General features: G+C 38.4%; 103 protein-coding genes, 1 pseudogene and 1 riboswitch (2 of these 105 cut by a window edge). Of the genes and pseudogenes, 46 read left to right on the top strand and 58 right to left on the bottom strand.

Features of this window, described 5'->3' with window-relative positions; genetic code table 11:
- A protein-coding gene (locus tag PLEUR7319_RS0110305; protein ID WP_019505145.1) for a DUF3038 domain-containing protein crosses the window boundary here: on the bottom strand, positions 1–142 show its 5' portion. It extends 455 nt beyond the left edge of the window; the window shows 142 of its 597 coding nt (coding positions 1–142); the start codon lies at positions 140–142; its stop codon lies off the left edge, out of view.
- Between the two features lie 153 nt (positions 143–295).
- Here PLEUR7319_RS0110305 and PLEUR7319_RS34830 point away from each other — a divergent pair, with 153 nt between their 5' ends.
- Positions 296–604, top strand: coding sequence for a hypothetical protein (locus tag PLEUR7319_RS34830; RefSeq protein ID WP_019505144.1), 309 nt, complete (start codon positions 296–298; stop codon positions 602–604).
- Positions 605–778: 174 nt separating this feature from the next.
- Here the strand turns inward: PLEUR7319_RS34830 and PLEUR7319_RS0110295 are convergent, their stop codons facing one another.
- The 4 genes from PLEUR7319_RS0110295 to PLEUR7319_RS0110280 form a co-directional block, all read right to left on the bottom strand.
- Complete coding sequence (locus PLEUR7319_RS0110295; RefSeq protein WP_019505143.1) at positions 779–1639, bottom strand: hypothetical protein; 861 nt, start codon at positions 1637–1639, stop codon at positions 779–781.
- Between the two features lie 30 nt (positions 1640–1669).
- Positions 1670–2776 carry a hypothetical protein gene (locus tag PLEUR7319_RS0110290; protein ID WP_019505142.1) on the bottom strand — a complete coding sequence of 369 codons (1107 nt, stop codon included), beginning with the start codon at positions 2774–2776 and terminating at the stop codon, positions 1670–1672.
- Positions 2777–3013: 237 nt separating this feature from the next.
- Entirely contained in the window at positions 3014–4108 is a 1095-nt protein-coding gene (locus PLEUR7319_RS0110285) for a tocopherol cyclase family protein (RefSeq protein WP_019505141.1), read from the bottom strand.
- 39 nt (positions 4109–4147) lie between these two features.
- Positions 4148–5485: an efflux RND transporter periplasmic adaptor subunit gene (locus tag PLEUR7319_RS0110280; RefSeq protein ID WP_019505140.1), complete on the bottom strand. Its 1338-nt coding sequence runs from the start codon at positions 5483–5485 to the stop codon at positions 4148–4150.
- Between the two features lie 198 nt (positions 5486–5683).
- Here PLEUR7319_RS0110280 and PLEUR7319_RS0110275 point away from each other — a divergent pair, with 198 nt between their 5' ends.
- From PLEUR7319_RS0110275 to PLEUR7319_RS0110230, 10 genes are all read left to right on the top strand, one after another.
- A complete protein-coding gene (locus PLEUR7319_RS0110275; RefSeq protein WP_019505139.1) occupies positions 5684–6238 on the top strand; it encodes a PadR family transcriptional regulator in 555 nt (184 codons plus the stop codon).
- A 261-nt stretch (positions 6239–6499) separates the two neighbouring features.
- Positions 6500–7018: a phycocyanin subunit beta gene (locus PLEUR7319_RS0110270; protein ID WP_019505138.1), complete on the top strand. Its 519-nt coding sequence runs from the start codon at positions 6500–6502 to the stop codon at positions 7016–7018.
- 86 nt (positions 7019–7104) lie between these two features.
- Entirely contained in the window at positions 7105–7593 is a 489-nt protein-coding gene (gene cpcA, locus PLEUR7319_RS0110265; protein WP_019505137.1) for a phycocyanin subunit alpha, read from the top strand.
- Positions 7594–7716: 123 nt separating this feature from the next.
- Positions 7717–8532 carry a phycobilisome rod-core linker polypeptide gene (locus PLEUR7319_RS0110260; protein ID WP_019505136.1) on the top strand — a complete coding sequence of 272 codons (816 nt, stop codon included), beginning with the start codon at positions 7717–7719 and terminating at the stop codon, positions 8530–8532.
- Between the two features lie 141 nt (positions 8533–8673).
- Positions 8674–9534, top strand: a complete 861-nt coding sequence (locus tag PLEUR7319_RS0110255) for a phycobilisome linker polypeptide (protein WP_019505135.1) — start codon at positions 8674–8676, stop codon at positions 9532–9534.
- Between the two features lie 120 nt (positions 9535–9654).
- Positions 9655–9948: a phycobilisome linker polypeptide gene (locus PLEUR7319_RS34825; protein WP_019505134.1), complete on the top strand. Its 294-nt coding sequence runs from the start codon at positions 9655–9657 to the stop codon at positions 9946–9948.
- A gap of 205 nt (positions 9949–10153) precedes the next feature.
- Positions 10154–10891: a phycocyanobilin:ferredoxin oxidoreductase gene (locus tag PLEUR7319_RS0110245; RefSeq protein ID WP_019505133.1), complete on the top strand. Its 738-nt coding sequence runs from the start codon at positions 10154–10156 to the stop codon at positions 10889–10891.
- Positions 10892–10986: 95 nt separating this feature from the next.
- Positions 10987–13065, top strand: coding sequence for an ATP-binding protein (locus PLEUR7319_RS0110240; protein ID WP_019505132.1), 2079 nt, complete (start codon positions 10987–10989; stop codon positions 13063–13065).
- Positions 13058–13438: a response regulator gene (locus tag PLEUR7319_RS0110235; protein WP_019505131.1), complete on the top strand. Its 381-nt coding sequence runs from the start codon at positions 13058–13060 to the stop codon at positions 13436–13438. The genes PLEUR7319_RS0110240 and PLEUR7319_RS0110235 overlap by 8 nt, the downstream gene beginning before the upstream one ends.
- 83 nt (positions 13439–13521) lie before the next feature.
- Positions 13522–15414: a response regulator gene (locus PLEUR7319_RS0110230; RefSeq protein WP_019505130.1), complete on the top strand. Its 1893-nt coding sequence runs from the start codon at positions 13522–13524 to the stop codon at positions 15412–15414.
- A 125-nt stretch (positions 15415–15539) separates the two neighbouring features.
- On the opposite strand, the gene PLEUR7319_RS0110225 is transcribed toward PLEUR7319_RS0110230, so the two are convergent.
- The 5 genes from PLEUR7319_RS0110225 to PLEUR7319_RS0110210 are packed head-to-tail and all read right to left on the bottom strand — an operon-like array spanning position 15540 to position 18196.
- Positions 15540–15950: an S-adenosylmethionine:tRNA ribosyltransferase-isomerase gene (locus PLEUR7319_RS0110225; protein WP_019505129.1), complete on the bottom strand. Its 411-nt coding sequence runs from the start codon at positions 15948–15950 to the stop codon at positions 15540–15542.
- A 30-nt stretch (positions 15951–15980) separates the two neighbouring features.
- A complete protein-coding gene (locus tag PLEUR7319_RS0110220; protein ID WP_019505128.1) occupies positions 15981–16484 on the bottom strand; it encodes a GNAT family N-acetyltransferase in 504 nt (167 codons plus the stop codon).
- Entirely contained in the window at positions 16481–16993 is a 513-nt protein-coding gene (locus PLEUR7319_RS0110215) for a GNAT family N-acetyltransferase (RefSeq protein WP_019505127.1), read from the bottom strand. The genes PLEUR7319_RS0110220 and PLEUR7319_RS0110215 overlap by 4 nt, the downstream gene beginning before the upstream one ends.
- 17 nt (positions 16994–17010) lie before the next feature.
- The gene (locus tag PLEUR7319_RS41990; protein WP_071592913.1) at positions 17011–17265 is read right to left on the bottom strand and encodes a GNAT family N-acetyltransferase; all 255 of its coding nucleotides are present in this window, start codon (positions 17263–17265) and stop codon (positions 17011–17013) included.
- 58 nt (positions 17266–17323) lie between these two features.
- Positions 17324–18196, bottom strand: coding sequence for an SDR family NAD(P)-dependent oxidoreductase (locus PLEUR7319_RS0110210; protein ID WP_019505126.1), 873 nt, complete (start codon positions 18194–18196; stop codon positions 17324–17326).
- Between the two features lie 418 nt (positions 18197–18614).
- On the opposite strand from PLEUR7319_RS0110210, the gene PLEUR7319_RS0110205 reads away from it, so the two are divergent.
- Complete coding sequence (locus PLEUR7319_RS0110205; RefSeq protein ID WP_019505125.1) at positions 18615–19724, top strand: mechanosensitive ion channel domain-containing protein; 1110 nt, start codon at positions 18615–18617, stop codon at positions 19722–19724.
- A gap of 166 nt (positions 19725–19890) precedes the next feature.
- Positions 19891–20325 carry a DUF29 domain-containing protein gene (locus PLEUR7319_RS0110200; protein WP_019505124.1) on the top strand — a complete coding sequence of 145 codons (435 nt, stop codon included), beginning with the start codon at positions 19891–19893 and terminating at the stop codon, positions 20323–20325.
- A 351-nt stretch (positions 20326–20676) separates the two neighbouring features.
- Here the strand turns inward: PLEUR7319_RS0110200 and glmM are convergent, their stop codons facing one another.
- The 3 genes from glmM to PLEUR7319_RS0110185 all read right to left on the bottom strand — a co-directional run bounded on the left by glmM (position 20677) and on the right by PLEUR7319_RS0110185 (position 23598).
- A complete protein-coding gene (gene glmM, locus PLEUR7319_RS0110195) occupies positions 20677–22077 on the bottom strand; it encodes a phosphoglucosamine mutase (RefSeq protein WP_019505123.1) in 1401 nt (466 codons plus the stop codon).
- Between the two features lie 196 nt (positions 22078–22273).
- Complete coding sequence (locus tag PLEUR7319_RS0110190; RefSeq protein ID WP_019505122.1) at positions 22274–22576, bottom strand: hypothetical protein; 303 nt, start codon at positions 22574–22576, stop codon at positions 22274–22276.
- 179 nt (positions 22577–22755) lie between these two features.
- On the bottom strand, positions 22756–23598 hold the full coding sequence (locus PLEUR7319_RS0110185) for a ChaN family lipoprotein (protein WP_019505121.1): 843 nt from the start codon (positions 23596–23598) through the stop codon (positions 22756–22758).
- 58 nt (positions 23599–23656) lie between these two features.
- Between PLEUR7319_RS0110185 and stpA the strand changes: the two genes are divergently transcribed.
- From stpA to PLEUR7319_RS0110165, 4 genes are all read left to right on the top strand, one after another.
- On the top strand, positions 23657–24943 hold the full coding sequence (gene stpA / locus PLEUR7319_RS0110180; protein ID WP_019505120.1) for a glucosylglycerol 3-phosphatase: 1287 nt from the start codon (positions 23657–23659) through the stop codon (positions 24941–24943).
- A gap of 108 nt (positions 24944–25051) precedes the next feature.
- Entirely contained in the window at positions 25052–26140 is a 1089-nt protein-coding gene (gene mltG / locus PLEUR7319_RS0110175; protein WP_019505119.1) for an endolytic transglycosylase MltG, read from the top strand.
- A 66-nt stretch (positions 26141–26206) separates the two neighbouring features.
- A complete protein-coding gene (locus PLEUR7319_RS0110170; protein WP_019505118.1) occupies positions 26207–27178 on the top strand; it encodes an energy-coupling factor transporter transmembrane protein EcfT in 972 nt (323 codons plus the stop codon).
- Between the two features lie 2 nt (positions 27179–27180).
- The gene (locus PLEUR7319_RS0110165) at positions 27181–28557 is read left to right on the top strand and encodes an anthranilate synthase component I (RefSeq protein ID WP_019505117.1); all 1377 of its coding nucleotides are present in this window, start codon (positions 27181–27183) and stop codon (positions 28555–28557) included.
- A 566-nt stretch (positions 28558–29123) separates the two neighbouring features.
- Here PLEUR7319_RS0110165 and PLEUR7319_RS0110160 read toward each other — a convergent pair.
- The 3 genes from PLEUR7319_RS0110160 to PLEUR7319_RS0110155 form a co-directional block, all read right to left on the bottom strand.
- The gene (locus PLEUR7319_RS0110160; protein WP_019505116.1) at positions 29124–29966 is read right to left on the bottom strand and encodes a prohibitin family protein; all 843 of its coding nucleotides are present in this window, start codon (positions 29964–29966) and stop codon (positions 29124–29126) included.
- Positions 29967–30095: 129 nt separating this feature from the next.
- Positions 30096–30182 (bottom strand): hypothetical protein, encoded by an 87-nt coding sequence (locus PLEUR7319_RS43470; protein ID WP_071592912.1) that lies wholly within the window; start codon positions 30180–30182, stop codon positions 30096–30098.
- A 128-nt stretch (positions 30183–30310) separates the two neighbouring features.
- On the bottom strand, positions 30311–30544 hold the full coding sequence (locus PLEUR7319_RS0110155) for a Nif11-like leader peptide family RiPP precursor (RefSeq protein WP_019505115.1): 234 nt from the start codon (positions 30542–30544) through the stop codon (positions 30311–30313).
- 169 nt (positions 30545–30713) lie between these two features.
- On the opposite strand from PLEUR7319_RS0110155, the gene PLEUR7319_RS0110150 reads away from it, so the two are divergent.
- Entirely contained in the window at positions 30714–31373 is a 660-nt protein-coding gene (locus PLEUR7319_RS0110150; RefSeq protein ID WP_026102431.1) for a hypothetical protein, read from the top strand.
- A 122-nt stretch (positions 31374–31495) separates the two neighbouring features.
- Here the strand turns inward: PLEUR7319_RS0110150 and PLEUR7319_RS0110145 are convergent, their stop codons facing one another.
- The 7 genes from PLEUR7319_RS0110145 to ftsY all read right to left on the bottom strand — a co-directional run bounded on the left by PLEUR7319_RS0110145 (position 31496) and on the right by ftsY (position 37794).
- The gene (locus tag PLEUR7319_RS0110145) at positions 31496–31885 is read right to left on the bottom strand and encodes a type II toxin-antitoxin system death-on-curing family toxin (RefSeq protein ID WP_019505113.1); all 390 of its coding nucleotides are present in this window, start codon (positions 31883–31885) and stop codon (positions 31496–31498) included.
- The gene (locus PLEUR7319_RS0110140) at positions 31882–32079 is read right to left on the bottom strand and encodes a ribbon-helix-helix protein, CopG family (protein WP_019505112.1); all 198 of its coding nucleotides are present in this window, start codon (positions 32077–32079) and stop codon (positions 31882–31884) included. Before PLEUR7319_RS0110140 ends, PLEUR7319_RS0110145 begins: the two co-directional genes overlap by 4 nt.
- A gap of 49 nt (positions 32080–32128) precedes the next feature.
- Positions 32129–32584 (bottom strand): NUDIX hydrolase, encoded by a 456-nt coding sequence (locus PLEUR7319_RS0110135; protein WP_019505111.1) that lies wholly within the window; start codon positions 32582–32584, stop codon positions 32129–32131.
- A gap of 105 nt (positions 32585–32689) precedes the next feature.
- Positions 32690–34081: an argininosuccinate lyase gene (gene argH / locus PLEUR7319_RS0110130; RefSeq protein ID WP_019505110.1), complete on the bottom strand. Its 1392-nt coding sequence runs from the start codon at positions 34079–34081 to the stop codon at positions 32690–32692.
- A 95-nt stretch (positions 34082–34176) separates the two neighbouring features.
- A complete protein-coding gene (locus PLEUR7319_RS0110125) occupies positions 34177–34395 on the bottom strand; it encodes a hypothetical protein (RefSeq protein WP_019505109.1) in 219 nt (72 codons plus the stop codon).
- Positions 34396–34491: 96 nt separating this feature from the next.
- Positions 34492–35940 carry a GAF domain-containing SpoIIE family protein phosphatase gene (locus PLEUR7319_RS0110120; protein WP_019505108.1) on the bottom strand — a complete coding sequence of 483 codons (1449 nt, stop codon included), beginning with the start codon at positions 35938–35940 and terminating at the stop codon, positions 34492–34494.
- A 273-nt stretch (positions 35941–36213) separates the two neighbouring features.
- Complete coding sequence (ftsY, locus tag PLEUR7319_RS0110115) at positions 36214–37794, bottom strand: signal recognition particle-docking protein FtsY (protein WP_019505107.1); 1581 nt, start codon at positions 37792–37794, stop codon at positions 36214–36216.
- A gap of 150 nt (positions 37795–37944) precedes the next feature.
- Here ftsY and PLEUR7319_RS0110110 point away from each other — a divergent pair, with 150 nt between their 5' ends.
- Entirely contained in the window at positions 37945–39753 is a 1809-nt protein-coding gene (locus tag PLEUR7319_RS0110110) for a TRAP transporter fused permease subunit (protein WP_019505106.1), read from the top strand.
- A 193-nt stretch (positions 39754–39946) separates the two neighbouring features.
- On the opposite strand, the gene PLEUR7319_RS34820 is transcribed toward PLEUR7319_RS0110110, so the two are convergent.
- Entirely contained in the window at positions 39947–41146 is a 1200-nt protein-coding gene (locus PLEUR7319_RS34820) for a PstS family phosphate ABC transporter substrate-binding protein (protein ID WP_083892465.1), read from the bottom strand.
- 354 nt (positions 41147–41500) lie between these two features.
- Positions 41501–42286, bottom strand: a complete 786-nt coding sequence (locus PLEUR7319_RS0110100; protein WP_019505104.1) for a TIGR01548 family HAD-type hydrolase — start codon at positions 42284–42286, stop codon at positions 41501–41503.
- A gap of 73 nt (positions 42287–42359) precedes the next feature.
- Here PLEUR7319_RS0110100 and PLEUR7319_RS0110095 point away from each other — a divergent pair, with 73 nt between their 5' ends.
- Complete coding sequence (locus tag PLEUR7319_RS0110095; RefSeq protein ID WP_019505103.1) at positions 42360–42668, top strand: 30S ribosomal protein PSRP-3; 309 nt, start codon at positions 42360–42362, stop codon at positions 42666–42668.
- Between the two features lie 156 nt (positions 42669–42824).
- Here PLEUR7319_RS0110095 and atpC read toward each other — a convergent pair whose 3' ends face one another.
- Positions 42825–43235, bottom strand: coding sequence for an ATP synthase F1 subunit epsilon (gene atpC / locus PLEUR7319_RS0110090; RefSeq protein WP_019505102.1), 411 nt, complete (start codon positions 43233–43235; stop codon positions 42825–42827).
- 114 nt (positions 43236–43349) lie between these two features.
- Positions 43350–44804 carry a F0F1 ATP synthase subunit beta gene (gene atpD / locus PLEUR7319_RS0110085; RefSeq protein WP_019505101.1) on the bottom strand — a complete coding sequence of 485 codons (1455 nt, stop codon included), beginning with the start codon at positions 44802–44804 and terminating at the stop codon, positions 43350–43352.
- Between the two features lie 601 nt (positions 44805–45405).
- Here atpD and PLEUR7319_RS0110080 point away from each other — a divergent pair.
- Genes PLEUR7319_RS0110080 through PLEUR7319_RS34815 form a run of 3 tightly spaced genes read left to right on the top strand, consistent with a single transcriptional unit; the run spans position 45406 to position 46860 of the window.
- On the top strand, positions 45406–46020 hold the full coding sequence (locus tag PLEUR7319_RS0110080) for a hypothetical protein (protein WP_026102430.1): 615 nt from the start codon (positions 45406–45408) through the stop codon (positions 46018–46020).
- A 54-nt stretch (positions 46021–46074) separates the two neighbouring features.
- Entirely contained in the window at positions 46075–46548 is a 474-nt protein-coding gene (locus PLEUR7319_RS0110075) for a hypothetical protein (protein ID WP_026102429.1), read from the top strand.
- A gap of 54 nt (positions 46549–46602) precedes the next feature.
- Positions 46603–46860 (top strand): hypothetical protein, encoded by a 258-nt coding sequence (locus tag PLEUR7319_RS34815; RefSeq protein ID WP_019505098.1) that lies wholly within the window; start codon positions 46603–46605, stop codon positions 46858–46860.
- Positions 46861–46954: 94 nt separating this feature from the next.
- Here PLEUR7319_RS34815 and PLEUR7319_RS0110065 read toward each other — a convergent pair whose 3' ends face one another.
- A complete protein-coding gene (locus PLEUR7319_RS0110065; RefSeq protein ID WP_019505097.1) occupies positions 46955–47731 on the bottom strand; it encodes a PD-(D/E)XK nuclease family protein in 777 nt (258 codons plus the stop codon).
- 125 nt (positions 47732–47856) lie between these two features.
- On the opposite strand from PLEUR7319_RS0110065, the gene PLEUR7319_RS0110060 reads away from it, so the two are divergent.
- The 5 genes from PLEUR7319_RS0110060 to PLEUR7319_RS0110040 all read left to right on the top strand — a co-directional run bounded on the left by PLEUR7319_RS0110060 (position 47857) and on the right by PLEUR7319_RS0110040 (position 53443).
- On the top strand, positions 47857–48633 hold the full coding sequence (locus PLEUR7319_RS0110060) for a DUF1350 family protein (RefSeq protein WP_019505096.1): 777 nt from the start codon (positions 47857–47859) through the stop codon (positions 48631–48633).
- A 260-nt stretch (positions 48634–48893) separates the two neighbouring features.
- On the top strand, positions 48894–49748 hold the full coding sequence (rfbF, locus tag PLEUR7319_RS0110055; protein WP_019505095.1) for a glucose-1-phosphate cytidylyltransferase: 855 nt from the start codon (positions 48894–48896) through the stop codon (positions 49746–49748).
- The gene (locus tag PLEUR7319_RS0110050; RefSeq protein WP_071592911.1) at positions 49672–50718 is read left to right on the top strand and encodes an NAD(P)-dependent oxidoreductase; all 1047 of its coding nucleotides are present in this window, start codon (positions 49672–49674) and stop codon (positions 50716–50718) included. Before rfbF ends, PLEUR7319_RS0110050 begins: the two co-directional genes overlap by 77 nt.
- Before the next feature lie 112 nt (positions 50719–50830).
- On the top strand, positions 50831–52060 hold the full coding sequence (locus PLEUR7319_RS0110045; RefSeq protein WP_019505093.1) for a class I SAM-dependent methyltransferase: 1230 nt from the start codon (positions 50831–50833) through the stop codon (positions 52058–52060).
- Positions 52061–52201: 141 nt separating this feature from the next.
- Positions 52202–53443, top strand: coding sequence for a class I SAM-dependent methyltransferase (locus PLEUR7319_RS0110040; protein WP_019505092.1), 1242 nt, complete (start codon positions 52202–52204; stop codon positions 53441–53443).
- A 201-nt stretch (positions 53444–53644) separates the two neighbouring features.
- On the opposite strand, the gene PLEUR7319_RS0110035 is transcribed toward PLEUR7319_RS0110040, so the two are convergent.
- Together PLEUR7319_RS0110035 and PLEUR7319_RS0110030 are read right to left on the bottom strand one after the other, a co-directional pair.
- On the bottom strand, positions 53645–53905 hold the full coding sequence (locus PLEUR7319_RS0110035) for a helix-turn-helix transcriptional regulator (RefSeq protein ID WP_019505091.1): 261 nt from the start codon (positions 53903–53905) through the stop codon (positions 53645–53647).
- 604 nt (positions 53906–54509) lie between these two features.
- Positions 54510–55730, bottom strand: a complete 1221-nt coding sequence (locus tag PLEUR7319_RS0110030; RefSeq protein ID WP_019505090.1) for a DUF790 family protein — start codon at positions 55728–55730, stop codon at positions 54510–54512.
- 41 nt (positions 55731–55771) lie between these two features.
- Between PLEUR7319_RS0110030 and PLEUR7319_RS0110025 the strand changes: the two genes are divergently transcribed.
- Both PLEUR7319_RS0110025 and PLEUR7319_RS34810 read left to right on the top strand, forming a co-directional pair.
- Positions 55772–56629, top strand: a complete 858-nt coding sequence (locus PLEUR7319_RS0110025) for a tetratricopeptide repeat protein (protein ID WP_019505089.1) — start codon at positions 55772–55774, stop codon at positions 56627–56629.
- A gap of 71 nt (positions 56630–56700) precedes the next feature.
- Positions 56701–57669 (top strand): N-acetylmuramoyl-L-alanine amidase-like domain-containing protein, encoded by a 969-nt coding sequence (locus PLEUR7319_RS34810; RefSeq protein WP_019505088.1) that lies wholly within the window; start codon positions 56701–56703, stop codon positions 57667–57669.
- A 107-nt stretch (positions 57670–57776) separates the two neighbouring features.
- Here PLEUR7319_RS34810 and PLEUR7319_RS0110015 read toward each other — a convergent pair whose 3' ends face one another.
- The 5 genes and pseudogenes from PLEUR7319_RS0110015 to PLEUR7319_RS42570 all read right to left on the bottom strand — a co-directional run.
- Entirely contained in the window at positions 57777–58424 is a 648-nt protein-coding gene (locus tag PLEUR7319_RS0110015; protein WP_019505087.1) for a Uma2 family endonuclease, read from the bottom strand.
- A 250-nt stretch (positions 58425–58674) separates the two neighbouring features.
- The gene (locus PLEUR7319_RS0110010) at positions 58675–59055 is read right to left on the bottom strand and encodes a nuclear transport factor 2 family protein (RefSeq protein ID WP_019505086.1); all 381 of its coding nucleotides are present in this window, start codon (positions 59053–59055) and stop codon (positions 58675–58677) included.
- A gap of 158 nt (positions 59056–59213) precedes the next feature.
- Complete coding sequence (locus PLEUR7319_RS0110005) at positions 59214–59408, bottom strand: hypothetical protein (protein WP_019505085.1); 195 nt, start codon at positions 59406–59408, stop codon at positions 59214–59216.
- A gap of 111 nt (positions 59409–59519) precedes the next feature.
- Positions 59520–60116, bottom strand: a complete 597-nt coding sequence (locus PLEUR7319_RS0110000) for a glutathione S-transferase family protein (RefSeq protein ID WP_019505084.1) — start codon at positions 60114–60116, stop codon at positions 59520–59522.
- Positions 60117–60343: 227 nt separating this feature from the next.
- Positions 60344–60484 (bottom strand): annotated as a pseudogene (locus PLEUR7319_RS42570) (ATP-dependent Clp protease proteolytic subunit); the annotation flags it as partial.
- A 110-nt stretch (positions 60485–60594) separates the two neighbouring features.
- Positions 60595–60671, top strand: a riboswitch (Glutamine riboswitch).
- Between the two features lie 31 nt (positions 60672–60702).
- Here PLEUR7319_RS42570 and PLEUR7319_RS0109990 point away from each other — a divergent pair.
- On the top strand, positions 60703–61071 hold the full coding sequence (locus PLEUR7319_RS0109990; protein ID WP_019505082.1) for a DUF4278 domain-containing protein: 369 nt from the start codon (positions 60703–60705) through the stop codon (positions 61069–61071).
- A 60-nt stretch (positions 61072–61131) separates the two neighbouring features.
- Here the strand turns inward: PLEUR7319_RS0109990 and PLEUR7319_RS0109985 are convergent, their stop codons facing one another.
- Positions 61132–62634, bottom strand: a complete 1503-nt coding sequence (locus tag PLEUR7319_RS0109985; protein ID WP_019505081.1) for a sodium:solute symporter family protein — start codon at positions 62632–62634, stop codon at positions 61132–61134.
- Between the two features lie 205 nt (positions 62635–62839).
- A complete protein-coding gene (locus PLEUR7319_RS41220; protein WP_158441823.1) occupies positions 62840–62995 on the bottom strand; it encodes a hypothetical protein in 156 nt (51 codons plus the stop codon).
- A 109-nt stretch (positions 62996–63104) separates the two neighbouring features.
- Between PLEUR7319_RS41220 and PLEUR7319_RS41215 the strand changes: the two genes are divergently transcribed.
- A complete protein-coding gene (locus PLEUR7319_RS41215) occupies positions 63105–63257 on the top strand; it encodes a hypothetical protein (protein WP_158441822.1) in 153 nt (50 codons plus the stop codon).
- 53 nt (positions 63258–63310) lie between these two features.
- Positions 63311–64339 carry an isocitrate/isopropylmalate dehydrogenase family protein gene (locus tag PLEUR7319_RS0109975; RefSeq protein ID WP_019505080.1) on the top strand — a complete coding sequence of 343 codons (1029 nt, stop codon included), beginning with the start codon at positions 63311–63313 and terminating at the stop codon, positions 64337–64339.
- A gap of 99 nt (positions 64340–64438) precedes the next feature.
- Here PLEUR7319_RS0109975 and PLEUR7319_RS0109970 read toward each other — a convergent pair whose 3' ends face one another.
- The gene (locus tag PLEUR7319_RS0109970; protein ID WP_019505079.1) at positions 64439–66463 is read right to left on the bottom strand and encodes an NAD(P)H-quinone oxidoreductase subunit 5; all 2025 of its coding nucleotides are present in this window, start codon (positions 66461–66463) and stop codon (positions 64439–64441) included.
- A gap of 141 nt (positions 66464–66604) precedes the next feature.
- Here PLEUR7319_RS0109970 and PLEUR7319_RS0109965 point away from each other — a divergent pair, with 141 nt between their 5' ends.
- The 3 genes from PLEUR7319_RS0109965 to PLEUR7319_RS0109955 all read left to right on the top strand — a co-directional run bounded on the left by PLEUR7319_RS0109965 (position 66605) and on the right by PLEUR7319_RS0109955 (position 69293).
- Positions 66605–67801: a hypothetical protein gene (locus PLEUR7319_RS0109965; protein WP_019505078.1), complete on the top strand. Its 1197-nt coding sequence runs from the start codon at positions 66605–66607 to the stop codon at positions 67799–67801.
- Between the two features lie 306 nt (positions 67802–68107).
- Positions 68108–68611, top strand: a complete 504-nt coding sequence (locus PLEUR7319_RS0109960) for an NUDIX domain-containing protein (RefSeq protein ID WP_019505077.1) — start codon at positions 68108–68110, stop codon at positions 68609–68611.
- A gap of 352 nt (positions 68612–68963) precedes the next feature.
- A complete protein-coding gene (locus PLEUR7319_RS0109955) occupies positions 68964–69293 on the top strand; it encodes an STAS domain-containing protein (RefSeq protein WP_019505076.1) in 330 nt (109 codons plus the stop codon).
- 3 nt (positions 69294–69296) lie between these two features.
- On the opposite strand, the gene PLEUR7319_RS0109950 is transcribed toward PLEUR7319_RS0109955, so the two are convergent.
- A complete protein-coding gene (locus tag PLEUR7319_RS0109950) occupies positions 69297–70469 on the bottom strand; it encodes a SpoIIE family protein phosphatase (RefSeq protein ID WP_019505075.1) in 1173 nt (390 codons plus the stop codon).
- Between the two features lie 294 nt (positions 70470–70763).
- Here PLEUR7319_RS0109950 and PLEUR7319_RS0109945 point away from each other — a divergent pair, with 294 nt between their 5' ends.
- The 3 genes from PLEUR7319_RS0109945 to PLEUR7319_RS0109935 all read left to right on the top strand — a co-directional run bounded on the left by PLEUR7319_RS0109945 (position 70764) and on the right by PLEUR7319_RS0109935 (position 77295).
- Complete coding sequence (locus PLEUR7319_RS0109945; RefSeq protein WP_019505074.1) at positions 70764–75038, top strand: response regulator; 4275 nt, start codon at positions 70764–70766, stop codon at positions 75036–75038.
- Positions 75039–75412: 374 nt separating this feature from the next.
- Positions 75413–76672 (top strand): outer membrane protein, encoded by a 1260-nt coding sequence (locus PLEUR7319_RS34805; protein WP_144054280.1) that lies wholly within the window; start codon positions 75413–75415, stop codon positions 76670–76672.
- Positions 76673–76857: 185 nt separating this feature from the next.
- A complete protein-coding gene (locus PLEUR7319_RS0109935) occupies positions 76858–77295 on the top strand; it encodes a secondary thiamine-phosphate synthase enzyme YjbQ (protein WP_019505072.1) in 438 nt (145 codons plus the stop codon).
- 135 nt (positions 77296–77430) lie between these two features.
- Here PLEUR7319_RS0109935 and PLEUR7319_RS0109930 read toward each other — a convergent pair whose 3' ends face one another.
- The 14 genes from PLEUR7319_RS0109930 to PLEUR7319_RS0109865 all read right to left on the bottom strand — a co-directional run bounded on the left by PLEUR7319_RS0109930 (position 77431) and on the right by PLEUR7319_RS0109865 (position 101141).
- Positions 77431–80562, bottom strand: coding sequence for a calcium-binding protein (locus tag PLEUR7319_RS0109930; RefSeq protein WP_019505071.1), 3132 nt, complete (start codon positions 80560–80562; stop codon positions 77431–77433).
- A gap of 173 nt (positions 80563–80735) precedes the next feature.
- Positions 80736–81689: a pentapeptide repeat-containing protein gene (locus PLEUR7319_RS34800; protein WP_019505070.1), complete on the bottom strand. Its 954-nt coding sequence runs from the start codon at positions 81687–81689 to the stop codon at positions 80736–80738.
- A gap of 124 nt (positions 81690–81813) precedes the next feature.
- Complete coding sequence (locus PLEUR7319_RS34795) at positions 81814–82116, bottom strand: tweety family protein (protein WP_237743547.1); 303 nt, start codon at positions 82114–82116, stop codon at positions 81814–81816.
- Positions 82117–82466: 350 nt separating this feature from the next.
- Positions 82467–84833, bottom strand: a complete 2367-nt coding sequence (locus tag PLEUR7319_RS0109915) for a glycosyltransferase (protein WP_019505068.1) — start codon at positions 84831–84833, stop codon at positions 82467–82469.
- A 65-nt stretch (positions 84834–84898) separates the two neighbouring features.
- The gene (locus PLEUR7319_RS34790) at positions 84899–89071 is read right to left on the bottom strand and encodes a DUF3131 domain-containing protein (RefSeq protein ID WP_019505067.1); all 4173 of its coding nucleotides are present in this window, start codon (positions 89069–89071) and stop codon (positions 84899–84901) included.
- Between the two features lie 17 nt (positions 89072–89088).
- Positions 89089–90543, bottom strand: coding sequence for a DUF3131 domain-containing protein (locus PLEUR7319_RS0109905; RefSeq protein WP_019505066.1), 1455 nt, complete (start codon positions 90541–90543; stop codon positions 89089–89091).
- Between the two features lie 146 nt (positions 90544–90689).
- Positions 90690–92807, bottom strand: coding sequence for a right-handed parallel beta-helix repeat-containing protein (locus tag PLEUR7319_RS0109900; protein WP_019505065.1), 2118 nt, complete (start codon positions 92805–92807; stop codon positions 90690–90692).
- Positions 92808–92905: 98 nt separating this feature from the next.
- Complete coding sequence (locus PLEUR7319_RS0109895) at positions 92906–94252, bottom strand: EpsG family protein (RefSeq protein WP_019505064.1); 1347 nt, start codon at positions 94250–94252, stop codon at positions 92906–92908.
- 246 nt (positions 94253–94498) lie between these two features.
- Positions 94499–95443, bottom strand: coding sequence for a glycosyltransferase family 2 protein (locus tag PLEUR7319_RS0109890; RefSeq protein WP_019505063.1), 945 nt, complete (start codon positions 95441–95443; stop codon positions 94499–94501).
- Between the two features lie 85 nt (positions 95444–95528).
- Positions 95529–96782 carry a glycosyltransferase gene (locus PLEUR7319_RS0109885; RefSeq protein WP_019505062.1) on the bottom strand — a complete coding sequence of 418 codons (1254 nt, stop codon included), beginning with the start codon at positions 96780–96782 and terminating at the stop codon, positions 95529–95531.
- 36 nt (positions 96783–96818) lie between these two features.
- Positions 96819–97595, bottom strand: a complete 777-nt coding sequence (locus PLEUR7319_RS0109880; protein WP_019505061.1) for a bifunctional 2-polyprenyl-6-hydroxyphenol methylase/3-demethylubiquinol 3-O-methyltransferase UbiG — start codon at positions 97593–97595, stop codon at positions 96819–96821.
- Positions 97596–97624: 29 nt separating this feature from the next.
- Positions 97625–98434, bottom strand: coding sequence for a class I SAM-dependent methyltransferase (locus PLEUR7319_RS0109875; protein WP_019505060.1), 810 nt, complete (start codon positions 98432–98434; stop codon positions 97625–97627).
- Positions 98435–98617: 183 nt separating this feature from the next.
- Positions 98618–100138, bottom strand: a complete 1521-nt coding sequence (locus PLEUR7319_RS0109870; RefSeq protein ID WP_019505059.1) for a lipopolysaccharide biosynthesis protein — start codon at positions 100136–100138, stop codon at positions 98618–98620.
- Between the two features lie 37 nt (positions 100139–100175).
- A complete protein-coding gene (locus PLEUR7319_RS0109865) occupies positions 100176–101141 on the bottom strand; it encodes a class I SAM-dependent methyltransferase (protein WP_237743546.1) in 966 nt (321 codons plus the stop codon).
- A 371-nt stretch (positions 101142–101512) separates the two neighbouring features.
- Between PLEUR7319_RS0109865 and PLEUR7319_RS0109860 the strand changes: the two genes are divergently transcribed.
- From PLEUR7319_RS0109860 to PLEUR7319_RS0109850, 3 genes are all read left to right on the top strand, one after another.
- On the top strand, positions 101513–102094 hold the full coding sequence (locus tag PLEUR7319_RS0109860; RefSeq protein WP_019505057.1) for a class I SAM-dependent methyltransferase: 582 nt from the start codon (positions 101513–101515) through the stop codon (positions 102092–102094).
- 226 nt (positions 102095–102320) lie between these two features.
- A complete protein-coding gene (locus PLEUR7319_RS0109855) occupies positions 102321–103190 on the top strand; it encodes a sulfotransferase domain-containing protein (RefSeq protein ID WP_019505056.1) in 870 nt (289 codons plus the stop codon).
- A 241-nt stretch (positions 103191–103431) separates the two neighbouring features.
- The gene (locus tag PLEUR7319_RS0109850; protein ID WP_019505055.1) at positions 103432–104196 is read left to right on the top strand and encodes a class I SAM-dependent methyltransferase; all 765 of its coding nucleotides are present in this window, start codon (positions 103432–103434) and stop codon (positions 104194–104196) included.
- 262 nt (positions 104197–104458) lie between these two features.
- Here the strand turns inward: PLEUR7319_RS0109850 and mnmG are convergent, their stop codons facing one another.
- From mnmG to PLEUR7319_RS0109835, 3 genes are all read right to left on the bottom strand, one after another.
- Positions 104459–106384 carry a tRNA uridine-5-carboxymethylaminomethyl(34) synthesis enzyme MnmG gene (gene mnmG / locus PLEUR7319_RS0109845; RefSeq protein ID WP_019505054.1) on the bottom strand — a complete coding sequence of 642 codons (1926 nt, stop codon included), beginning with the start codon at positions 106382–106384 and terminating at the stop codon, positions 104459–104461.
- Between the two features lie 209 nt (positions 106385–106593).
- Positions 106594–107940: a hypothetical protein gene (locus PLEUR7319_RS0109840; protein WP_019505053.1), complete on the bottom strand. Its 1347-nt coding sequence runs from the start codon at positions 107938–107940 to the stop codon at positions 106594–106596.
- A gap of 41 nt (positions 107941–107981) precedes the next feature.
- The gene (locus PLEUR7319_RS0109835) at positions 107982–109295 is read right to left on the bottom strand and encodes a hypothetical protein (RefSeq protein ID WP_019505052.1); all 1314 of its coding nucleotides are present in this window, start codon (positions 109293–109295) and stop codon (positions 107982–107984) included.
- Positions 109296–109528: 233 nt separating this feature from the next.
- On the opposite strand from PLEUR7319_RS0109835, the gene murF reads away from it, so the two are divergent.
- The gene (gene murF, locus PLEUR7319_RS0109830; protein ID WP_019505051.1) at positions 109529–110896 is read left to right on the top strand and encodes a UDP-N-acetylmuramoyl-tripeptide--D-alanyl-D-alanine ligase; all 1368 of its coding nucleotides are present in this window, start codon (positions 109529–109531) and stop codon (positions 110894–110896) included.
- Between the two features lie 136 nt (positions 110897–111032).
- Here the strand turns inward: murF and PLEUR7319_RS0109825 are convergent, their stop codons facing one another.
- Positions 111033–112880 carry an ABC transporter ATP-binding protein gene (locus PLEUR7319_RS0109825; RefSeq protein ID WP_019505050.1) on the bottom strand — a complete coding sequence of 616 codons (1848 nt, stop codon included), beginning with the start codon at positions 112878–112880 and terminating at the stop codon, positions 111033–111035.
- A gap of 139 nt (positions 112881–113019) precedes the next feature.
- On the opposite strand from PLEUR7319_RS0109825, the gene PLEUR7319_RS0109820 reads away from it, so the two are divergent.
- The 3 genes from PLEUR7319_RS0109820 to PLEUR7319_RS0109810 all read left to right on the top strand — a co-directional run bounded on the left by PLEUR7319_RS0109820 (position 113020) and on the right by PLEUR7319_RS0109810 (position 114347).
- On the top strand, positions 113020–113259 hold the full coding sequence (locus tag PLEUR7319_RS0109820) for a hypothetical protein (protein WP_019505049.1): 240 nt from the start codon (positions 113020–113022) through the stop codon (positions 113257–113259).
- Positions 113259–113657, top strand: a complete 399-nt coding sequence (locus tag PLEUR7319_RS0109815) for a PIN domain-containing protein (RefSeq protein WP_019505048.1) — start codon at positions 113259–113261, stop codon at positions 113655–113657. The genes PLEUR7319_RS0109820 and PLEUR7319_RS0109815 overlap by 1 nt, the downstream gene beginning before the upstream one ends.
- A 129-nt stretch (positions 113658–113786) precedes the next feature.
- The gene (locus PLEUR7319_RS0109810; protein ID WP_019505047.1) at positions 113787–114347 is read left to right on the top strand and encodes a dual specificity protein phosphatase family protein; all 561 of its coding nucleotides are present in this window, start codon (positions 113787–113789) and stop codon (positions 114345–114347) included.
- A 102-nt stretch (positions 114348–114449) separates the two neighbouring features.
- On the opposite strand, the gene PLEUR7319_RS0109805 is transcribed toward PLEUR7319_RS0109810, so the two are convergent.
- On the bottom strand, positions 114450–115343 hold the 3' end of the coding sequence (locus PLEUR7319_RS0109805; RefSeq protein ID WP_019505046.1) for a hypothetical protein. 1971 nt of this gene lie beyond the right edge of the window; only the last 894 of its 2865 coding nucleotides appear in the window; its start codon lies off the right edge, out of view — the gene reads right to left on this strand; the stop codon is at positions 114450–114452.

The following is a 115343-nucleotide window of genomic DNA, read 5'->3' as shown; positions in this document are numbered from 1 at the left end:
TATTGGCGATCGCTTCTAAAGCTAATAACACGAGATCCAGATGAGATTTAATGTTCTCTAATTGACCATCATTATTGAGCTTTGGCGATCTTAAATCTTGCCATCTAGAAGAATCGGACGTAGTGTTGGCGGTGGGTGGCATCATAACCAGGACCAGAATTGGTACTATAGTAATTTATTGTAGTTTACGAAAACTTGATTAATTTCCTGGAAATTTACTGATAAATACTGTTTACTTCTATAGATTTTAAGCATCATAATTAATCATAAATAAAGCTTGATATTTAAATCTAAAATGACTTTTTATTTATCTGGTGCCGGCGCATATTGTGTGTTTTTACTATGTAGAATGTTCAGCGATCAAGAATGCTCTAAAACAGATCGCGCTTCTTGGATGGTAATTGCGATCGCATCAGTATTTTGGGTAATTGTTATTCCTCTATCTATTATAGAATTACAGTCAAAGACAAAAGTAAAAGCTCAACTCGATTCTCTTGCCAAACCGATGAATTTTGGTCCAGAAGCCAGGCAGATCAAAACTGTTCAACAGATAGAAGAAGTCACAGAAAATATTACCCCGCAGTTAAACCCCAGCAATTTTTAAAACTCAAATATAGCGGTTCTCAAATAAGTGAGGTACAAATATAAACTTAGTCAAAAACCTGAAAACCCCTATTCCCTATTTCCTATTCTCTGACTCCACCAAGGTGTATCTCATTAATACGAGAACCGCTATAGCAAGGAGAGGACAGGTAGTTGGCAAACTTGACAAGTGATTTTACCTAACAGTTTCCGCTTTTCCAAGTGGCGAGAAACGAATTTCAATTCTTCTACGACTAGCATTTGGTTGACGATTGACCGTCGCAAATTCTCCCGAGGGAAGTTCTAATTGTGCTGCTGAATAGGCACGAAATCTTACTCCTTGTAGTCTTTCGGTTTGTTCTTGCACTGTCTGTAGCTGTTTAACTACTTCTAAAGCTCGCATTAAGCCAAGATCGGCATTTGAGCCAGGTTTAAGAGTATCCACAGGCTGTTTGCCCTGCGCCACATCTTCTAGCTGTCGATCTAAATTACCATTGCCAAAGTTAACTTGACCATCGGTATGTCCGATGATTTCAACTACGTAAAGGTTTCTCTGTTGGCTAATTCGTTCAATGCGATCAACTAAATCTTCGGTAATATAACTTTTTAACTCTCGGGGTAAGCTCGCACTACCAGAGTCAAACTGATATTCTCCTGAGTCTTGAATTACCACTACTGGAGGAGCTGACTTTAAACGTTTTATTTCTGACTGTAGAATATCTATACGACTGCGACTTCTTTCATTACTACTTAGTAAAATCCTTTGTAAATCGGCGGAAGTCTTTTTCAGCCTCCGTACATTAGAGGTACTTTCTCCTAGTTCATTTTCTAAGGTAGCTAATTCTCTTTGGAGTAACCTTACCTGTCTTTCGGTATCGCTGAGATTTTGCTCGGTTTCTTCAGCAGCATATTTAAGGAACAATGATTTGAATAAGGCTAGCAATAAGAATAAGCTAATAATCATAAAAGCATTAGCCATTAAATCTGTAAAGGATGGCCATACATTTAAGTTTTCTATAGCCTCATAGCTGCCTAAGTTCCGCTTTTTTTTACCCATGAGTTTTACCTGGTTCAAAAATAGATGGATTTAGAATTGAATTTTTTGAATTTTATCGACCAGTCTAGTTAGCTCCTCGTGAATTTCTCTAATTCCTGATTGTTCAATGATATTTTTCTCTTGATTTAGGTTGACTAAATGAGCGTAATGTTGATTTAAATTATTTACTTGTTGATTTAATTCCAAAAACTTTTTAGTTAGTTTTTGCATGGAATCCAAGTTATGTTCAAAAGCCTGAGTTGATTTCTGTAATACTAGGGAGGATTGGGAAAATTGATTTTGGGCGATCGCTAAATTATTAGTAGCCGCAGCAAGTTTTTCGGGGAAACGACTATGCTCAAAAACACGAGCAGAATGTTCAAAAGTATCAGCACTTTTTTCAATTCTGGCAAAGGCTTTCGACATAGATTGTTCAATTGTGTTTCCTAGCTGAAGCAACATTTGGTCGAAGTTATGACCAAACTGAACAATTGCCCCTTCTAGGGAGCTAACGGGCTGGATTTTGGGTAAATAAATATTATCAATATAGTCTTCAATCGAGCTAAGTAAACTGGCTTTAACAATCTTGGTATTCCAAAGTAAGTTGAGAACTGTTAGCAAAGAACTACAGGCGATCGCAATCAAGCTAGTAGTAAAAGCGATTCCCATTCCCTGAAGAGGTCGATCCAACTCTTCTACTAAATTTCTCACATCACTAATATCAACCTGGGTAATAGTTTGGCTTAGATTCGCCAAGTTAAAGGTTATACCCAAAAAAGTCCCTAAAAGACCAAAAGAAAGTAATAAGTTAGGTAAGATGCGACTCAAGTTATCAACAAACTCACATCCCAAAGACATCCCTAAAAAATTTATTTTTTCCCGATTATATTCTCCCTCAATTATGGCGACGGTATTTAATTGATCTAAATGGTTAGTGCGCTCTACAAATCGCTGTTCTAAATTGGTAATAATTTTAGGATTAGATTCTAAACTTCCTCCTATCAGTAATCTTCTAGCTTGCCCTGCCAAATATTTTAGATGTCGATATAGAGAATAACGTAAGAAAATGGCAGCTACAGTGGGCAAAATAACCAGAAAAATTGTCAAAATAATGAGGTAGCCAGGGAGTAAACGCAAAATACTCAGTATTTGTTCCATAGTCTTTAACTATATTAAGTGTTGATATTTGTATTCTAGGAAGAAAGGGATTTGTTGCGATCACAACCATTTCTCTCATCAAGGCTACTAAAGAGTCGGGAAACTCGCATAAAATACTCAAAAATCAAGTTCATTCAATTAAAGCATTAGCGGTTCAATTATCAATGGACTATTAATAATTGATAATTAATTAGGTTTAAGACCTTTTCTTTTAAAGAAAGGCAATTGAGCAGGTAATTATTCACTGTTCAACCAAGCTTCATCCCAAGGTGCCCCTCCAACTTCTAAGCCAGCCAGGTTACTAGTGGCTTTGACAATTAATTCACCACTACGATAACGTAATTCTAAATTGAGCTTTCCTTTGGTTGTATCGCGACAGTTGAAAACTAGTCCTTGAGCCGTAGGAGTTCGCACATAAGTACCAGGTAAATCTGTTTTTCCTGTGAGAGTTACCCAAAACTGAGAAGATACTGCTTGCATCTGCCATTGCCCCCAAGACTCTATATTCCAGCTAACTTCGGAGTTCCAGGGTGCGAATTCATAAAATTTCCCTTGATGATGAATTCCGACTAATCCTACTTCTTCTTGCCACCATAATACTTGCCTGATTCCTCCACCAGCAGTTAAAGCTAAATCTGATTGTTCAATAAAGCTATTACAATTCATCCAAAACCACTTTTGCGGGAAAGAGCTACCCCAATTTTTCTCACTATAGGCAGGGGCATCAGTAAATCGATAAAGTGTTCCCTTCCATTCGATCCACCCTGTTGCTAAACCATGTGCCAAAGTAATTTGCCATCCTGGTTCAAATATCGGCAAATATGAAAGCCAACCTGCTGTTGATTGCTGGAGTTGTTGTGAGTTTCCCCAACCGTAAACTGGTTTAATCTGATATTCCCATCGACAATACTCATTTCTTACAGGATCGTAAATGCTTCCCTGATTTAAATTATTTGTGGTCTGATATCCTTCTGTAATGCAATTACTAAATTCAGCGGGAGCTAAAAGTTGTGGTTTAATCTTTAAATTATTTTTCCCCCAATGTCCCAAACTTAAATTATCTTTAGCAGCAAAAAATTTTTGTACATCAGGAAAGATGCGACAGAGATATGTTTCATCAATACCTAAAATCTGAACTGCACCGCCACTCTGAGGCTGATTCCCAAGAGGATCGGTAATCGAATACATAAAAGCGAAGGTTTGATTAATCTTTGGTAAAGTTAGACGAAAATACCAACCTTCAAAATAACGGGGATTGATTTGATTCCAATGATAACCACTGTGAGGGGTTTGAAGATTTTGCTGTAAATTAAAATAATCAGAGAAAATCATGTAGCAACTAATAAGCTAGTACATTTTATTAAACCTCGATTAATTATTAATTAAACGTACTAATTGACCAGGAACAAAACGATGAGTCCCATTTACCACAATAGAATCCCCTGGCTGTAAAGTCCCCCTAACTAGAACTCGATCTTCCTGGGTTTCTAAAAGCTCTACGTATCTACGTTCAATTTTAGTCTGATTGTTATCAGTTTTAACTACTGCCAAACAAGACCATAAACCCTTATCTGCTTTAACTAAAGCATTAATCGGCAACCAGTAACCATCGGTAGAAGAGGTTTGACTGACTGCTAAACGAGTAATTTGTCCAGGTGCGACTTGATTGCTAGCTGAGGGTGCTAATTTTAAAATTACACTGCGGGTTCTCGTAGCGGGATCGACTTCAGGCAAAATTGCATTCACGATCGCACTGAAGTTTGTGCCAGCAATTTTTACCTGCTGTTCACTACCAAGCTCCATCTTACTAACCATCGCTAGGGGTAATCCAACTTTAACTTCAGGCTGGATATCTTCTACCAAGCGCAAAATAGACTGTCCAGTTTCTACTACTGTTCCTTCATCTAAATTACGAGCAGCTACTATACCTTCAAACGGAGCCTTAAGACTACTTTTGGTGATCGAAATATCCAAGTTTTCGATCTGGGCAGTTAAACCATCAACAGCAGCCTGTTGAGCTTTAATCTGTTCTACTCTAGTACCATTTCTTAACTCACTTAAATTACTTTTCGCATTAGCTAAACGTTCATTTAAAGCTTTGCTATTAAAACTTATCTCCTCTAATTGTTCGCGGGCGATCGCACCTTCACGAAATAAATATTCTCGACGAGAGCTTTTGAGTTTTTCTAACTCTAATTGCTGTTCCAAATCTCGCACCGATGCCTGGGCAGCCGCAATTTGCTCACTTCGCGTACCGTTTTCTAGTTCAGCTAACACTGCCTGTGCTTGTGCTTTTTGAGCTAATAGAGATTTTTTTTCTGCTTCCAGGTTAGCTGTATCTAGTTTAGCTAAAGGCATTCCCTCTGTAATGCGATCGCCCTCATCTACCAATACCTCAATTAACTTTCCCCCTCGTTCAAAACCAACTTCACTGCTACGAGAAGCTTGAACTTCTCCAGTAAAAGTTTGAGAAGTTTGATAAGACTGGACTGCTTCAATCTTTATCGTTTCCACCGGCAGAATATTTCCTTGAGTTTTTTTAACTACGGGTTGCGCTAAGGTGGGTTGTGGCGATTGATTTCTTTGTCCGAGCAAATAACCTAATCCCAAAACAATACTTATAATTAACAATAATTGCCATTGAAATAACTGTATCTGCTTAGCTGACTTAGAAAACGTTTTTGGCTGATGCAATTCCCCTTTTTTCATATCAATTAACCATTCGCTAAATATTTAGTCAACATAAATTAGCTATAGGATATACAATTTGTTTATATACAAATTATTGAGTATGATATTAATATATATACAATTTGTTGAATATGTCAAACTGCTTGAGGGTAAGGCAACAATAATAGGCAGTAATTACAGTAATTAACAGTAAAAAACGCTCATAAATGATTTAATATGGCTCTATCACACACTATTTTGGCGACTTTGGGGGATAAAGCACTGAGCGGTTATGATTTGTGGAAAGAATTTGCTGAGTGTACCACTCACTATTGGAAAGCTAGTCAGCAGCAAGTATATCGAGAATTAAGCAAATTAGAGACCCAGGCCGCGATCGCCGTCGAAGTCGTGCCTCAAGATGGTCGACCTGACAAAAAGCTCTATAGTATTACTCCTGAGGGAAAGGAGATGCTGATCCAGTGGATTGCTGAAGCTTCTGAACCGACGGCAATAAGAGAAGAAGTATTAGTTAAAGTCCTGGCGGCGAATTTAGTGGAGCCGGAAGTAATTATTGCCGAATTAAAACGTCGTCAGCAGATACACAGTCAAAATCTTGCTGCTTGTAAAGAAATGGAACAAGAATTTTTAGCTCGTGAGTCAGAATTATCCCTTAAGGAAAAATGTAAGTATCTAACTCTGCGACGAGGCATTCGTTACGAAGCAGAGTGGGTCGGGTGGTGCGAAGAGGCGATCGCTTTTTTCCAAGAGCAAAATTCCCAATCAAGCAATTAGCTTAAATTAGAATAGTTAATAGCTGCTTTTAACATTTAGCAATATAAAGCAACAAATATTAGTTTTATCTAGATGCAATTGCACAAAGATTGCACAAAAGCTTTGGTTGAATAAGCTTAGTCCAAAGGTCACTGAATCTCCTAACTTAGGAATTTTTCTCAAAGCTATTAAGCGACTACCAGCCAATAGCTTCTACGGAAGTTAGGAATCAGTTTTCTTAACAATTTATTTTGTGCAAATTAATATCTAGGAGAAATATTGATGTTTGATGCATTTACACGGGTAATTTCCCAGGCTGATGCGAGAGGAGACTATCTTAACAGCAGTCAATTTGATGCTCTCAAAAACATGGTTGCCGAAAGCAACAAGCGAATGGATGTTGTGAATCGCATCACTGGTAATTCTTCAGCGATTGTTGCTAATGCTGCTCGTGTTCTGTTTGCCGAACAACCCCAATTAATTGCACCAGGCGGTAATGCTTACACTAATCGCCGCATGGCTGCTTGTTTGAGAGATATGGAAATCATCTTACGCTATGTTACTTACGCCACATTTGCTGGTGATGGAAGTGTTCTAGAAGATCGCTGTTTAAACGGTTTGCGGGAAACCTATGTTGCTCTAGGAGTTCCGGGTCCTTCAGTATCTGAAGCTGTCAGCAAGATGAAAGCCGCTGCTATTGAAATCGCTAATGACCGTAATGGTGTAACTCAAGGAGATTGTAGTTCCTTAATGTCGGAATTATCTAGCTACTTTGATCGCGCTGCTGCTGCTGTAGGTTAGTTGACGCTGAACTAACTCTAACCCAGATAACCTAATCAACTTTTAGTTAAACATAGTAAAAATTTACTGCAAGAGGTATTTTATCCATGAAAACTCCTATCACTGAAGCAATCTCTGCTGCTGACTCTCAAGGTCGCTTTCTAAGCAGCAGCGAAATTCAAACTGCATTTGGTCGTTTTCGGCAGGCAACTGCTAGTTTAGAAGCTGCTCAAGCACTAACCAGTAAAGCAGATAGTTTAGTTGATGGTGCAGCTCAAGCTGTTTATACTAAGTTCCCTTATACTACTCAAATGCAGGGACCAAATTACGCTTCCACTCCTGAAGGTAAAGCTAAGTGTGCTCGCGACATTGGCTATTACTTACGAATGATCACCTATTGTTTAGTCGCTGGTGGCACCGGTCCCATGGATGACTACTTGATTGCTGGAGTTGCTGAGATTAACGCTACTTTTGAGTTGTCTCCTAGCTGGTATATAGAAGCCCTCAAGCATATCAAAGCCAATCACGGTTTAAGTGGCGATCCTGCTGTAGAAGCCAATTCCTATATTGAGTACGCGATTAACGCTCTCAGCTAGAGTTTTTCTCGTAGCTCGGAATCGCAGATGACTATTGAGCTTGTCTTTAGGTTTAATGGTTAGCTGTAATTTCGAGCAGTTTTTTTAGCAAAAACAATTAGCAAATATTTAGGAGTATAACCTGTGGCAATTACAGCAGCATCTCGCTTGGGAATTTCTGCCTTTGACAATACTAATATAGTGGAACTGCGTCCTAACTGGAGTAAAGAAGATGCCCAAATAGCGATCGCAGCAGTATATCGACAAGTTTTGGGCAACGACCATTTAATGAAATCGGAACGCCTGACCAGTGCGGAATCATTATTGGGGGATGGTTCTATTCCAGTTCGTGAATTCGTCAGAGCAGTTGCTAAGTCAGAATTATATAAAGCAAAATTCTTTTATAACAACTATCATCCCCGTACCATCGAGCTAAACTTCAAGCATCTATTAGGTCGCGCTCCCTACGACGAAGCAGAGATCATCGAACATCTCGATCTCTATCAAAATCAGGGTTTTGAAGCAGATATTGATTCTTATCTCGATTCTGACGAATATGTACAGAATTTTGGCGAAAATATAGTTCCTTACTATCGAGGGTTTTCTACTCAACGGGGTCAGAAAACTGTCGGTTTTACGAGAATGTTCCAGCTTTATCAAGGTTACGCTAATAGCGATCGCGCTCAGGGAAATACAGGTAGTCCTCGCTTAACTTATGATTTGGCTCGAAATATAGCAACCCCTGTTAACAGCCCCGGTGGTAGAGGTTCTCTATCTGGAACCACCACTACTGAGAGGGGTAATCTATATCGACTGCGGGTAACTAAAGGTGCAATTGGACGCGCTCCCCAAATACGTCGTAGCTTACAAGAGTACGTTGTACCCTACGAAAGACTTTCTGCAACCTTACAAAAAATAAATAAACAAGGTGGTCGAGTTATTAGTTTGACCAATGCTTAACAACGTGAGTTCGGAGTTCGGAGTTCGGAGTTTGGAGTTTGGAGTTTGGAGTACTCGCTAACGTTTAACAAATAGTTCACGTTTAGCAAAAAGCTATTGGTTTTTAAATAACTATCAAACATATATTCAGGAGAATAGTAAGTGGCAATTACAACAGCAGCATCTCGTTTGGGAGTTTCTGCTTTTAGCGATCGCAAACCGCTAGAATTACGTCCCAATTGGACTCAAGACGATGCTAAAGCCGTAATTAACGCCGTTTATCGGCAAGTTTTGGGCAACGATTATATTATGCAGTCTGAGCGTCTGACGGCGACAGAATCTTTACTATGTAATGGTTCAATTAGCGTTCGCGACTTTGTGAGAACGGTAGCGAAGTCAGAACTATATAAAAATAAATTTCTCTATGACAATTTTCAAACTAGAGTCATCGAATTAAATCTCAAGCATTTGCTGGGTCGCGCTCCCTATGATGAATCGGAAGTAATTTATCATCTTGACCTCTATCAAAACCAGGGTTTTGAGGCAGATATTGACGATTACATCGATTCGGCAGAATACGAAGCCAACTTTGGTGACAACATCGTTCCCTACTTTAGGGGCTTTGAAACGCAAACCCAGCAAAAAACTGTTGGCTTTACCCGTATGTTCCAATTATATCGGGGTTATGCCAATAGCGATCGCTCTCAAATAGCTGGCAAACCCTCCCGTCTGGCGAAAGAGCTGGCAGCTAATAATGCTTCAGCAGTAGTTGCTCCCTCTGGTGGCACAGAAGGTTGGGCTTATCGGGATTCTAGTAGAGGGGTTACTCCCGAACGCACCTTTAGAAACTCTAATAAAGAGGGTCGTATCTATCGCGTGGAAATAGCGGGGATGAGTTTGGCTGGCTATCCCAAAGTACGTCGAGCTAGTCGTGCTTTACTAGTTCCCTACGAACAGTTGACACCAACCCTCCAAAGAATCAACAAAATGGGTGGAAAAGTGGCAAGTGTAACTTTGGCGTGAACAGTAGTATAGGGGACTGGGAGAGAATGACAAATTTAACTTCTAATATTTAACTTTTGACTTATTTCCCATTTCCCAATCTCTAATCCCTAATTATTGAAAAAGATAGGTAAAAAAATCATGTTAGGTAATTTTTTGATTGGCGACAGGAATGGTTCTCCAACTAAAAATAGAGTCTTTGTTTACGAAGTAACAGGATTAAAACAAAGCGAAACGAATGATAGCAATAGTTATCCCTTCCGCAATAGTAGCAGTGTATTTCTCTCTGTGCCTTATAACCGTATGAACGAAGAGATGCAACGTATTGGCAAAATGGGTGGGACAATTGTTAATATTCAATCTCTAAATGATTTCCAAAACCCCTCGGAAACAGAAAACACTAACAATAATAACAGTAATGATTCAGAGGGTTGATTGTTAATTTGCTCATTTATTAACCTTAGAAGTTTAAGGATGGGGAAAAAAATCAAACTTGTTAATTAATTACGCTTGGTGTGAATTAGCTTTGTTCATATTAACTCTTCTGGCTATTAGCTATTAGCTATTAGCTATCAGCCTTTTCTTAGACGTTAATTATTAATTACTATTCCTCATCCCACAAAATTCATTCCTTAAAAATATGGTTGCAACTATTAGATCTTCTCTTAGAGAGCGTCAACATTTGCTGATTCGTCAATTAGCCAATTGTATTCAAAGAAACTGGGAAAAGTATTTGAATTTATCCCCCTACAATATTCCTGAAGGCTTGGGTTATGTAGAGGGAAATCTTGAAGGAGAGAAATTAATTATTGAAAATCACTGTTATCAAACGACTCAGTTTCGCAAGTTACATTTGGAGCTAGCACAAGTAGGCGATCGCTTGGATATTCTTCACTGTGTGATGTTTCCCCGTTCTAACTATGATTTACCAATCTTCGGGGTGGATCTGGTGGGGAGTAAAGCGGGAATTGGAGCCGCAATAGTTGATTTATCTCCTGTGCAGAGTAATCATAATCTTCCCCCTGCTTATGAGCGAGTTTTGGCTAATTTACCTCAAATAGAATTTGCTCAACCTCGTGAATTACCTGAATGGGGTCATATTTTCTCGGAGTTTTGTTTATTTGTGCGTCCCATCAATCGTGCTGAAGAAATATTATTTCTTGATCGGGTAGAGAAATTTTTAACTTTGCATTGTCAAATTGCTATTGCTAAATCTTTGGTATCTTCAAAATTCAAGCAAGCTCAAATTCGCGCTGGGCAACGTTACTACTGTTCCCAGCAACTACGAAATGATAAGACTCGACGGGTATTAGAGAAGTCTTTGGGTAGAACTTGGACTGACCGCTATATGAGCCAAATGCTCTTTGATTGTCACTAAATCTACTGGCATAGAATTAATTTTAGTAACGCATTAAATTAACAAACATTAAATTCGAGTTAAGCTTGGTTAATAAAAGTATCTCTAAATTAATTATGGAGGGAGTTAACGAATTTCCCAGTAAGCAATTATTCCTCCAAGCTGTGTTTGAACATTCCTCTGAAGCGATCGCAATTATCGATGAAGGAGATCGCCTAGTTGAAGCCAATCCCGCTGCTTGTAAGTTATTTGGTGCAGCTAGAAAAAAATTGCTGGGTAATCTAATTGCTGACTGGTTTGATTTTCCCCTCAATGAATCAATAGCAGAAGTTCAATGGCAACAAACTGACGGCAGCATTAAGACAATTGAATATAGCCGAGTACGCGATTTATTGCCCAATTATCATTTACTGGTTTTAAGGGATATTAGCCAATTACAAAGGGCGACAGCAGCAGAATTAGACCGAGAACATCAACGGATTGAGTTATTTGCTGAAGTAACCCTCAAAATAAGACAGTCATTACAATTAGAAGAAATTTTACGAACTGCCGTAACAGAAGTTCAAAGTATTTTACAAGCCGACCGGGTATTGATCTATCAAGTGTTTGCCAACGGTACGGGAATGCCGATTAAAGAAGCCGTACTGCCAGACTACGCTCCAATTCTGGGTGTTGAGTTCCCCGAAGAAGTTTTTCCTGAAGATTATCGCGACTTATACACCAAGGGTAGAGTTAGAGCGATCGCCAATGTACATGACCAAAATGCTGGCTTAGCTGAATGTTTGATCGAGTTTATGGATGAATGGATGGTCAAAGCTAAGCTAGTAGTACCAATCCTGCAAAATTTTAAATCTTCAATTGACATCCAGGAAGATCGACTGTGGGGATTATTGATTGCTCATCAATGCCAAGCACCTCGAAAGTGGACAGAATTTGAGTTGGAACTAATGCAGCAATTAGCTGACCAAATTGGCATTGCTTTATCCCAAGCCGAATTACTAGAAAATTTAGAGGGTTTAGTTGCCGAGCGCACAGCCAAACTAAGACAAGAAATTAGCGATCGCCAAGAAGCAGAAGCCGCCTTACGGCGAAGTGAAGAACAACTGAGGTTAATTGCTGATGGACTGCCAGTTTTGATTGCTTATGTAGATAAAAAGCAGCGTTATCGTTTTAATAACGAAGCTTATCAAACTTGGTTGGGATTATCTCCAGCAGAGATTTATAAATGCCATCTCCAACAGGTGCATGGCGAAGCAGAATATCGAGAAATCCAGCAATATTTGGAAATGGCACTATCAGGAAAAACAGTTAGTTACGAAAGAGAGCTAACTCTTCTCGATGGATGCGTTCATTCTCTAAGTATTACTTACATCCCCCACCTAGATGAAACAAATTCTGAGAGAGTTTTAGGATTTTTTGCCTTGACCAGCGATATTAGCGATCGCAAGGCAATTGAAAGAATGAAAGATGAGTTTATTGCGGTAGTCAGTCACGAATTACGCACTCCTCTAACTTCAATTCATAGTTCCCTCAAAATTTTAGCAACTGGCAAACTAGGTAATCTCTCGACCAAAGGACAAAGAATGTTGCAGATTGCTGACGAACAAACCGAACGGCTAGTCAGACTGGTTAATAATGTCCTCGATCTACAACATATCCAATCGGGCAAAGTCAAAATGAATAACAAAGCCCATAAAGTGACAGAGTTAATGATTGAAGCAGTTCAAACTATGCAGGCTATGGCACAAGAACAGCAAGTTAAACTTTTCGTCGAACCCGTTCCTCTGTTTGTCTGGGCTGACCATGACTATATCCTACAAACCCTGACTAATTTAATCAGTAATGCGATTAAATTTTCGCCGCCACAAAGTATGGTTTGGCTCTCCGCTACTAGAGAAAATCAAAAACGCAATCGCAGACGACATAAACGTCCCCCCAAGGTTACTTTTGCCGTTAAAGATTGTGGTCAGGGAATTCCTGCCGATCGCTTAGAAACAATTTTTGAACGGTTTCACCAAGTTGATTCTTCTGATTCACGGAAAAAAGGAGGTACCGGTTTAGGATTAGCTATTTGCCGTCAAATTGTTGAAGGACACGGAGGACATATCTGGGCTGAGAGTTGCTTGGGCAAAGGAAGCACTTTTTATTTTACTCTCCCCGAACTTATACAGTCAGAGGAAAATCGGGATGAATAATAAACGAATTTTACTAATTGACGATGAGGAAACAATTCAAGAAGTGGTGCAAGCAGGAATTGAAATTGAAGCTGGTTGGCAGGTAGAGATCGCTTCATCTGGTTTGGAGGGGATTAACTTGGCTCAAACTCAAAAACCCGATGCTATTCTCCTGGATGTGATGATGCCTGATATGGATGGTATTTCTACTTTGTCTAATTTAAAAGCTGACGCTCAAACCTGTTCTATTCCCGTAATTTTTTTAACTGCTAAAACCCAAGTTGCCGAAAAAGACCAATTACAAAGTTTAGGGGTAGTGGATGTAATAACTAAGCCTTTTAATTCGATGACCCTCGCCAGTCAAATAGCCAAAATACTGCAATGGGAAATGTAAGCTTGCTAATAGCTAATTGTTAATAGCTAATAGCTAATAGCTAATGGCTAATGGCTAATTGTCCAATTTGATCGCGATTAGGAATGAGAATCTTATTAGTTGATGATGACGAAACTTTAGTGGATCTACTCACCAAAACTCTGGCAGAACGGAGTTATGCGATCGATGTGGCTACAGACGGGGAACAGGGTTGGATTTATGGTTCTACCTATACTTATGACCTAATTATTCTTGATTGGTCATTACCCAAACTCGACGGTATCAAGTTGTGTCAGCGGCTTCGTTCTCATGGTTGCAATACCCCAATTATTTTGCTCACTTCTCGTCACGGCAGCCAAAATAAAATTAGGGGATTAGATGCTGGTGCAGATGATTATATCTGCAAGCCTTTTGATGTGGAAGAATTAGCTGCTCGGATTCGAGCATTACTACGCCGTTTGAACTGTGACTTTCTTCCCATATTAAGTTGGGGAGATTTACAACTCGATCCTTGTAGTTGCCAGGTTACTTGTCGGGGCAAATCACTTTCTCTAGCAGCTAAAGAATACAGGCTATTAGAATTATTTTTGCGTCATAGTCAAGAAGTTGTGAGTATCGAAGATATTATTGAAAGTCTCTGGTCATCAATGGAATATCCTTCGGGCGCAACGGTTCGCTCCCATATTAGGCGTTTGCGTCAAAAACTAAAATTAGCTGGTTTACCTGAAGATATGATTGTCACAGTAAGAGGACAGGGATATTGTCTCAAGTCTTCACCTCAAAATAACGATCATAAAAGAGATTCAGTTAGCTCTGATAGAGTTTTCCCTAAGAGCATTTCTGCTAATAGAGCATCAATTATTGATCGGCAAAAAGCTAATAAACACTCGCAACATCTGGCAGCTTTAACTAATATCTGGGAAAAACATCAACCAAAGCGACAACAGCAATTAGCAATTATAGACAAAGCTATTCTATCCTTACAAGGTGGAAATTTAGAACTAAGCGATCGCTTGTCAGCAATTGTTGCCAGTCACGGTTTAGCGGGGAATCTGGGACAATTTGGTCTCTATCAAGGCTCTCAAGTAGCTCGTGAGCTAGAACACCTTTTACAAAATAACCCTAGTCAAGAACAATGGTCAGAATTATCAACTAAATTAACTGTTTTAAGACAAGAAATAGCTACAGATCGAGATATTTCTGAGTACATAAGCCAAAAAATCTCCGCCAATTCTCCTTTACTGTTAATTGTGGGTAATGAGCCTCAATTAAGCCACGAAGCAGCAACTCAAGGCATTCGTACCAAGATTTTACCCACCCCAGACTTAGTCAAAATTTGGCTAGAAAAACAACAAGGTAGTTCGGCAAAACTCCCCCAGGCAGTTTTGTTGACTATATCGTTTGCTGAGTCTGAGCATTCTTCATTACATAAATATCTCACATTAATAGCTGAATTTAAGTTGTTTGTCCCATCAATACCAGTGATCGTTATTGCCGATCGCGATCGCTTTGAAGATCGTTTGCAAGTAGCAAGACATGGTGGCAGTTTTTTCTTAACGCAATCAATTAATCCCAAACAAATAATTACCATTTGCCAACAAGCGATACAGCGTTCTTCACTGGGCAAAAAAATTATGATTGTTGACGACGATGTTGAACTCTTACAATTATTACCTTCTTTACTTCAGCCTTGGGCATTTAAACTAACCACTCTAGACGATCCACGACAATTTTGGGATGTATTACAGACTGTAACTCCAGATCTATTGGTATTAGACATTGAAATGCCCCATCTAAGTGGGATCGAATTGTGTAAAGTGCTGCGGACTCATCCTTACTGGTGTAAGTTACCAGTTTTATTCCTAAGTGTTCATCGAGATGCGGCTATTTCCACTGAAGCTTTTGCTAGTGGTGCCAATGACTTTATCAGTAAACCATTTGTCCCTCAACAACTTGCGCATCGTATTCTCAATCGTTTAGAGCGAAGAAGTAATTAAAAATTTAAACCCAGTACGATGTACATAGCGATTGCGCTCTGCCCTAAAGGACTAGCTCCGCGTCGCGCACCAGCAAAGCTGATTGGGCTCCGCCCACCGCTAAAAGCGATCGCCTGGAAGCAAAATTATATAATTAAATTCAAATCACCAAATTCATGCCAGAGATATTGTTTGGCTAGTGCTTCGGAGTAAGCATCTTGAATTTGTTTCGCAGGGAGAAAAGCCGTTAATAAATCCAGATGACTTGCTTCTGGTTCATGCATTCCCGTTAATAAACCATCTACGGCTTTTAAACAAGTACCGTTAGCCTCGCAACCTTTAAGAGAAGCGGGTAAAGTACGGCTTGAGTTAAAGACTAATAAATCTCCTGATTGTAAAAATTCGTTTAGGCGATCAAATCTAGTATGGGTAACTTTATTACTTTGAGTACGATCTATGACCATCAATCGCACTTCATCACGACTAATACCACGCCTTTCGGTTGGTTCTTTAGCTGCTAATTCTTGGGGTAATGTAAATATAAAAGGTGCAGACATAAGTATTATTTCCTTTTGAATTTTAATTATTTAATTTCTAGCGATCGCATAGACACGAAGATTTTCCCCCTCCATCTGTATGTCTTTTTCATAAGTTAAACCTGTTTTTAAGGCGACTTTTTGCGAGGCAATGTTGTCATGGTTAATTAGAGAAATTAGACGGTTACAACCGATTTCTTCAAAACCATAATTTTTAATTGCGATCGCTGCTTCCGTGGCTAAACCTCTTCCCCAATATTCTTTGGCTAACAAATAAGCGATTTCTAGTTCCGAACATTGATTAACTATCTGTGGTATCAAGCCACAACGACCAATAAATTGGTTGTCTGGTTTATAAATTGTTGCCCAAAGACCAAAACCATCTTGTTCGTAGCTTTCAATTATTTTTTCAATCTTTTGCTTAGTTACTTCGGGCGATCGCACACTACGAAAAAACTTCATGACTATAGGATCGGCATAAATAGATGCTAGAGCCTCGGTGTCTTCTAAAGTTAGATGTCGCAGGATTAAGCGAGGGGTTTCAATTACAATCATTTAATTTGTTGATAAATAGCATAGAGACGAACATTTTCACCCCACATCTGTACGTCTTTTGCGTAGGTTAAACCGGTTTTTAATGCGACTTTCTGCGAGGCAATATTACCGTGGTCAATTAGAGAAATAAGTCGGTTACAACCTACTTTCTCAAAGCCATAATCTCGAATCGCGATCGCAGCTTCGGTAGCTAAACCCCTTCCCCAATATTCTTTAGATAACAAATAAGCCATTTCTAATTCCGAACATTTATTATCTAGTGGTTTGACACCACAGCGACCAATAAATTGGTTATCTAGTTTATAAATTGTTGCCCACAGTCCAAAACCATAACCATGTTGCTCGTATCTGTTAATAATTTTCTCGATAAATTCCTTAGTTTCTTCAAGGGATAACGTACCAGCAACAAACTTCATTACAGCGGGATCGGCATAAATAGATGCTAGAGCTTCGGTGTCTTCTAAGGTGAGATGTCGCAGGATTAAGCGAGGGGTTTCAATTACAATCATTTAATTTCTCTCTTTCGTTATTTATTTTTTCCCTCGTGCCATTCAGTAGCTAAAATTCCGTATATTGCACGATCCTCATATATTCCCCAATGTTTGGTATGCTGTCTCAAGCAGCCTTCGTAAGTCATGCCTACTTTTTGCATGACCCTTCCCGAAGCAGGATTGCGAGTAAGATGAGATGCGTAAATCCTGTGTAACTTTAAGCTTTCAAATCCATAGGCGATCCGAAGGCTACGCGGAGCGTAATCGCTTTTGAAGCAGCTTCTGTACAATAACCTTGTCCCCAATAAGGAACGCCCAGCCAGTAACCAAGTTCGGCATTAGTGTTTTTTATCCAACAGAACTAATTGCTAGATCGTTACTATTTACCTCAACTTCTGATTGTGCTTCAAATCTTTGCCCGTGTGTGTGTTTAGATTCATCCGATGCTAAATAAATAAAAATATCGGTTACATCGGCAGGATTTGCCCATTGGTTAGGATCTTCGTTAGGTTCAGCAGCACGATGCATGGCTGTATTCATATCGCCAGGATCGACCCAGTTGAGTCTAACACCGCTACCCGCTAATTCTGCTGCCCAGGTTTGAGACATTCCTTCAATTCCGAACTTGGAAATACCGTAAGCTCCCCAGCCTGGATAGCCATTTATACCTGCATCGCTAGTAACGTTAATGATTGAACCGCCGTGATTACTCATTGCTGGTAAAACTTTTTTGATTAACAGAAAGGGTGCAATTAAGTTAGTATCAATGACTTGACAAAAGTCTTCTAAAGGATAATCAAGTAAGTACGGCATTGGTGTCGCACCGATTGTAGAAGCATTATTAACTAAAACATCCAGACGTCCGTTGAATTCATTTAAGGTTGTCGCTACTACTCGTTCAATGTCTTTGGGCTTACTAAGATCGGCAGTAATTGTTAGGATTTTGGTTTGAGACTGCTTCGCCGTCAACTGCGATCGCACCTGTTCCATCACCCTTTCAACTTCACCAGGACGACTTAAATCGGCTGCCACCGCCAACACTACATTATTTTGAGCGGTATTACTAGTAATGCGATCGCTTACTTTTTTTAAGGCAGCTTCACCTCTAGCAACAATAGCAATTCCTGCTGCACCTTCTCGGGCATAATCTAACGCTAGTTGTCTACCTAATCCTTGTGATGCTCCAGTAATTAAAACATATTTCCCTTCTAATCTATTCATCTACCTTTCCCTCAATCGGTTATTGCTGTCAATTTTGAGCTTGTGAGACCTCTGAAAATACTTAATCTTGAATCGGAAATAATTTTCTAGCTTTTTCTAAATCATACTCGTTATGAGTACGCTTTGACAACTATTAAATTTGACGAATGGTTTTTATTGCTTTTGCTCGTTCGCTAAAGAAAGCACAAGCTTTTAACAGGTCAAAGATACTCTTTTAGGATTATAGGCATGAGGACGTATTTAAGGTAATAATAGAGCGGATAATTATGCATTAAATAAGAATAAAAAATTTTGCTAACTAATCAACTGTATGAATTGAAATTAGATATTGCTAATCCTAACCTCTACCTCTAACTTCTACACTCCAGTACAATAGACAATTTAAATACCTGAAAGCTTAACTAATTATTGATCGCTTATGAATTTTGATTTTTTATCAATTGAGTTTTTAAATAATCAGATAAATGACTATATACTGGCCTTTACTACTTTGATAGGTGGTATAGTCTCTATGAGAATTATTAGAACTATAGCCCTTAAAAACTTAAAAAAATGGGCTGCAAAAACAGATAATATTTATAATGATAAACTCATCTTAATTTTAGAACGTAATTTAGTTCCTATAATTTATATTGCTATTGTTTATTTATCAGTAAATAATCTGAGTTTACACTCTATACTCGATCATCTTATTGAAGTTTTAGCGATTATTGTTGCTACTATATTGATAGTAAGATTATTTACGAATTCTGTAGAATATATAATCAAGCTTTATTGGGTAACTTATCATCGAGAAAATATTAATATAGAACAAAGTATCAATGCTTTAATTCCTGCCATTAGAGTTTTAATTTGGCTGATTGGGATCATTTTTATATTAGATAATTTAGGTTTTGATATCTCCGCAGTAGTTACCAGTTTGGGAATTGGAGGAGTTGCGATCGCTCTGGCTTCCCAAGGGGTATTGCAAGACTTATTTAGTTATTTTTCTATTTTATTTGATCGACCTTTTGAACTAGGAGACTTTATTGTTGTCGGTGATTATTTAGGTACAGTTGAATATGTTGGAATTAAGACTACTCGTCTAAAAAGTATTGACGGTGAAGAGATTATTATTGCCAATACCGATTTAACAGGTTCGCGAATTCGTAATTTCAAAAGAATGCGTCAACGTCGTATAGTATTTAAATTTGGAGTCGTCTATGAAACTAGCACTGAGCTGTTAGCTAAAATACCCATTTTAATTGAAGAGATTATTAATAGTACCGAAAATACCACTTGCGATCGCGCTCATTTTTCTGGCTATGGTGAGTTTAGTTTGGATTTTGAAGTAGTATATTTTGTTCATAATAACGACTACACTATTTATATGAATGCTCAACAAAAAATTAATTTAAAGATTAAATCAGAATTTGCCAAATATAATATCGATTTCGCCTATCCTACTCAAATTAATTATTTAAGTAATTTATCTTTAAATTCTAATAATAACGGTAACGAAGATAAAACTTTAAAAGTACATTCTTAACTTAGCATTTTAACATTACCCTCTAATTTAGAGGTGTTGACGTTCTGAAGCTATGATGGTAATTTTACTATTACGGTGCGAAGCCTCCACTACAATAGAGGTATAGAGTTATTATAATGAAGGTTATAGAGTGATATTCACACATAACCACTATATAGTATACTCAATGGGAAACTCGAAAAACGTAGATCAAATTGACCGCGATTATATTGGCTGGCTTGAGGAACAAACAAACAAATTAAAGTCACGTTCTTTTAGCGAGTTAGATATTCACAATTTAGTTGAAGTATTAGAGACATTAATTAGAAATGAAAAAAGCGAGATCAGAAATTTAATTTACCAAATATTAGTGAATTTTCTATTAATTGATTATTGGCAGGAAGAAAGTAGTAGCCAGGATTATTGGCGAGAAGAAATTGATAATTTTCAGTATCAATTAAGTAATAAAATGACAACTAATTTAAAAAACCTTTTGGATCAAGAATTGAATAATATTTATGCTAAAGCTAGAAGATCTGCGATGCGAATCAGCAAAATAGAAAACGATCGCTTTCCTCAACAATGCCCCTATTCTTTGGCAGAAATTTTGGATAATACTTAGAGGATATCTGCAAAGTCTCAATCGCTCTTTTGAGTAAGTTTATCCTAACGAAATTATTGGTTTGAGTAGTGTTGATTTAATGCTGGAAATCTGCAACAGCTTTAATTTATTCTTATTGTGAGTAATAATTTTTAATTTCGGCTATTTTAAACTGAGTAAACCAGACGTTATTGGTAATAAGAGTGATTTAAAAACATAAACATCGGGCGTAATTGCATTATCCCTCTTTTAAAACTATAGGGAGATAAAAGAGGGTAAAACAGGGATTAAGCTTTACTAGCAAAGACAACATTTTTGCGTTTTAAATGCCCATCTAATAACCAGTATCTAACAGCTAACAACGAAGCGACTTTATGCAGCTAAATTTTGTTCAACAACACTAACTAGTCTGTCTGTCCAATAGCGAGTTAATTTTGCATCAGCAGCTTCTACCATCACGCGAATTAAGGGTTCTGTTCCCGATGCACGAACTAAAATACGCCCTTGCTCTCCCATTGCGGCTTCTGCTTCAGCGATCGCTTGTTGAACTGGGTCACATTCTCGCCATTTACTGCGACGTTCGCGATCTTCCACCCGTACATTACGTAAAATTTGGGGATAGGTGCGGAAACTATTATCCACCAATTCCGCTAGAGAATTACCCGACTGACATACCAAAGACGTTAAATGCAATGCGGTTTGAATACCGTCCCCAGAAACTCCGTGATGATGACAGAGGATATGTCCTGATTGTTCTCCCCCTAACATTGCTCCGGTGCGCCACATAGCTGCTTGCACATGGCGATCGCCTACAGGTGTGCGCTGCATCTTTCCACCTTGACGTTGCCAAGCACGTTCAAAACCCAGGTTGGCCATGACTGTTGCCACAATCAAATCGTCAGGTAGTTGCTGTGTCTGTCTGAGGAGATCTCCCCAAAGGTATAAAATATAATCTCCGTCAATTACTCTACCTTGACTATCTACTGCCATCACACGATCGGCATCCCCATCAAAAGCAAATCCTAGATCGGCTGAGTATTCTTGGACACCTTGTTTTAATAGTTCTAGATGGGTTGAGCCACAGTTAACGTTAATGCGATCGCCATTAGCTAGCTGATGCAGACTAATTACCTCTGCTCCCAATTGCTGAAAAACGGCAGGGGCAACTCTAACCGATGCTCCCCAAGCAAGATCCAAAACAATACGCATTCCCTGGAAACTTAGAGCGTTGGGTAAAGATGCTTTTAAAAATTGAACATATTGTTTGACTAATTCTGGGCGATGGTACTGTTTACCCCAAGCGGGAACGTTCTCATCTGATACATCGCTGCTTCTAAGATTTATTTCAATCTGTTGAGTGAAGGAATCATCTAATTTAGTTCCTTGTTCACCAAAAAACTTAATCCCATTATCTTGAGGTGGATTATGACTAGCCGAAATCATAATACCGCCTATTGCTTCACTATCATTGGTTAATGAAGCAACACAGGGTGTAGGACATAGACCTAAATTCCAGACTTCTAAACCTGCAGAAGTTAATCCTGCTGTGATTGCGGAGGCAAGCATATCGCTGGAATTGCGAGAGTCTTGCCCAATGATAACTGGACCTCTTCGGCTTGCAGCTACTTGTAAAACTTTTCCCGCCCAATAGCCTAATTGTAGAGTAAAAGAGGCATTAAGAATATCTCCTGCTTTGCCGCGAATTCCATCTGTACCAAATAGGGGGGGTTCCGGTAATGTCTTGGCATCTAATATTGCTTTTACTATACTCACACCACAATGCTCCTAAGTTGAAACGACTAAGTATTTAATAGTACTTTTGTCCTAATATTGTTTTATAATTTAGCCAAAATTGTACTACTAAAACTGATAGTTACCGTAATCTTGAGCTTAATCACTCAATAAGATAAGCGATAAGTCTTAATTTTAGGTAAAGAATCTTGAATATTACAAATAATGCGTTCTTTTTTTAAAGATTCATTTCGGTCAAAATCGTTTCCATTGCTTCTAAAGTTAATCCAGGCTCAATATACTCGGGATTATCAGGGTTATAAGGACTAGCAAGGCGATCAATCGAAATAATTTTTGAATCGGGAGCAATAACGGGAATATCTGGATCAAAAGCCGTTGCTGTCATTAAAGAGCTGGAAAAACCGCCATAAATCATCACCATATCGGGTTCCCCAGTGGCAGTTTCTAAGTTGACAACCAATACTTCTCGTTTGCGTTTAAGAGTATATTGTTCAAGACGAAGACTTATAGGTTCAGACATAAGTAATGTTAGTTCGGATTTTGGAGTTCGGAGTTTGGAGTTCGGAGTTCGGGGTTCGGAGTACTCGCTACCCTAAAGGACTCGCTTCGCATCGCGCGAGAAGCTACCCTAAAGGACTAGCTGTCGCGTCGCGCAACGGAGTTATAGGTTATAGGTTAATTCGGAGTTCGGAGTTGGATCTAGTTCTTTTGTTCCTCTAATATGACTGAAGTTTGGCTAAAAGAATCAACAGTAATACGTCTGGCTACGCGATCAGGGATACCATGATTATTAATAACATGACCTTGACCAACTAAAACGATTATTTGAGATTGAGGATTATCTTGATAGTAATTAGCGATCGCCTCTGCCATAGTTTCATCCCATAATACTTGTGCTGCTAAAAAATTTTCAAAGCCATCGCTGTTTCCATGTCCATTTTGAGAGTGTTCTTGATAAACTGCCACTAAATTTGCACGATATTCTGGATTATCTAGTTTGATGTCTGCTAGAGCTGGGATATAGCGGAAGTCATCTTTTACCAGGCTACTTAAGCCAGTTTCAGCTACTTTGCGGGTTACTTCTGTCGGTGTATTCAAAGCAATCAAAGGGATTTGATGTTTTTGAGCGAAACGTAGGACTGGGGCATAATATTCCCAATCATAACCCCAGCGATTTTCATATTCAGTTTGTTCTTTTAACTCAGCTTCGTTAATTTCTCCAGTTAGATAGTGGTCTAAGATTGGTTGAAACGAACGCTGAAACATCTCTAAAGCGATCGCTAAATGACCCTCAAGGTTTGGTTGAACATTGTAAAGTTGAGTAATAATTGCTAACTGTGCCTGATGTTCTTCAGCTTGATCGTGATTTTCTGCTAGGTAGATAACGTTATTTTGCTTGAGTTCTCTAATAGTTTGCTGCTCATAATTACTCTCAATAATTGGCGTGGCAATACTAACGAGTTGATGAGGGTAGTGAATTAAGAAAAATCCTGCCAACAGTGTTCCCCAAAAATATATCTGGCCGGGAAATTTTAAATTCATTATGTATGGTTGAATAAATGGTATCAGTTTTTAAATTCTACTTACATATCGTTGGCTTATGGCTGTTTCTAACACTCCCTTACATTTGCGATCGCTATCTCTTGACCATCAAAGTTTGAGTCAAATGTTGATTGAGCGAGAGAACGTACTCATTATTCAGGATCTCGATGGTGTATGTATGGGTTTGGTCAAAGATCCTCTGACACGAGTTATCCAAACCAGATATTTAGAAGCAGCGAAATCTTTGGGAAGTCACTTTTATGTTCTCACCAATGGTGAACATATTGGTCAACGAGGAGTTAATGGCATTGTCGAAAAAGCAGTTGCTAATCCCAGCACAGTTAAAGAGCAAGGCTTATATTTACAAGGTTTGGCAGGGGGAGGCGTGCAATGGCAGGATAGTTACGGTAATGTCTCCCATCCAGGAGTTAGCGATGCTGAACTATCATTTTTGAATGCAGTGCCAGATCAGATCGCCGATTATTTAAGGAAATTAGGACAAAAATTAAAACTTGGTCTGAGTCAAACGCAATTAGAAACGTGTATCCAAGCAGCGGTTTTAGATAATAAAGTTTCTCCCACAGCTAATTTGAACGTTTTCCACGAAGCACTTCTAGATCGCCCAGAGTTATATGCTGAGCTACAGCAGGAAATAAAAAAACTAATGGAGCGTTTGCTAGAGCAAGCACAACAGAAGGGTTTGGGAGAATCATTTTTTGTGCATTATGCTCCTAATTTAGGCAGAGATAATCGGGGACAAGAAATTATGCAGCCCTCCCAGGGCAAAGATTCGGGAACAACGGATTTTCAGTTTATGCTGCGGGGTGCCATCAAAGAAGTAGGAGTATTGGTAATTCTCAATCGCTACTACTATGGGCAGACAGGTAGCTATCCTTTAGGAGCAGAATTTAATGTTAGACAAGCTCCTAGAGATCAGCCAGCATTACTTAAACTAGTTCAAGATAATTTTGACCCAGCAATAATGCCAACTATAGTTGGGGTTGGGGATACAGTGACTAGTAAAGCGGTAGAAAATGGCAATGAGATTGAATTTAAGCGAGGAGGAAGCGATCGCGGATTTCTGGAGTTAATTCAATTATTAGGTCAAGAATTTAATACAGGCAATGTGGTTGTCTATATAGATAGCAGTGGTGGAGAAGTCAAAAATCGTAAAGCTCTAAAGCTAGATCATTCCAATCCCGAAAATATCCAAGTCACTGAAGGTCCCGGAGACTCAAGAGATACTAGCGACCCTCTCACATTAAATCTTGTTTTTCCTGGGGGACATAAGCAATATATTGACTTCTTTTGTCATATAGCCCAAGCTAGGGCTTTTTCTGGGTAAATTAAGGACTCGATCCCTCGTCGTTCTTAAAAAAATCAAGGTAAGATAAAACGCAGCATCAAGCATTAGCTAGTTATTAATAATTTTACCTACTTTGATCTGTATAAAATGACTACTCAAAATAAGTCTAAATATACTCAGAAATCTGGAAAAAAAGCCAAGATTATTTTCGCAGCCATACCAATAATTATCGGAGTAAGTCTTTTATTAGGTTGGGCTGGTTGGCGGAATTTAACTGCTCCTGTAGAAGCAAAAAGTAGCGAAGCAAACCCCGGTAAAAAAGTTCAATTTACTGTTAAGCCTGGTACATCAGGTAATCAAGTAGGGGAAGAATTAGCTCAAGCTGGCTTGATTAAGTCAGCTAATGGATGGAAAATTTGGACAAAACTCAAGCGGACGCAAGACTCCTCAGGAGGATTTAAGGCTGGCACATATATGGTATCTCCTGAAGAATCCCTGCCAACAATCGCGGAGAAAATTTGGCAAGGTGAAGTGATGCAGGTTGATTTTACTATCCCTGAAGGTTGGTCAACGATACAGATGGCAGAATATTTTGCCTCTCTGGGCTATTTTAGTGCTGACGAATTTAAATCAGCCGTCGCAGAAATTCCCTATGATAAGTATCCTTGGTTGCCACAAGATCTACCAATATTAGAAGGGTTTTTGTATCCTGATACTTATAAAATATCTAGCGATCGCACTAGTAATCCTGAGGCAATTATCTACACAATGTTAGACCGCTTTGAGCAACTTGCTTTACCGGTCTACGAAGCAGCCCAACCGGAGATGAGTCTATTAGATTGGGTAAGTCTCAGTAGTATTGTGGAGAAAGAGGCGGTAATTGGTGAAGAACGTGCTCTAATCGCTGGGGTATTTACCGCTAGACTAGAAAAGGGGATGAAATTAGAATCCGATCCTACCGTCGAGTATGGCTTAGGTATCAGACAGACTGCTGACCAACCCTTAACCTATGCCCAAGTAGGAACTCCGTCGCCTTATAATACATATATGAATACTGGTTTGACTCCTACCCCTATTGCTTCCCCTGGCATTGAAAGCCTCAAAGCGACTTTAAACCCAGAAAGTACAGATTATTTATTTTTTGTGGCTCGTTATGATGGTACTCATGTCTTTAGTGAAACTCTAAGCGAACATGAAGCTGCTACCAGGGAAATTCGTCGTCAAAGGAATCAGTAAATAATTTTAGATTCAGGAGCGATTGCTATCTAACTAACTTTCTTCAAAATTGAGACTACAGGCAACATGGATTTATTGCGATCGCTTCCTATTGGTTCTTATCTAGAACACCCCGTAACTTGGCTACACAAAATTGATCCACGGGTCAAGCTAGTTTGGTTAATGACTTTTCTGGTTGCTCCTCTGTTGAGTAATCCTTTTTGGCGTATTGGCTTGGCAGCATCTCTAATTTTACTAACTATCATTGCGGGAATTCCGCTGCGGGTATGGCGCAAGCAAATGGGCTGGCTGTTATTATTATGCTTCTTTATGTTTCTGCTCAGTAGCGTAGCTCCAGATAGTTTGGCAGCCAAACATAGTCCCAGAATGCCTCAATTTTGTCCTGATGCCATAGTTCCAGCCACTTCAACAGACACACCAGAAAATTTAACTACTCAGCAACCAGCAGAGTGTCAATTAAAACTACCGCAACCAACTAGTTATCAATATGTCTATTTGGATCGACGCGGATTTTTGTTTTTCCCGCGTCTGGTAGTGACTCGCCGTTCTTTAGATGTGGCAGTGAGAATTTCTACTCTTATCTTTACTCTAATTTATAGTACTAGCTTATATCTCTTAACTACTGCTCCCGAAGAAATTACTGCTGGTTTAGAGGATTTGATGAGTCCTCTGCGACGCTTAAATCTACCAATTCCGGAAATCACTCTCACTCTTACTCTCTCTCTACGTTTTATCCCACTGGTGCTGGAAGAGGTGCAAAACTTAGTCCGTTCCGTACGCACCCGAGCCATAGATTGGAAAAAATTAGGAGTCAAACGCAGCGCACAACTGTGGTTAATTGTCTCCGAAAAATTATTAGAAAATTTGCTGTTACGAGCCGAGCAAATTGCAGTCGCTATGGATGTGCGTGGTTTTACTTCCCCCAATGAACACCGAGTTCAATGGCACCAGTTGAGGTTGCGTTGGCGGGATTGGATCGCTTTGGGCATTTTAATTCCTTTTTGGTGTGCGCGTTGGTTGATTGGGGGCGTGGCATAGAAATGTCGACTTTTGCCTTCTGGCATTGGCGATCGCTGCCTTTGGCTAATCGTTCTGCTTCAGAAATATTTACTCGTTTATTCTCGACAGACAAAATTGCCACTCTGCTCGAAAGTCCTAACCTAACTTCTCAAAAACAACCCCGACTTTCTCGCTTCTCAATCTGTGCCGGTTCTCCCCGAATTGTTAATGGCAAACCTCAATTATGGACTCCCCATGTCGGAGAAATCTTACCTTTTTTGCGATCGCTTTTGTCCCAACCTACTGTTAACAATCCTCAAGTAGAACACTTACCTTTTACTGGTGGTTGGTTAGGTTGGTTGGGTTATGACTTAGCCTGGGAAATTGAGCAACTACCCGATCTCAATCAGGATACTCTGCCTTTTCCTGTGGCTTACTGGTATGAACCAGCTTGTTTTGCTCTTTTAGATCACCTCGAACAAACTCTCTGGCTAGCAGCTACTAAATCAGAGCAATTAGATAACTTACAGGGGAAACTCTCCTGTGCCAGTATTTTTAGTTCTTTGACTCTTTCTACTCCCTCGATCTCATTTCTGACTACCCAAGACCAATACGAAAGTGCTGTTAAACAAGCCCAAAAACATATTCAAGCTGGAGATATATTTCAGGCTAACTTATCTTTGCGTTTTCAAACTGAGACTACTCTCGATAGTTGGTCAATTTACCATAAGCTACAACAGATCAATCCTTCTCCCTTTGCCAGTTATTGGCGATCGCCCTGGGGAGATGTAATTAGTTGTTCTCCTGAAAGATTAATCCAGTTACAGGGTCGCCAAGCTCAAACTAGACCTATTGCCGGAACTAGAAGTAGGGGAGAAAATCAGCAAAGCGATCATGCTTTAGCTACAGAATTATTAGTAAACACTAAAGAAAGAGCCGAACATATTATGTTGGTAGACTTAGAACGCAATGATCTAGGTCGAGTCTGTCAATGGGGTTCCGTGGAGGTGGATGAGCTGCTGGTGATTGAGCGTTACAGTCATGTAATGCACTTAGTAAGTAATGTACGAGGTCAATTAAAATCTGATTGTGATGCGGTTGATTTGATTCGAGGGGTATTCCCTGGAGGTACAATTACTGGCTGTCCTAAAGTACGCTGTATGGAAATCATTGAAGAATTAGAGCCAGTGCGGCGCAGTCTATTTTATGGTTCTTGTGGTTATCTAGATCGTAGAGGAAATTTAGATTTAAATATTTTGATTCGTACCTTGCTATATGTTAAGTCTCCCGATTCTAATCTGGCTCAAGTTTATGGACAGGTCGGAGCGGGAATTGTTGCCGATAGCGATTCAGAACGGGAATGGTATGAATCTTTAAACAAAGCTGAAGCGCAAATCGCAGCTTTGCAATTTGACTGACTGGTAGCATGGCGTTGCTGAATCGAGATATGAACGGAAAAGTAATGCAGCTTGATTACATCTTAAAAAGCTAATATAGCAATACGAACTTTTATTAGGACACTCATTACTCGTTACTCGTTACTCACCCTTCGGGAGGTGCCCTAAAGGACTTCCTTCGGTCGCGCATTCCCTTGCCCAGATAACGCTCCTGGGTAAACGCCTTACGTCGCCCTAAAGGATACCCTAAAGGGTTCAGCAGTTTCTTTAAGCGGGACAAAGGCCAGGCGTATGGCCTTTGTCCCGCTTAAAGAAACTGTCGTTGGCGGAGCCTTCTCGAAGAGTACCCGAAGGGCTTATAGCTATCGGGTTTAATGCCCCCAGCAAACGAAGTTTGGTGGTCTACAATTAGGAGAGGTTAAAGCCTCTTCTAATTGGCTTACAGCTTACAGCTTATAGCTGCGGCTCTGCCGCTTTACTTACGAGCAATCAAATAAACTTGTCCTAACGTAACTTTGTACGGCTATAGCTGATAGCTAAAAACGATTAATTATCAATTCATGTTTTAAATCAGCAACGCCGTAGCATTACTTTTGGACATCGCCAAGGTTAAACAAAAAAGGAACACCTGTTTGCTCTTTTCCTCCCATAACCAAGACTTTGGGCATTTGAGATCCGCCTTCTCTCCAGGCTTGAATAGCCTCTTTTTGTAACACTAGTTGACCACCCTCAGCTTTCAAAGTTTCAGCAAGTAACCTTTGAGCTTCTGCTTTACCAGTAGCACGGTTAATATCAGCTTGTGCCGTTTGTTCTGCTTCTTGAGCTACATAAACAGCTCTTTTAGATCTTTGTTCGGCGATTTGTTTCTCCTCTACTGCTCTGGCAAACTCTGGGGAAAAATCTAAATCGACTACACTAGTATCGAGGATAATAATTCCGTATTTTTCAAGCCTTTGGCTTAAAGCATCATCAAAATCTTGCTTAAGTTCATTTCTTTTAGTAATCGCTTCTTCTACTGTTCTTCTCGCAGCAGCTATTTTAAAGGATTCTTGAGTTTGAGGGGCAATAATGTTAGAGACAATATTTGCCAGAGTTCCTTGTTTTCTTCGAATCTCAACTACTTGAATGGGATCGAGACGAAAATTAATCGCAAATCGAGCTGATAAATCCTGAAGATCTTTAGTGGAACTTTGTGCTGGAACTTCAAATTTTTGCACGGTCAGATCATAAATATCTACAACGGATACCAAAGGTGGTTTAAAATGAATTCCCTCCAGCAAAACTCCATCTCTAGCTTTTCCTAAGATGCTCATTACTCCCGCCTGTCCAGGATTAAGAATAACAAAGCTATTAAACCCAATCAAGAGGGTCAATACTATAAGAGTGACAGGTACTATAAAGTTATCGTTTAAAGAAAATTGTTTTTTCAAGTTCTTATTTCCAAAGTGTTAATTATCACACGTCAATTAAACGTGCATTATCATCGTTCACAAATCCTGAAAAAACTGTATGAAGAGATATCTGCAATCAAACTGAGAACTCGTTTGGTGCATTATTTTTTAAACCATCATTTGCTGATGTATCATAATCAAGAACTCTTGAGCTTGTTCGCGAGACATAAGCGGGGTCTCAACACTAATTCCCATCAAGCTTAGTATTTAGATTAGAGGCGGAAAGTTAAGACAACTTGGTTTTCCGCCTAAAATATAGAGAGCAATTGGGAGCTTAATTTTGCTACAAAGTTACTACCAAAGTAACGATCTTCTCGATTCTTTTATTTGGGGAATAGATGTCGCCTTGGCCCAATACCTGGATTTAAAATACTTGCCAGTTCTTCATCGGATAATTGGCAAATTTGAGTCTCTAAATCTTTGACTGTGAAGGTATAACCTTTAGCTTTAGCCAGAACAATAAAAGCTTCTGGATCGCTAAGTGCTTGCTGTCTTTCCTCTTCTAATTGAGCTTGCTCTAGCTTTTTATAAATTCGAGCAGCATTTTTAGTAGTCATGATTTTACCTCCTTTTACAAGGACGAATTTTTCAAGTATGTTTTTTCAACTCCTCATACTTTGATAAAGTATAAATAAAAGTTATACAAACATACTTGATTATAGCTCAAAATTATTTGAGCTATAAATGTATTTATTTTGGAATAATTCTTTTTATCTATTACATACAATGGTACGCAAAATAATTTTTGGTTCGATTTGGTTAGCTTTTGTTCTTTATACAATTTTCTTTGCTCCAGCCCCGGTCGGACAAGAAACCTTAGACCTAATTATTAATCTTTCTATTATTAAGTGGGAAGGGATCAACCCGATAATCATCGCCATATTCTACATTATGGGAGTTTTCCCCTGGGTTTATGCTGCTTTTATCCTCTTTGATAGTCCAGGACAAAAAATTTCTGCTTATCCTTTTTTTATTGGTTCAATTGGTTTTGGGGCTTTCGCTCTATTACCTTATTTCGCTCTGCGCCAGCCTAATAATACTTGGAATGGAGAAAAAAATCTTTTACTTAAAGTCCTCGATTCCCGCTTGATGGCGATTTCATCATCTATAACTATCATTGTATTTATCGTATGGGGATTAACTAGAGGTGATTGGTCAGACTTCATGGCTCAATGGCAAACTAGTCAATTTATTCACATCATGAGCCTTGACTTTTGTCTACTGTGTCTATTATTTCCCGACATTCTGCAAGATGATATGGAGCGACGGGAAGTCAAACAAAAACAGTTTGTTTGGCTAGCTGTTTTAATTCCTTTATTGGGTCCTCTCGTTTATTGGTGTTTGCGTCCTCAGTTACCAGAAGTAGTAGCAGAATCAGTAACTTAATCAAATTATTGATTTTCTGGAGGTGTGTATAGCATTACAGGCTTGCGTTAGGACACTTATGACTTATTACTCATTACTCATGACTCGTTACTTACGAGCAATCAAATAAACATTGTCCTAATTTAACTTTGTACGGCTATATGTGTCTTAACCCAAGTGACGAAATCATCCCGTTTTAATTTTCCTGAAGCTATGGCGGAAATTTTTTGTACTTGTTCTTCTACATCCGCATTTATTTCTACACCGTTGATTGCTAAGAAAATTGCCATGGCAGCATGACCAGTACGTTGATTACCATCAACAAAAGGATGATTGACAATAATGGCAAATCCTAAAGTCGCAGCTTTATCAATTAGAGTAGGATAAAAGTCTTTTCCAGCAAAACTCATACGGGGTTTGGTTATCGTTGATTGCAGGATATTTAAATCCAAGATGCCTAAAGTCCCCCCTGACTGAGTAATTATCTGACGATGCAGCTCAATTACTTCCATTAAGCTAGGATAGCGAATCATACTAAACGTCGATACAATTCCTTATTTTGATTCAGAATTTTACTTGTCGCCTCGATAAAATCTTTTTGAGGATGATTTAACCAATCTTCAATACTAGCTCGAAGTAAATCTTGAGTAGAAATACCGCTTTCTTGTGCTAGTTGAGATAATTCTTCTAATCTTTCGTCGGGTATGTCGATAGTAATGGCAACCATAAAAATTAGTACCTATGCGGAATTCGATTTGAGACATTGGTCAAATTGACTAGGCGATAGTGACCGCATCATTAAGATAGTCTTGTAGTTGACGATCATGGTCGTGACTAAGATCACCTAAAGGTAATTCATCTTTGCTAAATGCCTTGACCTGCAAAACTTCTAGCTTATCTGCTGCTTTCAGCTCTCCTTGGGCTTCAACTTCTAACAAGATAGAAATTGAGTGTATTCGTGGGTCCCGTTCCGGATCGGAATAAACACCTCTTAATTGTCTGATTTTGGTTAGTTTTAATCCTGTTTCTTCTTTGAGTTCTCGATCAGCAGCATGGGGAATATCCTCGCCCCAATCAATTATGCCTCCTGGTAAACCCCATTTGCCTGAATCACTACGCTTAATTAAAACAATACGTCCATCAGGGAGAATCGGGATAATAGTAGTACCAGTTACGGGATGACGGAAAATAATACCCAGTACAGTGGAAATAAATTGCCAAGAACGACGCATAGAGTGAATGTAGAACATTAATTGCTACTTTAATAATAAAGTTTAGACAGTCAACATGGTCGGAAAACTTAATTAGTAAGCTTTCATTGGCTGGAGCTTTAAGTTTTAGGTATTAGTTTCCAGCAAAGATTCTGCCTTGGAGATTGCCTGCTGGACTTGAGCAAAACCAGTCCCACCGTAACTATTGCGGGCAGAAACTACCTGCTTAGGGGCGATCGCCTCATAGATATCGGCTTCAAAAGCTGGATGCAGTTGTTGCCATTCTTCTAATGTTAGATCTCGAAGCAGTTTTCCAGCAGCTAGGCTGGTTTTGACTACCTTCCCGACCAAATTATAAGCTTCACGAAAAGGTACATCTTTAGATGCTAAATAATCGGCTACATCTGTGGCATTGGAAAAGTCTTCGGCTACTGCATCTGCTAATCTAGCCGTTTGGAATTCTATTCCTTCTTGTAATAAGATCGTCATTGCTTCTAAGCAAGCTTTTACAGTTTTTACTCCATCAAAAATTCCTTCTTTATCTTCCTGTAAGTCTTTGTTATAAGCTAGGGGTAGACCTTTCATGACAACTAATAGAGCTTGAAGATGACCAAAGACACGACCTGTTTTGCCCCGCACTAATTCAGGAATATCAGGATTTTTCTTCTGAGGCATGATGCTAGATCCAGTGGCACAAGTATCTTTAAGGGTGATAAAACTAAACTCTTGAGATGCCCAGAGAATCATTTCTTCGCTTAAACGGCTGAGATGCACCATGATCAGGCTGGCAGCACAGAGGAATTCAATGGCAAAATCGCGATCGCTTACTCCATCAAGACTATTTTCGTACAGATGATCAAAACCTAATAACTCTGCACTATATTCTCGATCAATAGGAAAAGTGGTACCAGCTAGTGCGCCACAACCCAAGGGAGATATATTAGTACGTTTATAGACATCATTTAATCGTTCCCAATCTCGTTGCGCCATTTGGAAATAAGCTAGAAGATGATGAGCCAAACTTAAAGGTTGTGCCCTTTGCAGGTGGGTATAGCCAGGAATCAGAGTTTCAACATGATTTTTGCTATGGTTCAATAATGCTGCTTGAAATTGCTTCAATTGCCCCTGTATTTGCCTGATTTCTGCTCTTAAATAGAGCCTAATATCTGTTCCTACTTGATCGTTACGCGATCGCGCAGTATGAAGCTTTTTACCCACATCTCCGACAATTTCGATAAGTCGTTTTTCGACTGCAAAATGGACATCTTCTGCTTCCACTCCTGGATTAAAATTTCCTTGCCGATATTCCTGGCGAATTTGTTCTAAACCTGAGACTAACTGTTGGGCTTCTACTTCGGAAATAATTTTGGTTTTTGCCAGCATTTGGGCATGGGCAATGGAACCAGTTAGATCGTATTCAATTAATTCAATATCAAAACTAATACTGGCATTGAAAATAGCGATCGCTGGATTTAAAGCTGATTCAAAGCGATCGCTCCAGGTTTGTTGCTTGGTCACAGTAGAATATAAACGATTACACGACTAGATTATTTTAAATCTAAACTCTTACTTGTTACTTGTTACTTGTTACTTCTTTCCTGTAAGCAGCTATACTAACCCGTAAAACCTTTAAAAGTATAGCCAAAAAACATACCGATTAATAACGCCCAAACTTGTCCTGAATCAATAAAATTGTACCAAGCATCTTGAATTTGACCTAAAATATCAGGATCTTCAATGCTCTGTGCTAAAAGACTAGAGACGGGTAAAAGGTAATTGTGGTGAAATTCGATCATTACCGGTAAGAGTTGAGCGTTAAATAACGTTTCCATAAGATTCAATCGTTCTATTGTCAAAACTGAACCCAATTTAATCTCAGTTAACTCAAACCGCCACCAGAATAATAACTAATTATTAACTGTTAATTATTAACTCTTAATGGGCTGAACTTGCATCACAATAGAAGTCATATCATCGCCACTATTATTATTAGCACCGCTAAACTGTTTTACCTGTAAGAAAACATGCTCCAAAATTTCTTCTGGGGTTTCGAGGTGCTGACAAGCCCATTTAAAAGAGAGGCAAAGGTTTTCTTCATCGAAGCGATCGCCATTTTCATTGGCAGCATCAGTAAAACCATCAGTGTAATAAATAACTGTATCCCCAATAGCCAGCTGTACCGTAGCATCTTCGTATTCTGATTCCATGTCTAGACCGATAAGCATCCCCCAACTATCTAATTTTTCTAGGGTATCAGTTGCTTTACGCCACAGCAAAGGAGGATTATGAGCAGCATTAGTAAAAGAAAGAGTTTGCTTTTGAGGATCGTACTCCGAGTAAAACATACTCACAAAGCGGTGAGAATTTTCTAGATCTGCATACATCACTCGATTGAGATGTCGCATAATTTGAGCTGGAGAATGACGGTTTAAAACTTCAGCTCTAAGCATTCCTCTGGTCATAGTCATGATTAGTCCTGCGGGAACACCTTTACCCATGACATCACCAATCACAATACTCCAAGGAACAACAGATGCTGCTTCTGGTTGTCCGTTCCCTAAACGGTCATAATTGGTAGGAATAAAATCATAATAGTCTCCGCCCACACGACTTGCTGTTTCGCATTTAGCGGCAATTGCTAACCCCTGAATCTGAGGACACTTACTCGGCAAAAGGCGCAATTGAATTTCCGAAGCGATTTCTAATTCACGGTCTTGTCTTTCTTTGGAGCGTAATTCAACAGTTAATTCGTGATTAGCGATCGCTACTGCGGTCTGATCCGCTACAAGTTGAGTTAATTTTCTTCTGGTTGGTGTCCAAATATAGTCCAGCTCAGTACTAAATACATAAAGGCGACCTTGCTCGACGTTTCTGACTAAGATCGGAGTGCCAAAAAACTGAATACCTGAGCTTAATTCTTGGCAAATTTGGTCATCAATAATCTCTGATAGTTGGGAAGAGGCATTAACAGTTTTACGATGACTAATAGAAGATTCGTTGATCTGATAGTTTACTTTTTCAAATACGCGGCGTACTTCAAGACCTAGCTGATTATCCTGACAATGAATTTGTTCTAGATGTACTCTATTTCCTTTATATAAAACTAATGCTCCGCCAATGGCATCAGTAACTCTGGCTGCCATTAAGGGAGTTAATTCTAAAAATTGATTCAAATTACTAAAACTACGTAGGGCAAATCCTAGGGAGCTTAATAAATCTTGAACCTTGTTTTGCTCTCTTTGTAGATTAGCCACTAACTCTTTTAGTGCCAAAATAGGATTACTATCCTCTAGAGAGGATGGAGCAACACTATTATTATCTTGAGAGGGATGGCTATGAGAAGGTACGACAGTCATTGCCTCTACAAACTTAGACATTAGTTTTTCAATTCATCAGTCAGAAATATATGCAAAACACAGTAATACGAAGATATTTAACTTAACAGTCTCTAAAAAACTCCTAAGTTTATCTAATTTATAACTATCTTGCTAAAAACACTTAAAGACAGCTTTTATATTTTATTTACCGAAATATTGGAAATATTGGTTGATTTATGATAACTCGAATTAGCTAATACGCCAAGAAAATACCATAAAAACATATTAATTAATATCAATTAATATCAAACATTCACAAATATAGAGTTTTAGTTAACCATTAAGTAAAGCTTCCACAAATTCATAGCTAGAAAAAGGACGTAAATCTTCGATCCCCTCCCCGGCTCCAATAAAGCGAATTGGTAGATTTAACTGTTGAGTTACTGCCAAAGCTACACCACCTTTCGCACTTCCGTCCAGTTTAGTTAATACAACACCACTTAGGTTAGCTGCTTTAGAAAATACCTGTGCTTGGCGCAAGCCATTTTGCCCTAAGGTAGCATCTAAAACCAGTAAAGATTCTACTTTAGCATCGGGAGCTTTTTTATCGATAATACGACGAATTTTTGACAGTTCTGCCATCAAATTTTGCTTATTTTGAAGCCTTCCAGCTGTATCTACTAAGAGTAATTCGGTGTCTTTAGCTGTAGCGGCAGCGATCGCATCATATACTACTGCCGCTGGGTCGGTATTCTTGCCAGGGTTGGCAATTACAGGCGTATTAGTTCGTTCTCCCCACACTTGTACTTGTTGCACCGCTGCGGCACGAAAGGTATCGGCGGCAGCGATCAAACAGCTATAGCCAGATTTCTGACCTAGATTTGCTAGTTTACCAATAGTAGTAGTTTTCCCGGCTCCATTTACTCCGGTCAAGAGCCAAATATTAAACTCACCTTGTTCTGGGACAAAAGCATTATTCTTTTTCCCTTCAAGAGGTTTGTCCAAAATATCTTGCAAAATATTTTTCAAATAGGCGATCGCTTGATCTGGTGGTAAAGCTTCTTCTTTAAGTTTTGCTTGTAAAGTCTCAATAATATAGTCTGTCGCTTCAATTCCCACATCAGCTTGCAGCAGCAAACTCTCAATTTCCATTACGGCGTCTTCATTGAGAGGTCCTTTTCCCACAATAGATTTTAGCTGATTAACTAAGCCAATACGAGTTTTCCCTAACCCCTGGCGTAGTTTGGTTAACCAACTAATTTCTTCCTCTGAGACATCTTCTGCCGTTCTACCACTCTTAGCTAATACTTTAGATGACCAGATAAAATCTTCATCTAATTCTGTTTCTTCGGCTTTTTCTGTTATGGCTTCTTCTTGAGGAGCTTCAATAGCGGTTTCTTTGAGCTTTTCAAGTCCCTGAGATTTTTGCATCCAAGCAGGAACATTGGCATTTGGTTCAGTAATTTCTTTCGCAACTACTGCCTCTTGCTGCTTATCTTCTGTAGTAACTGTATCTATTTTTTTAGCTAAATTGGATGTCTCAGGCTCTTCTTGCGTGGCAATAACTTCAGTTTTTGCCTCAGGTTCTACTACGGTTGTTTCTGTTTCTTTTGTGTCAGACTGAGTAGTTGTTTCTTTTGCTGCTACCGTCGTAGTTCCTTCTTCTATTTTTGCCGTTTCAGATGTGCTTTCTTCCTTGTCTTCTGCTTCTTTTGACTCATTAGTAGATCCAGTATCAGCTTTACGTTGCTGAATATTTTGATAAGCAGCTTTAGCAAAAGCAAGATAATCTGGTTCGGTTATTTCCTTCTCAGATGACTCAGTCGATTTCTTAGAAACTTCTGGTTGAGCTTCAGCTGGTTGAGCTTCAGCTGGTTGTTTTGCTTTTTCGTTACGGCGAAACCAATTAAACATTGTGTAGGAGAAGATGAATCTTTTTTTTAATCATTTTTATCAGTTTAATGATAATACCAAGGTTAAATCCACTATTGTTTTTCTTGCTTGGTGGTAATTACACTACAACCAGCTACTTAAGTAGAAAGTTTTTTAATGTACAAATCAACCGTGAACCAAAGCGAAACCTCAAAATACCTAGCGACAGGAACATTAAGAAAAAAACTTAAACCTTTGATTTACGGGCTAGCTATTGTCATCTCTTTGTTTCACCTATGGGTTAATACCTTTGGTACGATCAGTGAGTTTTGGCGCAATAGCCTTCATTTAGGAATGCTGGGTGCGATCGGTTTTTTGATTTATCCTTTGCAAGAAGGTTTTAAGGCTCGTTCGTCTATCATCGTCGACCTTGGGCTAAGTATGTTGATGTTATTTTCATCTGTCTACTTTATCTTGGTTGAGGATGCTTTAATTGAACGCAATCTAGAGCTGACGGGAATCGATTCAGTAGTGGGTGTGGTTGCCATTGTTTTGACTTTAGAACTGGCACGAAGAACTTCGGGTATCGTCATCCCCTTACTCGGTATTTTTTTTCTGAGCTATATTTTGTGGTGGGGTAAGTTTATCGATGGTGCATTTTATTTTCGAGGTCTGAGGTTAACTAGGGTTCTCTATCGGATGTGTTTTACCGATGAAGGGCTATTTGGGACGACCACTTCTATTTCTTCTACATCTGTGTTTATGTTCGTTCTGTTTGCTTCTTTTCTGTTGATTGGAGGAGGAACTGACTTTATTATCAAGCTGGCCAAAGCTCTGACTAAGAAAATAACGGGTGGTTCTGGTTTAGTGGCAGTCTTGGCTTCGGGGCTTATGGGAACAATCTCGGGGAGTGCGATCGCCAATACCGTATCTACTGGTTCGATTACGATTCCCATGATGAAACGGACTGGTTTTCAAGCCGATTTTGCAGCGGGAGTAGAAACGGCAGCTTCAGTTGGCGGACAATTAATGCCTCCGGTGATGGGTGCTGGGGCTTTTATTATGAGTCAGTGGACGGGATTCCCCTATCAAACCATTATCAGCGTGGCTTTCCTGCCAGCGTTAATGTATTTTGCCACTGTCGGTTTTTATGTCTGGTTAACCGCAGGTAAGAATCAACTAAGGATAGTAGATGAACCCACAACTCAAATTCCTCATCTACGCCAAGAAGGGATTACTTTTATCCTGCCGATTACAGTTTTGGTAGGGTTATTAATCCTTGGTTATACACCTACCTATGCCGCAGGATATAGTATCTTAGCCGTCATTGTTAGCTCCTGGTTGAGCGATCGCCCGATGAAGCTTAAAGATATTCTTGATGCTTTGGCACTAGGAGCCAAAAATATGGTGGTCACGGGGATTTTATTAGTAGCAGCAGGATTAATTATCGGTACTATTGCTACGACGGGAATGTCGATTACTTTTTCCCAGATACTGATAGATTGGTCGGGCGGTAACTTATTTTTGGCTTTGATCTCAATTGCCTTGGCTTCTTTGATTCTGGGAATGGGTTTGCCTGTTACTGCTGCCTACATTATGCTAGCGGTTTTAGCGGCACCAGCTCTAGAAAACATGGGTATTTCCCTTTTAGCAGCGCACCTGATTATTTTTTGGCTTTCACAAGATTCCAATGTTACCCCTCCTGTTTGTCTAGCAGCCTATGCAGCGGCAGGAATTGCGAAAACTTCTCCTCTGAAAGCAGCGGTTTGCGCTTGGAAATTAGCTAAGGGTTTGTATATTATGCCCTTGTTGTTTGCCTACACTGCCTTGATAGATGGAAGTTGGGGCGAACGATTATTAGTCTTTGGTTTTGGTTCAATCGGGCTTTTTATTTTGACTACTGCTATTGTCGGATTTTGCGGGCGACCTTTGAATAGACTAGTAAGGGTGGTATTATTCACCCTATCACTAATAGTTTTTAAACTAGTACAGTCAATTTAAAGTTAATAATTTTTCAGCTGAAATACTACGAATTTATAGTAATTTCAAATAGCACTCAGACGATTTTCGGAAAAAGTAGCAAATAGCAAATAGCAAATAGCAAATAGCAAATAGCAAGTAATATTTTAGGCTGCTGCTAATACAGATCTACCATAAGGAAATTAATTGGAATGACTATACCCAACTTTTCAGCTTAAAAACTTTTTATCGGCACAAACCCAGCTTTCTCGATTTGTTTTTGTCCTAAATCTGATAGCCAAATATTAGCATAAGCTAATCCTGCTAGTTCATCGATAGTTCCGTCAAGACGAACGCCAATAAAGAAGCGACGCAATAAAGGATAATTACCGTTTTGCAAATCTTTAGTATTGATCTTTCTCGGTGACTCATCAGATGCCCTTTTAGTGAAAGGGTTAACATAATCACGAGAATTTCCCCTGGCTAAAAGTAATGGTTCGACACTTCGCTGATTGGCAATTATAGCTGCAGAAGCATAGCTAATACCACCAGGAGTTGCACTAACCTTACGGATAGCATCTGTATAGTCTCTTACATATTGTGCGTCTTCGCTAAACCGTTCTAATTCAGGCTCCCCAAACAGAAGTAGTAAGGTACTGGGAGCTATTTTCGGATCGAAGACAAATGGTACTACTGGTAAATTTGGTCCACCTACCTGTTGCCAATTAGTAATTTCGCCCAGAATCATGTTTCTTACCTGGTTTATCGTCAGCCTATCTACTGGTAAAGCAGAATTAACAAAAAATACGATTCCATCACTGGCAATGGGAATTTGTTGCAAAGTGACAGCTCTTCTTCTAGCTATTTCATACTCAGAATCCCTTAATGGTCGGGATAGTTCGGCAAAACTAACCATTCCATCAAGCAGCATAGCTACGCTAGTACTAGAGCCTGGTTTAGTATATGCTGGAGGTTCTTTATATTGTGTTTTAAATCCTGGAAAGGCTCGATTTATTTCCTTTGAGATTTCTGGAGTATGCAAAGGAGAAAAAGGAATAGAACTACCGTACCAAAATAATCCTTGAGGAACATTTTCAACTTCTGCTAAACTAGCCTCAAATTCTAGCTGAGAATCATCTTCTGCTATAGACTTTTTTGACTGCGTATTGACTAGACTGCTGTTGCGCTCTTGTAAGATGAGACTGCCTATAATTCCCGTAGCTAGACCAACAGCCAAACCAATCAGAATAAATTTTAAATATTTTTGAGTAATTCCTCTAGCTTTTGGACTACTTGTCTCTGATTTTTTTGAAGCAAAAATCGGTCTTTTGACAGAAGCCGCCAGAAAAGACATTCCACAACATTCACATTTTCTAGCTGAAAGTGAATTTTCACTATAGCTACAACGGGGACAGATTAGTTTTTTAGTACTCATTATATTCTACAAAAGAAATGGCTAAAGCTTCTTGACACAGGGCTGAATCAACTTTTTGTACAATTAATTTAAATATCAAATTTAAGCTTTATCAATGCTTGTGAGATGACTTTTGCTATAAATATTTCATATTTTTAATAATTTTTTAGTTTTGGAGATTACAGCAAAAGAAAGCCCACGTGCTTTAGCCGTGGGAGTAGGTCAATTCCTCGTATCTAGTTAGTAACGTTTAAATTGATATGTTGTTTATGTATCAGACATATTGTTGGATCAGCGATTACCCCTTTTCCAGTGGCGATCCGAAGGCTACGCGGGACGTAATCGCTTTTTATCATGCTATTAGCTGTTGAAGTTTCAAATGAGTTCTTTAATCATTGGCAGATCTAATTTTTCAACATTGCTCAAAACAATTTCCGCGCCAGCCGCCATTAATTTTTGAGCGTAATCTGCTTTCCTTGTCTCCGAGATTTGCACATGAGGAGGAAGAATACCGACACCAATCCAGTTGCGTCCTGGTTTAATTTCTTGGGCTTTGACTACTGTATACATATCAGCCACTGTATCCCCTAAATAAAGTACAGGTATATTTGCTGGTATGGTCTCAATCTTAGACACAGCAGCAAACATTCCGGCTGGATCTGGTTTACTTGGTGCATCTTCCATTGCCACTAAAATAGGGTTGTTTAACTGTAATCGCTGTTTTAAGATATATTCGGCTGAACCTCTAGTTGCACCACTAAAAAAGCCCCAACCAATCTGATCTTTAGTCAATTGCTGAAAATAATTGTTAGATACGAGTAAAGGTTCTTGGGCAATATAACCGTCAAATAGCTCAGGATTTTTGCCACGGTAACGTTCTTGAAAATAATCCACTATGCTCTCATAATTTAACGCTATTTCTTCTCGGCTTTTGTCGAGGGCTTCAAAATAACGATAGGTTAATTCTTGAGATGCTTCCCAATCATTATTCCAAATTCCCTCTGACTTAAGATTATCTAAGTCTTCCATGGTTGGTCGCCAACCACCAGCGGTAAACTTTTCTACGGTATCGGCGAGCGCTTTACGATAGGAATTCCCCACATCTCTGATCACACCATCAATATCAAAAATGACTATTGCTATTAATTGATCTTTATTCATGTTCGCAATCTAGTATAATTAGGATTGGTTAATTATGTTAAATAATAGTTAAGTGTAATTTTCGGAGGCTTAATTGGAGTCAGAGTCAAGATTTATATTAAAAGTCCTGTGGTTAGATAAGAACGTAGCGATCGCAGTAGATCAGGTAGTAGGCAAAGGAACAAGTCCGTTAACAGCTTATTACTTTTGGCCTCGCAATGATGCTTGGCAACAGCTTAAGGACGAATTAGAATCAAAGCATTGGATTGAAGAAGCAGAAAGTATTGACATCCTTAACCAAGCTACAGAGGTGATCAATTTTTGGACAGAAAGAGGCAAAACTACTCCTATGACCCAGGCACAGACAAAGTTCCCCAACATTATGTTTACTGGAACCAACTAAATATTAAGAGATAATTGATTTTCGAAATCTTAGCTTCTAAATCCAATATTATAATTTCTCTTAAATAATCAAATAGATTAGGGCAGAACAACATTAAATTCTGCCCTTTTTTTTGAGTACAGTTTTTTTCGCTTAACAACGAATTAACATCCTAATTTAAACCATACCACCAGCAGCCTGAAAACGAGCCCTGGCTTTCTTCATAGCAGTTTCTGCCTGGATTTTCTCTTGGCGAACGTCACTATTTTCGACTTGCTGGAAACGAGCTTGAGCCTTTTCAAACTCTGTACGAGCAGTATCTTTATCGATGTTATCTCCTAATTCAGCTCCGTTAACTAAGATTTTGATTTCATTATTTTCTACTTCAGCAAACCCTCCCATCAGAGCGATCGCTTTCCAGTCCTTATCTGGACGAACGCGCATTACGCCAACCTCTAAGGCAGTTAGGAGAGGAGCGTGACCAGAAAGAACCCCTAATTGTCCAGTGGTGCTGGGTAGAATAATCTCTTCTACTTGATCGTCCAAGACTGTTTTGTCTGGAGTAATTACTTTTACGGTTAACGCCATTTGTTTAACTATTATTTATTAATCTATTATTAATCAGCGTCAAGTAGACAGTTATCAGCAATCAATCTAAGCTAACTGGTAGTTGATTACTGATTACTGATTACTGATTACTGATTAAGCAGCAGCTTGAAGTTTTTCCGCTTTTGCTTTTGCCTCTTCAATATCGCCAACAAGATAGAATGCCTGCTCAGGCAGATCGTCTAATTCTCCGTCGAGAATCATTTGGAAACCTTTGATAGTCTGCTCTAAAGTCACATACTTGCCAGGTGCACCAGTAAAGACTTCAGCCACAAAGAAAGGTTGTGACAAGAAGCGTTCGATTTTACGAGCACGGTCTACAGTTAAGCGATCTTCCTCAGAAAGTTCGTCTAAACCGAGAATAGCAATAATATCTTGTAGTTCTTTATAACGTTGCAGAGTAGACTGAACTGCACGAGCAGTACTGTAGTGTTCATCCCCAACAATGCTAGGCTGTAGCATTGTGCTAGTGGAATCTAGCGGATCTACCGCAGGATAAATACCTTTAGAAGCTAAAGCACGAGACAGTACAGTAGTTCCGTCTAGGTGGGCAAAAGTAGTCGCCGGAGCAGGGTCTGTTAAATCATCCGCAGGTACATATACCGCTTGGATCGAAGTAATTGAACCTTCTTTAGTAGATGTAATACGTTCTTGTAAGTCGCCAACATCAGTACCTAAAGTAGGCTGATATCCTACCGCAGATGGCATCCGACCTAATAGTGCAGATACCTCAGAACCAGCTTGTACAAACCGGAAAATATTATCAATAAATAGCAGTACGTCTTGTTTATTAACGTCACGGAAATATTCTGCCATCGTCAACGCCGATAAACCAACGCGCATTCTTGCTCCAGGTGGTTCATTCATCTGACCATAGACCAAGGCAATCTTAGATTCTTCTGGGTTATCAGCATTAATCACGTTGGATTCGATCATCTCGTTGTAAAGGTCATTACCTTCACGAGTACGTTCACCAACACCGCCAAATACCGATACACCACCGTGCTGAATCGCGATGTTGTTGATTAATTCCATCATAATAACGGTTTTACCAACACCAGCACCGCCGAATAGACCAATTTTTCCACCCTGACGATAGGGTGTAAGCAAGTCAACAACCTTGATTCCAGTTTCAAATACTTTAGGTGCAGTTTCTAAATCAGTTAGTTTGGGAGCCGGTCTATGAATCGGGAAGGTCTCTTCATTGTTAACAGGACCTTTGTTGTCTACTGGTTCACCGAGAACGTTGAAAATTCTACCTAAAGTTGCTTTGCCTACAGGTACATTAATAGCTGCGCCAGTATCGACAATATCCATGCCTCTGACCAACCCATCAGTACCACTCATGGCAACAGCTCGAACCTGGTTGTCACCAAGTAGTTGTTGCACTTCACAAGTGACTGAAACATCTTGTCCAGCAGGGTTTTTACCTTCTACTTTTAAAGCATTATAAATACGTGGCATTTTGCCACTAGGAAACTCGGCATCAAGTACGGGGCCGATAATTTGAGTAATTTTACCAGTGTTTGTTTTATCAGTGGTGGCTACCATTTTTTAATATCTACTTGGTGGTTAGCTGTTTTATATGGCAGGTAAAATCTTAATTAAGTGTAAAATTTTGCCATCTTCAAGATTATCATTTATCGATTCATCTGAAAACTTTACTTTTATAGTTATCTAGGTCTATTTTGGTTCCACTTGATGAGAAATAATAGCTGATTAAGTTATGCCTGCTGATGTTAACTAGAATTAAATTGAGTTAACTAAAGTAAGCTTACTACGCCAAATGACTAATAATCTCAATTCTTTGTAAGACAGAATACATATTGTTTTGAGCCAATTTTATGATTGTCGCGTTACATTGTAGATTTGTACAAAATTTAAGTAAAAATACCCAAGAATTTTACTGTTGTTTACCTTAATTTGTTTATGACAGCTAGTTGGAATGATTTTCTTACTGATATTGGTATTGCTAACTAATATCAATTATTAGCTGAAATTCTCATAGTAGCTGTTGAAGGATTCATTGGTTTGCTTTTGTTGCTCTTCGTGCAGTTGAATCAAAATTACGTTGAGAATCTAATACCGAATCAATAAATTCCTTTGTACCTAGATAATTTGGAGAAATATCACCTTTATGAACAAAGAAACAATGGCAGTTCATTCACATGATTCACAAGTCTTGAGACCAGTTCAACGGAAAGATATCGCAACAGTTTGCATCTATGGTCTGAGTTTATTATCAGCTGGTTTATTTCTCTTTTTACCATTGGTTAATCTCCTCAGTCCTAGTCCCTGGCAACGTTATATGGGAGCAATTCATGGTTGCGCCTCTTTATTAGCAGTTGTAGTGATTGCTTATGCGGGACACATGGCTTTTCCGTTGCTCAGAGGAAATGCCAAAATCTTACCTCAGATGCGTACTTTAACTTTTTGGGCGAGTTTTTTAGCTTTTTTAGCTATTGCTTCGGGAAATTGGGTCTATATGCGCTACCGTGCACCTGTTAATGGAGCAAGAGCTTGGTTAAGGGAAAATACTCCTTTGGTTCATTATCTCTTTATGGAATATCACGAGTTCACAGTACTATTTACGCTGCCGTTGGGTATTGCTTGTACTTGGAGTTTGTGGAAGTATGGCGATTCTATTTTGGAAAGACAACACAGAACGGTCTTGACAGCTACTTGCCTGGGCTTAATGGCAATGATGTTTTTTGCAATCGGCGGTTTAGTGAGTGGTTTGAATGTCGCTAGAATTCACTCTCTATAGATTAAATTTTTGCAGTTAGTTACTTAGTGTTACTTGGCTTAGTTATTTGGGCTTATGAATAGACAACAATCGACATCTTCGCAATTCTCACCTTGGTACGTCAAGCTAGGCGATCGCGTGAGATACTTTCCTCAGATATTAGCTAGAGGGGCAAAACATCCGCCCTCTTCATCGGGTTCAGCTGCCGCAGCTTTAGTTAGTGCTGCTTTTGGCTGTTTTTTTATGATGGTTAATCAGCATTTTACGACTATCTTCAAAACTTGGAATGAAATTGTTTGGAACTTGGGAGGATGGATTCCTGGCAGTAAAAACCCCGATCCCCTATACGGAGAAATTGGGAGTTATTCTGGCAAAGAAACTCTATTATTGATTAGCTGGTTAGGAAGTTGGCTAATTCTCAGTTGGTTATGGCGCGATCGCGAGATTAAAACTCGTACAATTTTTTCTGGTTTAATTTTTCTGTTGGTTGCTGCCACAGTCATGAACTGGCATCCTTTGTTTCCCTATTTACCTTTGATGCCTAAATAATTCAACCTGAATTTTGTCAGATTACTTTTCAGTTCAATTATCAAATAGAACCTTATGCTAAAAGAAACAAAACAACAGCAATCTGCTGACGAATTAAACAATAGCCAACAAATAATGGTTGAGACCTCACAAAAAAGAGGTTTGTACAAATATGTTTGGGGTTTAGTCGGAATTTGGCTGTTATTTCTGGCTACTTTTCCCGTAGCTTGCTTTCGTGTAGCTCAAAGCGAGAAATTTGAGGGTCAACCCTTAAAATCGATGACCTGGGAGGAGAATCAAAAGGATAACTTAGCCTATCCAACCAAGAAATAATAGAACTCTTGCTAGATTGACCAACGGTCACGGCATTATATTTCTCAGGTCGCCATCAGGATCTCGAATATATTAGCCAGAGGTAAACTTTAAATTAAATAGAGATTTCCTCAATCTCGTTAATTGATCTGATCCATTCTTGATGGCGATCTTTACTTTCCTCCGCTAACAGATGACTATAGGGACAGTTATCTTGGCAATTAGTTCGATGAGGAAAATCAACTTCGTAGTCCTGGTAATTTTGCCACCATGTTTCTAGGTTAATTAATAAATCAGCTAAATCTTGTTCAGTTTGTTGGTGTTGTGGCTGACTGTAGTTAAAGATCATGCTTTGTGGCTTGCCAGATTTAACAAACCAATAAATCATTTTGATTTGCTCGGGAGCATAATCAGAAGTTTCTGCTAATACATACAGATATAAGCGGTTTTGCCAGTCATGAGCCAACTTATCGCGACGAGGCGGCTGACGATAGGTTTTCCAGTCAAAAATTGTTGCTCGCTCTTTTTCAGCAACCAATAAGTCATAAATTACCGTCAACAGAAATTTGCCACTTCTTAAGGTGCGACAATGTTCCGCTTCTCGCCAGAGGTCTTCCTTTGGAGACAAGATGTGGGGAGCAGCATCAATTAACGCAGTTATAGAACGATCTAGCTCTGAATCAGATTCGAGTAAAGATGTGATCGGTAATCCAAGTTGTTTTTGCTGCATCAGGAGGTGAAAACGGTTCCCCCATCTCAGACTATCTTCTTGTTGAGGATCGGGAAGTGAACCCAGAGAGTCTAAAAAAACCTGTTGGAACCTAGGAGGACAAATACTGAGTAAGTTTAAATGACTTTGAGATAGACGAATTAAATCTAATTTTTTTCGCATATTTATACTCTATAATGAGCGATCTTTATTTCTTAATAACTTATTTTATTCAAGTGAGTTATGTTAATTAAATATTAGTTAACCTTGATCGTAAAACTAAGAGTAATTACCAAACTATTAATAATATGGAATGGCAAGAAATCTCCGGTAACTGGGTTTACCTTCCCCGTCAAGAGATAATCGGGATCGTGCATTTTTTAGGTGGGGCCTTCGTTGCTACTGCTCCACAGTTTTCTTATTCTTCTATATTAGAGCAAATTGCTCAAGCTGGCTACGGAATTGTTGCTACTCCTTTCCTTAATACTTTCGATCATTTGGCGATCGCTCGTGAAGTTTTAAACCGTTTTGAAACAGCGTTAGAACGATTGCAAAAAACCAATAGATTAGGTAAACGTTATCTACCAATCTATGGTATTGGTCATAGCATGGGATGTAAATTACATCTCTTGATTGGTAGCTTGTATGAAGTAGAAAGAGCTGGCAACATTCTAATTTCGTTTAATAATTACCCTGCAAATAGAGCGATCCCTTTAATGGAACAGTTTGATCTTAGTCCAGTTTTTGATGTTGAATTTATTCCTTCTCCGCTACAAACAGAACAATTAATTGCCGATAATTACTGTATTCGTCGTAACCTTTTGATTAAATTTAGTCAGGACGATCTCGATCAGACTATTGACTTAAATCCAGTGTTACAAAAGCGTTTCCCTGAGATGATCACCTTGCGTACATTAACCGGAACTCATCTAACACCTCTGAGCCAAAATATTCGCTGGCAAACAGGAGAAATATTCACTCCTTTTGATGCGATCGGACAGTGGGTAAATCAAAAACTTTCTGGAAATTTAATGGAATTGAAACAAGAAGTTTTAACTTGGTTAAATCCCATGCTAGCTTTTTAAAGTTTTTATCAAGAGAGTAATTTCCTTGGTTTTAAAAGGTTGTAAACAACTTAGGTATTTCATTTTAGATACAAATAGTTTATTTAGAACGATTTTGTCACCATAGCTTTATAAAAACTTTAAACTAAAATGACTCTCAGTATATTTACAATCAATTTAACGTAAAGCTAATTTGTATTGATTAAATAATATTACTTAGCTGATTAATAGAATTATCTGATTTTATTTGAACCTCATTCGCTGACAGCGAGGGAAAAATTATGAAAGTAGCCTTTCTTGCAGGTGGTCTAGGAACTCGTATCTCGGAAGAAACGGAAAACAAGCCCAAACCAATGGTAGAAATTGGCGGACAACCAATTCTCTGGCATATTATGATGCACTACTATAAGTATGGCTTTAAAGACTTTACTATTGCTTTAGGTTATAAAGGTGCAGTAATCAAAAAATATATGGTGGATTATTGCGCCATTAATAGTAACCTTACTATCAATATCCGCGACGGAAAGGTTAAAACTCATGGGGGTTATCAATTAGATTGGAACGTAAACCTAATTGATACAGGACTTAAAACCAACACTGGGGGACGCATCAAACGTCTTGCTCCCTATATGGGTCAGGAAACATTTATGCTTACTTGGGGTGACGGAGTTTCCAATGTCAACTTGAAAGAGTTGCTAGCTTTCCATCGTTCTCATGGTAAACTCGCTACTTTGACTGCCGTTCGTCCTCCAGCGCGTTTTGGTCATTTGGATTTAGCTGGAAATCAGATCTCCGAATTTTCAGAAAAACCTCAAACTAAGGAGGGCTGGATTAACGGTGCTTTCTTTGTTTTGGAACCCGAAATCTTTGACTATATTGATGGGGACAAAACTCAGTGGGAAAAAGAGCCATTAGAAAGATTAGCCAAAGATGGGCAATTGATGGCTTATAAACACGATGGTTTCTGGCAATGCATGGATACCTTAAGAGATAAACGTCGCTTAGAAGCTCTTTGGGCTAGTGGTAACGCACCTTGGAAAACTTGGGAGGATCAAACATATGAAAATATTGGTGACTGGTCACAAGGGGTACATTGGAACACTAATGGTGCCAATGCTCCTCGACAAAGGGTATGATGTCGTCGGTCTAGATACTGATTTATATGCCAGAAGTACTTTTGGTGAGGGAATTGTGGAAATTCCTGAAATCAAGAAGGACGTTCGAGATGTGGAATTAGAGGATTTAGCAGGATTTGAAGCCGTATTTCATTTGGCTGGTCTTTCTAATGACCCTTTGGGTAATCTCAATCCTCAGTTAACTGAGGATATTAACTATTTAGCTTCGGTTAAACTAGCTAAATTAGCCAAGCAGGCTGGCGTTACTCGCTATGTTTTCTCCTCTTCTTGTAGCAACTATGGTGCAGGGGGTGAAGATTGGCTCGATGAAAAATCGGATTTTAATCCCGTTACCCCTTATGGTCTGTCTAAAGTAAACTCAGAACGAGAAATTAGTAAGCTTGCTGACGATGACTTTAGTCCTACCTTCTTGCGAAATGCTACCGCCTATGGTGTATCACCAAGAATAAGGTTCGATTTAGTACTTAATAATTTAGCGGCTTGGGCATTTACCAAGGGCTTAGTATACATCAAGAGTGATGGTACTCCTTGGCGACCTATTGTCCATATCGAAGATATCTCTAGAGCGTTTATTGCTGTAGTTGAGGCACCACGAGAATTGATTCATAACGAGGCTTTTAATGTTGGTCGTAACGAAGATAACTATCGAATTCGTGATTTAGCTGAAATTGTTCAAGCAACAGTTCCCAACTGTCGGATTGAATATGCTCCTGATGCTGGTCCTGATAAGCGTTGTTATCGAGTTGACTGTAGTAAAATTGCCAGAGTTTTACCTAATTTTCAGCCTCAGTGGAACGCTCGTAAAGGTGCCGCTGAACTATATGAAGCCTATCAGAAAGTCGGCTTGACCTTGGAGGAATTTGAAGGAACTAAATACCAAAGAATTGCTCATATTAAGTACTTAATAAGTAATGAATTGTTGGATAGCGAATTACGTTGGCAACGGGAAAAGCTAACAACTGTAGAGTAGCTTCAAAGTTTATTTAGTTAAATGCTTGAATAAAGCAAATTGAAGGGCAATCATCATGATTGCCCTGTTAGTTCAGTTAGCACTTATATTGTTAAACACATAGTCGTCTTTTATGAATGCAAGTAAAGTAAGTTGTCTTTCTTGTGGCAATTCTGCCCTAGATTCGATTATTTCTTTTGGCTATACTGCTTTAGCAGACAATCTTCTTTCTAAGGAACAGTTGGATCTACCGGAGTATACTGCTCCCCTAGAATTAGCTTTTTGCTCTGAATGCAGTTTAGTCCAAATTACGGAAATAGTTCCTCCTGAGATTTTATTTTGCCAGGATTATCCCTATTATTCTTCTATTTCACCATCATTATTAAAGCACTTTGGCGATAGTGCTCAGAACTTAATTCAAACCAGAAAGTTAGACAGCAATAGTCTAGTCATTGAAGCAGCTAGTAATGACGGCTATATGCTCAAGAACTTTGTCGAACAAAATATTCCTGTATTAGGAATAGACCCTGCTTCTGGTCCAGTAGATAATGCTATTAAGGCTGGAGTTAAGTCTATTTGTACTTTTTTTGGTCGAGAATTGGCCCAAAAGCTGCGGGAAGAAGGTCAACAAGCAGATGTTTTTCTAGCGAATAATGTTTTGGCTCATGTGCCAGATTTAAATGGTTTTGTCGCTGGAATTGCTATCTTATTGAAAGATACAGGAGTAGCGGTAATTGAAGCTCCCTATATAGTTAATCTGGTAGATCATTGTGAATTTGATACTATCTACCATCAGCATCTTTGCTATTTTTCAGTTACAGCTTTAAACAAGCTCTTTAGGAGGCACGGTTTATTTCTCAATGATATTGAAAGAACTAAAATTCATGGCGGTTCTTTACGTCTATACATCGAACCAAAAGAGGCTGTAAAAGACTCGGTTAAATCTTTATTAAAAGCTGAACAGGAATCTGGAGTAGATCAGCTTAGCTACTATCAAAATTTTGCCGATAATGTAATCGCATTTAAATCTTCTTTGTTAGAGATTTTATGGGACTTAAAACAACAAGGTAAGAAAATTGCTGGTTATGGTGCTGCGGCTAAAGCGACAACTATGCTCAACTATTTGAGAATTGATAAAACTCTGTTGGACTATGTAGTGGATCTAAACTCCTTTAAACATGGTCGCTATATGGGGATTAATCATTTACCTATTTTTCCTCCCAGCAAACTAATAGAAGATCGGCCAGATTATGTGTTGATTTTGGCTTGGAATTTTGCCGAAGAGATTATGCTGCAGCAGCAAGAATATCGAGCCGCTGGCGGAAAATTTATTATTCCTATTCCTGAACCAAAAATTGTTTAGCTAAATTAATGTTCTCAAGATAATTTCAAATTGATTTTTTCTGGGATATAAATATTTTTCGCTAACGCAATCAAGGACACTAACTGATGAATAATAGTCAAAATTAACTAAACTAATTAGCTTCTAGGGAAGTATTAAATCATGGTACAAAATTTAGTTCCACCAACTAATCCATCTACTAATCAATTGGGATCAGACTCCCAAAAAATAGAACATTCATGTCCCAATTGTGGTCATCATGAACTATCAGTTTTTTATGAAGTTCGTGACGTTCCTGTTCATAGTTGTTTGATGATGTCGAGTCAGAAAGAAGCTGTGGATTTTCCCTCTGGAGATGTGGTATTGGGTTTCTGCGATCGCTGTGGCTTTATTACTAACACCGAGTTTGATGCTAAATGGTCAGCATATGCCCCCAACTACGAAGATCAGCAAAGCTATTCTCCTACATTTAATAAGTTTTCCCTTAGGTTAGCTAACCATTTAATTGACAAATACGATTTACACAATAAAGATATTATTGAAATCGGCTGTAGCAAGGGTGACTTTCTCTTACTACTTTGTGAACTAGGTAATAATCGTGGTGTGGGAATTGACCCGAGTGTAGTTCCTGGCAGAGTAGAAAGTAAAGCAGCGGAGCGAGTTACTTTTATTCAAGACTATTATTCTGAAAAACACGCCGAATATGTCGGCGACTTTATCTGTTGTCGCCATACTCTAGAGCATATTCAACCCACATCTGAATTTATTAAAACTGTCAGAAAGTCGATTGGCGATCGCCAAGATACGATTGTCGCATTTGAAATCCCAGACAATACTAGAGTATTGCAAGAACAAGCTTTTGAGGATATCTATTATGAGCACTGTTCTTACTTTAGTCCTGGTACTCTTGCTCGTTTATTTCGTGACAGTGGCTTTGAAGTAATAGATGTCTATTGCGACTATGGCGATCAATATCTCCTAATTGAAGCTAAGCCTGTAGCGATTCCTTCAGATAAAGTTCATCCCTTTGAAGAAACAGTTGAAGATGTTGCTAGAGATGTACAACTATTCACGGAGAAAATCACAGGCAAGCTGAACTATTGGAAACAATATCTTGAAGATGCTCAAGCCAAACAGGAAAAAGTAGTCGTTTGGGGCTCTGGTTCTAAATGCGTGGCGTTTTTGACCACCCTCAAAACTATCGACAAAATTCAATATGCTGTTGATATTAATCCCCACCGTCATGGTAAGTTCATTCCTGGAGTAGGTAAAGAAATTATGGCTCCTGAATTTCTCAAAACCTACCAACCTGACAAAGTTATTGTTATGAATGCCATTTATGTTGAAGAAATAACTCAGATGCTCAAAGATATGGGTGTCTCAACTGAGGTGGTAGCACTTTGACACTCCCATCGCTGAAAGTGCCCTAAAGGACATTGTGCCCTTGCCCTAAAGGATATATCGAAGTGTATCCCTTTAGGGACACCTTCGGATATGGTATACCGCTTCGCATAAGGGATTCTTGATTAGAAGCTATAAGCTTATAGCTTATGGCTGGGGCGAAGCCCCTTTATTTATCCCAAGTTAACTAGATTAGGTTATTGCTCATCTGCTGCAATTGTTGAATCTGACTAAAAATGGAGGCAACTGCTCAAATTGAACATTAACTGCCTCACAAAAAGCTTTCATTTGCCAGATTTGCATGGTAGGCTCACATTGCCCTTGTTCCCAACGTCTAATAGTGGAGACAGTTATTCCTATTGCACGGGCTAGTGCTTCCTGAGTTAAACGGGCGTTTTTTCGGAGCTTAGTAATCTCATGATCGGTATCTAGAACTTGATAGATAGTATTTTGAGAAGGACGCATAAGAGGTAAATTGAAAGCTAAATTGAAAGTGGCACTATTTGAAGGCAGACGGAAAGAGGAATCAGAAATCTCTTCAGCCTCAAAATGCTAAATAACCTGAATTCGGGATAAGCTGAAACACTTCTGGTGCAGTTGAGCGAAAAACCGTGATTTACGTTCAATCATAACGAGGTTAGCGGAAAAATAAGCCCAAAAAGCTTAGAGCTTATGGCTTAGAGCTTAGAGCTGACCTTACCCTTAAATTGCCTTAACCCGAACTTAGGTTAAATACTGCTCTAATTAGTGAGGAGCAGAGAAAGGTCGAGTCTTATTTTGATTGTAATCAGGAATACAAGATAATAAGAGTACTTTGATGTTCAAATTAGCGGCTGCTAATTGACCCAAATCAAAAGGTATCAAGAAAAGCTAATAGCCAGTAAAGATAAGCGAAATAAGAAATCCTGGATACACTAACAATAGTAAAATAAGCAAAAGGCGAAGTGGATAAAGAGTAGGTAGAGATTTATTGTCGAAAATGTAAAGTAAAATAAATGGTTAACCAAAGCGATTATTTTACCTATGGATTTCAACGTAATCACTCTGATATTATAGAGCTAAATAGTTTTCATCTTTCCAGAATCTCTATCACTGTCTTGGGATTGAGTTTGCTTTTGAACCAAATCAATTTGTTAGGTAAATCGGTGAATTTTACTCCCGCTTTTTCTAAATTAAGTCTTTCCGAAACAGCCAAGATTAGATTATCGGCATCACTATTTCGGACTTGATAGAATTTCTTTTGCAAATATTGTGGTCGCCAATAACCGACAATTTCAAGTAAAAATTCTCTTCCATCTGGATGTACTAAGCGAAAGTCTGGAATCATCACACTACCAGGCAGAGGAACTAAATCGACTTCTCTTTCTAATCGCCATTCTGTTTTTGCCTTAACCCAGCTTTTAGCAAAGGAAGCCTCTAACATACTGTCGTAAGGCTTACCTGGAGGGTAGTGAGAGACTAGATCACAACGATCGCTGGTTAAACTAAACTTACCAGTTTTAATATTTCCTGAATACTGATCTCGGTTTTGCAGTTTTGCTTGAAGACTCCATTTAGTCACATGAAGCAAGGCAGGAATCATTTTAGCTAAAGCCAAGCCATAGCGAGTGCTAGCTTTAAATAGGCTAGCCGGGCCATCCATAGTTAAGGTAAACCCAGTATCCGCATCTCCTTCGATATATGCCATTAATTGAAATAGCTTAATATAGCGAAATAGCAGTTTGTATTCCCCAGGATCGTTACGATGGGCATTGATAACGACACTACTAGCACGGTAAAAAACCCCCTGTACCTGGGAAAGATTATAACGATGCAGCAGAGATTCAGGGATAGGTGGCTCAAACTGAGTTAAGATGCGATTTTCTTGCAAGTCAGCATATAAGCCAGTTTCAATTTCTACACGAGATACAGGACGCTTTAATTCTCCAGAGAGAGTATGAGCGATCGCCTCAAGAGTTTCACTACGTCTACTGGGTAAAGTTACCGTCTTGGCTGCTTCAGAAAATACTCTTTGCCTCAGCACGGATGGTTCCAGAGGACTTATAATTTCAAAAGTAGAGAAAGTATTTTTGAGAAGGTGAGCCATCCCTCTTTTGACACGATAATCAGGGTTATCTCCTTCTAGCTCAAGAAGACGTCGATCCAACTCTCCTTGAGTTTTGCCTACACAATCTTGAAAACAAATAATGCTCTCCCCAGCTATGGCAAGAGTTCTGTTATTGATTTCCAATTTTTTCGGTACGATTGTTTCGCCATTGCGTTTATAAATAAGTAAGTCACTTTTTAACATTAGAACTTAAATTCAACACTTGAAATTCCATATTGAGCAAAATGTACCAGTCTCTAGAATGCCGACCCGATAGCTACCAAGAATGGTATCAACAAGGTAATCAGTTACGTGCTGAAGGCTATTATCAAGAAGCTTTGACTAGCTATAACCGCGCTTTAGATTATTATCCCCGTGATTATTGGACATGGTATCGCAAAGGTATAGTATTTGAAGCTTTAGGTTGCTATGCCGATGCCATTAGTAGTTATGCTCAAGCGATCGCAATTAAGCCTGATAATTACTGGGCATGGTATGACCAAGGATGTATTTATTTCAATGAGTTCAGCCAATATCATCAAGCGATCGCTTGCTTTGCTCAAGCTTTGGTGGCTCGTCCTCAAGACTATTGGGCTACTTACCGTACAGGAGAAGCTTGGCGTAAGTTAGAACAATATGAACAGGCAATTTCTTTTTACAATCAAGCTTTAGAATTCCGTCCTCAAGATTTTTGGGCTTTCTACCGTCGCGGAGAAGCACAACAGCATTGGAAGAAGTTAGACTTAGCTTTAGAAAGCTACGATCTAGCTTTAACTATAAAACCTGATGATTACTGGTCTTGGTATCAAAAAGGAGTAGTTTTACAGCAACTAGAGCAATTTTCCCAAGCAATTGACTGCTTTGGTCAAGCTTTAAATCTCGATGCTAAATCTGATGCGGCTTGGTATCAACAAGCTTGTTGTTATGCCCAATTAAAGAATACTAATTGGGCAATCACTAGTTTAGAAAAAGCAATTGATCTTTACCCCCAAAAATATTTAGAGTTGGCTGCCCATGAATCTGTTTGGTTGCAATTTCGTCAACAAATAGGCTTTCAATCTTTACTAACTAATAAAAGTCGTAAATATCAAATAGACCAATAAATCCAAAAAGTTTGTGTTAATTTGGAGACCTAACTTATAGAGGTCAATCTCTAATTTATAGGCAACTTTCTATGCATCGAGTAACTAACAGTTGGGTCTTTAAATTGGGCTTGGGTTTCATTATTTTTATTATTAGTAATTATTCTCAGACAACTGCTAACGTTGAACCAAATTACTTGTTAGCAGAAGAGAGCCAGATACTGCCAAAGTTTTTCGAGTTTCCCAACGCAGAAGACAGGAAAATATATCAAACAATAACTAACTACGCTATTGCCAATCAATTAGATCTGTCACCCATAGGAAATATTGTGCAAACAGTTGCTCAACAATTTTTAGGTGCTGAATACAAAGCTGGTCTATTAGATCAATCTTCTCAGGAAACTTTGTTTATTTCCCTTAAACAATTTGACTGTCTATTATTTGTCGAAACGGTAATGGCGATCGCCAAAAATATTGCTCAGCAAAATTATAGCTATCAAGCCCTTACAAGGGATGTAGAAAATCAACGCTACTGGAACGGCAAAATGAATGGTTATTGCAGTCGTTTACATTACTTTTCAGACTGGATTGCTGATAACCAACGTAGAGGAAATGTCCAGAATATTACGCCACAATTGGGAGGAGTCAATACAGTTAAGAAACTTGATTTCATGACAACTCATCGCCATAGATACCCTAATTTAGTCAAGAGTCAGGTTAACTTTGAATGCATCGCTTCAATCGAATCCAGTTTACCAGAAACATTAAACTACATCCCTACGAAAGACATTAGACAAATTTACCCTCAGCTTCAACCAGGAGATATTATCGGTGTGGCAACTAATATTGCTGGATTAGATTTTACTCACACAGGATTTATCCATCGTCAATCAGCCAAAAACTTGGGTTTCATTCACGCTTCACCCAGAGGACGAGTAGTTATCTCCCCGGATCTACAAAATTATGTGAGAAATGTTAACCAGGCAATTGGAATTGTCGTAATTCGGACGAACAAGCCACACTATCTTGATCGCGATCTAATCGATGAGGGTCGCCAGTAAACCTATCTAAAACTGATTGTGCTTCGGCTTGAATCGTAAAATCTGAGTAAATATAATCACTACTCAGGCAGCCCTGCTCTTGTACGCCTCGTCCAGACAAGGTGTCTTCAAAAATCTGGGTCGAGTGCTTGCAGAAATTCTGCTTTAATTGTGCCGTCATCTTGAGAAATCATGTTCAAATTGACGAACTGATTGACCAGATTTGAGGACAATTTTTCTAATACGTGACTGACTTCAATTAATTGATAGTCACTATCGTCAAAACGATAAAAGTTAATTTTATGTTGCTCCCACAACCAGACCTCTTTAACTTGAAACTCTTTATATTTATCCAGATCGGCGAAGCTGCCAGATGTGTAGTTGATTTCGACCGCCAAGTCTCTACTGGTAACTGTCCCCTTATAAGTTCCAATATCAAAGGATTCGTCTGGTTGTTTTCCAGCAACCTGGGCTTTTTTTAAATCAGTAGAACCTAAAGCCCAAGACTTAATATTGAAATGAACACAGTAAGTATCAATCAGTATTAAAGCAATCCTGGATAATCTTTCGTGGCTAGGCGAGGGAGACACTATTGTAATTTGATTATCAAAATAAGAAATTAAATAACTAGATTCAGCAGCAACTAGCTGTTCGTAATCTTCCCAGGTCATACCTGGCAAAATCAAAATTTGATCCTGCTGTTTAGAGCGATCACTTTTGATGGGTAAGTTCAAGCTGTCTGTAAACATAATAATTAGGGGCATTTGCACTGACATCACGAGCTGCCGAGGTTTCCTCGGCAGATGTGTCCTCTTCAATTGTACTAGGCAAGATTCGAACGCAATTCAGATGTAATTGGAAGCGATAAACCAACGGAGTCTGCTGCCATTAAACAAGCAGAAATTTCAGATAATTAACCCGAACTCAGGTTAGGTTAGTAAAAAAAGTTGAGCAGTGCTTTATTGCTTTCTCAGTTAAATTGCAAATAAATCATCAGATTTTGCCAACTACTTTTAGAGATAGGTTTTAGACAGCTACAAGACTGGAATGGGCAGCGACTATCTGCCAAATACTACTAGAAGAGAGATTCCAAATACGAGTAAATCGTAAATCATTATCGAAACCATTACTTTCGTAGCTACCGATTAAATGCACTCTAACATTAACGATCGCCACATTTTCTATCAATTGAATACGGCGAGCGGAAGGGGTCAAAGTTTCTATCTTAAACTTTCCAGATTGATGAGCAGCAAGGTCGTCTTGTTTGCCTAACACTTGACCGAGATGATTGGTGAAAATAAGTTCAGGTGCCAACAATTCATCGAGAACTTTTACATCGGAATTAAGCATTGCTAACCTAAGCCGTTCTTCAGCTTCGAGAATCTGTGTTTCAATTGGATTACTCATATCTCAATCAGTTACTTTGTAAGAGTTACAGAAATCACAAATTTCACAATTTTTATTTAATAAGCGTTGGTGAATGCGTAATGAAAACTTTTCACCAAAAGAACTGAACTCCAGCCCTAGTGATTTCGCCTGTCATATTTGAGCTGCACGCATTGCCCCTAAAGCTGCCACCAACTCACCTGAACAAAAATGCTAACTGGCTCAATCTTATTAGTCTGAATAAAATCCCCAAGAATTACTTTAAGTTTCTCTGGTGAAAAATCTGCCCCTGTTTCTACCTTTAAGCTTTTATTTTCAGACACAAATAGAGCCTTTGTGCCTCCTATATCTATTCCTATATTTTGTTTATGCATTAGTTTTACTGCCTGTTAATCTGGGATTTTTGGAGATCGCTCTTTTGTACCTGATCCATATTAATACCTGAGTAATGTTCTAGTTTGAAGCGATCTTTCGATAAATGCTAATTAATTCATACCAACGTATTTTGGTTCTGAAGCAATTCTGTCGATCCATGACTGAATTGCCGGATATTTGGTCAGGTCAAAACCCCCTTCTTCTGCTACATGGGTATAGCCATATAAGGAAATATCGGCAGTGGTTAGATTATCCCCCGTTAGGTACCTAGATTTTTTAAGCTGTTCTTCCATGACATTTAGTGCTTTATAACCGCCAGCTTGTTTAGATTCATATTCTACTTGGCGATCGCTCGGCAAGCCTAAATATTTAGCAATAAATCGAGCAACTGCTATGTAGGGTTCGTGACTGTATTGCTCAAAAAACTGCCACTGCTGAACTTTAGCCAGCTCGAAAGCATCTTGAGGTAAAAGTTTACTACCAGCAGCCAAAAAATTGATAATCGCATTGGACTCCGAAAGGTATCGACCATCAGATAACTCTAGTAAAGGAATTTTTCCATTGGGGTTTTTCTCTAAAAATTCAGGTTTTTTAGTTTCCCCTGCCAAGATGTCAACTTCTATCCAGTCATTCTCGATATCTAACAAGGCACATACAAGCTTAACTTTGTAGCAATTACCCGATTGAATATCGCCGTATATTTTCATGGTCTTTTCGTTTAATATTTGAGATATAGTTTAATATCTGTTAAATCGTTCTGACGGAGGTGATACCAAATATTATCGGTAGCACTGTAATAAATAACGGTATAGAGATAGCTTTCTTGGTCTTTATCCTGGTAATCGGGCTGTACATCCTTGATTTTGAGCTTGAGCGATCGCCCTCGTTCGTCAAAGTTAGTTAGGGTTGCCCCAACAAGCTCCTTTCCCTGTAAAAAAGATGTCGAGCCTGGCGAGTTGATATAGAGATAAATGCCTTTTTCAGGGTCTTCTGCTTCCAGGAAAAGCATTTGCGCCACGATTCGATTTGCCATTTCAGGCTCAACCGTTTCTGCTAGGAAAATAATCCGCTCTCGTGCTCATAACGACTATGGATTGTTTTGGAGTATAGAATTTGTAACCAAAATTAAAACTCCCTATTCAAATTCAATGGAATTCTTGATTATCATAAAAATATAATAATTAAATCGTTCATCTTTTCCACAATCGCTTTAGGAAAGACGGAAGTAAGGAATAACTCAAATAATCCTGAAGGAACGCACCTCATAATATCCTGGTAATAGAGGTGAATCCCATGAAACTAATTTATAGGGGAGTACAGTATAACGAAGCAAATCCAGATCTTTCAATCTCTCTAGTAGAAGCAAAAAAGAAAGAAATAGTTTATCGTGGCAATTCTTTGAGAGCCAGTATTAATCCTAAATTTCCTTGGATCTCATATATAAAACAGCTTTTTTACAAGTCTGAAGTCAAACCAATTCTCGACCCCATCACCTTTTGGTATGAACATAAAAGAGAATTTCTCAAAGATTGTTGGTCTTTAGATGATGTAGAAAGATTAGATCGGGCTTGGGATTTAACTATACAACTCGAAAAAGCCAAGACATTCAAGCCAAAGCAGAAAATCAAACTAAAATATCGTGGTATCACATACTATCGTTAATTTAGGCGATCGCTCTCTGTATATTTTTAATTGTTCAATTGAAGAGCGATCACTATGTATTTACTTACGATAAGTTGGGGCGACTCTTTCTTCAGAGCGCATCAAGTTTCTGGAATTTTTATTGTCTCCTGTTAAGTTAGAAATAATTACAAATGCTGCCAATCCCACTAAAGGACTAATTAAAGTAGGAAAGCCATCAAAATCGGCGGTTAAGATATTGTTAGGTATGTATAGCAGGGTGTTATCAATGCCAAATGTTGTGGGCATCAAGGCAAACAATAGCAGTCGCGTGAAAGAGCCTAAAATAATACAAGACAATGCACCTTGCCAAGTTGCTCCCCTCCAATAAAGTCCTCCTGCTAAAGGAACGAGTAAACCTGCAAAACCCAGATCGAAAGCTAGTAATAATAAAACTCCAGTTTGAGGAACTTTTAAGGCAAAAAATACTCCCATTGTTGTAATTACAAAAGCCATTACCCGGGTTAGCAGCAATAATCTGTCTCCTGCTGCATTATGGTCGTCGGAATTAATGCCGATGACATTATGGGCAATAACGGAAGAAGTACCAAGGATTGCGCCATCAGCGGTGGAGAGAGAAGCGGAAAGAATTGCCACAATTACTAATAATCCCAATATTGGTGGGACAACACCGTTGAGGAGAGCATAAAGAATTGGACCATCGGGAGTAATCCCCGCATCAGCCAAAATTTGGGGAGCAGACAGAGCAATTAAAGAAAAAGGAACGCCAATAATTATTGTGCCAGCAGAGCCAATCAAGCAACCTCTTTGGGCAGTTTCAGGGCTTTCGGCAGCAAAAATACGCGCCATAAAGTCGATCGCCACAATATCTCCTAATCCTAATGCCAGTAAAGTTGCCCAATTAATAGCAGCACCAGCAGCAGGATCGCTTAGTTGAGCCAACGCTAAAGGACCAGTATCCGCAGGTATTTCTAAACCAAAGTTAGTAGCCATAAAAGCTAATAGCCCGATCGAACCTACAAAAGCAATACCTACTTGAATAGCATCAGTATAGGCTACAGCAAACAACCCCCCACTAGCAGTGTAAATAAAAACGGTAATTGCCAGTAGCATTACTCCTGCGGTGTAAGTCGTACCCAAAAAAGCTTGAAATAGATAGCCTCCCGCAACTAAATTACCCGCTAGTAAAAAGGAAAAGCTCAATACCATCAGTAAAGAAGCTACAACCTCGGTTTTACGATTATACTTAACTCGATAGAAATCTGGCAGGGTAATTAAACCCATACGATTCATAGGTTTGGCAAAAAACAGAGCGGTTAAAAATAAACATAGTGCTAACCCAATCGGTAAAGATGCACCAGCCCAAAAGCCAAACTCGGCTGCTAAATCGGTATTACCCAAAGTGGCATTAGAGTCTACCGATTGTGCCATCAAGGTGGATGCTGCTAAGGGTAATACTAATCCTCTTCCAGCAACTAGATAGTTTTCGCTATCTCCTTTGACTTGTTTGGCTGCCCACATTCCAATAGCTAAGGTGGCAACTAAAAATAGAATTATTCCCCAAAACAGAAGTTTTTCTGTCATGATTACTCCTGGTTAATTTTGATCGTTTATGATTTGTTACCTAGATTGCTATTGAATGTCATCGTTAGATAACAAATCATGGCTTTTTCCTCTTTAGATTTGGGAACTTAGTCTTTTATGCCAAATCGAGAAAAACGATATTACCACTTTTCACTAAAAGGTCTAATCTCAACATCAAATGACCAAGCCGATCGCGCCTGATGAGCTAAGCTACGTGAAATACTTCTTTCACAATATCTTCGGGTTGACAAAAGAAGTCAGGAGATAGGCTTTCATTACGTTCTAAGGGGGCTCTAACTGCATTGTGAATCAGTACTGAAGGATGTCCTATTTGCGATCGCACTGCTTCTATAGTTGCCAATAGTGCCTGTAAATCTCCTACATCGCAAACATAAGCTTTGGTATTGGGAAGTTCGCTTTCTAGTTTTTTTAGGCGATCGAGAATAACCAGGGAAAGATTACTTTCCCATATGCCATCATCTGTTCAAACAGAAAGAACTATTGACGGACGTTTAATGCGAGAACAAAATATTCAAGGAGATTTTGTCATTGTCCCTGCCAACACAAGTCATCATAAAAAAAGCTACTCAAAGAGAAAAGAGAGCATTAAAAGGAGCGGATAAAATTGGCTTAAGAGTAGGAAAAGTTTTAAATAAATTTAAAGTAGGAAAATTTTTTGAGAAAGTATCACATCGTAGCGTTACCAGGAGAAGGTATTGGCAAGGAAGTTGTTCCTGCAGCGATCACTATCTTGAAACGTTTAGCAGAGCTACACGGCTTTTCAGTCAGCATAGAATACGGTTTAATTGGTCAAGCAGCTTTAAAAGAATTGGGAGCTTATTTCCCTGAAGAGACAGCACAACTATGCCAAGGAAAAGATGGGATTTTATTTGGAGCAGTATCTCAAGGCGGATTATTGGAATTACGTCAGCGTTTTGATTTTTTTGCTAATTTACGTCCAGTCAAAGTTTTTCCCAGTCTGATAGATAAATCGTCTCTTAAGTCTGAGATGCTAGAAGGTGTTGATATTTTGTTTGTGCGGGAACTGGTTAGCGGTATTTATTTTGGTGCATCTGGAAGAACCCAAGAAAATACCTCTGGTTATCATACAATGACCTATAGCGATCGCGATATTAGAAGAATAGCTAGAATTGCACTGACTAAAGCGCAACAACGTCGTGGTTTACTAACTGTTGCTCATAAGGAAAATGCTTTACCTCATTTGCCTTGGACTCGTTTGGTATTCCAAGAAGCGGTGAGTTTTCCTGAGGTAACAGTTACGGGAATGCTGGTGGATAATTTAGCAATGCAATTGGTGATCGATCCCCAACAGTTTGATGTGATTTTGGCGGGAAATCTCTTTGGAGATATCCTGAGCGACTTAGGGGGAGCATTGGTCGGCTCTATTGGCTTATTAGGCTCGGCTAGTCTAAATAGTTCTGGATTTGCTATGTACGAGGCAATTCACGGCACAGCACCAGCGATCGCAGGTCAAGGAATCGCTAATCCTCTAGGTACTCTAGCCAGTGTAGTCATGATGCTAGAACAATGGGGAGAATTGGGAGCTGTTCAAAGCTTAAAACAAGCTCAAACTAAAATTTTAGAGTGTGGTTATCGGACTGCTGATTTAAATCCTCAGGCTCCAGAAATTTTAGTTAATACAGAACAATTAATTGAGCTGCTGTTAAATGAATTATCAAAATGATATTGAGTACAATTAAACGAAAAAGCGATCACCCCAAGAGCGATCGCTTGTTAGTTTTCAAAGTCAATAGCCAGAAAAGTAGAAATTAACTGAATTGTATTAGGAAAGACTAAACACCAAGACAAATCCCAAAACTGCCGCAAACACAATCAAAGCATAGAATTGAGCGCGACCGTTTTCCAGATATTTCAAGCCTTCACCACTGAGTACCGTTACTAAACCAGTGAGATTTACTGCACCATCTACTACACGGTAATCTACCTCCATAATTTGTCTAGCTATACGACGACAGCCAACGACAAACACTTCGTTATATATATCGTCGATATACCATTTGTTGAGGGAAAGGCGATAGAGAGCAGGATATTTCTTGGCGATCGCAACGGGATCGATTTTTTTGGCACGATACATCAATATGGCAACGATAATTCCAGTAACGGCGATCGCTACTGACAACCCAGCCATAATTAGGAATTCATTCCAGTCAAAAGCATGAGTAGCTTCAGCGATTACTTCTCCTGGGGCGTGAATAAATTCTTCAAAATAGTTTTCCCAAGGACGACCAATCAAACCAATACCAATAGAAGGTACTGCTAAAACTACTAGAGGTAACGCCATTGTTAAAGGAGACTCATGAGGAGACTCACTGTGACCATGACTATCAGCTTCTTTGGTATCCATTGCTCCAGGACCAAAAGCCAATCCTGCTTCGGTCATCAACTGTTGTTTGATGCCAGCATTATTACCGCGAAACTCTCCTTCAAAGGTCATAAAGTACATTCGGAACATATAGAATGCCGTTAAGCCAGCAGTTGCCCATCCGACAAACCAAAGAATCGGATTAGCCTGGAAAGCTTGTCCAAGGATTTCGTCTTTTGACCAGAAACCAGCGAAGGGAGGAATTCCACAAATTGCTAATGTACCAATCAAGAAAGCACCAGAGGTAATAGGCATATACTTTCTCAAGCCACCCATCAGTCGCATATCCTGAGCCAAAAGAGGATTATGTCCTACCACATCTTCCATGCCATGAATTACCGAACCAGAACAAAGGAATAGCATCGCTTTAAAATAAGCATGGGTCATCAGGTGGAATAAACCAGCACTGTATGAACCAATACCCATTGCCATTACCATATAGCCCAGTTGAGACATCGTTGAATATGCGAGACCTTTTTTGATGTCATTTTGAGTTAAGGCAATAGTTGCACCCAGAAACGCTGTAAATGCTCCAGTCCAGGCAATAGTATCCATTGCCAAAGGCACATGTTCAAAAACGGGATACATCCGCGCGATTAGAAATACCCCAGCAGCAACCATTGTGGCAGCATGAATTAGAGCTGAGATAGGTGTAGGACCCTCCATCGCGTCTGGTAGCCAAACATGAAGTGGAAATTGAGCTGACTTGGCTACTGGTCCTAGAAAGACCAAAATAGCAAAAAAGGTGGCGACGAAAGCGCTTAGCGACCCATTAGAAACTAAGTCTCCCAGGCGATCGCCCATACCCACAAACTCAAAACTACCTGTTGCCCAGTAAAGCCCCAGCATCCCCAGTAAGAGACCAAAGTCACCGACACGGTTGGTGACAAATGCCTTTTGACAAGCATCAGCTGCGGGTTGACGATCAAACCAAAACCCAATTAACAGGTAGGAACACATTCCCACCAATTCCCAGAAAATATAAATTTGCACAAGGTTAGGACTAATCACTAGCCCCAACATCGAAGAACTAAATATACTCAAATAGGCGTAAAAGCGGACATAACTGGGGTCATGAGCCATGTAGCCATCGGTGTAAATCATCACCAAGAAGGCTACTGTGGTGACAATTACCAACATTAAGGCACTGAGATGATCAATGGTATAACCCATTGTCAAATGAAAATCTCCTGCCGCAGCCCACTCGATACTGTGGGTGTAAACTTCATGTCCGTGAATTTGACTCCACAGAATGGCAAAAGACATCACCATTGCCATACCAATGATGGAGACGATAAAAATAGCAACTATCTGACGTAATTTGTTAGTTGCTTTATTAAAAGAGATTAAACCAATTCCGACAACCATCGCCCCTAGTAAAGGCAACAGAGGAATTAGCCAAGCATACTGATAAAGCGGTTCCATTTTTTAGTTCTAAATTATGATAGATTGCTTAACTATTTGATGATTACCGCTAATCATTGTTACATATACAATTCTTTAATCCTATCTTTAGAGATTAAGATTGTATCTAATGTTAGAGAATCGAGATGAATTAGTGGAATTATGATTCGCATTAAAGGAGTGGTCAAAACGGCAAACGAAGTACAACACGCCCTACAAAATGGTATTCTTGCCTCTGAAGCTAATTCTTTTAAAAAGTTTGTCAAGCGATCACTCAAGGAAATTGAACAAATTTGCGATCGCCATAATACCTCTCCTAGTCAACTACCGAAACCGTCACGAAATGCCTACAATTATCTTAAAAGTGTTGATTTATCAAATCTGCCGTTAGTTAAAATTCCACAATCAACTAAAAAACCTCCCATTAAATCGTCAACTTTACGCCTCAAAAATGTAGTTAAGCAGCAAAGTATAATTCAAACAAAGATTGACAATACAGTTCAAAATCAAACTCTTGATGACACCAGTTGTCTACGAATAACTCTACAAAAACATGCCACAGAAATAGAAAATATTTGTCACAATAAACAACTGACTCCCACAGATTTAGCTACTCCCTCTCGCAGAGCTTATTCTTGGATGAAATTTTTAAGTAATTCTGATAATTTACAGCTACATTTAAATGCTGTTACCCGCGGTTATGAGCTGGCTCACAAAATTATTAAAAACAATCGCCTTAATAAGCAAATTTCAATTACTTTTGGTAACTATAGTGGCTTATATAAATATAAAACCCATCGCCATCCGAGTAATCTAATTGAGATTCAGTTGAGTGAAGGTTTTATCCGTGCTGATGATTCCTTACTAGAAATCATTATTAAATCGGCTTTGCTAGGAAAAAATAAAATCGATAATCATCAGCAAAGTATTCGTAAATTCAGTATGACAGATGAATATTGTGATCTGGTTTTAGAATTAGATTTAATTGCTGATATTGATGCCGAAAAAAGCCAAGGCAACTATTACGATTTAGAACAGCTATTTGCCAATATTAATCGTCAATATTTCGCTAACAAGATGGCTAAACCTCGCCTAACTTGGAATCAAATCTCAACTAAACGTAAGCTAGGTCATTACGAGCGTACTAAAGACCGAGTTGTGATTAGTCGCACTTTAGATCGGCAAAGTGTTCCCAAGATGGTAGTAGAACTAGTTCTATATCATGAGTTGTTACATAAATATTACGGAGTGCAATTTGTAAACGGTAAGTTTAGGGTGCATACTTCTGAATTTCGCCGTAGTGAACAAGAATATCAACACTATCAAGCAGCAACTAAATGGATTAATAACAATATTTAGTTAAGGACAGACAGAAAGACGCATGAGAAAACTGAGGATAATTGAAAAAAGTTGCTACAAATAAATATTATTAGCGATCGCACTGTAGCTCTTAGACAAGCAGTAAGTTATATTGGCGAACGCGTATCAATTTTGGTCGCGACATAATTACTCAAGTAATTGGGTAATTTGTTATTTACTAGTTTCAAATTCTGTAACGACATATTAGTGTCATTACTTAGTCATAGTTTTGTCATCAAAATTTTCTAAGCTGTGAATATTCATAATTTTGCATAACCTGAAATTGAATAACTAAAGGTGTTTTTAATGTCTCAGTCTATTACCGTGTCTGGCAATCGCTCTTTTCGATTCAAATTTAACTGGCGATCTCTATCCCATTCAATTTTAGGGCTAATTTGCCCTTTTCCCTTTCCTGGTACTGGAGTCATCGCCTTGTTACCTGACAATAAACTCGTCTTGATTCGACGGAGGGATACCCGACTTTGGGCTTTGCCAGGAGGAATGATGAAATGGGGAGAGAGTGTCGAGGAAACAGCAAGTCGTGAATTAACTGAAGAAACTGGTCTAGAGGTAATTAAAGTAAAAGGTTTGGCTGGTGTTTATTCTACACGCGATCGCGATCCCAGATTTCACTCTATCTGTACAGTTGTAGTCGCTAAAGTACGAGGAGAAATAAAGATCAAAGATAAGTTGGAAATCATCGAGGCCAAAGCCTTTGATTTAGATGATCTACCTCCAGCAGAGGAGCTTTCTTTTGATAATGCCCAGCATATACAGAATTATTTAGCAGGCTCAATTATGCTTGGGTAGAAATATCTACTAACTCCTCTGAAGCTACTTCCTTGACTAGTAAGCCTGTAGCATCATGCGAATTTTTTCTGATCTAACTTGTCGCCGATAGTAAATAGTATCAAAAGTGTCGGTATAAGTTTATCAGCAATTTAGGCAATAAATAATATCTAGTCAAGTTTTTATATTCTTTTAATAGTTTTAACCAGACACATCAAAACCAGTTTTTGAACAGAACATAAGATGTTTAAAAATGAGGTTAATTAAAACGATTAATTTAAAATTCTATTGTTCTATTTTTTAGTGAAAAATGGGAACTATTATATAAATAAATATATGACTTACTATCTCAAAGTAAGTAGGAGTATTTTATATGACAACTAATTTTAAAATTATACAACCAGAAGGTATTTTGGATAGTGTTAATACCAATGATCTACGCCGCGAAATTCTAGATCTGATTAATAGTGGGGTCAAAATTGTTTTGGTAAATTTACAGGACATTACCTTTATGAATAGCTCGGGGATGGGAGCCTTGGTTGCTACCCTAAAAGCAGTTAAAGCTGCTGGAGGAGAATTAGCTCTTTGTTCTTTGAGCGATCAAGTACGCATAATTTTTGAACTCTCCAGAATGGATCGTATATTTCAGGTTTATGGCGATCGCCAAGAATTTGAAGCCAAGTATACCGTAAGTGCCAATTAACTCTTACAAAACAATATTTAACAAAGAAAAGTCATCATCTAAGACTTGCTCTTGATGTTGATTTTGAATATGTTGTCGAATGTTTTCTAAACTTAAATTGTCACTATATTGGTATTTTTTTATTAACTTAACTAAATTATCAAATCCCCAAAGCTTGCCGTTAGATTGAGAAACTTCATATACTCCATCACTAAAAATATATAAAGAATCACCAGATGTAATCGAGCAAATACCTTGTTCAAAGTCATATTCTTCCAACATACCTATGGGAATGTTGTCGTTATCTAAATACTGAATAGTTTGACATTCTTGAGAAAAAAAAATACCTGGGGGATGACCAGCAGTAGCATAAACTAATTCTCGGTCGGTTAGGTTAATGACACCGTACCAAATAGTAAAATAGTTGTCTCCTGTTTCATTCATTTGAAAAACGCGATTGAGTTCGGTTAGTACTGTCCAGGGTTCATAAAAATCAGTGTTATATAGGGATTGCGATCGCAAAATATTTAAGACTGAAATTGAAAGTAAAGCAGATTTGACTCCATGTCCTGCCACATCTAATAAATAAACTACCAAATGGTTGGGATCGAGCCAGTAATAATCAAAAATATCTCCCCCTAATTGAGCTGAGGGAGCAAACTGTTGTTCGATTTTAATTTTTTTGGTTAACGGTGGTGGTAAAAGCGATCGCACATAATCTGAGGCTTGATTCAGCTCTGATTGTAATCGCAAATTTTGTTGTAGTAACTTAGCTTCACTTGCCTTCAAAGCTGCTTCGGCTTTAGCGGCTTTGAGGATACGTTTCAGACGCTGACATAGTACTGGAGGATGAATTGGTTTGGTAATGTAATCCGTTGCCCCGACAGCAAATGCCCGATCTACCGATTTTTTATCATTTAATCCGGTGATCATCAAGATCGGAATACTCAATTCATTTTCTTTCATTTGGTGGAGTTGCTGACAGCAACTAAAACCATCCATAACAGGCATCATCGCGTCTAATAAAATCATATCTGGCTGATGTTTTTGCCAAGCAGCTAAACATTCCTGTCCATTCTCTACTTCGATTATTTGATAACCTTCTTTTCGCAAAATAAGACGTAGTAGAATTCGCGTAGATTGATCGTCATCAGCTACTAAAACTAATGGCGATTTTGGGGCAGAATTATGATTCATCTCAAAATAAATAGCAAGAGACTTTAAAGTGTGATTTTATAATTCCCCAAAATTTATTAAATATTATTAAATGTATTTTGTTTGACTTTTCTTTAAATTGAAATTTTGTCGATTTTCAGTAAAATTGATGTTTTTTTAAATGTCCAAGAATCCTTTATTTATTCAAACTCGAATATGTATTTTTATCTCAAAGGCATAGAGGTAAAAATTAGTAGTCAATAATCACTTGAAATCAAAAAAATTAAGTTAAGATGCGACGGTATAAAAATATATTATCAATTTAAAATTTAATCGATGAAAAGGCTGAATCTAGGTGTAAAGTTCAATGCCTTATTGCTGTTAATTTTGATGATCGGAAGTTTGGTAAGTGGTGTTACTTTGTCTGCTGCCATGCAAAATCGAGCAGAAGAAGAAGTAATAGCTAGAGCAGAAATCCTCACTCAAGCAATGAATTCAGTCAGAAATTACACCAGCAACAATATTAAACCTTTATTATCAGAGCGTTTACAAACTGAACCTGAATTTATTCCTGAAACTGTTCCTGCATATTCAGCGCGAGAAGTATTTGAAAATTTTCGTCAAAGTCCAGAATATCAAGGCTTTTTGTATAAAGAAGCTACTTTAAATCCGACTAATCCTAGAGATCGAGCAGATGAATTTGAAACTGGATTGGTAGAAGAGTTTCGGCAAAATCCTAATTTAAAGGAAAAGACTGGCTATTACGATCGTCATGGTGAAAAATTATTTTATATTGCCCGTCCTTTAGCAATCAAAAATATTAGTTGTTTGCAATGTCATGGAAGACCGCAAGATGCTCCTCAGAGCATGGTTAATACCTATGGTGCTAAAAATGGTTTTGGGTGGAGATTACATGAAATAGTTGCCGCACAAACTATTTATGTACCAGCTAATGAAGTATTTGCCAGAGGTCATCAGTATTGGTTACTGGCGATCGCTATTTTTATAACTATTTTTACTCTAGTTATTTATGCCATTAATTTATTACTCAGACGGGCAGTTATTAAACCTCTTAAGCAATTAACCAAAGTCTCTCAAAAATTGAGAGAGCGGGAGCTTAACTATGGTTCAGAGACATTACTAGAGTCTCAAGCGATCGCCTCAATTGCCAGTCGTTACGATGAACCAGGACAACTAGCTAAGGCTTTTCAACATCTTAACTTGGAAGTAATTGCCCGAGAAGAAAAGCTACAGCAAGCTCAGACTGAAATCAAACAAAGCGAGGCTTATTTTCGTTCCTTAATCGAACAGGCTTCTGACGTAATTTTTATTTTGGATCGTCAGCAAGTCATTATCTATGTAAGCCCTTCTGCTATATCTATTTTAGGCTATCAACCGGAAGCTATCCTCGGTCAAGATATACTGACTTTTATTCTGGAAACAGAGTATATTTCTGTTGCCGAGTTCTTGAATCAAGCGACGCAAAATCCTGGTGTTTCCGCGCCCATAGAATTATCCTTTCGGCATCAAAATAATTCCTGGCTAACTATCGAAGCGATCGCCAATAACCTCTTAAATGATTCTGCGGTAAATGGGATTGTGCTTAATCTACGGAACATTACTGAACGCAAAGAAACAGATGAACGTCTGAGGTTACTAGAATCTGTGGTGGTCAATGCTAATGATGCGATCGTTATTACCGAAGCGGAATCTATAGATGCGCCGGATCATCCGCAAATAATATACGTCAATGAAGCTTTTACCTTTATGACTGGCTATACTCCAGCAGAAGTAATTGGTAAAACGCCTCGTATTCTGCAAGGAGGAAAGACAGATCGCCTGACTCTCTCTCAAATCAAACAATCTCTCACTCGATGGCTACCAATTAAAACGGAAATTATTAACTATGGCAAAGATGGTCGGGAATATTGGGTGGAGCTAAATATAATTCCTATTGCCGATCCAAAAGGGAAATACACCCATTTTGTATCGGTGGAAAGAGATATTACCGAGCGCAAACAAGCTGAACAAGAATTACGCGATCGCGAAGCTTCAATTCGGAATCTCTACGAAGTGACAACGAGAGCCGAACGCAGTTTTTCCCTCAGAGTTGAACAAATTCTGCTCATGGGTTGTCAACAACTAAATTTAGATGTAGGGATTTTGAGCAAGATTGAAAACGATCTCTATCGTATAGTTGCAGTTAAACTAACTGCTGATTCTACTTTAGAAGTCAGTGTGGGAGATATTTTTAGTGTAGAGCAAACTTGTTGTGAGCGTACTATCCAAGCCCAACATCCCATCAGCTTCCAGGGGGATAAGACAGACAATGCCGAACGTCTCAGTTGGCAAGCCCATCCCTGTTATCTTGAAACTAATCCTCCAGCCTATCTAGGCACAAAAGTAATGGTTGGAGGGGAAGTTTATGGCACCCTCAATTTTTCGAGTCTCAAACCTCACCCCGAACCTTTTAAAACCATCCAAATCGAATTAATCGAATTGATGGCACAGTGGATTGGTGGCGAAATCGAGCGCAGAAATTCGCGCTCCAAACTAGCACAGGCTCGCGATGAAGCAGAAGCAGCCAACCAAGCTAAAAGTAAGTTTCTGGCTACTATGAGTCATGAAATTCGTACTCCCATGAATGCGGTGATTGGGATGACAGGCTTATTGCTCAATACTAAATTAAATCCACAGCAAAAAGACTTTGTTCAGACAATCCGCAGTAGTGGAGATGCTTTGCTTACCCTGATTAACGATATTCTCGATTTTTCTAAAATTGAAGCAGGAAAACTGGAATTTGAGGCTCAACCCTTTGCCCTCAATTGCTGTATTGAAGAAGCACTAAATTTGATTGCTCCCAAAGCGGAGTCGAAACAATTGGAACTAGCTTATCTAATTGAACCTGATACCCCTAATAATATTGTGGGAGATATTACTCGACTACGACAGATTTTAGTTAATCTAATTGGCAATGCCGTAAAATTTACCGAAGCAGGAGAAGTAGTAGTATCGGTCAGGAGTCGGAAAATCAAAGAACAATCAGCCCTTGGAGATTCTAGTATTTTCATGAGCCAAGCTTGGGCTAATTCCGCGGATAAATATCAAATTGAATTTGCCGTTAAAGATACCGGGATTGGTATTCCCAGCGATCGCCTAGATCGTTTGTTTAAGTCCTTCAGTCAAGTGGATGCTTCTACCACTCGTCAATATGGTGGAACAGGTTTAGGCTTGGCAATTAGTCAAAAGCTAAGTGAAATGATGGGGGGCAGAATGTGGGTCGAGAGTGAAGTTGGCGTGGGTTCTACTTTTTACTTTACGATCTCGGCTACCGTTGCTCAAGAGTTAGTTAAAGACACATTACCTGAAAATCGTTTAATCGGCAAACAACTGCTAATCGTAGATGATAATGCCACAAATCGCAAAATTTTAACCTTACAAGCTCAATCTTGGGGAATGTCTAGCTGTGCTGTAGAATCTGGGGCAAAAGCTTTAGAATTAATCTCTCAGAGAGTTGAATTTGATTTAGGAATCTTGGATATGCAGATGCCGGTTATGGATGGCTTAAGTTTAGCTAGAGCTATCCGTCAGCAACCAAATTATCAAGATTTACCTCTAGTAATGTTAAGCTCCTTAAGCAAACAAGAAATTATTCAACAAGCTCAAGACGTTAACTTGTCAGCAATTGTCAACAAGCCGATTGCTCAATCCAAACTGTATCAAGTACTAACTCGCGCTGTAAGTGGAAAATTAGTCCGGGTCAAAGCTACTGATACGGCTTTTCTTCAGCCACATTTAGCTGATAGTTTACCCCTCGATATATTATTGGCAGAGGATATAGTAGTTAATCAAAAAGTTGCTTTATTAATTTTGCAGCAAATGGGTTATCGTGCCGATGTTGCCAGTAATGGAGTAGAAGTCCTCGAAGCATTACGCCGTCAGCACTATGATGTAGTACTTATGGATGTACATATGCCCGAAATGGATGGTTTAACTGCTACCGAGCTAATTTGCCGGGAATGGACGGCGGAATCTCGTCCGCGAATTATTGCCATGACTGCCAATGCCATGACAGGCGATCGCGAAAAGTGTCTGGCAATTGGGATGGATGATTATGTTAGCAAACCCATCCGAGTAGAAGAGTTACGAGAAGCCTTAAGTCGGTGTCAGCCTGTCGAACAAATAGTTGGAAAAATAAAAGATAGGGATGATTTACCAAATGCTCCTATGGAAATAGAAAAGATAGAGAAAACAATAGAGTCAGCGGTTGATTTTTCTGTTTTAGAGTCTATCTGTGAAATGGCAGGAGAAGAAGGTAATTTACTAATCGAAGAGATGGTTACTAGCTATCTTACTGATACTGAAGCCCGGTTAAAGGCGATCGCTGAAGCTATTAACCTGGCTGATGCAGAAATCATTGAACAAGCAGCCCACAGTATGAAATCTAGTAGTGCTAATTTGGGTGCAGTCAAGCTAGCGCAACTATGCGAAGAGTTAGAACAACTAGGGCGATCAAGAACAATTGATAATACTCAGCCGATATTATCTAAAGCCCAAACAGAATTTAAACAAGTTCATCAGGATTTGCACTCGTTTCTGACAAAACTGTGAACCAAACTTACAGCTGTTTTCAATTGGATAGACTCCGCTGATAATTAATTAGTTTGTAGCTATCAGCTATCAGTTACTACGCAGGTAGTTAATTAAAGCTGACAGCTTTTTAAGGTGAAAAGCGCAGTAAAAACCAGCATGACTATAGCGGTTTTGATAAACACCGAATAAACTTCAAAAAGAGCAAGAGACAAAGATATTTTTTCTAGCAAACATGAATTTAATTAACGTGAGTTCGACGAGGTGGAAAAAACTTAAATATTTCGCAACTTTCTAATTTCTAAATCTCTAAAGTCCTGATTGTTTCCTTAAGAACAACATAACTCCTAACTTCTAACTCCGAATTCCGAACTCACGTTTAATTACCTTCCGTAATGTCACTAAGCTCAATAAACTGCTGTAACTCTATCAAGCATCAGCCATTTGTTATTTGTCGAATATTTTGGTCTAGCTTGGCGATCGCGATTAGCATTTTTACTATCCCCAAAGCGATCGCGGCACCTGAAAACTTTAATCCCAAATTGCAATCTCTACCCATTACAGAAACACATGGAAAAGACGGACAACAAAGCAATGATGAAGAAAAAATACCAACTGAATCTAGACCCCAAGTTATACCTCAAACAGTACTTCCTACAAAAGCATCACCAACTTTATCTAATGAATCATCGATCAAATCTGGTACAGCAGACATCGAATTAAAAACTAAACCAAATTCAACTAAAAACCCTAGTTCTTCCCAACTCACTGTAGAAAACTTAACCTTAGATTTTCAGCGTGATTTTGATAATTTTGGACAAACAAATCAATTTATTGAAGAATCTATTGCGTTTAATTTATACAATCAATCTTTTGTCTTAAAAACTGGTACTAACTTATTTAAGCAAGACGAAATTGAGACAGTTAATAATATTCCTCTATATTTAGCTTGGGAAACAAAGCTGAAAAATATTGATTTAACTGTAACAGGTGGAGTGGATTTCTTTGATCGTTTAGCTGCTGTACCAACCTTAACCCTAAAAGCCAGTTCACCTCTATTTAGTAGTATCACTGCGGATGGTAAATTAAAATCTTTATTTGTTCTGTCAGGACAAGCTCAATATCAGGCTTATAAATTTAATGCCGAAACCCTAGAAAATGAAATCAATTTTTGGCGTTTTACACCCAGTATCTATTGGCAGATTCGACCTAATTTTAGTCTTTTTAGTTTAGGTCAATACGGCACCTTTAATGATGGTAATCAAGAGTTTCAGTCTTTTAGTCGTTTAGAAAAAAAATTAGGTTCTTTTTCTTTAGCTGCCAATTTATTTACCTGGAGCTTTGAACAAGATTTAGGTGACGTAAGCGGCTATTTCTCTCCCTCAGATTTCCTAGTCTATAATGCAGAATTAGCTTGGCAAGGAACAATGTTTGATGAATTTTTGGATTGCAAGTTATCCGCAGCTTTTGGTCAACAACGGCTAGATAGTGAAACTGATAATGCTTGGACTTACAAAGCCTTGTGTGGAGCGCAGCTTTTGTCCAATCTCAAATTAGACTTAGGCTATACCTATTCTAATGTGCGCGATCGCCAAACTGGGAATAGTAACTACAATAATCAATCGTTTACTGGTCAGCTACAAATTGAACTTTGAACTAGACTTTGAACTGGTCACTCAATATAGTTTATTATCTCAAGAGCAGATCTAATATAGCTGTATTAAATTAGGTTAAAACATTTTCTGTTGCCTGTAGCTTTTGAATCGAAATTTTATGTCCTAACTTAAGGACGTATTGCTATAGTACACATTACAGAGGGCTAAAGCGTAAAATCCAGAAAATGCCAATTATTAATAAATTTATTGAGGTAGAGACTGAAGCAGGGATCAATATCCATAATCTAACTCCTGAAATTGAAGCGATTATAGCCAATACCGCGATCCAAAATGGCCAGGTAATTGTCTTTGTTCGTCATACAACAACTGCTTTAGCTATTAACGAATATGAAGTTAGGTTACTAGAGGATCTAAAAAATCATTTTCACAAGCTAGCACCAGCCACAGCTAAGTATTTACACAATGATTTACATTTAAGAGATGTTCCTCCTGATGAACCGATCAACGCTCATTCTCACCTAATAGCTATGATGCTTAACAATAGTGAAACCATTCCTATTGTTGATGGGAAATTAGCATTGGGAACATGGCAATCGATATTGTTTTTTGAATTAGATGGTCCTCGGCACCGTAATGTCTTAATTCAAATTAATGGTGAATAGTTGATTGCGATAATGATTTTTGAATTAATCAGAACATGATTGATGCTAAGAAAAAACTCACTCTACAATATCAGTAGAATGAGCTACAAAACAAATGAACACTTATTTTTTGGCAATTGTAAAGATTAGTTCTTTTTAGATGTAGATAAAAGATGTATCAGTCAAATCAAAGTCAGTTGTACTTTGAATAATGGCAACCAATTCATCTTGAAAGTAGACTCCAAAACCATCAATTTCAGAGATAGCAGCACCAAGATTATAGTCTTCAGCGACACCACTTAATTGAATACGATCTTCTTCGCTATCGAAGTCAGTAATTAAGGCATAGTCTGCTGAGCCTCCTTTATAGAATGCATCGATATCTCCAAGAATGAAGTAATCTGCACCAGCACCACCAGTTAACACATCGACTGAACCGTTACCTTGATTAGTAGAGCTATTGGCACCGATAAGAATATCATCACCATTACCACCAACTAGAGTATCGTTACCCTCTTTACCTAGTAACAAGTCATTGCCAATTCCCCCATCGAGGAAGTCGTTACCAGCCTCGGCGTAGAGTTCGTCATTTCCGCTATCTCCATGGAGTTCATCGTTACCAGAACCACCGAATAACCAGTCTTTATTATTTCCTCCGTAAAGTTGATTTTGACCATCAATGCCGTAGAGAATATCTTTTCCAGAACCACCGAATAGTTGGTTATTATCGTTGCTACCAAAGAGAGTATCGTTGCCACTACCACCATCGAGTAAATCACTTCCAGTATCAGCAGTTAGTTTATCGTTTCCGCCTTCACCATAGAGAGCATCAGTACCAGATCCACCTTTAAGGATATCGTTGCCACTGCCACCAAAGAGAGTATCGTTACCAGCTTTACCATGAATTTCAACGCTATCATTGCCAGAGTTAGTCAAAATATCATCCTGTGCTGTACCGTAAGCCAGTTCAATCTGACTGGTAGCTAAATCGAGAGTAATTGCTGTATCACCTTCGGCGATCGCGACATCGTAACCTTCTCCTCCATCAACTACGGTATCTTGAGCATCAAATGTCAGAATATCATTGCCAGCATCACCATAAAGTTCATCTATACCCTCTCCACCAATGATATTGTCGTTATGGTCGCCACCAGAGATAGTGTCATTTCCAGTATTACCTTCTAGTAGATCGTGTCCTGCTTCTCCCGTCAGAGAGTCATTTCCGGCACCAGCGATCGCGTAGTCCTCTCCGACACCAGCAATAATCGTATCGTTGCCTGTGCCACCTTCAAAGTAATCATTAGCTGCACCACCAGTCATGGAGTCATTGCCAGCTTCTCCGTACATTGCTACAGAATAATTAGCTGTTGCACTTGCACCATTGGTATGAGTAAAGACATCGTTGCCGGCATTACCTTTGGCTTCGTTAAAGCTATTAATGCCTAAGTCGAGGACAACAGCTTGTTCTGTTTCGGCGATCGCAATATCGTAACCGTCACCACCTTTAACTACAGTGTCTTCACTGTCGAACATGACGACATCATCACCAGAGCCAGCTTCAATTCGATCCGAACCTGCACCACCAGAAATTACATCATCGCCTTCATCCCCAGAAATTTCATCGTTATCGATACCACCTTCAATGTAGTCATTACCTTCTCCGCCAGAAATTTCATCATCACCAGTGTCGCCTTTAAGGACATCCGCACCTAAACCACCATCGATAAGATCGTTACCTGAGCCACCATCGACAGTATCGTTATCTGCACCGCCAAAGAGAGTATCATCTCCCTCATTACCCAAAACCACATCCAGACCTGTATCGCCACTAACCGAATCATTACCAGCACCACCAGCAACTGTATCATTGCCCCAATCACCGTGAACAATATCGTTGCCTGCTCCACCGTCAACCCAGTAGTCATCTCCTTCTCCTGCATTGAGGGTATCGTTATCAGCACCACCCATAAGAACATCATTGTCAGTACCGCCTTCTAGTAAGTCATTGCCATCACCCCCATCAAGGACATCTGCACCCGAATCACCCTGGATAGTGTCTGCCCCAGCATTACCGAATAACCAACTATCGTTATCATTTCCGCCATGAATTTGATCGTCTCCAGTACCACCATCAATAGCATCCATACCATCGCCACCAAGAAGAGTATCGTCATCATCTCCACCGTTAAGATAGTCATGTCCTTTGCCACCGTCGATTAAATCTTGCCCCACATCGCCATAGAGAACATCTTGTCCTGTTTCTCCGTTAACAATATCGTCACCATCGCCACCATGAACATCATCGTCACCATCACCAGCAACGATTAAATCTTGATCTGCACCACCATCAATACGATCAATTCCTTCTCCTCCATAGATAGTGTCTGAACCCTCTTGCCCCAAGATGACATCATCTTCCGCACCGCCATACATTAGATCTTCGCCAGCACCACCGTCCATAACATCATGTCCAGCTTCTCCGTAGAGAGTATCGTTTCCATCTCCTCCAGACATCCAGTAGTCGTCACCGTCACCACCAATTAATTCATCGTTGCCAGCTTCTCCTTCGAGGATATCGTTACCAGTCCCGCCCAGGATTTTGTCATCACCTAGTCCACCTTTAACAGTATCTGCCCCTGCACCACCATCAACTAAATCATTACCATCGCCACCATCGGCGTAGTCTTCTCCATCTCCAGCCTGAAGAGTATCCTCTCCCATATCTCCCATCAATTTATCCTTGCCGATGCCACCATTCAGGAGGTCATTTCCTTCGCCTCCTTCCATGATGTCGTCACCCGCATCACCATTAATGGTGTCATCACCCTCTTGACCTGCTAGCCAGTAATCATCACCATTTCCGCCATCGATCTCATCATCACCAGTACCACCAGCGATCTCATCATCACCAGTACCACCAATCAGAATATCGTTGCCAGCACCGCCACTTATGTAGTCGTGGTCAGTATCTTCGGTTGCGGAGGAACTTTCTTCACTACCAGCAGCACCAGTAGTATCTATTTCCCCTACATATATATAGTTGCCATTTTCATCTTTTTTCCAATTGTTGTCACCATAATCTCCATGTACCCAGTCATTCCCCTCGCCACCAGCTAAAGAGTCATTACCTTCACCACCTTCGATAACATCGTTGCCGCGATCGCCATCGAGCCAAGGATCGTCACTTGCTCCTCCGCCAAGAGTATCATTCCCTTCGTAACCCATTAAAATATCAGATTCTGTAGAGCCAAATAATTGATCTTGGTTATTAGTTCCGTATTTATTCATCTTCTGTAAAATAATATTTTGTAAATTTGTATGTTACGAAGATAAACATTGCAGTCAGCTTTAAGGTCAATAGCAATTTTCCGCAAGAATATATAAGTAAAAATTATCTTTTGCTCAAGTCCTTTATTAGTCTTGATTTCCAAGATTGAGTAGCCAAAATTAAGTTGCCTAAGTTAACTATTGGCAAGCTGTAACTTTTCTCTAACCCCAAGATCGAATATTGCGCCCTCTAAATTAGCTTCTAAAAAATTACTCCCTAAAATGGTTGCTCCTTGAAAATTAGTATCAGTTAAATTAGCACCAATTAAAACAGCTTCAGTCAGGTTAGCTCCCCTTAAATCGGCATTAGTTAAATTTGCTCCACCTAAGTTACACCCTGTTAAATTTGCTTCGGTAAGGATGGCTTGGGTTAAGTCGGCACCAATAAGATTGGTATTAATTAATTCTGCTTGATGTAAATAAGCATCGATTAGATCCACCCCACTAAGATAAGCTCGATTAAGCTTAGTTTGAACCATGGAAACTTCATTTAAGCTAGCTAACATCATCTCAGCAAAACTAAAGTCGGCATTACAAAGAAATGCGCCATTTAACTCAGCGCCAATTAATTCTATGGCTTGGAAATCTCGCTCTCCTGTACTGTATAGTTCTAAAAGCCGATTAGCTTTATTGGCAGTTTGATTATTCGCAGATAAGCTTGCTTCTATATCTCTAAATAAGTGCAATAAATAATTATCTACAACGCTGTATTTATCGGATTTTTCATTAGTAATTAATTGATTTAATTGTTGCTGTCTTTGCTTTAATTCTTTGGTGTTTAATTGAATTTGATTTAGCTGTTGCTCTAGATCTTGTAACCGATCGTCGAGCATTTTATTTAAAGCGACAGTACTATCCTGTAAATTAGCAAACTCCAGTAATTCTTTAATTTGATTGAGAGAGAAACCGAATTTTTGAGCATATTGAATCAATTGTAATCGCTCGACTGTGATGGAAGAATACAATCGATAACCTTTTGCGCTTCTGCAGGGAGATTCAATTAAACCTAGTTTTTCATAATAACGAATGGCTTGAGTAGACAGACCAAACTTTTTAGCTATTTCTCCTATAAGTAAATCGGAGGTCATAAATTATCTTTAATGTAACTAAGTTTAAAACAGCGATCGCAGTAAATCTAAAAATTTATGCTTCTATTCTGCCATAACATTTATGTTGTCTTAATTACATATCTTGCTCGGTAGGATTATTACTTTAACTTGGTTTGATAGCGGCTTTTCTGCGATCAGTAAAATAACGAGCTAAATCTCGATTGAAAATCATAAAACTACCAACAATTATAGTCAGAATAATCATAATCAAACTGCCAACAACCAAAAAAGTAGATAATTTGGAATGTAAGGCAACAATTAAGGCTGTCAGCAGCACAACCACCAAACTAAAGATTGCTATTAAAACCCATTTCGCCCACTTATATCCTTGCATGGCAAAATACATCACGGCAACGGTAACTATAATCCGTCCAATTGCCCATAAATCCTGCGAAACTGCTACCAATACAATATCAAGGATGTTAGGGCGACAAACATTATCAGAAGATTATTTCTTGCTTTGATAGCAGCAGGATTAGAAGCGGACATAGTATTTGAATAAGTATAGATGGCGCATCTTAATCAATACCACAAACTAGCTATCCAAATCGAGACTGGCGATCTCATCACTGTACAATACGACATCAATCAATGTATTCGGCAAACGAACCAAAATATTTTTTTAGTCTGTTTTTAATCTTATCGCGATCGCTATATTATAGATTAATCTTAGATTAAGTCTACATAATACAAGTCAATAATCGCTTGACCAATAACTTTGCGTCATTCTTTGCGCCTCTGCTCGAGGTGAAAATTCTAATTTGATTTAGGTTGCCAAACTGCTGCTTTAATAATTACCCACAGTAGAGATAAATTATAAATTGCCCAAAAGAAATTAATAAAATAAGTCCAGGGATTTTCTAAGTTGCTAGTAACCAACAGATAAATACAATAAATAATACCTAAAATTGTGAGCACAAATACCAATAACTGAGCTGTTACCAAATGTAGATATCTACCTGATTGTCTTTGTTTAGGTGTGACTTGAAACTTGACATCTCTACCACTAAAAATACTCCAGACTGCACGAATCATCAAAGGAAATAGAGCGATCGCATATTGTTCAGAACGCCAAACTTCACTAGCAGGTATACCCCAAGTAGCAACGATAAAAGTAAGTCGATTGAGAATAAAAGCAGGTAAAAAGTGAATTGCAAAGTCAGCACTAAATGAACGTACCGGAATAATTCCCGTAAAGAAATAAATTAAAGGGCAAGCAATAAAAATAACAATAAAAAATCCAGCAAAATAGCTATACATTGTTTGGAAATATTGCAGTCTTTGCCAAAAAGTCAAGCCTGGTTTTGACCAAGGGTTTTCTTTGAGTAATACCTGGATAGTTCCTTGCGCCCAACGTAATCTTTGTTTCAACGTTGAACTCAGATCATCAGGAGCCAGACCGACGGATAATTCTTCATGATGGTAAACAGACTTCCATCCCGCAGCATGAAGACGCATTGCAGTATTCATATCTTCTGTGATGCTATTGCTAGATACACCGCCAACTAAATCAAATTCATCAAGACGATTATTATCTAACTCATATTCATCAGAAAAATTTTGTAAGCCAACACTAACTAGAGCTTCTCGACGTAAAATGGCATTTGTTCCTGTATAGAAAGCTGCTTCCATACCATCTTTGCCCTGTTGAATGGGTCCATAAAATAGATGTGCTTGATGTCCAAAAGGATCGCCTGGGGGTAAGTTATAAAATGCTTGGGGAGTTTGGACAAAGGCGATTTGATTTTGTTGGTATTTACCTGTGTGAAGATTATATTGATAAAAGTAGGGTAAAACTCGATTGAGAAATTCTGGTTTCGGAATATGATCTGCATCTAAGGTGACAATAAACTCTCCTGAAGTTTCCCCTGAAAAAATGGCATGGTTAATATTACCTGCTTTAGCATGATGGGCTTTGCCCTTGGGTTTAGGACGAGCAATATATCGACAACGCGACAATTCACTTAGCTCAAGCTCCTTTTGATAAATAGCTTGTTCTAAAGCTTGCTGTTCTCTGGATAAACAATCTTGAAGTTGTTTGTCTTGGGGATTGAGTAAAGAAAATAATTGTCCTAAACCTTGAATTGGAAGTGGACAGTTAGATTTCGCTGTATTTTCAGTGTATACAGGGGAGTAAGCTTTGATTACCAGTAAACAATTGCGTCCATCGTCTAGTCTAGTGTAGCTAAAATAATCACTTAATTCTTCCATGATTAAGATGCCTCTTCCACTTTCAGCTTCAGGTTCAACCACATCTGGTAATTGGCATTTATAGGATTTTAGGTCGAATTCTACGCCATAGTCCCAGATTTTAAGTACCAATGATTGACTTAAAATAGCTATTTCCAAATCAATTGGAGTATTTTCTGGTAATCCCTGATGGGCATGACCGACAACATTATCAAAAGCTTCTCCCAAAATAGTCTGGAATTCTAACCAGGAGCGAACATCAATCTCATCGGTTTTTAGGGAATTAAACCAATCTAATACTTCTACTAATTCCCCTAAATCAGATTTTGTCTGTAGTTTATATGTCTGTAAATATTCATCGCTGGCAACAATATCAGGAGTGATATTTTTTAGCTGTTGTAAACGATTTACGAGTTGCGATCGCTCTTGCTCAATTCTGGTAGCTTGCTTTTGGAGTAAAGAACTGCGTAAATCTTGCAAACATAGACTTTCACTCATTGCTCTCATATCTGAAGAATTACCATCATCCAGGATATATACCTTGAGTTTATCTACAGGGTAATCAATCGCTAGCGATGCTTTTGCTGTCTCTGCAACCATTTCTGCTGGTTCATTGTAGCAAGTGATAAAAATATCAATAGTTGGATATTCTGCTTCCAGAAATTTGGGGACCAAACAATTAAAAGATCTAATTTTTCTGACCACTGGTTGCCATAAACCAATCAGAAACATTACCCCTCCGAGATAACTATAAATTTCAGCTAGAAGAAGCGGAATTGAAAGCCACAGTGCTGCAAAATTAAGAGAATGAGTAATGCGCCACTGTAAGTACCAAGCGCCAAAAATCAGGTTAATAATAACTAAATAGCGGAATAATAATGTTCTGTCTTTTAAATATGATTGAATATTACCTTGGAAACTGGGTTCATTCATTTTTTAAGTAAATAGGTAATAAGTAATAAGTAATAAGTAATGAGTTGGATAAAGGAGAGCAATTATTATTTACTTGTTAAAGGACATTTTCTTGTTTGATACAAAATACCTTCTAGAATTACGGCGTTAGTGTTAACGTTGAATACTTTGTTTACTCCTAGGGTTTTATTTTCAAAAATACCCGCTGGATAGCCACGATTGTTCACTCCCGTTTTCTCCACAGCTTGTTTTAAAGATTTGGTGTAGTGATTATTCGGAAATAGGGAGTGTGCAGCAAAAGCCGCTTTAGTACTGAGAAATTTTAGTTCTGGAAAAGAATCACCTTCGTTGTTAACTGCATTCCAGCGATCGCCATTAGCATAGACGCTATAGTACAAGAAATGAGGAAAGCGATCTAAGGAATCTTCATTAACAGCAGTTAGAATCCCGGTACTTTGATATCTTTTTTCCTGGGCTTGCAAAAGGTTTTTAACCTGGGATTTATTATCGCTAGACCAACCCATTTCTAATCCCCAGAGCAGATAAGGATCGTTGGTTAAATAATTACCTGCATTAGAATTAGCATAGTTGCGTCGATCTGCTTTTAAAGTAATGCCTTCGACCTCGATATTTTTAGTGGGTGGATTATGAAGGGCATTAATAGCTTCAATTCCCCAAAGTTTTAACCCGTGAGCTGCATATTGTTCATAACCTAGTCTGCCCTCTTGAAAATACTTTATTGTTCCCTGTTGAGTAGGGATACCTCCATATAACCAACCGTCTTGTTCTAATTTACTTAAATCCCAACGACTGACAATCTTGTCAATTTTTGCTGAATATTCTGGGTAATGAATTTTTAAAGTATGCAGTGCGATTAGAAACCTAGCCGTATCTAATGCAGACCAACCGCTTTTACCCTCAGAGTCAGGAGTATTATCTAACTGACGCATTTCACCCGTAGTAGTACTATAGGCTTTGTTGGGTAAACCTGTTGCTGGTAAAGGTAAAGTTTCTAAAGTAGATAGAAGTTTACTTATTTTGCCCTCAAATTCTCCTGGGTCAATAATTTCTAACTGTCTTGCGCTATGAATACCTAAAATGGCACTCCCCTGATCCCATAAAGTTGTCCAAGGATAATTTTCCACAGCGTTAACGAAGCCCGTTTTTTTCTGCCAATTCTGTTCAAAATATTGCCAAGCCTGCTTTGCTGCTGATAAATCAAATTCCTGATTAGGATGAGCTGAACAGTTTCTAGTAGGGAAACTTATGGGTTGATTATTTGGGGGGGAAGTTTTGAGCGACAATTGTTGAGTCTCGTCTTGATTAACTGCTCGGCGCAAGGGAGTATCCATTGCCTTCTTGTTTGAGGAAAGATAGTTGTTGGTTTTCGTATCAGAAAAATCAACTGGATTTAAGTTATCCCAATGGATACCTGATTCATCTTTAGCTAGATAAATTTGGGGCTTGGCATCTAGAGGTAAACCATTTCCAGAAGTCCCTTCAGCGATCGCTTTCCACCAAGGAGAGTTGAGGTCTAGGTTATCTAGTAATAAAGGTTGTCCATTGCGTGACTGATATTGTAAAGATTGCAGAACAATCGCATTAGTACTACTGGTAAAACCCAGTGCTGGCTTACCATTTGTCTCATAAAACCCTTCATAGTAACCTAAAGAAGGATTATATAAATCTACTATCGCTTGTTGTAATTTCTGAGTATATTCATCTTCAGGAAATAATGCCCTGTAGGCAAAAGCTGCTGCCACACTGGTAATACGATGTTTATCTTCTGTCTTGCTATCTGCCGACCAAGTTGACCAAGGTTTCTTATTCCCCATAATTGTGCTGTGAATAATATAGGGTTCTTGTTGAATTAAAACTGTATTGGCAGCAGAAAATAAGCCCTGGTTTCGATAACGTCTAGCTTCCGCTTGCAGCATCGGGTAAACCAGCGATCGCATTTGCGGATCGAAGCCCAGTTCCAAACCATAACGAATAAAAGGATCGGCAACTATATAATTATGTTCGGGCTGTTTTCCTGGACGTTCTCGTTGAGAGAGAATTTTGAAGCCATCTACAGATTCAGTTTGGTATTCTCCGCCTACTGCTGACAGAGCAGCATTAAACCCCCATAGCTGAAAACCACGGGCAGCATATTCTTCATAACCCAATTGATTAACCGAATGTACCCTAGCTAAACGGCGATTATAATTATCTGGCTCGACTACCGCACTATTTAATCTGCCATTTCTAACTACTCTAAGATAAGACCATTCTAAAAGTATGTTATCTATCGCTTCAGTATATTGAGGATAGCAGCTTTTCAAGTTATGTAATGCCAGTAAGATTCTGCCCACATCTAAGCCAGACCATCCCGTTCCTTCTGGAGTTGGGTTATTGCCGTAGTCTACAGGTTCTAAGGAACGAATATCATAACCACGATGAGGTAATTCCCCAGAAAAAAGAGGCAGTCTTTGCAGAGTTGCCAATAGTTGACGGACACGCAAGTCAAACTTATTGAGGGTAATTAATTCTAAAGCAGTCGCCGACTGAAGAGCAGCAAGATAATCGCCAATACCCCAGAGGGTTGTTCCTTTCATATCACTGCGATCGCTCACTAGACCTGTTTCTGGCTGGTAATTTGCTTCAAAATATTTCCAGGCTACTTTGGCATAGCGTTTTTCAGGAATAGTTAGCTGGCGGGTTAAATCTGAACAGCTAGAAGAGCGAATTTCTCCGACAGAAGGAATTGGTGCAATAGTAATAAAGTTAGTTGGTTGAGGTTTTTTTTCAACAGTAGTATTTGTCTCTTCTTCTCCTTGTTTCTCGCTCTCACTATCTTCCTGTTTCCCGATCTCTCCTTCATCCCGATCTGTTTGATTGTGATCCAAAGCTGAATTATCTACTCCAGGAGGTGGAGGAAAACCCTCAACTACTTCATATTTTTCAGGTTCTCCCGTAGAGGCATTGACTAAATCTCCTCCAATTAAAGGCTGATTTCCTCTTGCTTTGTAGTAGAGGATTTCCATAATTAAACCGTTGGTGTTCCCCGTTAGAGCTTTATTAGGTTGATTAGTCTCTTCATATAAACCAGCATAAAAACCTCCTCCATCAGGACTCATCAAGCCTGTGGCTACCTGAAATAGTTGTTGGGCATATTCACTCTCAGGAAAGATATAACGCCAACCTAAAGCAGCTTTAGTGCTAATACTTCTTTTTTCTGGATAAAGCTCATTGGTTTCTGTAATTGTCGCCCAAGCGTTGCCATTGGAAAAGATTGTGTTGTAAAGAAAGTAAGGCGCACCATCAATATTATCTTCAGTCACTGCCGTTAACTGTCCTGTGGCAAGATATCTTCTGCGCTGTACCTCGAATACTCTTTCAGCATATTCCTGTTGCTGACCTAAAAAGCCGAATTCAATCCCATCCAGAATATATGACTCACTGACAACATAATTATTGGCGTTAGTTTCTTGAAATCTGCGGGTATCTACTGGTAGCTGTACGCCATAGATTTCTACCATTTTAAAAGGTTCATAGGATAATGCCTTTGGTACAGCAAAGCCCCATAATTCATAACCTCTGGCTGCATATTCCTCATAGCCCAAACGTCCTTCCTGAACTAGCAAAGTTTGACCATCTTCGAGTACTGTTGCCCCAAACATATAACCATCTTGAATTGATCGCTCTACCGCCCAGCGATCAACAATTGACTGTAACCATTCACTATATTGAGGATTACAAGTTCTTAGTACGTGAAAAGCAGCTAAAATTCTGCCAATATCCAAAGCAGACCAGCCTATACCTCTCTCTACAGGGTTATTACCATAGTCCACCATTTCTCCTGTTGCGGTGTTGTACACTTTATTAGGTAAGCTGTCTTCAAATAAGCGCAGTCCACTGAGACTAGCTAAAAACTTATTCAAACGAAGATCGAAATCTGTCTGGTCAATCAGATTAAGCCAGCGAGCCGCATTCAATGCCATCAGGTAATTTCCCATATCCCAGAGAGTACCGGAGGGATAGCCTCCAAAAGAGTTGGTGAAACCTGTACTTTCTTGATAGTTATTGAGAAAATATTGCCAAGCACTGCGGGCATAAGTCTCTTCTTCAGGAGTCAGAGGACTAACAATATTAGCGCAGCTATTCCCACTTTCTTGTGCCAAAACTAATTTAGGTTGAGAAATCCCAATCAAAGACTGAGATACTAACGTTACTATTACAGATGAGGCAATTAATTTGAAACCCCTTTTTCTTTTCATCCTTCATCCCTCATCCTTTATTTTTTAGAAACTCCTGCCCATACTAATAAAGGCTTACCCACTTGTTTATAAAGTAGAGACTCCAAAATAATGCCGTTATTATTAGCAGTCAAAGCTTCATTTGGTTCTTTTAGAGTTTCGTAGTAGCCGTTATACCAACCGGTTTTTGATTCTAGGTTTTCCACTACAAAATCAAATAGCTGATTGGTATAGGCAGTATCGTAAAGAACGTGCCAACCGATCGCCGCTTTAGCACTTAAAAAGCGTAAATGATTGTAGTTTTCTCCAGTATCCGTAATCGTCGACCAAGGTTTGCCATTCACAAATAAGGTGTTGTAAACAAAACGGGGATCTCGGTCGAGATTGTCTTCTGTAATTGCTGTTAATTGCTTGGTCTTCTGATAACGGGCTTCTTGTGCTTGTAAAATGCGATCGCTATAGGCTTTGGGTAAGGCTTGAAAACCAGTTTCCATCCCATCTAGAAAATAGGGTTCGCTTAGGACATAGTTATTTGCTCCAGAATTTTGAGCATCTCTTAAATCATAGGGAATACCAACATCATAGAGATTGACAAAGGCTGTTTTATCTTCATAATCTAAAGCTTTTTCTACATCTAAACCCCAAAGTTTTAAGCCAAAGGCAGCATAATTTTCGTAACCTAAACGCCCTTCTTGGTTATATTGTTCTTCACCATTACTAATGCTGGTACCATACATATTGCCGTCTTTAGTGAGCCTCTCCACATCCCAAGCTTCCCAGACGGCATCGGCTTGAGTTTTGAACTTCGGGTATTTAGCACCAATAATTTTTAGCCAAATAGCCATTCGCCCTAGATCAATCGCCGACCAGCCTATTTCTGCCTTTTGTTCGATACCACCATAGTCAACAGGAATTAAAGTTTTGGCATTGTAGACTTTATTGGGTAATTCATCGTTATACAAATCAAGTTTTGCTAGAGTCTTTAAGAGCCGACTCATCTTAGTTTCAAATTCTTGAATGTCAATTATGTCTAATTCCTTGGCGGCTATTAAACCAGCGATCGCTGCACTTTGATCCCATAAAGTTACGGACGGAAACTGATCGGCAGAATTTACTAAACCACTAGTTTTATTCCAGTTAGTTTCAAAGTATTTCCAGGCTGTTTGGGCTACCTCCATTTCTGTTGCAGTCAACTTAGTTGCTTTAGCTGGAATGTAGGGAACTTTGGTCGCTTTTAACTCTTTAGCTGTGACTTTAGTTCCTGGTAATTTTAACGATTGGCTATCCTGTAGAGCGTATAAAGCTTCTAATGTTGGTGATTTTTCCACGACAGATTTAGTTGGACTGGATTCAGATATTTCCTCAACATTGTCTTTAGATAAATGATTGGCTAGCCACGTCAAACTAGCGATCGCTAACGTTGCGGTTACGATTCCACCGAGAACTACTAATGTTGAATACTTTTGGGGTGGGGGTTTAAGTTCGGGTTGCATATGAAATATTTCTACCTGCCAAAACAACTAAAAGCGATTGAGCCAAGCTCACCGCCAGAGGCGATTACCCGCCGGGTACGCTTCGCAATCGCTTATAGAGTTCCCCAAACTTAGAAGATAGCTAACAATTTAGCTTGAATTTAATATTAATCGCGTCCTATTTTACTAATGCCCAATTGCCAAGCAGGAGAATTGGGTCGCAGTTGAAAGTTATCTTCTTGAGGAGCAATAAATAATGGATCGGTAATTACAGAATGGCGATCGCTTTGTTGCCATCGTTTCCAAGCTAAACCACCGAGCAAAAAATTAGGTTGATCGACTTTCCAGTAAATGTTGTGGTTAAAAATCGCATGAGACTGAGAATTTCTGCCTAAACCAGAAATGAACTTTCCCTTTTGCCAATAGAAAATGTTATTTTCCAAGTGGAAGCTAATAAAATTTCCTTCTCGGGCAAATTTTAAGTCTTTAAATGAGCGATGGAGTTGGGCTTGATCACCCAGAGCAAAAATATTATGACGAATTAGATTTTCTTTGCCGTAATGTTGAGCGAAACCACCGTGACTTGTTCTGAATACAAGATTATGTTCAGCAGTGATGTAAGAACTACCCTCGTCAAGATAAATTCCCCAACCACCATAACGTAGAGCAGTGATATCGTGAATTTTATTATGACGGATGACTGTACCCTTTTGAGAGCCTAAAGTATAAATACCGCCCATATCGCTGATAATTGGACCATCTCCATTACTTAACTTACCTATGTGGTGAATATGATTATGCTCAATTAGGTTTTGATACGCTTGAGTTGGTTCAAAACCCCATGTACCCATCACCGAAATAGCAGTGTAATAGTAGTTGTGAATATTATTGCGAGCAATTAAATTATGATGGCTTTTTACCACCACAATTGCAGCAGCACTGTGAAAAAATTTTCCCCCATTAAAGAAGTGATTACCCACAACTTGGTTATAACTTGTTCTCTCAGAGATATTGGAGCCAGTTTTTTTAGTTAGTTTTCGTCCAATTTTAATCCCACCACCACCTAAGTCGGAAAATAAACAATAAGAAATTCGATTATATTGGCAATAATCGGCTAGTTCCAATGCATAATTCCCCAGATGAGCAAAAGTACAATAACTCCATGTACAATTTTTCAGCGCGATCGCATTTATTACTCCTGGTACTCCCCAAGCATTTTGAGAGTAACCAGATGCATTTTGAGGTAGATGCCAATCGGTATGAGAGAAAGTGATATTTTTAAACTTTAAATGTTGAACATATCTATTTTTCTGGATATTGCCTCGAAATACCAATAAAGTACTAAGAACAGGAGCAATAAATTCTGTGGTGCTAATGTCTTCTTCAGGAAATGGCAGATAATATACTTTACCTTGCTGACGGTCTAGATACCATTCTCCAGGGGTATTCAACCAGTCTAAAGAATTTTCTAAATAATATAAATCTCCAGGAGCTAGTTTAAAAACACTAGATTTACCAAAGTAAATTTGTCGCTGAACAGGGTCAATCTTCGTAATAGGAAGGCGAGATTCCACCCAACGGTTCATAACTACAAGTTCTGCACCTTCAAAAGTACTGACATTAGTACTAGGTAAATCTCCTTCATAGTATTGCAGACTATCATGCCCCTCATGCCAGGCTTGATCTTTGCTGGTGTCTAGTGCCTCAACTTGTAGATATCCTTGACTAGGATAACGCGATCGCGATCGCCTGTTCCCATTAACCCAGAGATGTTGAAATTGCCAATCATTCGACGAATCTTGAGGCAAATCTACAGTCCACATTTCTAGATTGTTAACTATTTCTTTACGCCAACCCGTAATTAATTTTCCCCCACTAATGATTGCCCTTTCTTGCGGATATGATTGATAAGTAATTGGTTGATTAATACTTCCCGAGTCTTTTGGTTTAAATAAAACTGGCTGAGATAAAAAATATGTACCGCTTCGCAATAAAATTTTGATGGGGCGATCAATGTAAGATTGATTAGATTTTAAATTTCTAACTGCTATTTTTGCTCCTTCTAAAGTTGCCAAGGGTCCATCACTATTTTCTGGATTAACGACCTCTAGTCTTCCTGACCATGCATCATTGCCATTGGGAGCAACAAAGAAAATAATTGGCTCAACGTCAGAAAATAATGGGGCGGCAGAGGCTGACTTGTAGGAGATACCAGTAACTAGCTTTTTTGTAATAGCAATGAACCAGCCTAGTAGAATCTGTAGCAAAAAAACTCGACGCAACATATTGATAAGCTGGGTACAAATAAATCTTAATTGATTGGAGATTAGGCAATTAGAGCCTGATTAGTTACTATTATAAAACTCCAAAAAGAAGAATTAATTTAGACAGAATCAAAAAAGTAAACAATATAGTCATATAGAGACATACTTAAAGGTTGTTTGTCGAAAAAAGACCATCCCACAGTTCTGCTCATATTTGCATTTAGATTAATAAAAATGAGGGTATTCAATGCTGCCATCAAAAAGGTGATAATTGAAACTAGATAAAAGTTTTTGATTTTATTGGTTTTACCTAGTGCTTGATCGTCTAAGCCAATACAGAAAAACAAGCCAAAAAAGCCTAAGAATAAATAAGCAATTCTTTGATTAAATCCTGTAGCTAAAATAAACAATATTTGTAGTAATGATATAATATAAAAAGCGATCATAGATAGTATTTTCAGGCTAATCTTTTTATAGCTTCTAATAAAAGAAAAGACACTTAAAGAGCAAATAGCAGCAGCTAAATTTTTAGTAATACTAAACACTTCAATATCTCTTTGGTCATTGTTTTCTATCCTACCCTGAATAGAGCTACTAACTTGTTCTTGAGGGAGATATTCAATCAAATTGTTAGTCAGCCTATATATTGCTTTGGGATTTTGATAAATTTGCCATGCGCTATAAATTATTAAAAAGATAGTGACAGCCAGACAAAAATAAAGAATTGTTTTATCTCTTTTTTGCCACTTAATACGTTGAAAAACCTGACCAATAGCTGCACCAACCTTGATAAAAATACATGTCAAGATATAAATAGCACTAGTGGTATGAGAAAAAATAGCCAAAAGACTAAATATAATAAACGAAATTATACTAGATTCCAAACTTACAATTGCTGCTAAAACAAAGATTAGAGCAAAAAACTGACGCATATAAAAAACTTGAGAATAATAAAAGTAACTTGAGAATAAAATGATTAGTAAGCTCGGAAAATATTTTGGTGAAAGTTTTTTACTAATATAAAAAATAATTAGTGCATTATTAAAAAGGGCAAAAGAAAATAGACACCAAAAAGTTGAACCATTACTTAAGTAGTGAATTACAGCAAAAAATACAAATAAAACAAACTCAAATCGTTGTTCAGCAATCCCATTTTCAAAAGGAGTTTGTCGGTCTAAACTATTGTAAATATTTAAATAAACTTTAGTATCAGCAAAGACATCAAAAGAAGACAGATAAGTTGCCAATGTAAGTACAACTAAAACTAAGATAAAACTATTTAAAGACCAAAATTTGTCAAGTTTTTTATTAGCTTGTAATAAATCTAATTGAACGACTAATAGTAAAGGAAAAATTCCTATGATTGGACAAATTACCCAAATAGCAAAACTAAAAAAGAGTAATGGTAATTTTAACTCAGTTACATTCTGAATATTTTTAAGCTTATTAAAAGTTTGATCGAGCATATAATATCAAGTTCGGTTGAATACTTAAATTAGGAATGGGGTCAAGTAATAAGTAATAAGTAACAAGTAATAAGTTTTTCAGGTCTGCAATAAGCCTGTTTATTTCAATTAATTATCCGTACTTAATATAATATATTTTTATTAATATTCTTTTTTAGTACTAAAGCTACATGCATTATCGAATTATATTTAGATTAATTGACAAGTCTGTCTTTATGGATAGGGATCAAGAGTTTTTTGATCTGCCTAATGATAACCAATAGTAGTTGGTTTAAAAAGGTTTTTGATTTGTTGTTGATATTTACGAGGAATTACCAACTTAATCAGTAGCGCTAAGCTAGAGGAGAGGGAAACGACATCATTCTGCCATGCCCTAAAGATCAAACTAGCTACTGTGGATTTTTGTTCTGATTCTAGAATCATTTTTGGCACTATTTCTTTGAGTAAAAATCCTTGATAAGCGCGCTCAGATATCTGCTCACGATATTGTTCAATCCAATTGAGAGAAATTTGATAATTAGCTTTTTTGGAAATGCGATCGCTTCTCGCCTCATTATGCCAAATGGCTAGAATTTGAGGCACAAAAATAAATTTTGCCCCCTGTTTTTCTAACCTAATTACAAAATCTAAATCTTGATGCTTAGCTAATCCAGGCTTAAACATGGTTACTACTGCTAAAGTACGAGAAATTAACAGAGTACTAGTTAATACTTCTCCTCTAAATAGCCAAAAATAGTCAGGAACAGTTTCGTTTTCTTGTTTAGCTCGGGCAGGAAAAACTGAGGTTTTATAGAAAACTCGGGGGCTGATTTGAAATCTACCATAGCAAACTAAATTCTCCTGGTTTTCTTGCTGGGAAACAGCAGCTAATTGTAGTTTAAGTTTATCTGGTAGCCAAACATCATCAGAGTCGAGAAAGGCGATATATTTTCCCTGAGCATTTTTGATGCCAGTATTTCTGGCTTCTGAGCCACCCAGATTAGTTTGATGACGAATATACTTGATGCGGGAGTCCTTTATTGATTGAACAACACTAGCGATATTATCTTCAGAAGCATCATCGACAATAATAATTTCCAGGTGCTGATAGGTTTGCTTGGTTACTGAGGCGATCGCTCTAGGGATTAAATCAGCTCGATTGTAAGTCGGGATAATGACGCTAATTAGCAGCCTTTTATCTATTTCACTCATTAGAAATTTGCCGAATAATTGGTGAAATTATAAATAAACATCCGCCAACATATCATGTATTCTGGTTATAAACTTGATAATTCACTTAACTATTAGCAGTCGTTGGCATCAATCGCTGTAAATTTTGTACTAAGCGATCGTTTAGAACTTCGATATTATAATCACTCTTGACTTTGTTACGACCAGCTAGCCCCATTTTTTGTCTTAATTCTGGATTAATAATTAATTGCTCTATTTTATGAGCTAAATTGTCAACGTCTTTCTCTGCCAATAAATACCCCGACACGCCATCTTCAATTAATTCGGGGATGCCACTATGATAAGTACTAATAACTGGTAAACCCTTTGCCATCGATTCCATCAAGGAAACAGGAATTCCCTCGCAATCACCGTCGCTTCCAGTCACACTGGGAGCTATTACTATATCTGACTCTTCAATAATGCGAGAGACTTCCTGTTGCTTTCTCCAGCCTAATAATTCAACATGGTTGCTCAAATTTAATTGCTCAATTAACTGTTGTAAGTTTTCTCTAAGAACACCATCCCCAATAATTTGATATTTCAACTGAGGATGACGCTCAATCAATTTAGCTACGGCTTGAATACTATATTGCAAACCTTTTTTTTCGACTAAACGAGCGATACTAACTAGATGAATTGAAGCACTATTTAATTGCTTAGCTATATAATTAAACTTTTGGCAATCAACTCCCATATGATGTACGATCACTTTTTTTGGATTACATCCCAAAGAAATTAATTTCTGCTGCCAATGTTGACTAATTGGTTGCAGTAAATCTACCTGTTTAAAGAGATAGTCATAAATATCATATCCATACATTTTGAGATAAAGAGAAATATCATAACCATGAAAAATGACCACTATTTTGCCGTTAGTTAGTCCTAAATCTTTTAATAAAGTTGCTTTGAGACCATTACGTCCATAGTGACAAAGAAGAATATCGTAGGGAGTCTTATTTAACCAGGGAATAACTAAATAAATAGTATTTAAAAAATTTGCTTGTTCTCCATAGTGAGAGCGATTACACTTAGTGAAATTTAAGACTTGAAGTAAAATTTTGGGAGCTTTAAAAAAAATCAGACTAAATAGTAAAACTGCCTTAATAACACGCACTATAAAATTAGTGGGTATTGCTGCATTGTAAGTCCGTTCTAAAAGATTATATTGTTGTATTTCTGGGTGAGTAGTAGTAGTGTTACCAAGGCGATCACAATAAATATCTACTTCATGACCGCGATCGATTAATCCTGTAATCTGATTTAAAATAAAAGTCTCTGATAAGCTGGGAAATTGATCGACAATAAAAGCAATTCGCATTTCTTAATTTGAAAAAATTGAATTATTTACCTATGCTTATTTTTTTGATTGATTGACGCGATCAATATATTTTCTTTTTAAAAAAGGCAATAGCAATCTTGATTTATAAGACTTTATTTTACCTTTGATTTTTTCTAATATACCTGGTTCTGAAACTGGAATACAGGGTCGTTGTTTACTAAATACACAATGGATATATTGATTCTTCTTCCAGACATCAATATAAGCAAAATACTCTAAATTGAATCCGTATTTGAGAGCAAACTGCATTAAATGACTTACTTCTATTACTTCATCAATGATTTGCAATTCTCCTGGGTTATGTTCCCGCAAATAAGTTTGAAATTCTCGGCTAGGATAAGTCAAAATCAGTTTAGCTTGTTCACTGGTGATTTGAGCTAAATTATTAAATAATCCATCGTAACTATTAGGTGGTAAATGTTCAATTACGTCTACTATGGTTACTAAATCAATTGGGGTAGTTAGTTTTTTACGAATTGCATCAAAGTTTTCTATTACATTGACGTTAAAAAACTCGATTTTATCTGACTCAATAGTTTGGCGAGCATAATTAATATTGTTTTCACTTAAATCACAAGCTAAAATTCGTCCTTGTTTTAGTTGAGTAGCTATTTGTTCTGGAACGATGCCAATGCCACAACCGATATCAAGAATATTGCTGTCTGGACTTAAATAGCTAGAAATTAGCTCTACAGCTTTATCAATACGTGGATTACCATACAGCTTATATTGCACCATTCTGGTGTCTGTAAAGTTGTCATAAAACTGTTTAACTTCAGTTGAATTATTCATGATTATTATAATGAAGTCAATATTTTGAATTATATTTCTGTATTTTGCTTGATTTTCAAAATAGCCACATATCCTAGAGCAATTCTAGACGACAAATTAGCCCGCTCAATTATGTTCACTATTTGTTTTTGGTTTAAAACTATAAAGGAAATTTGTTGAAATAAACGTAATTGCATATTTCCTAGTTTGCTAATTGGCGATCCGATGTATCTAGGCAAAGATTTACGAATGACTTCAATTAAAGCTTGAATTATTTTTGAGGAAACATCTATTAATACTCCAAAGCCACAACCATAATGTTTGAGGCTTACTATCTCTAATCCTGCTTTTTCGGCAAGATGTTCAAGGCTATAGGGGGTGTAGCGATAATAGTCATAAGGCTCTTCGTGAAGATTATAGATAAACGGTACACTCAATAATAAGTAGCCATCTGACTTTAAAATTCTGCTAATTTCTTTAAGCAATATTAGAGGTTCGCAGATATGTTCTAATACAGAAGTTGAAAAAACAAAATCTACTGAATTATCCTCCAGGGGAACGCTTTCATTCAAGTTAGCAAAGACATCAACATATTTAGCATCATTTTTGCTTTGCTTACTTTGTGGCCAGTCGATACAGGTTACTCGATCTACTCGATCTTTATACCATTGATAATAAGGTGCATTGCCACATCCTAAATCAATTAAATGTCCTTTTAGGTAGGATTTGAATGAATTAATAACGCGAAAATCTTCCAAAGTCATAAATAAACTTCCCGAAGATACTCCTAACTCATTAACATAAAATTTATCACCGCGATTTTCAATTTTAGTTGGTTTCCAATTAGTGGCATTTTTCATATCAATTTTCTGGCAATTAATTCATTATTTTTATCCGTATTTTTGAGAATTTTTAGAGTAAGTTCTTTATAATTATGAGAATATTTGGTTCGATCTCAATATTTTCCAATATCCATTGAAGGTAGATATAAATCCGATGAAAGATTAGCAAAAAGTTTTTGGCAGAAATTGTAGTTCCCAGTTTTACCTCTGTCTCAAAACTTTGGATAATTGTACCATCTCCCATAGAGTCTTTCTGCCGTTGGGAAGCAGAATCCAGATGAGCAAATATAACAAGGTATAGAACCCTAAATCAATTAAGACAATCATCAAAGTATTAATCTCTATAGGTAACACTAATTTAATGTAGCTTAGTATAATTGCGGCTCCTATCGAGGCTAGAGTGGGCATCGAGAGAGTAGATATTAATTTAGTTAATTTTAAAGGAGTTTGAGCGAAACAGTAGGTAAATCCGGCTAACAGAAAAAATGGGCGGGATAAACCAAAAACTGCTGCCACACCAATTGCCCCCCAACGAACGCCAATAAAGAACAAGACTGCATTCAGCATCGACGAAACTATTCCCCAACGAAACTGACGACCGACGTTGCCCAGAGATTGATAAGCCCAACCCATACCCACTCCAATAGTGGCATTAAAAGCTGCGGGCATTAATAATTTAAAGATAGGAACAGTTTCTAACCACTGCTCTCCCAAAAGCAACAAAATAACATCATTCGCTGAAGCGAACAAAAATCCAATTATGGGCATTCCCAAAGTGCTAATTGATAGCATTGCCTGATAGTAAAACCTGCAATACTTCTCTGGTTGAGACTGTAAACTAGCAAGAGTTGGTAATGCAACACTACTAATTGGATTATTAATTTGCTGAATTGGTAATAGCACCAGCTTATAGGCCTGAGCGTAGAGTCCTAACTCTTGGGAACCCCAACGTCGACCAATCAAAACATTGTCAAGATTACGGGAAAAATAATTTACTAAGTTAAAACCAGTTAAATTACCACCAAAAGCTAGCATTTTAAGCACTCCAGAATTACGACTGGGTAATCCAGGTCGCCAACCGCAAGCAAGCCAAACTCCAATGGCATTACTAATAGCGATCGCTATTAGCATTAACACTAGCGCCCAATATCTTAAGCCAGAATAAGCAGCGATAATCGCCGTAAATACCCCCAAAGTCATCGAGACCACTTCAATTTTTGCCAAGCTAGTAAATTGCATTTGCCTTCTCAGCAGGGCTTGGTGTTGTACTGTTAAACCACCAAATATAAAATTGATTGCCAAACCCAGGGTAATTTTCTTCAGGCGGGGTTCATGATAAAAGTTGGCGATCGCTGGTGCTAGTAAAGCAACAATTAGAGCTACTAAACAGCTAACCCCCAAATTAATCCAAAACAGAGTACTAACTTGCTTGTGATTTATTTCAGCTCTTTGAATGGTAGCTGCTGATAAGCCTAAATCCTTAAAATATTCAACAAAGCCCACGACTACAGTTGCCATACCAATTAGCCCATAATCTTCAGGAACAAGCAGACGAGCTAGCACTGCTGTCGAGCCGAATTTCAAGATAAATTTGCTTGCTTGGGCTGTGATAGTAACTACGCCACCACGAACAGAACGTTGTTTTAAATTTGATTTTAAGTGGTTGGTATTAAAATAATCGTAATACTTAGCTTCTGAGGTTTGGTTTTTCTGCGTTGACACAAATTAGCCCTAATTAAACTTGTTTATAAACTATTATTTACCCAGCAACACTTTTTACCTTTTTGGCAATAACTATAACTGTTTGAGGACGTTGAGCTTTAGGTGCTAGTTTTCCAATTTTATAGCGTAGCAGATAATTGAAATAATGATACCCAAAATTATAAATATTTTTGATATTTTTTTTGATTGAAGATTTTATATTAGATGATTTGAAGTTAGAAATAGATGTTTTATTGGTCTCATAAGGCTCACTAGTAGACTTTCCTGGTTTAGAACTAATATCTGGCGATTTGATCAATATTTTTTTGATTGACTGCTTAATATTAGATAAAACTTTCATTGTGAGTAGCTGAGGTAACATTGAATACCGATGTATCTTTATTAATTGAAAACCTGTTTTCTCAAGCAGTTCAGCTAAATTATCAACGCTAAAAAAGAAAAGATGATCTGGATACTGAAAACTGGGAATGTACTGATAATATTTCTGGTCTACCTCAGCAAAATTCCCTGTTTCAAAGATCAAAAAAGATTCATCGTTCATCGTCTCATTCATTTTTTGGAAATCTGCGATCGGGTCAAAAAAATGGCTGATTACATCACAATGATAAATAACGTCAAATTTTTGTCCATTAAAGATTGATGTGCTTAATGGAGATTGTTCACAAGGGATTTGGAGTTGATTTCTCATGAAGTTGGCTTGAACAGGATTAAACTCCAGTCCATACGGTTCAAAACCAATTTTACGCGCTTCATCCAAAAAGTAACCCGCTCCAGCACCAATTTCCAAAAGCGAACCACTGTTAACAACTGAACGGATAATGTTTAAATTATGCTTAGCATATAATCTTTTGGCAAAATCAGCAGAGATATGAGATTGGGCAGAAATATGCGCTTCGTCATGACCATATAAATCAACTATTTCCTCAAAAGAAGGTCGGGGTGATATGTATATTAGTCCACATTGAGAACACTGTTTACCCTCATATCCATTTTCCTCAATCACAACGCGATCGCTTTCAATATTGCAAAATATACATTTGATCTCGTTCATGCTCACTTCTTTCCCGTTTCATAATTCAGTTAACTATTAATTTAATCGCACTTGTAGATTTGCAGCCTAGCAAGATACTTTTGTTGTCTGGTTATTTTGCCGGACATTTGGAACTAGTTTACTTGCGCTTGTTACTTTACCTCACCTATTTAATTGTCGCTATAGGAATCAGAATTAAATAGCCAAGAACTTGATTGATTTAAACCTTACTTATATTAAGTTCTTCAACAACATCTTTCGAGATATCGTAAATATTGGTATGGTCGCTCTCTAAGTGGGGATGTTCCCGATTTAGATATAATTATTGCCCAGGCAGTTAAAGGATGTCAGCCTCAATGAAAAAGTTACTGAAACCCGTTTACTTGAAGTTAGGTAAAGTATTACCTTCACTATATTTCACCAACATATACCGAAAAGCTGCGAAAAATATACATTCTGTTGGCAAGCCAAGAAACGAGCTTTTTAATGAATTCATCACAAGCTGCCAAGACAAGAAATGCTTACAAATTGGTGTCAAAGACAGCATTGGAGACAAGTTTGGCACCAACTGGGTCAGTGTTGACAAATACGATCAGCGAGATTTTATTGATTACCATTATGATATTCATGATTTGAAATTTGAGGACGAAAGTTTTGATGCTGTTGTTTGCTGGTCCATTTTAGAACACGTCCCTTATCCACAAAAGGCAATTAGAGAATTGCATAGAGTACTCAAACCCGATGGAAAAATTTGGGTACAGTTGCCCTTCTTATATCCTTTCCATGAAGCACCTAAAGATTATTGGCGTGTTTCGCCTGATGGTTTGAGAGTTTGGCTAGAAGATTTTCATGAAATCGCCTGTGGCTGTGAATTCTGGGCAAGGACTCCACTGATTGCAGCTACATATTTTTACGGTACAAAGTGAGTCTGATTTACTCGTAAACAACCTTATTCCTAGGGCAACTAGGAATTTTCTGGTTTTAAGGGTTGATATATAATATTAATGCTCGAAAATACAGTATAATTACGCAGTACTTATGTATTTAATATATTCTATTTAAGAATTAACACAGATACCAAATTTTTCTGATATTCATGCTTTATTTCAGCATTCAAGCTGTTAATAAATTTATATTGGCGAGGTTTTAGAAATGTCATTTCCACCAGAAGTTTATCTGATTGGTGCTCAGAAAGCTGGGACTACAACTTTGGCATCTATATTATCTCAGCATCAACAGATATGTGTTGCCAAAAATAAAGAACCACATTATTTCACCCATTATTTTTCAGGTGACTCTGCTAAGGACTTAGCTTGGTATCAGGAGCAATTTTCTAACTACGAAAATAATGTTTGCATTGATGCCTCAACCAGTTATTCTTTCGGACAGTTAAGCGTCAATAACTCCCAATATAATAATCAAAAATTTCGCAATGTTCCTCAGAGAATTTACTCTATAAATCCCAACGCTAAATTTATTTATCTTGTAAGAGATCCTGTAGATAGAACTTATTCAAGCTATTTGCATAACCTTAATACAGGAAGAGAACATCAAAGTTTTGGGGAAGCGATTAGAAATGACTATTTCTATCTTGATATCAGCAATTACTATGGTCAGTTAACTTTATGGTTAGAATACTTTCCGCTTAAATCGTTTTTGTTTCTTTTATTCGAGGATCTGAAACATAATCCCGAACAAGTAGCCAAACAATGCTTTGAATTTTTAGAGATTGACTCTGAAAATATTCAAGTTAATCTGCAACAGCATGAAAACCGGACCAGAAGTATCAATTTTGTCGGTCGTAGATTCAACAAAATATTTACTGAATTAGATTATTCTGGATTGGGTTTTCTGGCTCCATATCTTGTAAGAAGACTTGTGCACAAACTTACTATAAATCTAGGTCAAAAAGTTCCCCAAATGGCAGATGACGAACGTACTTTTCTCTGTGAATATTTTGCTGAGAAAAATCACAATTTGGCGAATTTAACTGGACTTTCTCTTGAGCAGTGGCAATCATAAGTAGGTGGGTGAAATTAAATATAAAACAGTTTTTGCCGGGGTTAGGGGTTAGGGGATGGGTGATAGGGAAAAGATTAATTACCTGGGTTGTATAAATTATTATGCCTACCTACTTGAGCAAAAACTAGTATTTCTACTGAAAAAAATAATTCGACTTATCAAAAATAAGTAATTTTTCGGTAGGCTTATTTTTGAGATGAAAATACTTTTTTTGTAAAGCAACTTGAGTTACTTTACATCAATGAATCTCAAAAATAAGGCGCGAGAACTCAAAAAAAAGGTTATATCTGAGATCTTTAAACTACAAAATTTCAACAAAGAACAATTTACTTGTCCAGTATGCAATTATACTGGCGCGTTTAAAGACGTTCATCCCCCTACTAGTACCCGCAAACACTCTCAATGTCCTAGATGTGGTGCTTTAGAAAGACATCGCCTTCAATATTTAGTAGTTAATCAGTTATTGAAAAATAAAGAAACTGCTAATTTGGCGATGCTGCATTTTGCCCCAGAAGCTTTTTTTCAGGAATATTTTGCTCCTAGATTTGGCAAATATGAAACGGCAGATTTGCATATGACTAATGTAAATCATCAAGTTGATTTACAAAACCTTCCTTTTGCCAACCAAAGCTACGATTTTATCTTTGCCTCTCATGTTTTAGAACACATTTCCAATGACATCCAGGCAATCTCGGAAATTCGTCGGATCTTGAAGCCTAATGGTATTGCCATACTGCCAGTACCATTGGTTGCAGAAACTACAATTGAATATCCTGAACCAAATCCCTACGAAGAGTATCATGTTCGCGCGCCTGGCTTAGACTATTTTGAGCGTTTAAAGCCTTATTTCAGTAAAGTTGAGCAAATTAATTCTGATTCATTGCCCAGCAAGTACCAATTATACGTCTATGAGGATCGTAGTCATTGGCCTACTAAAGAATGCCCTTTAAGACCCAAAATGCTTGGAAAAAAGTATCTCGATATTGTTCCTGTTTGCTATGTCTAGATTCTTTAAGGATTAGATTTGGCTCTATGGAGTTGTTGCTTTTGGTTCTCAATTCTCGATCAATCAACATAGTACTACATCCCACATAGATAGAGTACTCTTTTTAGAAATATAGATATCATAGGTTCATGGAGAAAAGAGAAAATCCTGATCAAGGATATTCTAAAAAATGCTACTGTGGTAAGATTATCGGATTTGGAACCTTGGATACATCTTAATCCATGGTCTGAATATTGTACCTGTTTGCTATATCTAAATTTCTTTAGCTATTAGCTTTTGCCACAATTTGTTCTTGTTTTTGAGATCTAATTTCCAGATAAACTAACAAAGCATTAATATCCGCTGGATTAACTCCACCAATACGAGTAGCCTGACCAACAGTTAACGGTTTGACCTGATTGAGTTTTTCCCTTGCTTCCATCCGCAGGGTTTCCACCGTGAGGTAGTCTAAATCCTGCGGTAATTTGCGCTGAGTATGCCGACTAATTTGTTCAATCTGGGTTTGTTGACGTTTGATATAACCCGAATATTTAATGTCGATTTCTGCTCCTTCTGCTTCGGCGATAGTTAGTTCAGGAGTAGCTAAATCGTGATTTTTGAGATTTGCATAATGGAATCCAGGACGGCGAAGTAAATCAGCTAGGGTAATTGAGCCTTTGATTCTTTGCTGAGTTTCGGCGGCGATCGCAATTCCTACAGGATCTCGTTCTTTAATCCGCGTCTCATAGAGTCTTTCTTTTTCGGCAGTAATTTTCTCCTGTTTAGCAGTATAAAGTTGCCATCTGCGGTCATCAATCAAACCGATTTCTCTACCCAGAGGAGTCAAACGGCGATCGGCATTATCAGAGCGCAAAATAAGTCTATATTCTGAGCGACTGGTCAACATTCGATAGGGTTCCCGCAAATCTTTAGTACAGAGATCATCAATTAGTGTACCGATGTAACTTTGTTCCCGAGAGAAAATCACTTCTGATTCCCCTCTAACAAACCGCACTGCATTAATCCCGGCAACTAAGCCTTGAGCTGCTGCTTCTTCGTAGCCAGTAGTACCGTTAATTTGCCCTGCACTAAATAGCCCTTCAACTTTTTTGGTCATTAGGGTCGGGTAACACTGAGTAGCCGGTAAAAAGTCATACTCCACCGCATAGGCAGGACGAAGCATGACACAGTTTTCTAGTCCTGGCAGAGTTTTGAGCATTGCCAATTGCAATTTTTCCGGTAATCCTGTGGAAAAACCTTGGATATAGAGTTCAGGGATCTCCCTACCTTCTGGTTCGATAAAGATCTGATGACTCTCTTTATCCGCAAAGCGCACAATTTTATCTTCAATACTGGGACAGTAGCGAGGTCCTTTGGCTTCTACCCAACCTCCATAAACAGGAGACAGATGTAGATTATCCCGAATAATTTTATGGGTTTCAGCAGTAGTACGGGTTAAATGACAGTTCATTTGCTCCCTTTCTATCCAGGCTTCGGGGTCAAAACTAAACCAGCGTAATTCCTCATCGGGGGGCTGAGGTTGCATTTTGCTGTAGTCAACAGAACGTCTGTCAACCCTGGCAGGAGTACCTGTCTTCAGTCTGCCTGTTTCAAAACCCAGTTGATTTAAAGTTTCAGTTAAACCTGTAGCGGCAAATTCTCCCGAACGTCCTGCTTCCATAGACTTATTGCCAACCCAAATTCTGCCACCTAAAAAAGTACCTGTGGTGAGGATTACAGCTTGAGCAGCAAAACATGTACCGAAGTAAGTTTCAATGCCGATCACCTCATCATTTTTTCCCAGTACTAAATCTGTGACCATACCCTCGCGGATGCTCAAATTCTCTTGATTCTCCACAATTTGCTTCATCACTGCGGCATATTCCCGCTTGTCGGTTTGCGCTCGCAATGCCCATACTGCCGGACCACGAGATGCGTTGAGGACTCGTTTTTGGAGGTAAGTGCGATCGCTGACCTTGCCAATTTCTCCCCCTAGGGCATCGACTTCGTGAGTTAATTGAGATTTAGCAGGACCTCCCACTGCAGGGTTACAAGGTTGCCAGGCAATTTTATCGAGGTTGAGAGTTAACATTAGAGTGCGGCAGCCTAATCTTGCCGCAGCCAAGGCAGCTTCACAGCCAGAATGTCCACCACCAACCACGATAATATCGAAAGCGTCTTGAAACTCTATAGGATGAGATACGGTCATGTTACTTAACAGTTAAATTCTGGGAATTGCTTGACTAGACTATGCCCGCCCACAATTCATCTGTAATAGATTGTAACGTATCCTCTAGTTTGTTTCTCATATATAGCGTTTCTCAAAATAGGTGAGGTACAAAATTTTCCGAATTCCGAACTCCGAATTCCGAACTTATCCTAACCGAGGTGTACTTCACTAATTCGAGAACTACTATATTACTTACTACCAATCAAATTAAAATTTCTGGCGATCGACACATCAATCTTGCCAAAATAGATACTAAAAGCAATTAGTAAATGTTCTAAAGATTTGACTAACCAGGGTATGTCTTGAATATTAGATTGTAGGTAATGAGTAACAATTAAAGATAATTTTTTTTCTAAATCAGCTTTCGATTCGGGACAGATCAAAGTAATCTTAATTAAGATCATTATTACTTGATCGGTGCCTAAATTGGTAATCAAATCAGTATATTTTTTAGGATCTGGCGGCGAATTTGGATCGAGAATTAAGAAACTAAATAATTGCCGACAAGTCTGTAAAATCAAAGTTTTATTTAGTGGTTTCGCATCAGATTGAGAAAAAATTTGCTCAAGTTTAAGTTTGAGTTTGTTTTTAAAATTACAAGTACTATTTCTTGGCTTAATATTTTTAGTTAAAAAACAATATAGATCTTGTTTAAATACCTGATAAGAATTACGTAAATTATTGCCAGTTACAAAAAGTTGCGCTTGCTCTAAAATTGTACCTTGGTTTTCCACTTGACCAATATATTGTTTTAAAGCTTTTTTAAAGGCTCTTTCTGAAAGTAAAGTCGGGTTATCCACTTTTGTGATTGCTTTGCCTGCTCCTTTAGAGAGTAGCTTCATTTGGGCAACCTGTTTTAATCTAACGCGATAAATAAGATGCTTAGATAAGCTAATCGCGAAATCTTGTTTTCGATTAGATTGTAAAGTCTTAATTAACTCTCTTAATTGATTTAGATCAGAATTTTGCGGTAAAAAATAATCGTATAAATAACTATAGCGTCCTAAGTAAGTATAAAAAATCGTATTGTTACGGCTGAAGTTACTACTAGATACCTCATTGGTAGCAACTACATTTGTTAAGACAACATTGGCAATTTCTTGAGGATTAATGATTACAATCATTCCTCGCAATTGAAAATATAATTCTGATTGTTGATAATTTCTAACTAATTGAATAAGTTGTTTGCGACGGCGATCGTAGGATTTTGCTTGATTAATGACATCCAAAGTATCCATCAAGTCTGAGACAGATGTTAAGGACTCAGGAGTTTCAGACCAACAATCCAAGATAATATTAAAACAATGAGTTAATATCACATTAAATTGTTTTTGCCCTACAGAAGAAAAAATTATTTTCTCTAGTGCTTGAGATAACTTGTTATTTTCATTTCTCCCCAGAAGAAATATGCTTCTAAACTCCTTAATTACTGCTTGAGGGGATTGAGTAGCTGCACATTGACGCAAGTACTCATAGATAATGCTGCTTGATTGAACAATTGGTTGTCTAGCTGAATCATCTAGTTCTTTATTCACTGACAGAAAATAAATATTTGAACTCCTGTCACATCTTAACCTCAGATAATTTGAATTAGAGAAAAGTCAGCCTGACCAAAATGAACGCTAAAGGCTACCTGCATATTTTCTAAAGATTTAACTAACCAAGGAGCTTGATCTTCTGCTACGGCTTCATAATGAGAAAAAAGAATTGAAAATCTCTGTTCTAAATATGGTTTGACCTTGCCACATAATAATACTAGTTTGAGTAATAAACCAATGGTTTTAGTCTCTCCTAAATGGGTTATTAAATCTAAATAATGTTGATGATTAGAATTACTTTTGCTGTCAACTACCAAAAATTTAAATAATTCACAGTAAGTCCGCAGAGTTAAAAATTCATCCAGCTCGCGATGATTAAAATCTGTCAGAGTATTCTGCAAGTAATTGGCTAAATTACGATTAAATTGACTCTCTCCATAACTAACGTCTACGCCAGAAACAATATATTCGTATAAATTAGCCTTGAATCTTTGATAAGATTTAACTCGACTAGTATGGGTCAGAAAATTTTGAGATAAGTCAAAGTAGGTACTGTTTTGCTGCACTTTTCCTGTGTAATGACGTAAAGCTCGGATTAATTCGCGATCGCTTAACAGAGTGGGATTATCTACTGCTTGAATGAGTTTTTTAGGAATTCTCTTTTTATTGGCAGCTTTATATTTTTTGACGATCTGAGCGAGACGCACCTGATAAGTAATGAAATGCGACAGATTTAATTCATAGTTTGCTTGAATTCCTGATTGAATAGTCTCTACTGTTTGTTGAAATTCTTCGCTACTTCCCTCAGTTAATAAGCAGTGTTGATGCAAATAAGGGTAGCGTTGAATTAAATCCCCTACAGAATTACCGATAATTTCGATCCGTCTATGACGGCGGGTACTTGGTTCTAAACTGCCATCAATTAATCGAGCTAAACGCTGTAAATTCACATAATGCTCTGTGGTTTGAAAATTTTTAACTAGCTGTCTTAATTTTCGTGCCGAGCGAGAAACTACTCTCCCAGGAGGTAGCGATCGTTCTATCAGGGCTACTAATTCAACAATTTCGATTTTTAGATGGGGATGCATTTGCCACCGATTGACTATAATGTGGCAGCAACGGTTATAGAACAAAGGAAATTCTAACTCGACATTAGCAGCATCAACGATATTCTCTAATGCAATACGTACTCTTTTGTCTTCATAACCAGTCCCCTTAATCAATAAGTAATTAAATCTCTCTAAAACTTTATGGGGGGATTCAGTTTTTACGCAATATAAAAAATGATCATAAATTATTTGCTGTTCTTGTTTAGTTGTATGGGAGGTGGTTTTATACTGTATTATGGCCACAATTGATTTACTCCCTCTGTACTTACTATAAGAAAAAATTTAATAATAAAAAATTGCTAAATGCTTAAATTAATAAACTATAATCTATCCCTAAATATAAATCTTTCTCTCAATAAATGCTGTAAACTTTCAATCAAGTTTTTAACTGATATTTGTTAGTATATCTACCGATACAAGAAACTTGTTTTAGTCCTCAAAAGTACATCTAAGTATATTTCCCCGCATCTAATCCTATGACTATCCACTTCTGTCTGTCTGAACTCCGTAAAATTCTCAGCAGTAATTTACTAACAACTTCCTCCCCTGAGCTAACAAGTTTAGCCAATGGCGTGACCACAGACACCCGCTCACTCAAGCCAGGGGAAATATTTATTGCTTTGAGTGGGGAAAATTTTGATGGACATAACTTTCTAACTCAGGCAATTGAGCAAGGGGCGATCGCTTTAATTGTTTCTCGTCAGTTAGAACTAGCTTCAGATGTACCCCAATTTGTCGTGCAGGATACCCTGAAAGCCTATCAACAAATAGCTCAGTGGTGGCGCGATCGCTTGGAGATACCAATTATCGGGATTACTGGTTCAGTAGGTAAAACCAGTACCAAAGAATTGGTAGCAGCAGTATTAAAAACTCAGGGGAAAGTACTTAAAACCGAAGCTAACTTCAATAACGAAATCGGTGTGCCCAAAACCCTATTACAAATCACCCCAGAACATAGCTATGGTGTAATTGAGATGGCAATGAGAGCGGAAGGGGAAATTGCTTTACTAACGAAAATTGCTCGTCCCACAATCGGGATTATCACCAATGTAGGAACAGCTCATATTGGACGGTTGGGATCGAGAGAAGCGATCGCCAGAGCCAAGTGCGAACTATTGGCAAATATGCCTCCATCTAGCGTGGCGATTCTCAATCACGACGATTCTCTTTTAATGACTACTGCTGCCCAAGTTTGGCAGGGCGAAACTATTACTTACGGTTTAACCGGGGGGGATATTCATGGAGAAATTATTAACGGCGATCACCTAAAAGTCTGTGGACAAAATTTACCTTTACCTCTGCCAGGAATGCATAATGCTAGTAATTACCTGGCGGCGATCGCAGTTGCTCAAGTATTAAAGCTCGATCTTGCTCCTGTGACAATGGGGTTAGAAGTAGAGTTACCTAAAGGGCGATCGCGTCGTTATGATTTACCCAATGACATAGTTGTTCTCGACGAAACCTATAATGCGGGTTTAGAGTCGATGTTGGCAGCAGTACAGATGCTCAAAGAAACGCCCGGTCAAAGGCACATAGCTGTCTTAGGCACGATGAAAGAATTAGGGGAATATTCGGCTCAACTCCATCGTCAGGTAGGAGAAAAAGCCCAGGAATTAGACTTAGATTTATTGCTGGTATTAGCAGATGAAGCTGCCACTAAGGAAATTGCTCATGGTGCAGAAAATATTACCACTGAATGCTTTAGCGATCGCGCCAGTTTAAGCAGTAAGCTCAAAGCAGTTATGCGTTCAGGCGATCGAATTTTATGCAAAGCCTCTAATTCCGTGGGTTTGAATAAAGTTGTAGAAGAGTTAGTGGTTAGTGATTATCTACCAAAGGTTTAATCATATAGCAAGCACTACGAGAAAACATTAGGACATTCCCTATTCCCTATTCCCTATTCCCTATTCCCTATTCCCTATTCCCTGTTCCCTTTGAACCAATATCTTATGTCCTAAGCTTAAAAGGTAATGTATAACTCTAATTCAATTCTCCTGTAGGAATAGAATCAATTAAATTGCGAGTGTATTCTGTTTTTGGGTTGCGATAGATTTCTTCGGCAGTGTCAATCTCTTCAATTTTGCCTTTATTCATCACAATAATGCGATCACTCATAAATTTCACGACACTTAAATCGTGGGAAATAAAGATGTAAGTTAACCCGAAGTCTGCCTGTAATTCTTTGAGCAAATTTAATACTTGAGCCTGTACCGAGACATCCAATGCAGAAACTGACTCATCACAGATAATAAACTGAGGTTCTAAAGCTAATGCTCTAGCAATACAGACCCGTTGTCTTTGTCCGCCAGAAAACTCGTGGGGATAGCGATTTCTCATATCGGGGTTTAAACCAACCCGTTCTAAAAGTTCTGCTACTTTCTTCTGGCGATCGCATTTTATCTTATGAACAACTAAAGGTTCGGCGATCGCTTTGCCAATATTGATGCGAGGATTCAGAGAATTATAAGGATTTTGAAAGACGATCTGCATTTGACGGCGCAGAGAACGTAGTTTCTGACTTTTCAAGGATAGATTAGTAATATTGTCACGATCAAAAATAATCTCTCCTTCCATCGGTTGAATTAGACGCAACAAAGTTCTAGCTAAAGTAGACTTTCCACAGCCAGATTCCCCTACTAAACCCAAAGTTTCACCAGGATAGACTTCAAAAGACACATTATTAACCGCCATCAGATATTTTTTGGTTCTGCCAAATATTCCCTTCAGAGGAAAGCCTACTCGAAGTTGCTGGACAGACATGATAGGCTGTTTTTCAAGTAGTTTAGTTAATCTCTCTTGTTGCTCAGTTTCCGTAATGATTTGATTTAGTTTGTGTTCAATATCTGTCTGTTTCTCGGTAATCTGGATTTCGCCATCATCAGTAGTGGATACATCCATAAAATCAACCACGGTGGGTAAAGTCTGTAACTTGCGATCTAAACGAGGACGACAAGCCAATAACCCTTTGGTGTAAGGATGTTGAGGATTAGTAAAAACAGTTTGTACTTCCCCTGACTCTACGACTTTTCCTTGATACATTACCACTACCGAATCAACCAACTCAGCAATCACACCTAAATCGTGGGTAATAAAGATCAAAGTCATGCCGCGTTTTTGACAAAGATTACGTAATAAATCGAGAATAGTAGCTTGTACAGTTACATCTAAAGCAGTTGTCGGCTCATCAGCTATTAAAACACTAGGATTACAGGAAATTGCCATCGCGATCGTCACTCGTTGCAATTGTCCCCCTGAGAGTTCATGAGGATAACGCTTGAGCATAGCCTGCTTACGCTGATTAATATAATTCGATATGTCTCGATTAGTATAAGATGGTGTGGAATTTTCTGTAATGTATTGCTGCTCTAGAGCGGAATCACTGGGTATAAGTTGAACTTCCTGGAGTAGCGAAATAGCTTTGCGTCTGGCTTCGGTAGCTGTTACCTTTTGATGTAATAAAATAGCTTCAGTCAGCTGAAACCCAATGTCGTAAACGGGATTAAGCGCACTCATAGGTTCCTGAAAGATCATCGCAATCTCACCACCACGATAGCTTCTGCGCTCTGCCTCATTGATCTGTAATAAATCAACAGCGGATTTGCCTTCTGGGGTAAATAAAATCTCTCCTTGTGTAATGCGTCCAGGAGTAGGTACTAAACCCATAATTGCTAAAGAAGTAACCGATTTACCTGAACCAGACTCCCCAACAATGCCTAATTTTTCTCCTTTTTTTAATTGAAAACTTAGCCCATCAACAGCGACAACAGGTTTAGATTCAGTAGCAAATTGGACTTGTAGCTGGCGAACATCAAGAACAGGTTCAGTCATAACAAGAGAAATTTCTATGGTTAACAGAAATTTTAACCGATAGTATTAATCTGCGTTAATTACAAAAATTAGTGTAAGAGAAATCTTTTCGATCCGAGAAATTCTGGTATAATATACTAAAAAAATACCAGAAAATTGGATGAATACATCGATACATATTCCCAAAAAGTTGAGCGATCGCCTAAATACTTATCTGAAACACAATAAAATACCTAAGAACAAATTTATTGTCGAGGCGATTGAGAAGACTCTAAACGAAAGAGAGGACAAAGAGGCTTGGCATCCCGATATTCTTAGCTGGAAAGGAGTTGCAGGAGTAGAATTTGATTTAGAAATAGATCGAGACTTTCTACTGCCCTCTCGTGAAGAGATCTTTTAATGTTTGTCTTAGATACCACAACTATTTCAGATTATCTCAGAGGGAACAAAGGTATTATCGCTCGCTTGAGAACAACTTCCCGTCAAAATATCTACGTTACTTCGATAACCAAGTTTGAACTAGAATACGGACTACTAAAAAAGCCTCATTTACGAACAGCTTACGAAAAACAATTAGATTTACTTTACCGCCAAATTAACCATCTATATTTCGATGACGACTGTGCCTTAGTTGCTTCGGCTGTAAAACATCAATTGTTGAGTGCTGGAACATCCATTGGAATTGAAGATATTTTGCTCGGCGCGATCGCTTTACATCATGGTTTTACTGTAGTAACTAGTAATATTAAGCATTTTGAGAAGATTGAGGGCTTAGAAATAGAAAATTGGAAACGATAAATGTTGATTTTTGTTGACCAAACATGATGGCGATCGCTAAGAGGCGGAAATAGAAGGAAAGTTTGAGAATTTTTGGATAGATTTGGATAGATATCAATAATGACTGTAGTTTAGACTAAAAAATCAATAATGTATAAATTTGCTGCTGCTTCAGAAGGTGAACCTATTGTGTTTGGCTCTGCTCGCCCTGGATATAGTAACGAGCAAGTAGCTCAGTGGATTGAATTTATGCAGTATCAGAACATTAAGTACGTCTGCTGTTTGCTTGCCTCATCTCAACTAACTCGCTATTCCAATCTACTTAATACTTATCGACATAACTTTGGATTTGATTACGTATGTTGGACACCGATTGAGGATTTTTACTTTGCTACTTCCGAAATTCTCATCCACCAAATTTTACCGTTCTTAGCAACTGCCAGACAGGATGATGAAAAGGTTGTTGTTCATTGCTCTGGCGGAGTTGGGCGGACAGGACACGTTTTAGCAGCCTGGCTTGTGGCTGGACGAGGACTCTCTAGGCAAGCTGCGATTGCAGCCGTCAAACAAATCGGAAAAAATCCCTATGAAGCTGTTATCGCTGCCCCTTTCAAAGGTCGCAATCCCTGGAAAGTAGCTGCTGAACTCAATCTATTACTTGATGAATGTAGTCGCTCGAAAGACAAGTTAGCTCGATGTCCACCCCTATAGATACACTAAAAATATCATTCTCCTTGCGGATCTGCCTAATAGCTTGACACTCCAACGCATGAATGACGTGGGTTTTCACCTTCTATAAATAGTGAAACTTTCTCATAACCATAACTTTGTAGGTGCAATCGGTTCAATATCTTCATCCCAACCACCTACTTGATAGGTTTGCAACAGCCAGATACTTGCACCATGATTGAGAAAGATTTTGGCTAAATTATCGTTGGCTAAACGGGGTAAAAGCGATCGCCAGCTAGTTAAAGCATTAATTACAGTTGTTACAGGACGATCTGCTAAACGAGTACCGATCAGAGACTGATAGGGATCTACCCAATCAGCACGAGTTTGCCAAGTTATTAATTTGTTTTCGATAGCTTTGTTGAGAGCTACTAGACGTTGTAGTCTTTTGGTTTGGGGATGATTGAGGTTATTGGCAATCCAGTCTTTAATTTGAACATTATTATCGAATTCCGCCAAGGTCATGTTAATCGCCTGATAAAGAGCCTGACAAGAATCTTGGACACAGGAGTTAGCACCACCGACAAAAGTTGCTCCTGTTCCATCTCCAGTACGGTAACGCGCCATCATGCGGTCTAATTGATAGGCTAAGCCATTGAGGGGGAAGCGACGTAAACCACCAAAGTTGTATTCGTCGAATACGTCTATTTTGACGATTATATCGGTAATGGGACGACTTCCTAGCCAACCGAACTGGCGATCGCCTGTAAAATTAGTCCAGTCTAAACTCCCGGCAATAATCCCGGTTGTGTTTTGGGTATAAACTTGGGCATAGCCGATTTTGAAATGTAATTCTTGGGTAATGGGTTCACGAACTACCCTGGCTAAACCAAAGGCAAAATGACCAAAAAAGATGCCTAATGGAGCAAACTCTTTTTTCTTGCCGCCAATACCGCCATAGGTATGCAGCACTAATAAGCGATCGCCTTCTTGATATGATTCAATTAGTTTTAGGTCGGCTAAGTTACAGGGATTTAA

It is taken from the genome of Pleurocapsa sp. PCC 7319, assembly GCF_000332195.1.
Classification (GTDB): domain Bacteria; phylum Cyanobacteriota; class Cyanobacteriia; order Cyanobacteriales; family Xenococcaceae; genus Waterburya.
This window is presented reverse-complemented; position numbering and strand designations above follow the sequence as displayed.

Excerpts from the sequence above, each read along its gene's own strand:
- PLEUR7319_RS0109895 (WP_019505064.1), bottom strand. The coding sequence starts at position 94,252 with ATGCTCGATCAAACTTTTAATAAGCTTAAAAATATTCAGAATGTAACT.
- atpC (WP_019505102.1), bottom strand. The coding sequence starts at position 43,235 with ATGGCGTTAACCGTAAAAGTAATTACTCCAGACAAAACAGTCTTGGAC.
- PLEUR7319_RS0110040 (WP_019505092.1), top strand. The coding sequence starts at position 52,202 with ATGGTACAAAATTTAGTTCCACCAACTAATCCATCTACTAATCAATTG.
- PLEUR7319_RS0109990 (WP_019505082.1), top strand. The coding sequence starts at position 60,703 with ATGAAACTAATTTATAGGGGAGTACAGTATAACGAAGCAAATCCAGAT.
- PLEUR7319_RS0110290 (WP_019505142.1), bottom strand. The coding sequence starts at position 2,776 with ATGGAACAAATACTGAGTATTTTGCGTTTACTCCCTGGCTACCTCATT.
- PLEUR7319_RS0109880 (WP_019505061.1), bottom strand. The coding sequence starts at position 97,595 with ATGAATAATTCAACTGAAGTTAAACAGTTTTATGACAACTTTACAGAC.
- PLEUR7319_RS34805 (WP_144054280.1), top strand. The coding sequence starts at position 75,413 with ATGTCACTAAGCTCAATAAACTGCTGTAACTCTATCAAGCATCAGCCA.
- PLEUR7319_RS0109935 (WP_019505072.1), top strand. The coding sequence starts at position 76,858 with ATGCCAATTATTAATAAATTTATTGAGGTAGAGACTGAAGCAGGGATC.
- PLEUR7319_RS0110170 (WP_019505118.1), top strand. The coding sequence starts at position 26,207 with ATGGATTTATTGCGATCGCTTCCTATTGGTTCTTATCTAGAACACCCC.
- PLEUR7319_RS0109955 (WP_019505076.1), top strand. The coding sequence starts at position 68,964 with ATGACAACTAATTTTAAAATTATACAACCAGAAGGTATTTTGGATAGT.
- PLEUR7319_RS0110150 (WP_026102431.1), top strand. The coding sequence starts at position 30,714 with ATGGTACGCAAAATAATTTTTGGTTCGATTTGGTTAGCTTTTGTTCTT.
- PLEUR7319_RS0110045 (WP_019505093.1), top strand. The coding sequence starts at position 50,831 with ATGAATGCAAGTAAAGTAAGTTGTCTTTCTTGTGGCAATTCTGCCCTA.
- PLEUR7319_RS0110035 (WP_019505091.1), bottom strand. The coding sequence starts at position 53,905 with ATGCGTCCTTCTCAAAATACTATCTATCAAGTTCTAGATACCGATCAT.
- PLEUR7319_RS0110220 (WP_019505128.1), bottom strand. The coding sequence starts at position 16,484 with ATGATTGTAATTGAAACCCCTCGCTTAATCCTGCGACATCTAACTTTA.
- PLEUR7319_RS0110285 (WP_019505141.1), bottom strand. The coding sequence starts at position 4,108 with ATGATTTTCTCTGATTATTTTAATTTACAGCAAAATCTTCAAACCCCT.
- PLEUR7319_RS0110225 (WP_019505129.1), bottom strand. The coding sequence starts at position 15,950 with ATGTCTGCACCTTTTATATTTACATTACCCCAAGAATTAGCAGCTAAA.
- PLEUR7319_RS41215 (WP_158441822.1), top strand. The coding sequence starts at position 63,105 with ATGCCATCATCTGTTCAAACAGAAAGAACTATTGACGGACGTTTAATG.
- PLEUR7319_RS0109965 (WP_019505078.1), top strand. The coding sequence starts at position 66,605 with ATGATTCGCATTAAAGGAGTGGTCAAAACGGCAAACGAAGTACAACAC.
- PLEUR7319_RS0109850 (WP_019505055.1), top strand. The coding sequence starts at position 103,432 with ATGAATCTCAAAAATAAGGCGCGAGAACTCAAAAAAAAGGTTATATCT.
- PLEUR7319_RS0110215 (WP_019505127.1), bottom strand. The coding sequence starts at position 16,993 with ATGATTGTAATTGAAACCCCTCGCTTAATCCTGCGACATCTCACCTTA.
- PLEUR7319_RS0109900 (WP_019505065.1), bottom strand. The coding sequence starts at position 92,807 with ATGTTGCGTCGAGTTTTTTTGCTACAGATTCTACTAGGCTGGTTCATT.
- PLEUR7319_RS0109875 (WP_019505060.1), bottom strand. The coding sequence starts at position 98,434 with ATGAAAAATGCCACTAATTGGAAACCAACTAAAATTGAAAATCGCGGT.
- PLEUR7319_RS0110280 (WP_019505140.1), bottom strand. The coding sequence starts at position 5,485 with ATGAAAAAAGGGGAATTGCATCAGCCAAAAACGTTTTCTAAGTCAGCT.
- PLEUR7319_RS0110240 (WP_019505132.1), top strand. The coding sequence starts at position 10,987 with ATGGAGGGAGTTAACGAATTTCCCAGTAAGCAATTATTCCTCCAAGCT.
- PLEUR7319_RS0110190 (WP_019505122.1), bottom strand. The coding sequence starts at position 22,576 with ATGTCTGAACCTATAAGTCTTCGTCTTGAACAATATACTCTTAAACGC.
- PLEUR7319_RS0109930 (WP_019505071.1), bottom strand. The coding sequence starts at position 80,562 with ATGAATAAATACGGAACTAATAACCAAGATCAATTATTTGGCTCTACA.
- PLEUR7319_RS0109825 (WP_019505050.1), bottom strand. The coding sequence starts at position 112,880 with ATGACTGAACCTGTTCTTGATGTTCGCCAGCTACAAGTCCAATTTGCT.
- PLEUR7319_RS34790 (WP_019505067.1), bottom strand. The coding sequence starts at position 89,071 with ATGAAAAGAAAAAGGGGTTTCAAATTAATTGCCTCATCTGTAATAGTA.
- PLEUR7319_RS0110235 (WP_019505131.1), top strand. The coding sequence starts at position 13,058 with ATGAATAATAAACGAATTTTACTAATTGACGATGAGGAAACAATTCAA.
- PLEUR7319_RS0109985 (WP_019505081.1), bottom strand. The coding sequence starts at position 62,634 with ATGACAGAAAAACTTCTGTTTTGGGGAATAATTCTATTTTTAGTTGCC.
- PLEUR7319_RS0110025 (WP_019505089.1), top strand. The coding sequence starts at position 55,772 with ATGTACCAGTCTCTAGAATGCCGACCCGATAGCTACCAAGAATGGTAT.
- PLEUR7319_RS0110080 (WP_026102430.1), top strand. The coding sequence starts at position 45,406 with ATGGCAGTTCATTCACATGATTCACAAGTCTTGAGACCAGTTCAACGG.
- PLEUR7319_RS0110030 (WP_019505090.1), bottom strand. The coding sequence starts at position 55,730 with ATGTTAAAAAGTGACTTACTTATTTATAAACGCAATGGCGAAACAATC.
- PLEUR7319_RS0109815 (WP_019505048.1), top strand. The coding sequence starts at position 113,259 with ATGTTTGTCTTAGATACCACAACTATTTCAGATTATCTCAGAGGGAAC.
- PLEUR7319_RS0109885 (WP_019505062.1), bottom strand. The coding sequence starts at position 96,782 with ATGCGAATTGCTTTTATTGTCGATCAATTTCCCAGCTTATCAGAGACT.
- ftsY (WP_019505107.1), bottom strand. The coding sequence starts at position 37,794 with ATGTTTAATTGGTTTCGCCGTAACGAAAAAGCAAAACAACCAGCTGAA.
- PLEUR7319_RS0110245 (WP_019505133.1), top strand. The coding sequence starts at position 10,154 with ATGGTTGCAACTATTAGATCTTCTCTTAGAGAGCGTCAACATTTGCTG.
- stpA (WP_019505120.1), top strand. The coding sequence starts at position 23,657 with ATGGCTGTTTCTAACACTCCCTTACATTTGCGATCGCTATCTCTTGAC.
- PLEUR7319_RS0110185 (WP_019505121.1), bottom strand. The coding sequence starts at position 23,598 with ATGAATTTAAAATTTCCCGGCCAGATATATTTTTGGGGAACACTGTTG.
- PLEUR7319_RS0110100 (WP_019505104.1), bottom strand. The coding sequence starts at position 42,286 with ATGAATAAAGATCAATTAATAGCAATAGTCATTTTTGATATTGATGGT.
- PLEUR7319_RS0110210 (WP_019505126.1), bottom strand. The coding sequence starts at position 18,196 with ATGAATAGATTAGAAGGGAAATATGTTTTAATTACTGGAGCATCACAA.
- PLEUR7319_RS0110135 (WP_019505111.1), bottom strand. The coding sequence starts at position 32,584 with ATGCGTCGTTCTTGGCAATTTATTTCCACTGTACTGGGTATTATTTTC.
- PLEUR7319_RS34825 (WP_019505134.1), top strand. The coding sequence starts at position 9,655 with ATGTTAGGTAATTTTTTGATTGGCGACAGGAATGGTTCTCCAACTAAA.
- PLEUR7319_RS0109860 (WP_019505057.1), top strand. The coding sequence starts at position 101,513 with ATGTCAGCCTCAATGAAAAAGTTACTGAAACCCGTTTACTTGAAGTTA.
- PLEUR7319_RS0109945 (WP_019505074.1), top strand. The coding sequence starts at position 70,764 with ATGAAAAGGCTGAATCTAGGTGTAAAGTTCAATGCCTTATTGCTGTTA.
- PLEUR7319_RS34800 (WP_019505070.1), bottom strand. The coding sequence starts at position 81,689 with ATGACCTCCGATTTACTTATAGGAGAAATAGCTAAAAAGTTTGGTCTG.
- PLEUR7319_RS0110165 (WP_019505117.1), top strand. The coding sequence starts at position 27,181 with ATGTCGACTTTTGCCTTCTGGCATTGGCGATCGCTGCCTTTGGCTAAT.
- PLEUR7319_RS0110015 (WP_019505087.1), bottom strand. The coding sequence starts at position 58,424 with ATGTCAGTGCAAATGCCCCTAATTATTATGTTTACAGACAGCTTGAAC.
- PLEUR7319_RS0110005 (WP_019505085.1), bottom strand. The coding sequence starts at position 59,408 with ATGCATAAACAAAATATAGGAATAGATATAGGAGGCACAAAGGCTCTA.
- PLEUR7319_RS0110120 (WP_019505108.1), bottom strand. The coding sequence starts at position 35,940 with ATGTCTAAGTTTGTAGAGGCAATGACTGTCGTACCTTCTCATAGCCAT.
- PLEUR7319_RS0109810 (WP_019505047.1), top strand. The coding sequence starts at position 113,787 with ATGTATAAATTTGCTGCTGCTTCAGAAGGTGAACCTATTGTGTTTGGC.
- mnmG (WP_019505054.1), bottom strand. The coding sequence starts at position 106,384 with ATGACCGTATCTCATCCTATAGAGTTTCAAGACGCTTTCGATATTATC.
- PLEUR7319_RS0110065 (WP_019505097.1), bottom strand. The coding sequence starts at position 47,731 with ATGCGAAAAAAATTAGATTTAATTCGTCTATCTCAAAGTCATTTAAAC.
- PLEUR7319_RS0110230 (WP_019505130.1), top strand. The coding sequence starts at position 13,522 with ATGAGAATCTTATTAGTTGATGATGACGAAACTTTAGTGGATCTACTC.
- PLEUR7319_RS0110140 (WP_019505112.1), bottom strand. The coding sequence starts at position 32,079 with ATGGTTGCCATTACTATCGACATACCCGACGAAAGATTAGAAGAATTA.
- PLEUR7319_RS34820 (WP_083892465.1), bottom strand. The coding sequence starts at position 41,146 with ATGAGTACTAAAAAACTAATCTGTCCCCGTTGTAGCTATAGTGAAAAT.
- PLEUR7319_RS0109905 (WP_019505066.1), bottom strand. The coding sequence starts at position 90,543 with ATGCAACCCGAACTTAAACCCCCACCCCAAAAGTATTCAACATTAGTA.
- PLEUR7319_RS0110125 (WP_019505109.1), bottom strand. The coding sequence starts at position 34,395 with ATGGAAACGTTATTTAACGCTCAACTCTTACCGGTAATGATCGAATTT.
- PLEUR7319_RS34810 (WP_019505088.1), top strand. The coding sequence starts at position 56,701 with ATGCATCGAGTAACTAACAGTTGGGTCTTTAAATTGGGCTTGGGTTTC.
- PLEUR7319_RS0110050 (WP_071592911.1), top strand. The coding sequence starts at position 49,672 with ATGAAAATATTGGTGACTGGTCACAAGGGGTACATTGGAACACTAATG.
- PLEUR7319_RS0109950 (WP_019505075.1), bottom strand. The coding sequence starts at position 70,469 with ATGAATCATAATTCTGCCCCAAAATCGCCATTAGTTTTAGTAGCTGAT.
- cpcA (WP_019505137.1), top strand. The coding sequence starts at position 7,105 with ATGAAAACTCCTATCACTGAAGCAATCTCTGCTGCTGACTCTCAAGGT.
- PLEUR7319_RS0110275 (WP_019505139.1), top strand. The coding sequence starts at position 5,684 with ATGGCTCTATCACACACTATTTTGGCGACTTTGGGGGATAAAGCACTG.
- PLEUR7319_RS0109890 (WP_019505063.1), bottom strand. The coding sequence starts at position 95,443 with ATGAGTGAAATAGATAAAAGGCTGCTAATTAGCGTCATTATCCCGACT.
- PLEUR7319_RS0110000 (WP_019505084.1), bottom strand. The coding sequence starts at position 60,116 with ATGAAAATATACGGCGATATTCAATCGGGTAATTGCTACAAAGTTAAG.
- atpD (WP_019505101.1), bottom strand. The coding sequence starts at position 44,804 with ATGGTAGCCACCACTGATAAAACAAACACTGGTAAAATTACTCAAATT.
- PLEUR7319_RS0109970 (WP_019505079.1), bottom strand. The coding sequence starts at position 66,463 with ATGGAACCGCTTTATCAGTATGCTTGGCTAATTCCTCTGTTGCCTTTA.
- PLEUR7319_RS0109855 (WP_019505056.1), top strand. The coding sequence starts at position 102,321 with ATGTCATTTCCACCAGAAGTTTATCTGATTGGTGCTCAGAAAGCTGGG.
- mltG (WP_019505119.1), top strand. The coding sequence starts at position 25,052 with ATGACTACTCAAAATAAGTCTAAATATACTCAGAAATCTGGAAAAAAA.
- PLEUR7319_RS0110010 (WP_019505086.1), bottom strand. The coding sequence starts at position 59,055 with ATGAGTAATCCAATTGAAACACAGATTCTCGAAGCTGAAGAACGGCTT.
- rfbF (WP_019505095.1), top strand. The coding sequence starts at position 48,894 with ATGAAAGTAGCCTTTCTTGCAGGTGGTCTAGGAACTCGTATCTCGGAA.
- PLEUR7319_RS0110145 (WP_019505113.1), bottom strand. The coding sequence starts at position 31,885 with ATGATTCGCTATCCTAGCTTAATGGAAGTAATTGAGCTGCATCGTCAG.
- PLEUR7319_RS0110155 (WP_019505115.1), bottom strand. The coding sequence starts at position 30,544 with ATGACTACTAAAAATGCTGCTCGAATTTATAAAAAGCTAGAGCAAGCT.
- PLEUR7319_RS0110200 (WP_019505124.1), top strand. The coding sequence starts at position 19,891 with ATGGGAAACTCGAAAAACGTAGATCAAATTGACCGCGATTATATTGGC.
- PLEUR7319_RS0109960 (WP_019505077.1), top strand. The coding sequence starts at position 68,108 with ATGTCTCAGTCTATTACCGTGTCTGGCAATCGCTCTTTTCGATTCAAA.
- PLEUR7319_RS0110075 (WP_026102429.1), top strand. The coding sequence starts at position 46,075 with ATGAATAGACAACAATCGACATCTTCGCAATTCTCACCTTGGTACGTC.
- PLEUR7319_RS34815 (WP_019505098.1), top strand. The coding sequence starts at position 46,603 with ATGCTAAAAGAAACAAAACAACAGCAATCTGCTGACGAATTAAACAAT.
- PLEUR7319_RS34830 (WP_019505144.1), top strand. The coding sequence starts at position 296 with ATGACTTTTTATTTATCTGGTGCCGGCGCATATTGTGTGTTTTTACTA.
- PLEUR7319_RS0110295 (WP_019505143.1), bottom strand. The coding sequence starts at position 1,639 with ATGGGTAAAAAAAAGCGGAACTTAGGCAGCTATGAGGCTATAGAAAAC.
- PLEUR7319_RS0110205 (WP_019505125.1), top strand. The coding sequence starts at position 18,615 with ATGAATTTTGATTTTTTATCAATTGAGTTTTTAAATAATCAGATAAAT.
- PLEUR7319_RS0109820 (WP_019505049.1), top strand. The coding sequence starts at position 113,020 with ATGAATACATCGATACATATTCCCAAAAAGTTGAGCGATCGCCTAAAT.
- PLEUR7319_RS43470 (WP_071592912.1), bottom strand. The coding sequence starts at position 30,182 with ATGGGAATTAGTGTTGAGACCCCGCTTATGTCTCGCGAACAAGCTCAA.
- murF (WP_019505051.1), top strand. The coding sequence starts at position 109,529 with ATGACTATCCACTTCTGTCTGTCTGAACTCCGTAAAATTCTCAGCAGT.
- PLEUR7319_RS0109915 (WP_019505068.1), bottom strand. The coding sequence starts at position 84,833 with ATGAATGAACCCAGTTTCCAAGGTAATATTCAATCATATTTAAAAGAC.
- PLEUR7319_RS0110270 (WP_019505138.1), top strand. The coding sequence starts at position 6,500 with ATGTTTGATGCATTTACACGGGTAATTTCCCAGGCTGATGCGAGAGGA.
- PLEUR7319_RS0110060 (WP_019505096.1), top strand. The coding sequence starts at position 47,857 with ATGGAATGGCAAGAAATCTCCGGTAACTGGGTTTACCTTCCCCGTCAA.